Source organism: Bifidobacterium colobi (assembly GCF_018555455.1).
In the GTDB taxonomy this organism is placed as follows: domain Bacteria; phylum Actinomycetota; class Actinomycetes; order Actinomycetales; family Bifidobacteriaceae; genus Bifidobacterium; species Bifidobacterium colobi.
In genome coordinates, this window is the sequence record NZ_JAFEJU010000001.1 from 346,030 (window position 1) to 461,372 (window position 115,343).

Below are 115,343 nucleotides of genomic sequence, written 5' to 3' on the forward strand. Positions count from 1 at the left end.
ATCGGACGGTACATGTGACGGGTGCGTTCGTCACCGAGCTGTCCGTACGGATCGTACGGAGTGCCCTGGTAATGGGAGCTCAGCACGTACTTGATATCCTCGATGGTCACCTTGCGCTCAGGCTGGCGGGCCCACGGAATGTCATTGGATTCCGGCTTATGGTCGGCATCCGGACCATCCCAGACTTCGTCGTACGGGTTGAGGAAGCGTTGCATGGACCATGCGCGCGGGGTGTTGTAGACGTGATCGGAATCGGAGTGGGAGCCGAAAGCGTCGCGCGGATTGAACGGCGTGGTGTTCTCCACGGCCAGATCCAGATGGTTGGCTTCGATGAACTCAGCCAGATCGGCGGAGCACATGTGATCTTCCTGGTCGCCCAGAGCGTCGGCCAGATCGAATTCGTCGATGCCCAGCTGGTTCGGCATAGTCACATATGCCTCATCCGGCACGCGCTTGGCGATCCAGTGGTGACCGCCCACGGTTTCCAGCCACCAGATTTCGTTCACGTCGGAGAAGGCGACACCGTTCATCTCGTAAGTGCCGTATTCCTCGAGCAGTGCACCGAGACGCTGCACGCCTTCACGCGCGGTCTTGATGTACGGCAGCACGATGGTCAGGAAGTCCTCTTCGCCGATGCCGCCGGCCACTTCAGGCTCGTCGCCCTTGGCCGGAGTGTATTCCACAAATGGATCGGCGCCGAGCACGCGCTCGTTGGTGGTCAGGGTTTCGGTGGCGCTCATGGCCACGTTCGCCTCGTTCACACCAGCTTCGCCCCAAATGCCTTCCTTGAGGTCGGCGTTCGGCACTGCGGTGTACTGCAGCGGATTGTCCGGCAGATTGATGGTCAGATGGGAGATGACCGACTTGTATTCGCGCGGCTGTTCCTCGGGCTTCACCACGATGAAGCGCTTCGGATTGAATTCGCCGTTTGAGGAATCCTCGTTACGCGCGATGATGGTGGAGCCATCGTAGCTCGCATCCTTGCCTACCAGAATGGTGGTGCAGGCCATAGTTAGCTATGTGTCCTTTCTTGTTTCGATCTCAATATCCCATGGTGTGGTTACACAAACACACACATTGGCGGAATTCCAACGTTTTTGGCGACCACATCATGTGTGAATAACCACACCGTGAGAGAGCCATACTTATTGTCACGCCTTGCCGGTGACGAACATGCCGCCCTGGTCGGGGGCTTCGCCGCATTCGCGCAGCTTGTGCAGCAGTTCGTTCATCCAGAATCCCTGATTGAGTCCGGGCAGCGGTTCCTTGGTGGCCCAGACATGCAGGTAATAGTCGTGATCCTTATCCGGCGGCTGCGGACCGTTGTATCGCATGATCACGGCCGGGTCGTTATCGCGCCCCACGAACTTGGAGGCGGAAGAGTTGCGGCCCTGCACGGCTTCGGGAATCATGGCCGGCATCTGACGGGAGAAGTCCGGCGGAATGGCGAGCGCATGTGAGTCATTGAAGTCAAACATCAATGCGTCGATGGGCAGGTTCGCCACGGTCCAGTGAATCCATTCAAAACCGCAGACCGGAATGGAATCGGGATCAGTGAACGTCCAGTGCAGATAGCGGGCCTCCGGGTTCACCTCGTCCACGTAAAACGGGAAGGAGATAACCGGGACGCCGCCCGCCCGATATTCGGGCGCGGCTGCCTTGGCGAAATCGTCAGGCACCACCGTGAAATCAGCGGAAATCTTCATACATTCCAGTGTATCGCGGGGCATGTTACTGCCAAGACTTGCCGCGATAACAGCTTCGCATCCTTTCTGCGCGACTGGTACTGCGCGCATATCAGAAGAGGGTCTCCTCCAACTGGAAGAAACCCTCGTAATCGTTGCGTCAGTTAATCAGGCTTGGCGACGGCGGTAGATCATCACACTAGCGCCAGCGATCAGCAGTGCAACTGCAGCGAACGCAATCACGAAAACGCTGCTACCGGTGTTGGCCAGCTTCTGCTGATTGCTATTGTTCTGGCCGGCAACAACGGTCACCGGAACCCAGCCGAGGAGGTTGCCGTCGTTGTCGTAAAGGGCGATCTTGTGCTCACCGGTCACAGTATCGGACGGAATCTGGTACTCAACGTAGGCCTTGCCATCCTTATCCACGCGAACCGTGGAAGCCTTGCCGTCATCAGAGCTCAGCTGCTTCGGCGTGGAGTAGATGTAGCCGGTCCAGTAGCAGTAGGAGTTTTTTGCGGTAAGCGCCTTGCAGGCGGCGGTGTCCTGGAGACTGTCCACGTACACACGGTAGGTGGAGCCAGCAGTGACTTTGCCGTCGTTATCAGCGACAACACCATTCTTGTTGGCGTCGGTCAACTGGTCGGAGGAAACCGGGCCCTTGGCAGCAGCCTTGGTGGTGAAGTCCTTCACTTCCTGCATAGCCTTGGGGTTTTCCATTGCGTTCGGAACGAAGCGGGAGCCATCCTTGAAAGTCAGCACAATGCCGGAGTACATCATGGAAGCCGGATCTTTGGCAGTGGTTCCAGACTTAGCAGTGTTGAACAGCATTTCTGCGGGATTAGCGGTACCGCTGTATCCCCAGTTGCCATACTTGGTGTTTGCCAGCAGGCCCGGAATCACAGACTCAATGTCGCCAGAAGCGGGCAGAGTCTTATTCGACTGATCCTCAGCCTTCACCGTATTACCACGGTTGAACCATTGACCGATTACGGTCTGGGAATGGGCCGAGGTGTACGGAGCCGCGATATCACTGACCGTATAGATGGATCCAGAGGTGTCCTCATCGTCCGAAATGGCACCAGTTGTGCAATCCCATGCAGCACGGTAGGCCCAGCCAATAGCCCAGTCATCACTGTTGAATGCACCATTCACGCTATAAATGCGGTTCATCGTGGTGGAGTAGCAAATCTCGGCCACATCGTTGATAAGCGCCGAGTCAACGGTGTAGTGAGCCTTGAGACCGGCAGTGTGCACACCGACATCCTCCACCGACTGGCTGTCAAGGGTCACCGGGGTCTTTCCTTCCAAATCGATGACCTTCACCTGCACGCCACCAAAAATGTTCACTACAGTGCCGTTCAGAGAAGTATAGTCACCGCTGCCGCTAATAGTATCGCCCGAGAGAAGAGCAAATGCTACCGTTGATGATGGCTTCTGAAGACCGCGGTAGAACACATCCACCGTCTGGGTTGCAGCGGAAGCAGTGAATACCGGAGCATTGTAGTTATATGCACTAGCCGAAGCACCAAGTGCCGGCAAATCACCGTAATTCATGCTGGACAATACGCCGTACGGCTGGCCTGGGGTCAGACCGGTCAGTGTCACCCTGAAGGCTGCGGACTTGTCAGCGTTGGAATAATCCGCACCGTGAATCAGTGCGGTGGACGGAGCCTCAACATTGCTGATGGCCGGGCCGGCAGCGGTTGCAGTCTGCGCCTTGGGCGCGGCTTGCTCCTTGTTGTCAGCAGCCGGAGTATCTGCAGCGTTCTTGGATGCCTGATCGTTCTGGTCAGCTTGAGCCTGATCGGCATCGGCCTGCGCGTTTGCAGTGGCCTGCTGCGACTGTGTTGTTTGCGGCGTGGTATCAGTGTCGACGGTATCGTCGGCGTACGCCGTGCCAACGCCTGCAAGCATCATGCTCAAACCGGCGAGGACGGCAATAGCCTTGTCCATCTTCTTCATGAAATCTCCCTAATAGTGTGCAGCCACCGTGGCTACACTCCTAGGGCGGAACAATACCCCCCCCGAAGTCAAAACCGTTTCGGCAAGCGGCCAAACTTGGGCGAAATTGGACGACTTCTACGGAATCAGCGCGCAGAACAATGCCTCAAAGGTGAGCAGAGGGTTGCCGTTACCGGCCAGACGCTTGCGCGCGTGAGCCACTTCATCCAGTCGTGCCACGGCACCCGCCCGGTTCAATCGTACGGAAAGCTCGGTGATGGCCGTACGATTCTCAAGGTTGATAAGTCCGACTGAATCTTCGGCATTGTTCTGCAGCACGGCAACATCGCGATAGATGGAGGACACGGAATTGAGCGCACGGTCGAGCACGTCGCGGGTGCGACGCGTGGAGTAACGCTTGATATCGTCCTTTTTGGCCACCTGATTGAACGCGCCGCGCAACTTCGGCGGGATGCGCTCCCCTTCGGCAAGACCATTGATGCGGCGGAATTCCTTCTCCTGCTTGGCGGCCCACGCATTGGCATCCGCCTCGGCCTGACCTTTGGCGTTATCGATCAGGTTGCCCGCAAGCAGCACGGCATCCGAAGCGCGGGCAAGGTTCAGCACGCCGACGATCAGCTCATCGCGGTCAGACATGACGCGCTCGTTGGTGGCGTACAGGCGCGCGATGCCGATGTGTCCTTCAGACAGGCGGGCGGCGCGCTGAGCAATCTTCGGCTCAGCACCGGTATTCGCGACTAAGAAATCAGCCACGGCTGCAGTGGACGGTACGGCGAGGTTCACCACACGGCAACGCGAACGGATTGTCGGCAGCACATCCTGCGCGCTGGGTGCGCACAGCAGCCAGATGCATCGCTCGGCCGGCTCCTCGATCTCTTTGAGCAGCACGTTGGTGGTGCGCTCGAGCATGCGATCGACATCTTCGATAATGATGATGCGCCACGGCGCGGTGGCCGGCATCTGCTCGGATGTGGCAATGATGTCGCGCACCTGATCGATGCCGATGGTCACCTTATTGGTGGTGAGCACGGTAACGTCCGGATGCGTGCCGGCGAGCACCTGCTGGGTGACGCGTGTGGGTTCGGCGTTCATACCGTGGTCAGGGCTTTCCAGTGCGGCCGCGAATGCGCGCGCCATATTGGAGCGACCGGAGCCGGGAGGCCCGCAAATCAGCCATGATTGTGTGATTTGGCTGGGTTCTCCTTGTGCGATGCGGCGGAACATGTCGACGACGGGCTGTTGCCCGACCAACGAATCCCATACGCTCATGCGAGCTCCTTCAGCAAGGTGGTGATATCGGTTTCGATGGCAGCCCACACCTGTTCGATGGTTTGGCTGGCGTCGATGACACGGAATCGGCTCGGTTCGGCGGCTGCCAAGTCGAGGAAAGCTTGACGGGTACGGGATTGGAAATCATCGCCGGCTGATTCCATACGATCTTCCGCATGCTGGAGACGGTTGTGTGAGAGCGCCGGGTCCATGTCCAGCAGGTATGTGCGTGCGGGCAGCAGATTATTCGTGGCCCACATGCTTAAGTTTCTGATTTCCTGCGGCGTGAGTTCGCGGCCGCCGGCCTGGTAGGCCAGTGAGGAATCGAGGTAACGGTCGGTGATCACTACTTCGCCACGTTCCAACGCTGGGCGAATCGTTTCGGCTACGTGCTGGGCGCGGTCGGCGGCAAACAGCAACGCTTCGGTACGCGGAGCGATATCAGCCGCCCCGCCTTCGACACCGTGCAGTAGCATCCGGCGAATCGCTTGGCCGAGCGCAGTGCCACCCGGTTCACGAGTCACCACAACCGTGCGACCGTGAGCCTCCAGATGCTCGCGCAATCGCTCGACCTGCGTGGTTTTGCCCACACCGTCAACGCCTTCAAACGAAATAAACAGACCGGTCATGCCTCCGACCTTAGCCGGAGGCTGCGAGCTGCGCCACCAGCTCTACTGACACGGGGAGCAAAAAACGCGGTCTACTTCTTCTTCGGCTTGGCGGCCACCACCGGCGGGCGGGTGAAACCTTCGTTGGCGGTGAGCCAATCAATGTCCGCTTTCACTGTGGCGGCAGTGGAACCGAGTTTCTCGGCAATACGCGTGTTGGCCCAGCCCTTACCGGCGAGTTTCTTCACCTCGGCACGGCGTTCGGCACGCTTGGCTTCCACAGCACTCATCTTGGGCGCGGCCTTGGCAGCGGCCTTCGCGCTTTTACCCTTTGCTCCGCGGCCGCGACCACGCGTGGACGGGCCGGCGGCACGCTTTTCAGCCAGCAGGCGGAATGCATCATCCGGAGTAATGGTCTCCGGCGTGTATTGGCGCGGCACCGTGCGGTTGGTTTCGCCGTCGGTAATGTAGGCGCCGAAACGACCGTCCTTGATGGTCACGTTCTTACCGGTTGCCGGATCGGTACCGAGCTCGCGCAGCGGCGGCTTGGCAGCGCCTCGGCCGCGTCCACGACCATACTTCGGCTGAGCGAACAGCTCTTTGGCCTTGGCCAAATCCACAGTGAAAATCTCATCTTCGGAAGCCAGCGAACGCGTCTCAGACTTGCCATCCGCGCCGGTTTTCGTCAGATATGGGCCATAGCGACCGTTGTTGGCGGCTACCGTGAACTCGGAGACTTCGCCGGTTTCGGCATTGGTCTCCTCATACTTACCCACTTCGCGCGGCAGGCTCAGCAGGCGCAGCGCGTCCTCCAACGACAGTGATTCCGGGCTCATCGTCTTGAACAGCGAGGCCATCTTCGGGCGAGGCGCTTCCTTGGCGCCTTCCGGTGTCGGCAGGACCAGTGCCACGTACGGGCCGAATCGACCATTGCGCACTTCCACCGTGCCGCCGGTTGCCGGATCGGTGCCCAGCTCGCGCGGACCGCCGGAATGGTTGTCGATCAAATCGCGCGCCACGGCAACGGTCAACTCGTCCGGCGCTATCGTATCCGGCAGCGAGGCACGCTTCGGATTGCCCTCGGCATCCACATGCTCCATGTCTTCCAGGTACGGGCCGTACCGGCCGACGCGCACATGCATGCCATCGCCAATATCAATGGTGTTGATGGCTCGGGCATCAATCTCGCCCAATTGCGCCACCTGCTGCTGCAAACCCTCATGGGCTTCGTCGGCGTTGCGCGCGGTACCGGAACCGGAACCGAAGTAGAAGCGGGTCAGCCAATCGCGTCCGGTTTCCTCACCGTGGGCGATGCGGTCAAGACCGTTTTCCATTTCGGCGGTGAACTGATAGTCCACGAGCTTCGGGAAGTTCTGCTCCAAGAGCTTGACTACGGAGAACGCCAGCCAGCTTGGAATCAGCGCACGGCCGCGCTCATAGACGTAACCGCGATCCATGATCGTGGAGATGATGCTGGCATAGGTGGACGGACGGCCGATTTCCTTGGCTTCCAAGGTTTTGACCAGCGTGGCTTCGGTGTAGCGTGCCGGCGGTTGGGTTTCATGCCCATCCGGTTCCACACTGGTGGCGTTCACCTGCTGGCCAACGGTCATCGGAGGCAGCGATGCATTCGATTCGGAAGCATCCCCCTTGACTTTGGCAGCAGCGGTGGCAGCAGCAGGCTCAGCCTTCGCCGCGGCAGCCTTCTTGCGGCCCTCACCAGTCGCCTTCATAAAGCCCGGGAATTCAATCACCGTGCCGGATGCCTGGAATACCGCCTCGCCTTCCTCGGCCCCAGCCGGCGCGGACAGGCGCACGGTTGCGGTGGAACCGGTGGCATCAGCCATCTGGCAGGCGAGCGTGCGCTGCCAAATCAGCGTATAGAGTCGCAGCTGATCGACCGGCAGTTTGGATGCCAGTTCATCGGGATCATGGAAGCGGGATCCTGCCGGACGAATACATTCGTGGGCTTCCTGCGCACCAGCGGTCTTGGTGGCGTACTGCTTCGGCTCAGCGGACAGGTATTCCTTGCCGAAGTGGTAGCTCACCGCATTGCGCGCGGCGGCAATGGCTTCCTGGGACAGCGTGACCGAATCGGTTCGCATATACGTAATGTAACCGTTCTCATACAGGCTCTGTGCCGCGCGCATTACTGCACGGGCACCCATGCCCAAACGATTGCCGGCGGTCTGCTGCAGCGTGGACGTAGTGAACGGCGGTTGCGGGCGGCGGCGATACGGCTTGGTTTCCATCGACATCACCGTAAAGTCGGCACCGCGCAACGTCTCAGCCACAGCGGTAGCCGCAGCCTCATCCAATTGACGTACATTGGCTGCGAAACCGTCAGGCGTAAGCTGACCATCGGCACCGAAGTCCTTGGAACCGGCGAGTCGCTTGCCACCGAGGGAAATCATGCGAGCGCAGAACTCGGCGGTCTCGCCTTGCGCATCGGGCGCGGCGAGCGTAGCCGCAATATCCCAGTACGGCGCGCGCTTAAAGGCCATGCGTTCGCGTTCACGCTCCACAATCAGACGCGTGGCCACCGACTGCACACGGCCGGCGGAAAGACCCGGGCCAACCTTGCGCCACAATACCGGGGACAGCTCATAGCCGTACAGGCGGTCGAGGATACGTCGCGTCTCCTGCGCGTCCACCATGTGCCCGTCCACATCGCGGGTTTTGTTCAACGAATCATTGATGGCGTTCTTGGTGATTTCGTGGAACACCATGCGCTTGACCGGCACCTTTGGCTTCAGGGTCTGTACCAAGTGCCATGCGATCGCCTCACCTTCGCGATCCTCATCAGTGGCGAGATAGAGTTCGTCGGCGTTCTTCAGCGCGGACTTCAGTTCGCTCACCCTGCGCTTCTTATCGCCATCCACAATGTAATAGGGCTTGAAACCGTCGTTCACATCCACACCGAACTTGCCGAACTTGGCTTTGTCTGCCGCCGGCACCTGGCTCGGTTGCGCGAGGTCGCGAATATGGCCAACCGATGCCATGACGGTGTACCCCTTGCCCAGGTAGTCACCAATCTTGTGGGCCTTGGTTGGAGACTCCACGATCACCAGCTTGGTAGCCATTGCCCTACTCCTTCATATTCCTCGAAACGCACGGTGTTTCTGGCGTCATAATACTCATGCTTTATAGGCAACTGCCAAATTCGCGGCCGGTTGTCGGCTGAACAGTGGGTGAAAAGCCAGCCAACTGTGGCCAATTAGGCGTTGCGCGCACCTCGTCCGCTCTGCGGCACGTCCTGCATGGGAGGCGCCGGCGGCGCGCCAATCAAGCCCAGTCGGCTCAATGGAGCTGCCGTGATGTGACGCAGCGCCAGCAGTATGCCGAACGCCAACGCAGTGATGCCAATAATGCCGACCACCGCGCTGGCCGTCGCACCCTGCACCGCCCAGCTGGCAATCACATTCAAGCCCGGCAGCACCTGCCAAATCACATACGCGCTGTAAGCCATCAGCAGTATGCCACCGGTGATCAGCACACTGCCCACAATCTGCACGCTCACTGAGGAGACACGGCTGCCCGGATCATCCATGCCCGACTTCCGGGTGAACACCAGCACAATCAGTGCCAAACCGGCAACCAGCAGAATCGACATCAGCACATCCGACGTGCGATGCCACTGCCCCACCATTACGGACACGCCAACCAGCACGGTCCACATGCCGCCGACCACTGCGGCAAGCGCACGCGCAGCCCTCGGCACTGCGATAATCAGCACCACTGCAGCGGCTGCCGCAAGCATCGTATGACCGGAGGGCGCGGAATTAGTGACCGGAGACTCGGTTTGGATAATGAATGGGCGAGGCAGCAGTCCTTTAAGCTGCGTGGCGGCAAGACACACCGCGGCAAACACCACAAGCTGCCCGGCGAGCCACCAACGGCGGCGAATCAGTGCCGTAATGATGCCCATGGCGCCCAATACGCAGCTCACGGTAATCACCAACCATGATTGCGCCACTGCGCCCATCACGCCGGACGCCCAGCCCGGCAGGTTGTCCGGCAGCTGCTTCCATACGATTTCGTCATACGACTGGCCGTTCTCGGTGTGAACGCACAGCCACCAAATGCCGAACGCCCCCGCAATCATCAACACGCCAAACACCGCGCACAGCACACGGCTGGAGATGCGCGGACGCACAGTCAGCGGATCAAGTTTGGCAAGGCCGCGGTCAAGGGCAGCGTCGAAGTCATGGTTGAAGTCATCGGCTGTGCTATGCGCTGCGATGGAACCGGTAGCGGCACCGCGCACTGGCCCTAATGCTGCCAACGGATCTGGTTCGGATGCGGAACCGACCATATTCGCGGGCGCGTGCGGATCGCGGATTACGGGATGCTGTGCGTCATTCATACCCATGACTGTACGGCCGCGCCCCGGACAGTACGCCACAGGGGACCCGGCTCAGGGCCAAATCCGCACAAAACAACAACGAAAAATGAAACCCCCACGCACCCGCAAGAGGCCACTTACCCTTGCTGCATTCCTGCCCTGGGGGAGTTGGGTGACATAGCGCCGCGTGGAGGCTTTGTTCAGTGTAAGGACATGCGTGGACTACGCTTCATCAACGCAGGCGAGCCGCGCCACTCAGAAGATGTTCAGCAGCCTTCAAGCACCGCTGCCCATGTATCCAAAAATGTGAGAATTCCGCGCAAATCCCGCTCTCGTATAGCGCAAAGCACACCAAAATTAGCTCTCTTTTCACCCCCAACGGTTACGGTGGCTTGCATGGCTTCATATCAACGTCGCGCACGTGCAGGCAGCAATGGCCCCGCCATTCGCAAGCCGCGCACCACTCAGAGCAAGACCGGTAAAGCCGCTCAAGACAGCGCATTCACACCGGCAGCAGGCCGCAGCAGCGCAGGGAACAGGACGGATGCAAACAACCCGCGCAATACTCGCGGCACTCACACCAGCCACCGTGCCGGAGGCGCACATGCCAGCCACCGCAACCATAAGAAGAACGGCGGCGGCAAGAACCATCGCGTACTGAAGTGGATACTGGGTATTTTCTTTGGCTTGATCGGCCTTGGCATTGTAGGCGGCATCGGCTTGTTCGCCTACCTGTACATCACCACTGAGGTGCCGCAGCCGGAAAAGTTCGCGCTGGCGGAAAAAACCACCGTCTATTATGCGGATGGCACCACGCCGATTGGATCGTACGCCGAGCAGAACCGCGAAATCATCTCCTGCACCGATTTGCCGGATTACATCGGCAATGCCATTGTGGCTTCCGAGAACCGCACGTTCTATACGGATAAAGGCATCGACCTGAAGGGCATCGCCCGCGCCTTCCTGAACAATGTGACCACCGGCACCCGTCAGGGCGGTTCGACGATCACCCAGCAGTACGCGGAACGCTACTATCTTGGCGAAACCACCTCGTATGCCGGTAAGGCACGCGAGGCCATTCTGGCGTTGAAGATTGCACAAACCGAATCCAAGGACGAGGTGCTGTGCAACTACATGAACACGATTTATCTGGGTCGCAACTCCTACGGCATTCAGGCCGCCGCCAAAGCGTATTTCAATAAGGACGCCAAGGATTTGACGCTGCCCGAGGCCGCCATGCTGGCCGGCATCATCCCCGCCCCGTCCACATGGGATCCGGCCGATAATCCGACCATCGCCAAGCAGCGTTTCAAGCGCGTGCTGAACATCATGCAGGAAGACGGCTATATCACCGCCAAGGAGCATAAGGCCGCACAGTTCCCCGAAACCGCGGCCGTGGCCCAGCAGAACGAGTATCAGGGTCCGAACGGCTACCTGCTCACCATGGTGCAAAGCGAATTGGTGAAATCCAAGGCCTTCACCAAGGAGGATCTGGATACTGGCGGCTACAAGATCGTGACCACCATCGATAAAGCCAAGCAAGACGTGATGCAGTCCGTGGGCGATACGCGTATCAACGGTATGCCGGACTCCCTGCAGGTGGGCGGTATTGCCGTGGAACAGAAAACCGGCGCGGTGATCAGCGTGTACGCCGGCTCGGACTATCTCACCAAGCCGCTCAATAACGCCAATCAGGCGGTGTTCGAACCTGGTTCCACCATGAAGCCGTTTGCTTTGCTTGGCACCGCGCAGGAAGGCGTGAATTTCGACACGAAGTTCAACGGCAATTCACATCAGCATTTCCAGGGCCTCGATCAAGAGGTGAACAACGCTCTGGAAATCAACTGGGGCACGATCAACCTGTATCAGGCCACCGCTAACTCGGTGAATACCGTGTTCATGAACGTCAACGAGCATTTGACGCCGCAGCGCACTGCGAAAATCGCCCATGAGGCTGGTATTACCGGCGACATCGATGCGTCCTCGCCGTATAACGTGCTGGGCATCAATGCGCTGACGGTCTGGGATTTGGCGCAGGGCCATTCGACCATTGCCAACAACGGCGTGAAGAATACGCTGCACATGGTGTCCCAGGTGCTGGATGCGAACGGCAAGAACCTGTACAAGGCACCGAATGAGAACAAGCAGGTGTTCGATGCCAATGACTGCTACTTGGTGCAGAAGGCTATGCAGGGAACGACGACCACCGGTACCGCGGCTGGCGTGTCCGCATCGTTGGGCGGCCGCCAGGTGGCCGGTAAGTCGGGTACTGCAAATGATGAGTTGGCGGCTTCGTTCGTTGGCTATACGCCGAGCCTGCTCAATGTGTGGGCTATTTGGAATCCTGATTCCGATGGCAATCCGCAGGTGGTGCCGGCGTTCGGCGGCTATGGTGTGACCTCCACCGGCTACCCGGCTCATCTGTTTACCGAATACATGTCGCAGGCGCTGAAGGGCACGGCTGTCGAGCAGTTCAACACTGCCAAGGACACCGGTAAGATCGGTGGCCCGGATGGTACGTGGGGTCTGGGTTCAGGTTCTTCGTCCAAGTCCTCTACGAATGATCCGAAGTCCACCACCGAAGGTGATGCGAACGCAAACGCCAACTCCGGCACCGATTCCAGCTCGAACGGTAATTCGGCAACGCAGGAATTCGCCCAGCAGTGCCTTGCCAACCCGAGCTATTCCACCGAATGCCCGAACTATCCGGGGAATAATTCCAGCGGCGGCAATGGCGATGGCAATACCAACGGCACTACCAATAACGGCAACACTGATTCGGGCGGCGACACCACAAATCAGCAGTCGAACAGTCAGTAGCGCGTGAACGCACTGGCACAGTAAAGGGCTTCCTGCTTTCTCGCAGAGCAGGAAGCCCTTTGCATAGGCGCGCACATATCACGCGTCTATCAATCGTGCGCCTATCGAACTGGTGATGCCAGTCATGCGGCAGTGCAACGCAAAGCGCCCGTCAGCGATCATGCTGGCGGGCGCTTTGCGTTGCATTACCGATTATCTACCGTTACCCTTCAGCGGGTGCGACGGGAACGGTTGATGGCGGAGATGATAGCCTTCAGTGCGCTGGTGGTGATGGACGAATCGATGCCCACGCCCCAGACGATCTGTGCGTCATCGGCCTCGCCGACCTGGCATTCCACGTAGGAGGCTGCCATAGCGTTGGTGCCCACGGACATCGTGTGCTCCACGTAGTCCATGATGGAGGCATCCACGCCGAAGTTGGAGATGGCGTTGAGGAAGGCGGCGATCGGACCGTTGCCCATGCCGGAGACCTCACGCTCCACCGGCTCATCCACGCCCACGTTCACGCCGCGGTCGAGCACGCGAGCCTTGAGCACGGTGTCGGAGCCGTCTTCACCGGAGCTGATGGACACCTTGAGCAGCTTCAAGCGGCCCCACGGAGCCAGTGAGGAGTCGTGGGTATCGCCCACGACCACGCCGGCGGCGGTCATGCCGGACTGTTCCACCGGCAGATACTCGTCCTTGAACAGACGCCAGATATCCTCGTCCTTGACTTCCTTCTTGGTGTCGTCCGCGTACTTCTGCACGATCTTGTCGAACTCCACCTGCAGGCGCTTCGGCAGATCGAGGTTGTGGTTGGTCTTCAACAGGTAGGCCATGCCGCCCTTGCCGGACTGGGAGTTGACGCGGATGATGGCCTCGTAGGTGCGGCCGATATCCTTCGGGTCGATCGGCAGGTACGGCACCAGCCACACGAAGTTGTCGAGATCGGCGCCAGCACGCTCGGCGGCCACCTGACGGGCTTCGAGACCCTTCTTGATGGCGTCCTGATGAGAGCCGGAGAAAGCGGTGAACACGAAGTTGCCCGCGTACGGGTGACGCTCGGAAATCTTGATCTGGTTGCAGTACTCGACGGTCTTGCGGATTTCCGGCACGTTGGAGAGGTCGAGCTGCGGGTCAAGACCCTGGGTGAGCATGTTGAGGCCGAGCGTAACGAGATCCACGTTACCGGTACGTTCGCCGTTGCCCAGCAGGCAGCCTTCCACACGGTCGGCACCGGCGAGCACGGCCAGCTCGGTGGCGGCCACGCCCATGCCTTCGTCGTTGTGCGGGTGCAGGGAGAGCACCACGGCGTCACGATCGTCCAGATGGGTGGACACGTATTCCACTTCGTCGGCGAACACGTTCGGCGTGGTCATTTCCACGGTGGCCGGCAGGTTGATGATCATCGGATGCTCGGGGGTGGGCTTAATCACGCCGATCACGGCGTTGCACACCTCGACGGCGTACTCCGGCTCGGTACCGGTGAAAGATTCCGGCGAGTACTCGTAGTACAGGTCGATGCCCTTGGCTTCGGATTCAAGGTCCTTGCACAGTTCGGCGGCATCGGTGGCGAGCTTCTTGATCTCTTCCTTGTTCTTGCGGAACACGACCTCGCGCTGCAGCACGGAAACGGAGTTGTAGAAGTGCACGATGGCGCGCTTGGCACCCTTCAAAGCCTCGTAGGTGCGGCGAATCAGGTGCTCGCGGCACTGAGTCAACACCACGATGGTCACGTCATCCGGAATCAGTTCACGCTCGATAAGCATGCGGATGAAGTCGAAGTCGGTTTCGGAAGCGGACGGGAAGCCCACCTCAATCTCCTTGAATCCCATGGAGACCAGGAGATTCCAGAAGCGCAGCTTACGCTCGGAATCCATTGGGTTCACGAGAGCCTGGTTGCCGTCGCGAAGGTCGACCGAGCACCAGCGCGGCGCACGCTGCAGTCGCTTACCCGGCCAAGTGCGCTCCGGGTAATCAAACGGGACCTGCTTGTCGTATGCCACGTACTTGTTGTAGGGCATGCGGCTGGGCTTCTGCGGATCGCCGATGAATCGTGCCGGAGGCAGCAGCGGGTCGTTGTTCCCCCCATTGGATGCCGCAGCGACTGCCGCGAGATCAAAAACAGATGATTGATCCTGACCCATTGTTCCTCCTTTTCTTGTGTTACGCGCGAAGTCTGCTGTATTGGCTTTGTCAAGAACTTCGCGGATTTGTTAATGTGCACGAAACATCCTACAAGCCGGCTAGGGCAACACCCGCGAAAACCGCCGTATTGTGGCGGATTCTCCAGACTTGCGCCCAGTTTCTTATCAATCGCGCTCATTATTGCGCCAAGGCATGTGCTCTATGCTCTCACAAGGCTACAGTTGAGGTACAGCCGCAGCAGTACTGCCGCAGCCGAACCGATTGCCAAGGAAGTCGCGCCTATGATCTGCCCAAAGTGCCATGCCACGAACGCTGACGATAATGCCTTCTGCGATGTGTGCGGCAATCGATTAGCCGCTGCCCCTGCCCAATCAGCACCAACTGCACCAGCGGCTCCTGCACCGGCACCATCTGCGGTACCTGCACCATCTGCGGTACCACTGCCCGGAGCTGCAACCCCACTGCCATCCGCAGCTCCGGTACCGCTGTCCCCCACAGCTCCGGTTCCCGGTCCGAACAGTGCCGCAGTGCCGCCGGTTCCGATGCCGCAAGAATTTACTACCGCAGTGCCAGAGCCACCTATCGCAACGCCGGCAGCACCAAGCATGATGGCTATGGATGGCACGGTTGTGGATTCACCCTCACCCGCTGTACAGTCCGCATCCACTGCACAGTCCGCGCCCGCAGCGCCTGCTACCAATACTGCTGCCAGTACCGCAGCCGCTAGTGCCACAGTCAAGGCATCATCACCCTTGAATAAGCGCCTCATCATTGTTCTTGCGGCTGTGCTTGCGGCTCTGGTGGTCACTGGTATCGCGCTGTTCGTGACTTATCGCATGGAGGTGTGGGGCGGTAAAACCTTACCGGATACCAGTGCGATTGCGCAGGATACTGTCAGCAAGTCCGGCAAGAACAAGTCCAGGGTGAAGGCCAAAGATGTGACCGCTGCTCTGGAAAACAAGGGATTCACGGTGAAATCGGAGCCAGTGTTCTCCGGCGAAGAATCCGGCACATTCCTGGGTTATCAGGGTCTTCAGGCCGGCACTCGCGTGAGCACTGGGCAAACCATCGTAGTCAGGGAATCCGCAGGCCCTGGCGTGCCGAAGAACACACTCGGTCAGCAGGCGCAGAAAGTGACGCAAACGCTCGCCAGTATGAATGTGCCAGTGCACTACAAAAAGGTGTATGTGTCTGACACACAGAAGAATCCCGAGGGCTCGGTGGTAGCCACGCAACCGGCGGCCGGTCAGGCGGTCGCCAAGGATTCCAAGGATGATGGCATCTACGTGGGCGTGGCCACCAAGGCCGATGCAGACGCGCTGCCACTTGATGTGATGGGCAAAAGCGTGGATGAGGTGAAGGCACAGCTCGAAACCCAAGGCCATAGCGTGACTGTGAAAAAGCATTTCTCGTCCAAGCAGTACGTGGGCAAGGTTTCAGGCGCTTCTCCGGAGCCCGGCTCAGCATTGAGTGTTGGCGAGGACGTGGTGTTGTATCACGGGATCGATGCGTCTCAGATGAAGGAGGCGTTTACTGATCCAAATACCATAGGATATTCTCCGGTAGATGACATGACCAATAATCCCATGGCTGGTATGACGATTGCAGTAGATGGCCAATGGTGCACTAATGCCGGCGATTGCATCACTATTGAGCAACACGAGGTGGTTTCTGGCGGCAGTAAGAATACTGATTATGGTGAATTCGGCGCAAAGCTCATTGCCTGCGATGCAGTGCAACAGCTGTTCTGCAGCAACCCGAAGGGCGACTATCTGGTTGAGCAGGATTACGGCGCATTCGAACTGTTCCCACATGCAAGCTTGACAAGCTACTGGTCCAACGGCACGATGTATAGCAATGCCACCCCTGATTTCAATAGACCTTCCACCGGCGAATACCATATGCAGGATTTGTTCCTTGTGGTACCTACCGGCTCTGATTTGAAGGGGCTGGAAAGCAAGGGCTACTTCGATAAGGATGCTTTAGCTGCGGCGGCCAAGCAGAAGGCCGTGGATACGAGTCGCCCGTTTATCCTCTGGCGCGACCCCTCACAGTACAAGACCACCACAGCCCCGTATGCTCTCGGCAAAGTCAATCCGTTCGTGCCATACAACGGGTACAACGGCAGCAAGGACGACATCGTCAAGATGAAGCCCGCCCCCAGCGATAGCAACGCCTACTACCTTGTGGAAGCAACCGAACCAGACTGGCAAAACCTGCCCGATGCGGACGTCAAGGCACCGGCGTCCAAGGATTCCACGAAATCAGAATCCTCCGCCAAAACCAACACCGCACTGTTCAAGAAGATCGCCAACCAATATCGCTTCTTCTCCACCGGCGAGGGCTCACAGTGGGTTGATCTGACAGTAAAGGACGACGGTACTTTCACCGGCGAAGTCAACGAGGCGGACACCAGCGGCGGCGACCCAGTGGCCACGGCCCCGCGCGTCACCTATCCGTTCCACGGCAAGTTCTCGTCCATCAAGGCGAACAAGGCCAGCGGCTATGACATGGGATGCGATGCGTCGTCGTTCGGCTGGGATGGCAAAACATACCAATACACGGATGGCATCGGCATCGTGCCATGTGGCACATGGCACTGGTACCCGGCCAATACGCCGTTCTCTTCAATGACATCAGGCAGTGTGGCGCAACAGGGATTATCCATTCGAGACGCGGCCAACGCAGAGGAATCTTCGTATCCCAACGTACTGCTGTATGACGAGTCCGCCAAGGCATCGGCGTTCATTCCGTATACCCAGCAGTAATGCAGTCCGATACCGACTGCGATTGTGCCGCAGTTCTGGCTGGCCATATCACGAGCACTGTCAGCGTACGTTGCTCCAGATGACCCATGATTTCCTCTGGAAAAACGTACGGTTACGGTAGCTCACGCCTTCAAATCAGACGTTCCCATCGGATAGCACCTCTACCGTCTGCCAACCAGCGAGCGCACTGTGGCGAGGAAGCCAAGGCTGAGCGCGCCGGCGAGCACTGCGAACACTTGCGGGCGACGCAGTTCGTTGCGCAGACTTACCGCACCGGTCACACAGTGATCCTCGAACCAAACGCGTACTTCGTTGCTGGAGTAGCGCCCGACAAGCTCACCCCACGTGAGCATGCGCGTCACATAACCGGCCGGATTGCTTTCATGGAATTCAAACAGCCGGATGCCGCGGTAGCGGGACTTCGGACCATAGCATTCGAAACCGCAGGTCGGCGCATAGCCCAAGTCGAGGCCGTGCACATGGCCTACGAACGCATTCTTATGATCATGGCCGCAGAACAGCGCGAAGTAGCCGCCGGCGGCATTCAAAGCGGCGACCTCGCCCACGTTCTCATCCGCACAGCCAATGGCTTCGCCCAATCGCGAACCCGGACGGCACACCTCGTGGTTGAGCACATAGCAGTGGCCTTCATGCGTGCGCGCGCCTTCCACGGCGTTCGGTGTCCACGCAGGTACTTCCTTCAGGCAGTCGTAGAACTCCTGCGGTGGGATGTGCTGGAAAGCGATGGCCGGCACCGGTTTGCCATCGCCGTTGCGCGCACCGAGCTCATCCTGCACGGTACCGAGCCATTCGAGCGCTTCCGGCGTGGGCGTGCCATACCCATCGGAATCAGCCAGGTCAAGGCCACGGGAATTGACCACATACGCGGGGTATTGCGCATCGTTCTCTTCCGGTTTGCCGGCATAATCGCCGGAGTTCACCATCATCACCGCCATGGCCACGCGCCCTGAGTCATCAGATGCCTCAATGGGCAGTGCGAACGTACCGGGCTCGAGACTGTCTGAAGGGTTGAGGCAGCCGGCGAATTCACGATAGATGTCATCCTGTTCGTCGGCCAAGATGCCGCACTGAAAATCATGATTGCCATACGTGGCGGAAAACGGTACCTGAGCTTCCACAATCGGGCCGAGGAAACCAGCAAAGGTGCGACGAACCTTATCGCGGGTCTGGTCCATAAGCTCGTCCATCGTGGGCGCATCAGGATGCTCGGCATCTTTGGTGAAGCGCCGCTTGACGCCGCGCAGTTTCGCTTCGACTGCGGTCACCGCGCGCACGCGGGCGCCCGGTTCCTCACCGCGGCGGCGCAGGAAGGTGTCGATGTAGGCGGGATCGTACCCGCGGATCTGATCGCCAGTGAACACTACCAAATCAGGATCGGCTTTACGGATGGCCTCGCGGATGAGGCGAATGGTGTCAGGTTGCACGTCGGGGCCGTCTTGCACATCGGCCATTTGCAGCACACGGAAGCTGCCGTCTTTGCGGAATCGCAGGCTTGTCATGCTTCCTCAGTGTAGAAGCGCAATAGCAAAGCGGCCGGAGTGATGTATCAGTCCTTCACTGATTCATCGCTCCGGCCGCTGTAGTGCCATGCCGATCAGTTATCGAAGTCGTAGAACGTGTATTCGTACTCAGACTTCGTATTGACCAACGCCTTGCCAGTGGCGCCGCTGGTATCGTCGGACATCAGTCTGCCGCCGCTCCACATTTTCATCTGATCGTCGAACTGCGAGAAATCAGTCGGATCCGGGTAGAACTTGAATTCCTCACAGGTTTCCATACCCACCGGCTTGGTGACGGTTATCTTCACGCCGTTCTCAATGGAACTGCTGCCCACTGTGCCGTCGATTTTGAAAGCACTGGCATCGCATTGCAACGTGTAGGTGCCATCGCTGTTCTTGGTGGCGGACTTGAACTTGCCGGTGAAATCTGACTGGCTGCGAGAACCGTTGGGGTAGCCGTCGCCGGTGAGTCCCATATCGGAATCGGAATACGAACCGGAGAACGTGCCGTCTTCGTTAATCTTCAAACCAGAGCCCCAAGCGCCAGCGCCGGAGCCGAGCCCGTATTCGCCGGCCGCCTTGGCCATGGCCTCCTTGAAGACCGGATCCTGTTTGGCACTCGTAGAATCCTTGGACTCGGGCACCTTGATGTCCGCGTCGGGCATGGAATCCCAGTCGAGGTCGCCATTCTGCTCCACCAGATAGTAGACGCTGGAGTCGCTCGGGGCGGGCTTCATCTTAACCATCGTGTTGTCGACTCCGTAGCGGTTCGTTGGCACGAACGGATCGGGAGTCGTCGATGTGGCATCGTACGGCACGCTGGTCTTGCTGTACTGGGAGGAGTCACGCATCACGATGAACGGACGATCCGTGTCCACCGTCTTCTGCTTCTTGGCCACCGTGAGCGAATCGGAGTCGAAGTAGCCGGAATCCTCCAGCGCCTTCACATCCGAGCCGACCGGGAAGTAGACCAGGAAGTCCTTCATCTCATAGGTCATGCCGGTATTGGTGTAGTTCGTGGTGTTGCCCATGCTTGCCCACGATTGCACCGTGCCGTTCACGCAGGATTTGCCGGGGCCACTGGCATACGGCGTACTGCCGCAGTTCGGCAGGTCGGCGCCCGCATACAGCTCGAACATGCCCCAATCCTTGGTAATCAGATTGTTAGCCAAAGGCAGCTTGTCCGCAGACACGCCCGCACCAGGCTTAAGCATCACGCCACTGACATCCTGCGAATAATTGCCCAGACCAAGATTGTCCGCCAAACTCGATGGCTCATGTCCCTTAATACTCATGAATCCACCGCCCGCACTTTCACCATACGTGTTTTGCGTAGCCTCAAGCGTGATGCAATCCTTGGATTGATCCTTCACCTCGCTCTTGCAGTACATGCCGATCATTGGTGTGGCATTGTTCTTCACAATAGTCAGACCATCATCGGTCCGCTGACTCAACAAATCCATATTGCTGGACTTATCCACGCCGTAATACAGCGTGACCGACGCGCCAGAGCTCAATGCGGAGCCCGGTGCCGGGTAGGAGCCGGAAATCTTGCCCACATACTGCTTGGAGGAGTAGTGCGGCTCAAGATCAACCGTGTACCCCTGCGATTGCAGAGCGCTCACGGCTTTATCCTTGTCCGCGCCCAGAATGTCGACTGAAATGCCATCACCCTTAGAGGTCACGCCAATGTAGATGCCGTTCTCACGGTCGGCTTCGGGCAACGCCGTACCCGCCTCCGGGTAGGTGACGCCCACTTGGCCTTCCGGCGTCTTGCTGTCTTGCGCGATCACCACCTTCTTGTAATGCACCGGCACGCCCATGCTGCTGAAGGTGTTGACCACGTCCTGAGCCTTCTTGCCAATCGTGTCTTTCGGCACACCGGGACCGGCTGATTCCTGAATGGTGACCGTGGAGCCGGCCTTCACACGACTCCCCTGCTTCACGCCCTGGTAACCCAGGAATGTGCCGGAATCCTCACCGGAGAACACCGGTGTCGTCTTCACTTTGAAGCCCTTGTTTTCAAGCGCCGCAGTCACATCCTTGGCTTTGACCACCGACTTCTTCTTGCCGGATTTATCGGTGACTTCCTTGGCGATCGCACTGGTATCCGGCAGCGACTTGCCGCCCCAGACTTCCGCACGATAGGTAAGAAATACGGTAAGTCCAATAACCAGCAGAGCCACTACGGCAACGATGGCGATAATAATCGGCAGCAGCTTCTTATTCTTAGTCGCCTGACCATCTGGGGCATTGCCTGACGCTCCAGTGCCGGCATCGCCATCAGGTACGACTGGAGGAGGCGTCATCGCGTCAAGCACCGTCGAATCATTGGCAGGCTGCTGCGGCATAGGAATTGCCGACGCTACCGGCTGCGGAGGCACGCTTGCTGCAGGCATGGGAATCGAGCCGGGCGTTGGCACAGACGTGGGCTGAGGCACCGGCGCTCCGGGCTGCGCAGACTGCGCCGGCATTGGTACCGGTCCAGGTACAGCGCCGGGCACTGGCACCGGGCCAGGAGCGGGCACCGAGCCAGCTGCCGCGCCGGCTTGCGGACTAGGAACTGGCGGCACCGCGCCACCGGGAGCGGGAACCGTCGAATCGGATGCGGGCAACAATGCGCCACAGTAATCACAGAATATGGCTCCGTCTTGGGCAGAGCCCCCACATTTCGGACAAATCATCTTCCGCCTTCTCTCCCGTGGGAATGATCTCTCAGTCAATCATTCTACTGTGGAAAGCGCGCGAATACCCGAAATATCAAGACTTTGGGAAGATCAGCGGAACAGACTCACGCCTCGGCGGGCAGCACAGTAGGCGTTGCCGAGCCACGTATGGCGGGAGTTCGGCCAAACTGCACCCAGGCGAGGCGCGTTCTGGCTCATCCAAATGCTCGGCACGCGGCCGTCGGCAGAGCGAGAACCAAGCAGATTGAAGCCGTTCTTGACCATCAACCATTCCGGGTGCTGGGTGGCGATGGCAAGGCCTTCTTCCAGCGTGAGCGGCAGTCGGTCGTCGGAATCGAGGAGCTTGCGGGCCACATCCGGCTCGCGATTGATGTAGCAGGTGCCGGTATGGGGGTCGACCACCAAGTAGAACGGTCCTTCCGGCGGCGTGAAACCGCTCACCGGCAGGAAGCTGGCGATATCGCGCGGGGGCATCGTAGTGAAACCGGCCATGCGGTTGATGGAGGTTCGCGCAATCAGCGATTCAGGCGAAACCAGCTCGCGCGTGGGCACCAGAAGAATGTTCGCGCCCAAATCGGAATGTTCAAGCGCGCCGATAAGCGGACGGGCCAGTGCGCGGAATGCGGCGGCAGACATATCCGCCACATCCGGATATCCCAGAGCCACGATACGGTCAAGCTGTTTTTGCGCCTCTACTGATGCGATAGACATACCCACCAGCCTAGCAACGTGACGGCACAGGCGTTGTACGCCGTTCAGGTGCCGTCCAGCCCCGGCCTGCGTCATTCACCGTCATCATATGGGAAATACAGTGCCATCACAGTAGTGATTCCGTACAATAATGACCCGTATCCGGTCGCCGCTGTTTTGCACGACCGAGCGAAGTATTCGTTCTTTTGAGCCAGAAGGTAATCATGTCCGAAAAATTGAAGGTCGGCATTCTTGGCGCCACCGGTATGGTGGGTCAGCGTTTCGTCACGTTGCTGGAGAATCACCCGTGGTTCGAAGTGGTCACTCTTGCCGCTTCCGCACATAGCGCCGGCAAGACGTACGAAGAGGCTGTGGGCGACCGTTGGAAGATGGAAATGCCTATGCCCGAATACGCCAAGCACATGGTGGTTGTGGACGGCGACGATGCCGAAGCGGTTGCCGGCGGCGTGGATTTCATGTTCTCCGCGGTGAACATGCCGAAGGATCAGATTCGCGCAATCGAAGAGCGTTACGCCAAGACCGAAACCCCCGTGGTTTCCAACAACAGCGCACACCGTTGGACCCCGGACGTGCCGATGGTGGTGCCGGAGATCAACCCGGAACACTTTGCGGTGATCGAGCACCAGCGCAAGCGTCTGGGCACCACGCGCGGCTTCATCGCCGTCAAGCCGAACTGCTCGATTCAGGCCTACACCCCGGCACTGGCCGCATGGAAGGAATTCGAGCCGCACGAGGTGGTCGTGAGCACGTATCAGGCCATTTCCGGCGCCGGCAAAACGTTCAAGGATTGGCCGGAAATGGTGGGTAACATCATTCCGTTCATCTCCGGCGAGGAAGCCAAGAGCGAGAAGGAGCCGCTCAAGGTGTTCGGTCATGTGGATGCCGAACGCGGTGAGATTGTGCCGTTCGATGGCCCGCTGAAGATCACCTCGCAGTGCATCCGCGTGCCTGTGCTGAACGGTCACACCGCCACCGTGTTCCTGAACTTCGGCAAGAAAGCTACTAAGGAAGAGCTCATCGACCGCTTGGTGAACTACACGTCTCAGGCCGCCGAGCTGGGTCTGCCGCACGCTCCGAAGCACTTCATCCAGTACCTCACCGAGGATGACCGCCCGCAGGTCAAGTTGGATGTGGATTATGAGGGCGGCATGGGCGTTTCCATCGGCCGCCTGCGCGAGGATTCCATCTTCGATTGGAAGTTTGTGGGATTGGCCCACAACACCCTGCGCGGTGCAGCTGGTGGCGCACTGGAATGCGCCGAAATGCTGAAGGCCTTGGGCTACATCACCAAGAAGTAGCGCTGCAAAAGCATCAGAGATCAATTGAGATAGCCTGTTGTTGCATTATGCGGTGCAGCAACAGGCTATCTCGTTTACGAGGGGTTGATTTGGCTTGTTCCGGAGGTCTATCTGCGTTACAAGGGGTTCCTTCTCAAGTAGCACCACTCTCAAAATGGCGTAATACCGTTGAAAGCACAACGTTCCTCACTGTGGTTTCGTCCTAGAAGAACCCCTTGTAACGCAGATAGATATTTCGAAAACCGAAAAACAACCCCTTGTAACGCAGAAAGCCCTCCACTCGGAGGGCTTTCTTATGTAGCAGCGCGAATGACGCAGTTAAACGCGCATCCGCACAGGCTCAGCGGCCTGTGCCGCCGTAGACCACGGCTTCAATCTGCTTGGCATCGAGGCCGTAGGCAGTGTGCAGTGCCTTCACCGCTTCGTTGAGCTGGTCGAGCGGCACCAGGGCGGCGATACGAATCTCGGAAGTGGAGATCATCAGCACATTGATGCCCTTATCGCTCAGTGCGCGGAAGAACTTGGCAGCCAGACCGGAGTGGGTCTTCATGCCAACGCCCACCACGGCCACCTTGCCGACGTTGGTGTTGATGTCGAACGAGTGATAGCCCAGCTCCTCCTGCTTGTCGAGCAGCGTATCCTGCACCTGCTTGACTGAAGCTTCCGGCACCGTGAAGGAAATGTCGGCAGTGCCCACGGATGCGCCGGCCTGCACGATCATGTCCACGTTCACGCCTGCGCTGGCGAGCTCAGTGAACACCTTGGCGGCCATGCCCGGCTCGTTCGGTACGCCGCGCACGGTGGCGAGTGCTTCGGAACGGTCGTGAGCGATACCGGAAATCACCGGAGCTTCAGGGCCGAGGTCGGGGAACAGATCACCCATGGATTTTGCTTCTTCTTCAGTCATGTTTTGCCTTGTCTTGTTGAAAGTTTGTATTAGTACGTTATTGATGACTACCCCTCAGTCCGCTCTCGCGGACAGTTCCCCTGGCAAGGGGAGCCGAAGAGGAGAGCTCGGGCCTCAGTCGATGTTTGGCAGCGTGCGCGGATCCACGCCTTCCGGCACCACCAGTGTGCCCGGGCGGTGTGAGAACGAGGAGCGCACATGCAGCGGCATGTTGAAGCGCTGGGCGTACTCCACGCAGCGCAGCGCCAGCACTTTGGAACCGCAAGATGCCATTTCAAGAATGGAATCGTAATCGATCACCGGGATGCGGCGGGCGGCAGGCACGATGCGCGGGTCGGCGGTGAAAATGCCGTCCACATCGGTGTAGATCTCGCAGATATCGGCGCCGAGGGCCACGGCGAGCGCCACGGCGGAGGTGTCTGAACCACCGCGGCCGAGCGTGGTGGCATCGCCCTTGGCATTAATGCCCTGGAAGCCGGCCACAATGGCAATGTCGCCCAGCGAAAGCGCATTCTTCACACGGTCGGGCTTGACGGCCTTGATGTGCGCCGCGCCATAGCGGGCATCGGTGAAGAAACCCGCCTGTTGACCGGTGAACGAGTGGGCACGGCTGCCTTCGGCGTGGATGGCCATGGCCAGCAGGCTCATGGAGATGCGTTCGCCTGCGGTCATGAGCATGTCCATCTCGCGCTCGGGCGGGTTGGAGTCGATGCTCAGCGCCTGATCGATGAGGTCGTCGGTGGTGTCGCCCATGGCGGAGACCACCACGGCCACCTTGTTGCCCTTTTTCTCTGTCTCAACAACGCGCTTGGCCACACGCTTGATCGAATCGGTATCGGCGACCGACGAGCCGCCGTACTTCTGTACGATGAGAGCCACTGTTGTCCTTCGTTCTTCTCTTGGGGCTGGACGGTAGGCTCAATGTTCGGCACTGCCCTACTATCCCGGGTTTTGCGCTTTATTCTACGTAAGCGGCACGATTATAAGGATTGCGGGCACTGCTGCACGTCCGTTCACCCATCATGCGGACGGTCAGGCAGCCCCAGCCCCTCTCTTCATGCCGCATTACCCGGAATCCGTCGCAATGGGCCCCATCCACCGCCGCATTCCCCGAATTGCGTCGTGGAACATACCGTGAAACACCCCTTTTGCGCTACATTCCCCAGAATCCGTCGCAAAAGAGGCCACTCAGTAACGCATTCCCCGGAATCCGTCGCGAAGAAGATGCGGGATAGTGCGGGATAGGCGCGGGGCAGAGACTCGGCAAATGCGAGGCAGATGCATGTAAATGCAGACAGAGGCAAGCAGATGAATACTTGATGAACTTACGCAGCGAACCGGTTTGCTGCCCTCCACAGGCCAGCGTTGCGCCATACCATTGAAGTACGTCGTGGTAGTTGCAATCGGCGCACCGTCATTAGATTAGCAAGGAGGCCCATGATGGCCGGCAAAAAGGATCACTCATTCAACTACTGGAAGATGAATTACCGGGGTCGATTCCGCCGTACCAAAGTCATGGTGCCGATTGCCATCGTGGTCTGCGTGGCCCTGCTGGTGCTCGGATGGGCTTCTGATGAGCTCGTGAAATCCGTGATCTGGGTTGTCATCATCGCGGCAGTCACGGCTTGGCAGTATGTCTTCACCAAGAAGAAGGCCGCCGAGGAAGAAGCCCAGGAAGCCGCCCAGGCTCAGGCACAGGCTGCGGCAGCGCAGCAGCAGTACGCTCAGCCTGCACAGTACCCGCAGAGCAACGTACCGGGCGCTCCGACAACTCCGCAGAACTTTGGCAATAACGCGCAGTAAGCAATCAGCAAGCTGCGCACAATGATGCAACACTGCAGTGGCTGCAACACTGTAGTCCCGAAGCAATCGCTGTACATGATTCTTTCAGATGATTGCCCTGGGACTTTGAGGCAAACGCATCAGACCACTCAGGTTCAAGCGCTTATATAAGAACTACCGGCAAACAACACCGGCAACATAATTGAACCCCCTTCTTCTTCCTCTCTCCTTCTCTTGAAAGAGCCCGGCTGCACGCACCTCGCAGCCGGGCTCTTTTTCTATGCCACGTCGGTATGCCACGTCGGTAATATGACAGGCGATACCGAGGCGTTAGAACGACAGACTCTCAGCATTGAGCAAGAAGTCATATACGCTCATCGTCAGGATGCCGCGATCGTCACGCATCGGTTTTACCACGTCACGAACGAGTACTATCTTCTTGAACCCATCGTCCACGCCCAGCAACGATGCTTTCTCCTGTGCTACTTTTTCTTCGGTGGGCAATTGGTATGCCGATTGAATGTAGTACCGTTCGCTGCCGAGGTTGGCCACGAAATCAATCTCCAACTGTTTGCGATAGCTTTCGCCATTGTTCTGGCCGCGTTTCTCCACCACGCCGACATCCACGTTATAGCCGCGCATGCGCAGCTCGTTGTAGACGATATTTTCCATAATGTGCGTCTGCTCAACCTGCCTGAATCCAAGCCGCGCATTACGTAAACCGATATCTTCGAAATAGTATTTCTTAGGGCTGCCAATGTATTTGCGGCCTTTCACGTTGAATCGTCGTGCTTCCTCAACAACGAAAGCCTCCTCGAGATACTCAATGTACTGCGCGATGGTGTTCACGCTGATTTTGGAGTGCGCAACACTATCGAAGGTAGCTTTGATTTTCGCTGGATTGGTCAACGCACCAATCGATGAAGCAAGCACATCAACCAATTCATCAAGCTCTTGCGATTTACGAAGGTGATTACGTGCCACAATATCTTTGAGATATGTCTCGGTAAACAGGCTTTCGAGATATCGGGTTTTCTGCTCATCGGTATGCATCGACACGGTTAATGGCATTCCGCCGAATACCACATATTCCGCCCATCCATGCGGCACATCACCGTCATACGCCTGCATGAACTCAGAAAACGACAATGGACGAACGCGAATCTCATCGCCACGGCCACGGAACTCAGTCATGACATCGGTAGACAGCATTTTTGAATTGCTACCGGTAACATACACATCCACGTTGCGCTTGCGCAATAGCCCATTAAGCACGCTGTACAGCCGAGGCGGCTCGTCACCGCGCAATTCCTTATCGGAAATGGCGTACTGCACTTCATCGAGCAACACATAGTATTGGCGATCGTCCGTTATCGCAGATGACAGGTACTGAGCAAGACGAGCGGGATCACGATACTGCTCGTATGCAAAGTCATCGAGTGGCACCTCGATAATCTGACTATTGGCCACTCCATGATTCCGCAGATACTCTTCAAACAAATCGAACAATAAGAATGTCTTGCCGCAGCGTCTTGCGCCAGTAATCACTTTGATCATGCCGTTGCCCATGCGCGCAATCAACCTGTTCAGGTATACGGCTCTCGTAATCCGCATCACAGGGGGCTCCTCTCTCGGCTGCGAACCATACTGAACACTGATTCGCTTCCCTTATTGAATTTTATCGACATTTATGTCACTAAAATTCAATAGAACGTGAATCTATTGAATAAAAGTGACATTTATGTCAGTAAAATTCAATAGAGCACTGCTGGGGGGACCTTATGCGCCAACGCAACGGCACTGCAACACTGCAGTGGCTGCAACACTGCAGTGGCTGCAACACTGCAGTCCCGAAGCAATCGCTGTACATGATTCTTTCAGATGATTGCCCCGGGACTTTGAGGCAAACGCATCAGACCACTCAGGTTCGGGCGCTTATATAAGAACTACCGGCAAACAACACCGGCAACATAATTGAACCCCTTTCTTCTTCTCTCTCCTTCTCTCAAACAAAGAGCCTGACCGCAAGCACCTCGCGATCAGGCTCTTTTCTTTGCCGCCGAGCTACCGGCGTTGCGTTACCGGCTCATCATGAACGCAGCGCACGCTTAGTAGCGCGGGACTTCATGAAAATCGTTACGCCAGCGCCTGCGAGCAGCACAGCAAGCACACCAAACAGTGCAACACCTGCAGCACCAGTCTTTGGCAATTCGGTGACGTTACGCACGTTGATCACCGAGTAATCAGTGATCTCCCCACCGGTGAGGTCGGCATTACCGGAATCCTTGGAGAGACCATAGATGTCGGTGCCGTGGAAGTACACGGCCTTGCCGCCTTTGATGGTGACTTGGAACTTGGCACCGAGCGTCGCATTAGCGCCATCGTCTTTGTGTCCGAGGAATCCTTCAGGCACCTTGGTTTCGGTGACTTCATACACGCCATCGGCCAAGCCGCTGAAGGTGACCGTACCTTCAGGAGTGCCTTGGGCAGTGGCCGGCTTGGATGCGGATGTTGCCATGTCAGTGGTCGGGGTAAAGGCAACGGCCTTATCGCCGTCAGCAGCCTTGACGGCCGCGATCTTGAACTCAGCACCGGCCAGCGAAATACCGTCAGCGGTCTTCTTGACGAAGCTGAACTGGCCGAGCTTCAGCGTGGTCTGGTCCTGAGCCTTGGCATTGTTGTCGTTCACTTCAACCGAGTTCGGCACCGTGGCGCTCGTCAACGACTGCTTGTTGATGGTCACGTTGTAGGTTACGGCTACCTTCAGGTCCGCTTTGGCATCGTACGTGAGGCTCTGCAGATACTTGCTCAGGTCGACAGCGAACTGCTTGGTACCATCGCCGTCAAACTTCCTGGCCTGTTCCTCTTCGGCAGTGAGCCCAATGAGCTTCAGTTCGTAGCCGTTCGGATTGTTATCGTCCTTGGGACGTATTTCCTTGCCTCCGACCTTTACGGTGAAGTTGTAATTGAGGTTGACGGTCTGGCCTACACCAGGGGTGTCGGTCAGGGAGAACTGGTAGTCGGTGAAGCCAGTGGTGTAGGCGGGCAGTTCGCTGGTCAGCGTGTAGTTCACATCCTGGCCGGTGGACACGGTACCGTCGGCATCATCGAAGGTCTTGACGACCGGAGTCACATGGTTCTTGAACTCAACAGTGTTGTAGGCTTCGTCTTTATGGTTGTTCCAGCTCTGGAGCTCACCATCCTTCACATAGCCGGAAGCGAGCACGATCGGCGCGGACTGGGTGGCTACCTTGCCGCCGGTCGTATCATCAATGTGATCACTATCCTGAGTGCTGCCGTTGCCAATGTTGCTGTTAGTGCCATTGGTGGCAGTGTCGAGAAACAGGTACACGCCGGCGGGAAGCTTGACCCAACGGTTCGTATTGCCCTCTTGCGATGTTCCATCGCTGTTATTCGGCCACGTAATGGTTTGCAGATTGCTAGTCACCGTCGTGTTCTTGGCCAAGGATTCAGCAAACTTGCGGGTGGAACCGGCCCACGGCTTCTCTTCACTGTCCAATGCGCCCTGCTGCAGCGCCCACGCCATCAGGTCCGTCTTGTTATCATCCGGAACCTTCAAGGAACCATCAGACGGCATGGCAGCCTGCAGTGCTGCTTTGATGGCCGCGCGATCGGCGCCCGTGGCAGTCTGCACGCCGAACGGTCCGGAATACGTGTAGTCCACGTAGTCGGCGAGCTTATAGTACTTGACCGTACGGTTGTGCCACTGGTCAGGGTCGCTGGCCTTGAACTGGAAAAACACATCCGTAGTAATCACACCTCGACCGTTGCTATCCGAGGCAGAGGAGCCATCCGCCATAGCAGTGCCGGCACCGAGGGCTAGACCGCTGAGCATCGTGGCTGCGGCGGCGAGGCTGGCCAATAGTTTTCTCATCTTCATGAGAAACCTTTCTTTCTTGATTCTCTTTACTATGTTTCGCTTCATGTAGAACCGGGATAGGATCCCCCGCGAACTGCAAATCTTGGGTTGTGCATGGGGAGGGAGAGCATGTGAAGGCTCTCCCTCCAGATCGGCTTGGCGGCCGTCTCCCTCATCGGAGGGAGACGGCCGGTCACGCCACTATGCCGTTGCGCTTGCGGTATTCCTTCATCAACACCGTGAGCAGACCGGCCCCGGCGATCAGCAGCCCGCCAATCAGGAGCCAGTCACGTGCCGTGCCACCAGTAAGCGGCAAAGCCGCCACCGCACGCACGTTGATGATTTTGTTGCCGGAGACCGGGGTGCACGCACCAGTGGTACCGGTAATCGGCTGTTTGCATACGCCGACCGCTGCATCCGGCAGTGCATATCCCACCGTGAACTGGTACTTGGCTCTGGAGAGCACGTAGCCTTGCGGAGCCTTGGTCTCGGTGAGCTCATACGTGTACTCGGTGCTTGCATCGGACGGTATGGCCAAGCCCTTGACCTTGAGCTGTCCGGCCGCGCGGTCTACATCGGCATAGGTCTTATCGCCCTTGCCATCTGCGCCACCGGTCAGATCATTGGACTGCGTATCGCAGTAGTTGTTCTCGCTTTCGCAATCTACAACCTTGGCGATAACCGCAATCGACTGACCGTTGACTCTGACTGGATCGCCATTGCTATCGAGCGGACCGTAGAGCGTCCATTTGGAACCGCTGAGCAGTTCGTCAGTGTTGTCTTTGGCAACCTTCGACCATGCCACGTTCGGCAGCGTGTTGGTGATGTCGTTGTTGGGTACTTCGGTAGTGCCGTCCGACTTATAGATCTGCACCTTGTCATCGGAGTTGGCGTCCACGCTGAAGAATCGGTACCAAGTGCTCTCGGTTGGCATCCAGTAGCCGCTCGGCGAGGTCTTTTCTACCAGCTTGTACGTGGCCTTAGCCTTGTCCACGATGATGTTGAACTTGCCTGCAGTGCCATCGGTGTCGGCGAACGGCTTGTTCTTGTTGTCGGCCTCGCAATTCACTGGATTATTCGGATCGGTTGAATCCACGCAGTCGGTTACTTCGTGTGGCTGTGCTCCATCGATGGCCGAACCATCTTTGTTGATCTGCGTCACGGTCCATGCGGATCCGCCTAGTGCAGTTGCGGAATCAGCGTCTATCTTGCCCCAGGAAACACCCTTGAGACGCGTGTTGCTGATTTCCTTGTCGACTGTGGTGTCGCGAGAATCGTTATTCCACTGCGCCTGCGCGTTGTTCACGGTAAACGTGTAGGTCTTGGCAGATCCGTCGGCGTTCGTTTCCGGCGCATATCCGGTAGGCGCGGAGGTTTCCGTCAACGTGTACGTGCCGTTGTGCAGGTTGTTGATGTCGAATCCGCCGGCATCCGGGTTGTTGTCGACGCCAAGATAGCTGTCGCCGCCTTGGTTGTCGATGATGCGCATCGAATTGGTGACAGTCCACTGGCCGTTGGCTTCGACAGCTTCTTGCTTCCAGCAGGTACCGTTCTCCCAAGCGGTCTCGCCGGTCTCGCCCGCAGCGCACATGCTCGGGGTGAAGTCGGTGTTGAACGGGCCGCCAAGGGTGCTGCTAGCAAGCGCAGCCTCCTTGGTCGCACCGGTGCCGGTGGTGGTCAGCGTCCATGTGGCGCCGCCAATCTTCGTATCGGTCTTGCTGTCCACCTTGGTCCACGAAGCCGTGTACGGCGTGGAGAACTTCACGTTACCGTTGGTACCAAAACCACCGCCAGACAGACGAGCTTTGTTGCCACTGATTTCGACAGCAGCCGCAGTGATGGCAGCGGATTTCTTGGCCGCCTGCTCCTCCGCGGTACCCGTTACCTCGGCCTTCAACGCGATACCACGGTCATTGAAATCAGCCGTACTCGAGTTCCACCCCAGCGTCAGATTCTTCATATGGTCAACGAGGTTGTCAATCTTGGCATCATTTTGGCCCGCATAACGCCCATCACTTTTCGTGACGGCGATGTTGGTTCCAGCGGTGGCGTTCCACTTGTGCTCAGCGTTCTGATAATGATCATCGTAGCCGCTGGCGTCCCGCACCGGAATGCCGTCGCGATACCACGTGACCGCTGTCTCGGTACGGTCGGTGAACCACGTGTCCATCAGCACAAAGCTCGACTGTTGCACACCCGAATTGAGCTTGTGGTACGGGTTCATGATGGCGAAATCATCACCCGCCTCAGTGCCATCGGCCTTGGTACCGTTCACTCCATTAACATCCGCTGGGTTCTGATTCTCCGGATTCGGATCGATGGACTTGTCCACCTCGTTATCAAACAAGGCGATGTTGCCACCCTTCGATGTCTCACCGACTCCAGACGGGCATAGCCACAGACCACCACCAAAATGGCCTGCGGTGTTGTTGTGGGCCACGGCCTTGGCAACGTAAGTGGTGGAACGCTCCTCAGTATAAATGGCTCCGCCAAGATACCCAGAGGAGTTGTTCGTGAACGAGCCACCCATCAGATACGCTTCAGAGCCACCATCTTGCAGGAAGATAGCGCCGCCAGCTCCACCCTTGGGAACTTGCTCCTTGCCGTTGGCGTCCTTCACATACTGAGTGTCATAGATGCCGGCCCAGTTGTGGTCGAACTTCGGCTTGACGCCGCGGGAATCATTGTAAACGAACAGCTTGCCTTCCACATAGATGGCGCCGCCACCCGTGCCCCAGCCGTAGGCACGCGAATAGTTCTGCGAGAACGTGACGCCACCCCGAATAATCAGTGTGCTCTTCGCGGCACCGCCAGTGATGCGGATGGCACCGCCACCAGCATGGATGAATTGCCCATTGGCCCTGCTCAGACACGGACTGGTGTCAGGGGACAAGGCATCGTTCGTACATGGAATAGAGTTGCCATCAGCATCTTCGAACGTCTGCTTATTGCCGGTGAACGTGCCGCCGGTGATGGTCATGGTGCCTGATGTCATCAGAATCGCACCACCGCCGTAATTCGCCTTGCCAACCGTTTTGTTTCCGGTGAAATCGCCACCGGTGATGGTGGTGGAACCTTGATCTTGAGAAATGGCACCGCCACCCTCATTAAATGCCACACCTTTAGCAACATTACCCGTGAACGTACCGTGAGCAATAGTCAGGGTGCCGTTGCTATGGATTACGCCGCCTTTGGAACCGGCCACGTTATTCGTGAACGTGCCACCATTGATAGCGGTAGTGCTGCCGTTATTCTGATACAGCACTCCACCACTCACCGCACTGTTGTTGGAGAACGTGCCACCATTGATGGTGACCGTGCCACCATTGTTGTTCACCACGGAGCCATTGCCGTAGTTCGTCAGGGTATTGATGTTATCGAACGTGCCGTTGTTGATGGTCAGCGTACCGTTCGTCTTCACGCCAGCAAGGCTGCGCTTGCTGTTCTTGTAGGAGAAGCTGGCATCGTTGGCGCTCTTACCGATGGTGAGCGTGTGGTTGCCGTCCACTGTGAATAGTGGATCGCCTGCGGAGGTTGCAGTCAGCACCGAATCCAGACTTGCCGCCGCGGTAAGTGTCACGTCACCGCTCAAGGTGGTCGAGCCGCTGTCGGCCGGCGCAGTAATAGCCGCGTTGATGGCCACCATACCGTCTGCCGGACGATCGGTGGTCACGCAGCGCACCAGCGTATCCCAGTCAGCGACCGCGGCGCATTCCCCATCCGCGGCTGCTGCAGGAGCATTATTCGTGTCATTGGCAGATGAGGAGTTTACCGCACCGTTATTACCATTCGCGGCCTGGGAGGAGTCGCTGTCTCCTGTGGAGTCGGAAGATGTACCAGCATCGGTTGATGAGCCGGATGCGTCGGTCTTTCCGGACTGACCCTGAGTCGTCTGCGTTGAAGACTCAGTGCCAGTGCCGGCTGTTGTTCCTTGTGTGGAGTCTTCCGCCACAGCCGGCGTCGAGCAAACGAACAGCATGGCTGCGGCGAGCACAATAGCGCACACCGCCCACACCATAGCCTTAACACGTTCGCCTATGTTCTTACCTCTGGACATAGCTTTCCGTTCTGTTCCTTCAATCCCCATGGACTACGGTCATCCAAACCCGTCGAAACTAGAGAGAATGCAAAACCACGCATTGACCTACCCCAGCAGGTTTTATCATTTCGTTAATTACCCCCCCTCCGATACCCTTTGTCAATTTGTTAAGGGGGCACTCGCGAGTTGCAATATGATAACAAAACCATTGAAAACAATAGGGTTTGACGCAATGAGTTGTATAGTTGTAAATTTTACGATGCACCGATGTTATTAAATTGTTATATTTGACGTCTCGTCAATGCATTATTAGCCCATTGAACTATCCAGGGTACGTAGTAAAAGGGGGCACCCTCCATGAGTTCGGGGGTATTGATTATTAACCGGCATCGAATAGGCTTGCAACTCGACTCGGCCACGGAGTAACGTGACGTGCGAATACAGCGGGCCGACGCGTGAGTACATGAATGTACACTCGGCATAAGCGCATGGGAACACTCGCACAATAGGGAGGCACTGCGCATGAGACTGCGGCGGAGTCATACAGTGGCGAAGCACGGTCACAGCACTGTTGCAAACACGGATACTGTTGCGAACGCGGATGCTGCCATGAATGCGGATGCGACCACACAAGCAACAGGCATCGCGGCGAGCAACGATGTGGCGCATGAGCCGCATGGCACCCATGCCTCACATATCAGTACGTTCACTCCTACGCCATTCGCCAAAGCCATTGATATTGCTGATTTGATGGCCGAACGCCGGCGATTGCAGCGCAATCTTATACTGATGCGACTGGTCACTGTCGTACTGCTGCTTGCCGCCCTTGCCGTGGCATGTTTCCCATTTGCTTTGCAATTCCAGTCCAGTCTCGAACTGGCCAAGACTGCCGCCACCAGTGCGCAGAATGTGGCGAATTGGCCGTACCCGCAGGCTAAGGACTCGCTGGCGGCCGCGCACGCATACAATAAGAAACTCGCCGAATCGGGCCAGCCGGTGCTGGGTGAAGCTGTGGATCCGTTCACCGACGTACAAGGCGGATCGAAAGCAAACGGGAATGATTCCACGTCTGCCAAGGATGCGGAATACCAGCAGCTGCTGAACTCCGGCGACGAGGTGATGGGTTCGATCAAAGTACCGAAGCAGTCGATTAATCTGCCGATCTACCACGTCACTTCCGAAGAGGCTCTTGCCTCTGGAGCCGGGCACCTGTACGGCACCTCGCTGCCAGTGGGCGGCGAATCCACGCATGCGGTCATCACTGGGCATCGCGGCCTAGTGTCCGCCATGATGTTCACGCGACTTGACGAGGTGCGGAAAGGCGACTTCTTCTACATTGAGGTGATGGGGCAAACCTTGGGATACAAGGTGGATCGCATCTCCGTGATCCTGCCGAACGACACTTCGCAGCTGAAGATTGCGCCGGGCGAGGATCGTGTGACGCTGATGACCTGCACACCGTATGGCGTCAATACGCATCGACTGCTGATTTCCGGGCATCGTGTGGCGATTCCACTTCCCGCCCCTGAGCCGAACGATGTGCACGATGCGCGAACCATCGCCATCACGGTAGGCGTGGCGACACTGCTGTTGGGCTGGTTCTTTGTATGGCTAGCAAAGCGCAAGCATATGGCACGTATTATGCGCCATGCCGCCTCTCGGCCGCGGTACTAGGCTTCGCGACGGCCGGCCAGAGCGCGGCCGAGGGTGACTTCGTCGGCGTATTCCAAGTCGGATCCCACCGGCAGACCGCTGGCAAGGCGCGTGATCGTGACACCGACCGGTCGCAGCAGCTGAGTGAGGTAACTGGTGGTGGCCTCGCCCTCGATATTCGGGTCGAGCGCCATGATCACCTCCTTGACCTCCTTGGTTTCCAAACGCTTGAGCAAGCCAGGAATCCGCAAATCCGCCGGCCCGACGTTGGCCATGGGGTTGATGGCGCCGCCAAGCACATGGTAGAGGCCGTGATATTCACGGGTGCGCTCGATGCTCATTACATCCTTGGGCTCCTCCACCACGCAAATCACTGAATGGTCACGTCGCGGATCGGCGCATACCGGGCAGGGGCTGGTTTCGCATACGTTGCCGCAAATCTCGCAGAACCGCACCTTGGCCTTGACCTCTTCAATAGCTTCCGCAAGCTCGCGCGCCTCATCGTCCGGCGCGGACAGCAGATAGAACGCGATGCGCTGCGCACCTTTCGGCCCGATGCCCGGCAAGTTGCCGAATGCGTCAATCAGACGTTGGATGGCGCCATCATAAGCGAGTGCCATATTGCGTTACTCCTTTGCGCGGCCGCACGCCGCACTGTTCTGATTATTCGTCGAGATGCTTCTTGGCAGGTTGGATGTTCTTAGGATTCTTGGGGTCGTCCGCGGCATAGTTGGTCACGCTCTTGACCTCGAACATGCGCTTGAGATCATCCAAGTTCATGGCACGGGAATCACCAAGTGACTGGTCGCTCATCGAATACTCGTCCTCTTCGGCATCGACTTGCGGCCTCGGCTGCTGCGGTTGGGCGGCTCGCTGAGACCCCGTCTGCTGTGGTATCTGGGGCGCGGGCTGATTCCACGGGTCAGGCTCGGCGGCATATGCGCCCTGTGGAGCTCCCCAATCCTGCTGCTGTGGCTGGGACTGCGCGTTCTGCGGCTGATTCCACGGATCGTTATCCGGTACCGATGGCTGATTCACCACTGGATTGGACTGCGGTTGATTCCACGGGTCATTATCCGGCGTGGATGCTGGGCTTGGCTGACTCCAAGGGTCAGGCTCAGTGCCAAGCTGCGGTGCGCTAGTCGGCTGCACGCTTGGTTGCGAAGCCGCCGATTGCGGATTCGGCGCTGACTGTGGCGTGGCTGCTGCCGACTGCACTGGAGTAGTTGGCATCGCAGCAGGCTGCGCCCACGGATCGGTGGGATCGCTCATATCCGGTACGGCCACGTGCTTGGCATGATGTTCCGCCGCGGCCTGTGTAGCTGCCGCAACCGGAGCCGGCGCCGATGGCGCCGAGGAGCTCGACCCCGCAGCGGGCTGAGCCCAGGGGTCATCGCTTGGCAGCGACGAGGATCGATGGCTTTCGTCCGCATCCTCCGACTGACCAGACGACGCCGACTTCTGCTCCTTTGGCTCACTACCGGCGCGCGCGGTGGCTCCTAGGCTGGCCGCGGCAAGCCCGGCCTTGGCCAAGGCAATCTGCTGCTTGACCTTGGCCAACTGTTCCGGGCTCAAATGCTTGACCGATGCCACGCGTTCACCGTTAGCGGCCACCGCAGTCGGTGCGATGACGGTATTCGCCCCGAATTCGTGGCGTACGGCATCCTGTACCACCAGCGCGGCCTTCTTGCCACTGGAGTCGACAGCCAGCGCGAATGCATGTTGGCTGAGCGACTGGTCGAAGGTGAGGGACAGGCACGGCAAGCCTTTGCGATTGGTACCGAATTTGACGGTCGGCACTTTGCTACGAGTCACGTATTCGCGAATCGATTCCGGCAATCCTGCGACTGCCGCATCCCACTTCTCGTCCACGGATCGCGTATCCGGAGCGGCTTGTGTAGCCTGCTGCACGGCAGGCTGCTGATGCTGCGTACCTGATGCCGACGGAGCTGAGGTTACGCCGGACCAATCGGCGGTGGAAGCCGGCTGCTGCGGCGAGGGTTGCGTGGCGGTATTAGCGCTTGCGGATGGCGTGTTGGCTGATGCATTGTGCGTGGCACCGGCAAAGCCAGAATGGGGAGCCGCACTGTTGGCACTGTTGGATGCAGCATTACGAGATGCGCCCACAAAACCGCCGGATGCCGCGTGATGCTGGGCTCCGGTACCAATGGACTGGCTGGAAGGCGCCGCCGTCTGCGCGGGAGCGCCGGCCGTTGGCGCCGCCGCGGCAAGCGCGAAACCTGATTCGGCACCGGCGAGCAGACGTGCCGCCAGCAGCTCCAGTCGCATGCGCGGCGAAATGGCACCAGTCATGGAGCTCAGCGTGGCGTTGATAATATCCGCCATGGCGGTGAGCGGGCCAAGTCCAAGCGCCGCAGCCTGACGGTGCAAATCATCCATATCTTCCGCTTCGGCGGTATCAGACAGCACCGCTTCAGCGGAGGCACCGGCCAAAGTCAGCACCAGCAGGTCACGTACGCGGGCCAAGAGATCCTCCACGAATCGACGAGGATCGAAACCGCCCACCACAACCTTCTGAATCACGCCATACAACGCTTCGCCGTTGTGATCGATGACGGCGTCAATGGCCTCGCCAATCAACGCTTCCGGAGTGAAGCCGAGCAGCGCCACTGCCGCATCATGGGTGATCACGCCTTCCACGGACCCGACCATCAGCTGATCCAGCACAGATAGGGTGTCTCGCATGGAACCGCCGCCCGCACGCATGGCGAGTTTCAGCACGCCCGGCTCGGGTTTGATGCCTTCCTTGGCGCAAATCTTCTCCAAGTAAGGACCCATAACCTCCTGCGGCACCAGACGGAACGGGTAGTGGTGGGTGCGGGAACGAATCGTGCCAATCACTTTGTCCGGCTCAGTGGTGGCGAAGATGAACATCACATGTTCCGGCGGCTCCTCAACGATTTTGAGCAGCGCATTAAAGCCCTGCTGTGTGACCATATGAGCCTCGTCAAGGATGAAAATCTTATAGCGGTCTCGCGCAGGCGCGAATCCGGCACGCTCACGCAGCTCGCGGGCATCATCCACGCCGTTATGCGATGCGGCATCGATCTCCACCACATCGATAGAACCGGGGCCTCCAGTGGCGAGGTCCTTACAGCTGGCGCATTCACCGCACGGGTGCGACGTTGGCCCTTTGGCACAATTGACGCAACGCGCAAGAATACGAGCGGAACTGGTTTTTCCACAGCCGCGCGGACCGGAAAAGAGGTACGCGTGGGTGAGCTTACCCTCGTCAAGGGCTCGCATCAGCGGAACAGTGACCTGATCCTGACCGATCACACCTTCGAAGGTGTCCGGACGATAGCGTCGATACAGTGCAAGTGCCATAGCTACTAACCTACCTTGTCCTCGATATTTGCGCGGCAAGCCGGCGAATCATCATAGGTGGTCACAAGTATTAACATAGTGTCAATAATGGTTGTTGTCAGGAGGTACTCATGGGCGAGAACTTCGAAGAGCGACGCATCACTCGTGGCGATGCACGGCGTGAATCCATCGTACAAGCCGCACGAAAAATCTGTTTGGAGAAAGGGTTCTCCAAAATCACCGTTTCCGATATCGCCAGCGAAGTGGGCATGACCCGTTCGCTGTTCTACCACTATTTCCCCGATAAGGATGCCGTGGCGGACGCCGTGCTGGACGACGTCATCGACGAGATCCTCAGTCGCCTCGACACATGGAACCATGAGCGAGAAGCCGGCAATGTGAACAAAGCCATGGACGATATGGTGCGACTGCTACGCGCGCTCATCGCGGACGAAAGCCCATTCTCGAATCGCATGATTCAGGACGGCAACGCCGAACTGTATATCAAGTTCATCGACCGGGCCGCCGATCGCATTGCGGACTACATCGCCCAAACCACCGTGCGCGAGTTCGAGCAGATGCACGGCCTGCCCATCGGCAATGTGCATGAGACGTTCTTCACGCTGATCGTCGGTTTGATCTCCCTGGTGCGTTCACATCCGAGCATCAGCAACGCGACCATCAAGCAGGTGATGGCGCAGACGCTGCATATCGAAAGCTATATCGAATAACTCACACGAAAGCACCGCTGATCGGATCACGACCGTCCCGCTCAATGGCTTCACTGATGCGTTCTTTGGAATCCACTTCACGCGAAGCCACGGCGGGCGGCACCAGTACGCGCAATGCACGATCCTCGACCGCCACCCGCACCGGCAGATGACCGATGTATTCACCATCCGCCATCAGAATCGGCGGCTCATCGCCATTATCGGCGCGAGTGATCTCAATCTCGCGAATACGCTTCCACCCGAACACCTTGGAGGCCAGCAGCCTACCGTTATACGCGTTGGCAACAGCCACCGTGCATTCGTGGAAATTCGGTACATGGTCCATCCAGACCAAGTCAAGCAGGCCGTCCGAGAAGCACGAATACGGCGACACCTCAATGCCTCCACCAATATGGCGCGAGTTCGCCACCGTAAGCAGCGGGGCTATGATGTCTCGCTCCTCAATGGAACCGTCGGTCAACGTGGCTTTGACATGGTAGCCGTAGCGCTTCATATGCGTGAGCTCCACCAGCACCGCGGCAAAATACCGCACACTGCCATTCGGCAGATGCGAGTGATTCGCCCGATCGTTGATACTAGCATCGATGCCGCAAGACAGCATGCCCGCATAGTATCGGTCGATGGGATGAGCGCTCGACGCCGATTCACCTTCCGGAGTCTCGTATTCGTTACCCGTTGAAGGGTCGACCGCATATCCGCCGGCGAGAGAAGTCACTCGCCCCATGTCCACATCGATATGCGAGCCACGAACAATGGCTCCCACAATGCCTTCCACTGCGGTTTCAATACGATTCACCGGTAGTTTGAGTCCGCGCGCAAAATCGTTGCCCGACCCCATGGCCACAATGCCCAACGGCTTACCGCTGCAGCCTACCGCATTGGCGCCAAGCGCAATCATGCCGTCACCGCCTACGACCACCAGATAATCGTATTCATGCGCATGTTCTCGAGCGCGATTCAGGGAATCATTGAAGCTTGACCCCGTTAGATCAATCACGTCGAAATCATGAGCACGGCCGGCTTCCTGCAGCAGGCTCATCACCTGCGCATCGACTTTGGCTCCGCGGCCCTTATCGGAAGTGGGGTTGCCCACCAGAGCCACGGTGGTATGGCGTGTACTGCATTCGCGTTCGGTCATGCATTTCACCATAGCCAATAACGCAGTCAGCTCGCCAGAGCCACTGGCTTGACATTACTCACAATCCACCGGTCCTGCCCGAGCCTCCTTGACCACTTGCCCGATACCAGGCACCTGCGTGTCCTTGGCAACCGAGAGACGTACATCGTCGCCCACCATCACACATTCAACCAGGGTGACCTGTTGCGCCATTGCCACATCGTTGGCGAGCGCACACGGATCTTCCGTACTGGCTTGCCACCAGGCATACGCCGCATTGAATGCAGCCGCATCGGCAACCGACCGCGCCCGTTGCTGGCATATCAGCAGATTGCCCACTGCGGCAACGACTGCGAGCGCCAATGCCGCAAGCATTACCAATATGGCACCGGCCATGGTGCCCGAGCCTTCCTCACATCGGTTTCTCATTGCATCTCCTGTGATGTTCCAATGCTTCGCAATGGCGCTGCGTAACGGCTGGCGCGACGCAGCGCACTATTTACCGCATGACTCACACTGCTTACCGCATGACTCACACTGCATGTCTATTACTGCATGACCACAGTGGCTCGCCCGGGAACGCTCGCCGGGGTCAATCCCATAGGGCCAGGCAGCAGCGGACAGGTCACCTGTATGTGGCGTAGCCGCCCAGCCTGATGAATCGTTACGGTCACGCTGGATTCAGCCACTTGTGCCGCGATGTTTCGAGCCGCTGATTCACTGCCGGTGACGATAAGCTCGCGCGCGGCAGCGGATGCCGCACTATTGCAATCCACGGAGACAGCCACCAAACGGCCTAAGGCCAGCACCAGAGCCGCCACGACTATGACGCTGGGCAATACCATGGCGAATTCCGCCGTGACTGTGCCTTCCTCATATCGCGTAGGCATGCGTGCCAGCCATCGCTGGAATTTGAGCACCATGATCTACCCCACATTCAGCGCTTTTTTGATGATGTTCATCAGCAGCGTTCTGACCGCATCGGATTTGAGGATGGCTACCAGCAATGCGGCGAACCCGGTGGCGGCGACCAATACCACCGCATATTCAGCGGTGACTGCACCTTCTTCGGGATTCTCCATAATCATGCGCAGGCGCGCGTCCATCATGCAGAGGCGTTGCCGCGCTGTGCTATGCAAGGTCATGAAGCCATGTCTGGCACGGTCAAGGATGCCCGTGTGTTGGTCGGCAAGAATAAGCTCCTTCATTACACTTCCTTTCTGCGTTGCCTAACCGCGGCAATGCGATAGGCAATGCGTATTGATGACTGACTAATCGGTATTGGGTGTTGGTGGACCTCATGCCGGCAACGGCATCACCATTTCGGCATGAGGTGCTATCCACTGTGAAGGATTCGCCGCATGATTGCACGCCGGAACGGGGTATGTGGTTCTAGCTTGCCGAGTTATCCACATCACGGAGTGTCGTCCACAACACTTGTGGATAAGTGGCATCAACGCCAACCGATATGCACACATCCGCACAATTACGTTCGACAATCCGCAGGGTTCGCCGGCAATGCTCACAAAGCCGCACATATCACTATCCACAACGGCCATTCGCGCAACATCGAGCGCAACATCGAGCGCAACATCGGGGCACAATACCGAGGCGCAATAACGAAGTGCAACACCGGAGCACAATGCAACAAGCCTCCGCAGGAAACATCTCTCGGAGGCTTGGTACTACAGAATAGCGGCAAAGCGCCAACGAGCTGCGCGCCCGCAGCACTAACGCACTGCCAACGTCAACGGCATGATCGCCACGCGCGACGCATCACCATTCGGCTTCTGCTTGGAAACGTTCCGGACGGAACGGCGCCAGCACTTGTGCGCGCAGCCCATCCAGCAGCTCGTCGGCAAGCAGACGACCCAACGCATAGCCCACGGTGGCACCGGAGTGCGTGAACGCAATCGCCAACGTGTCACCAGTTCCGGCAACCGCGCCCACTACGGGCAGTCCGTCGCCCGGAATCGGCCGCGGCCCCACCAGCACCTGTTCCACCGTCAATGTCGGACGCCCCTTCAGGAAGCTGGCGATATGCGTCAGCGTGGCATCCAAAGCCTCTTGCGGCACGGTGCCCTCCGGTGTCACGGCTGCTTCCAGCGGGTCGGCGACGATCACCAACCGGCCCTGATCATCCGTCCTGGCGCCGGCGAACGGAGCACGCAGAATCGTGCGCGGCGGATTATCGAGCGGCGCAGTCAGCACCGTGACACCCGTGGTCGACGATCGCGGAATAGTAATCACCGGCTGAGCCAGATCGGCAGTCGCTTCACCAGCCGCCACAATCGTACGGTCAGCGCGCACCTCACTGCCATCCTTCAGGCGGGCGCCCAGCACCGCGCCGTTCTCGTCGGTCAGCAGCGCATCAACCGCACCGTGCACAATCTGAGCCCCCGCTTGCGCGGCTTCACGCTGCAATTCGCGCGCAAACCCCGGCAAATCAACCCAGGCATCCTCAGGCACCCACAATGCGTCGCCCACAATGGTGTTCGGATCCAGCGCCGGCTCATACTGTTCGATTGCAGCCGAATCAATCACATAGGCATCCTGCCCTTGCGATGCCAGACGCGCAGCCTCCTCGCGAATGGTCTCGCGATGCGCGTCCTGATGCGCGGGCAGTTCCTGCCGACCATCCTTGCCTTCCCAATCCAGTCGGCCGGACTGGTGATACCACACGGGAGCCTCGCCCAGCTCCGCGTCTTTGACCTGACGTTGCGCCAATGCAAGCTTGCCGATGGTGCGCAGCGCACTGTACTCGGGAATGTTCACACCCGCGTCGTTGAGCCAGCCAAAAGTACGCACGGTGGCGCTGGCGCCCAATGCATCGGCGGCATCAGTGCCGTCGCCGCCGAGCAGGGTGACTTGGACGCCACGGCTGGCCAGACGATGCACGACTGCGGAGCCCAGAATTCCGGTACCGATAACGAGATAGTGGGGAGAGGTCATACATATTCCTTACTTAGTGCGGGGCAACCAGTATCTGGGTGCCGGGGTCGAGGATGATTAAGGATGGTGTCTGCAGGCAACGCCGCATAGTCGCAGCAGAATCAGCGGATGGATTATTGCCGAGGTTCCACGGCACCGGCCAACCAGTCGGTGAGGGTCAGCGCATCCCAGACCGGCAGTCCGGTATGCGCTTTGATGTCGTTGGAGAATGGTGGCAGATTCGTGCATTCGATGACGATGGCCCCGCAATCAGGCGCGCGGCCAAGTCCTTCATCAACCGCACGCAATACTTCTGCGAGCGCACGATTCGAATCGTAATCGTCCTCGGTTCCTTTGATGACGGACAGAAAGTACGGCGCATGAGCCATATCCTGAACCACCACGCGCGACCGATCGCTCTCGCCCACGCCGCTTTGCTCAAGGTGTGCGGGGGTGATGCGTTCGGCATCGATGGTGAGCAACAGTACTGATTGCTCGGGGCGCAGCAGTCGCAGCACCACCGGAATCTGAATCAGGCTGGACATGGCGATCGGAATATCGGTTCTGGAGGCGACTTCCTGCTGATAGTGCGCCAGCAATCCGCAGGAGGTGGCCGCGATGCGTACGCCTTGACCGGCCATGGTGTTGATGGCTTGGGCGAAACCGTCGGCCACCTTTTCGCTGCGCGGCCGGAACATGTCTTTGGGCCCCACGCCGGTGACCACCTGATATTGCACCGGATAGTCAAACGATCGAGCATTGCCGATGTCGCCCACCGGACGTGGAATATCGGAGTCCAGAATGGCGACCCCGGTTTCCACGCCGTAGAATGGGCGGCCGCGTTTCACGACGTTACTTGAGCTCATCGGGCACGAACCAGTATCCGGTGGTGTTGTTCTTGGCGAGATACTTCTGGAAGTCGCTGGACTTGTAGGCGGCCTCCACATCCTTGGCCCACTGCTTGTTGGCCTCATCCTTGCGGGTCACGGCAACGATCTCATATTCGGGCTTCAGGGTCTCCTGGGCGAGCTCCAGTTTCGGGTCGAGCTTGGCGCTGTACGACCAGCTGCCGGTGACCACCGCGTAATCCACATCGTCGAGCACGCGCGGAATCTGGCCGTTGTCCAGCGTCTTCAGGTTGAGGTTCTTCGGATTGGATTCCACATCGTTAATGGAACCGAGCGCGGAATCGGCATTGGTTTTCAGCGTGATCCAACCGAGCTTTTCCAGCAGGCGCAGCGCTCGGGCGAGGTTGGAGGGATCCTGGGAGACGGCGATGGTCGCACCATCCTTGATTTCCTTGACGCTCTTATGATTCGTGGAGTAGAGGCCCGCCGGCACGGACGGGATCGGAATCAGCGAGGCCAGCTGGCCGCCCTTCTTCTCGTTGTAGGCATCCATGTATGCGGTGTGCTGGTCCACGTTCAGATCGGTGCTGCCTTCGTTCAGGGAATCATTGGCCTGCTGGGCGTCGCTGAACGTGGTGACCTTGATGGTATAGCCTTCTTTCTCCAGAATCGGAGCCACACCCTTCTTGAACAGTTCGCTGTAGGGGCCCGGTGAGGCTGCCAAACGGATGGTCTTCTCATCATGCTCCTGGGCATTGGCGCTGCCGCATGCGCCCACGCCGGCAATCAGTCCGGCGGAAAGGGCAAGCGCGATCACCGCGCGAACGGTTTTACGAATCGTGGATGTCATACGGGTGTTTCCTTCTCTTGTTGCTTGAAGCGTTCATCACACAGAACGGCTCTCATGGCAAACCTCGCCGTCTCTGATTGTGTTCGATGCTAGCGTGGCGCGACCAGGCAACACAGGCGTGGCTTATATCGGAAACCTATAGCCGGCTACCAAGCTGTTGGCCTTGCGCGGTTCTTGCAGTCGTTCAAACTTCTACGTATATGAACGCGGTGTTTTATCGAGTACCAGCCCCATATGCTCGTATCATTCGCGGATGCTTATGCTTGGCTGCCGCATGCGCCGTATGCAGCAGCGCATAGGCATCCGAACTATCTCAGCCAACCCGGCCAACCCGATGAGAAACGAGGCTCCTATGAGTACGGCAGTCACCTTCGACCATGTGTCTAAAACGTATGGGCGAGGTGACTCCGCGTTCCAGGCGCTTGACAATATTTCCCTTGAGATTCCTCAGGGTTCGTTCTATGGCATCATCGGCTCTTCCGGCGCCGGCAAAAGCACGCTCGTGCGTACGGTGAATGGTTTGGTCAAGCCTTCTTCCGGCAGCGTGGATGTGCTGGGGCGCAATCCGGCTGCGCTGTCCAAGCATGAACTTGCAGGACTCAGGCATGAAGTCGGCATGATTTTCCAGCATTACAATCTGCTGCAATCCAAAACCGTGGCGCAGAATGTCGCCATTCCGCTGATTTTGGCGGGCGTACCGAAGTCCGAAATCGCCCCGCGCGTGGCACAGACCTTGGAATTGGTGGGACTTGGGGACCGTGCGGATTCGTATCCGGCGAAGATGTCTGGCGGCCAGTGCCAGCGCGTCGGCATCGCCCGCGCACTGGTGACCAATCCGAAGATTCTGCTGTCCGATGAGGCGACCAGCGCACTGGATCCAATCACCACGCGTCAGATTCTTGATCTGCTCAACGATATTCACCGGGAAACCGGTATTACCGTGCTGTTGATTACGCATCAGATGAGCGTTATCGCCCGCGCCTGCGAGCATGTTGCGGTCATGGCGCATGGCCATGTGGTTGAGCAGGGTCGGGTCGCCGACGTGTTCACCCGACCGGAGCATGCGTTGACCAAGCAGTTTGTGGAGACGGTGATTCCTCGGGCATTGCCTACGGATCTGACCAAGCGCATCGAGTCCGGTAAGGAAGGCGCTGTGGTCAAGGTGAGCTATCAGGGCGATGCCGGCCGGCATGTGCTCGCCGATCTTGAAACCGCCACAGGCGCGCATGGGCTCTCGCTACTGTACGCGCACGAAAATCTACTGCATGATGTGACGCTTGGCCAGCTGGTAGTCGGCTTGGACGGCGTGAATGGCGACGGCAACGATCTGGCTTCCCGCCTGCAGGCTTTGCGCAACGAACACTACACGATTGAGGTGCTTCATGACTGATTTCTTGGATTCCACGGTTACTTTCAGCCAGTATGCGCAGGCGTTCCAAGACACCGTATACATGGTGGGCATCGCCCTGTTCCTCGGCTCGCTGATCGGCATTCCCGTCGGTGTGGCACTGGCGATTACGCGTCAAGGCGGTCTGCTGGAAAACCGTGTGGTGTATCTGGTGCTGAACACGTTGGTGAACATCATCCGATCATTGCCGTTCATCATTCTTATGGTGGCCATCATGCCGTTCACGCGCGTGGTGGCCGGCACTTCGATTGGTACGAATGCCGCGCTGGTGCCATTGACCGTGTATGTGGCACCATATATTGGCCGTCTGATTGAAAGCGCGATCCTGGAGGTTGACCCCGGCATCTATGAGGCAGCCGAAGCAATGGGAGCCGGCACGTTTCAAACCATTCGCCTGTTCATCTTGCCGGAGGCCAAGGGGTCGATTGTGCTGGCTCTGACCACCGCATGCATTGGTCTGATTGGTGCCACCGCCATGGCTGGCACGATTGGCGGCGGCGGCATCGGTGATCTTGCCATCAGTTACGGTTATCAGCAGTTCGATACGATCGTCATCCTGATTACCGTGGTGATTCTGATTGTGGTGGTGCAGGCGGTCCAATCGTTCGGCAACTGGTATGCGCGCAAATCCCGCCATACCGCTACGGACGCGCAGTAGACCATAGCCAGTTCACACGCTCCCCCTGCTACGCCACGAAGGACGCAATGGAGGGAATCACACCGACGGCAATGAACGCCGGCAGAAAACACAGGCCCATCGGCAGCAGGAGTTGCACGGACAGGTGTGCGCCCTCCTGTTCAATGGCGGCACGCTCGTCACTGTCCATTTGCTCCAATGCTGCTTCAAGACGGGCACTCGGCGCATCACCGTGCAGCCACGATGGTTCCAACGCTGCACGGAACACCGGCATGAACCCCGTCTGCTGACGTTCGCCCACATGCCATGCATCAGTCCAGGTCACGCCGCGTTTCAGCATGCCGCCGACTTGTTCCAATGCCGCACCGCTGTTCCCGCCTACCGCATGCCCTACGGCCTCGCATGCGTCGGGGATAGACGAACCCTGTTCAATCGCCACCCTCAGCAACCGTAGTATCAGCATGGCGTGCAGCGCATCATCAGGAGGGCTCGCAGCAGTCATGTGGTCATCGTTCAGAGGCGGCAAACGATAACGAATATCGCATGGCTGCGTCTGCAACCACAGTGCCATGGCACAACCGATTGCACCCAGCCAAACCCAGAACATCGGCGCCATCATCGACCTTTCAATAATGCTCGAGTCCATGCTAATCCAGCCACATAGCCGCATCCGCCCAGAGCAAGGCAGACCCATCCGCGGGCCGAGCCGAGCAAGAATCGCAGTGGATAGCCGCCCATCAACTCGCCGAGCAGTATGGTGCCAACAGGCAGTACACTCAGCAATCCAACAGTGGCTTTCGGCATGGCGAGCGCTTGCGCGCGGGCATGCTGCAGCAGACGCAGTTGTCGGTAGGAAGCCAGCACCACTTCCAAGCATGGCGATATTCGGCATCCCAGCCGTTCGCTGAGTTGTACCGCAGCGTATGCGCCATGCGCGGCACGAGAAACCTGTTGAGTGGTCTCGTCAGGCAGCCGGATTCGTTGAAGCACCGTATCCAGGCGTGGTCGGGTGAGTTTTCTGGTGGCGAAGCGGCTGCCATACAACTCTTCATAGGCTTCAACCAGCGTGCCTCCGGCATTCATACGCGCAATAACCGCAGTGAGCGACTGGGCTATGCCGATACGCCGATGCGGCATAGCAGTATTCTCTTCGTGCTGGGAATGATGCTCACGTAGAGCGCCGGATGAGCCATGCCGAGCATCCATAAACCCATGCCACGGCCATATCAGCACTGCGAGCGCCACCATTACGGCGCACCACCATTGCATGCTATTGCACCTCCTTAGGTTGTCGTCATGCCGATGCATGAGCATCTTGTGCAATCGTCAGTTCGAGTCAGAAAAATGCCGGTTCCTCCAATTCCACCCATTGCTCTGGCGGAGGGGACCATTCTCCTTCCACAGCACTCCACATCCTCCGGAATCGAGGCCAATCCGGCGAATACCATGGGTCGCCCCATCCGGGCCAGCGCGCCAACGGCACCCCTGTCAACTCACCTCCGGCGGCTCCCAGCACACCGATCTGCGTAATATACCGACGCCCATACACCCTTTCCACATGAAGCACCACATCGAATGCATCACAAGCAAGCATGGTCATGGCCGCCGGCGTGATGTTCGCCAGCAGTCCCAGTGAAATCAGCCGTGAAGGCACACGTTCCACATTGTCGGCGTGCACCGTGGTCATGCCTCCGTTGTGCCCGGAATTGAATGCTCTCAACAAGTCCACGATCTCTTCGCCACGACATTCGCCAAGCACAATGCGATCGGGACGCATACGCAACGTCGCTTTGACCAGATCGGTCAAGCTCACCGCCCCGGCACCCTCCACATTCGCTTCACGAGCGATCAGCGATACGCAATTGGCGTGGCCTACATCACCGAGCTCGCGAACTTCCTCCACGGTGATGATGCGCTCATCTGCGGCACATTCCGCAAGCATCGCTTTGACAAGCGTGGTTTTGCCTGAACCGGTGCCTCCGGTAATCAGCACCGACGCTCCACGATGCACGAATCCACGCAACAGCTGCAACCACCCCCAAGGGAACATGGTATTGTCCGCCAAACGCTGCAACGTCAGCAGTTCTTTACTGGGGAATCGTATGGAAATCGCGGCACCCTGCGGAACCAGCGGCGCGATAACCGCATGCACGCGGATGCCGTCCACGCTGGAGGCGTCTGCAATAGGGCAGGCGTTGTCGAGTCGACTGCCGAGCTGCGCGCAGAGTTGCACCGCGTATTCCCGAACAATCTGCGGCGATGAGAAAGGCGCCGACAAGTGGTGTTCGCTCATGCCTGTTCCACGATCAACCCAGACGCGTCCATCGCAGGTCACCGCCACGTCGGTCACGGTTGGATCGTGAGCCAGTTCCGTTAACAATCCGAACGATACCGACGAATCCACAGTGCGTAGCTGATCAGCCACCGACACATTATTGGTTTTCTTCCTAGGCATCATCGCCCTCCTTGGATTGGCAAATCGTATGTTCCACGGCATCGGCAAGCAGTGTCATCGCTTTGCGACAGTTCTTTGGCACCGTACGGATGCCTAAGCCTTCGAGCACATCGCCGCACAGACTGGTATTGGGCTTGAGCGGGCCGAGCATCTCGCAGGCGAGATACGCTTCGGCTTCCGCAATGCTCACTTCGCCTCGGCCGCGCGGCGCACCTCGCGGCGCAATCCCTATGAGGCGCGGCTCCGAGCAGTGCCATGCGGCTAATGCGGCGCGATGGGTTCGTGCCCGAGCCAAACCAACCACGGAGAGTTCCACGCCCATAATGTGCATGCCCTGCTGCACATCCGGCAATGATTCCACCAGTGCGCCTTGCCCGGCATCCACAACCACCACATCATTCGCCTGCCCAAGCGCCCGAATCACGGCTTGTATCTCCCACCATTCCGGTTGCCGATCCAGCCATGGATTGCAGGGCAGCACACGAACACCCTCCCAGTCGATCAGCTCATCATTAAGTGCCGCGCCTTCGATATTCCCTAACGGAGCATCCACCTGATTGAAGCGCAGTCCTGGTTCACGCTCCATGCCGAGCAACAGATCCAAGCAACCTGATGCGAAATCCGCGTCAATCAACGCGCACCGATGCCCTCGTTGGGCCAGCATCCATGCCAGCATGGCAGCCGTGGTGCTCAATCCCATGCCGCTGTGGCTGGACGTGAGCGTGACGATATTATGCAATGCCACGTCGGTAAGCACAGCATGGTCCGGTGCTGTTTTGGAACGCTGCCGCTTAGTGGCCCCTCGCGTCTGAGCCGGGCGCGAGGGCGGTGAGTAGTACCGCAATCTCGGCTCGGTACGCGCAATACTGTGCGATTCTTGACTGGCTTTTGATTGCGACGGTGAAGATTGCTGCTGTGCTTGCCGCACTAATGGTGCTGACTGTGGCGGCTGTGCCACCGACAGGACCGAGGTAGTCGCTGAAGGTTTCGCAGCGGACCGAACGGTGCGACGAGCCTTAGGCTTGACGGCTGTCGGTGGACGCAGCACTGCGGTAGTGCCGGTTCCGGTTCCCGTTGGCAACGGAACCGGACCCACACTTGGAGAGATGGCCGGCGGCAAGGCGACGCATGCCGCTCGCGATGATAGTGAAGTGCTCATAGCTCGATTGAACATGGGCGGCTCATCGATGAGCAACCGAAATCGACCTATGTGGTTCTAGCTTGCCAAGTTATCCACACTCCGGTGTGTCGTCCACAACAATTGTGGATAACCGACTGATTGCGGCATAGTACGGACGGATTTCCGCAGCGCCCCGGTCATCGCCGCGGGATCTCGCACAAATGTGCACATCCATCTGCCCTGAAATACACAAAAGCCGAGCTTATGGCACAACATGTTCCACAGAATGTTTCACACTCTGTTTCACAGTTATCCACAAGCCCGGCTTTGCTACCAAGCGTACAGTGCTGAGTACAACACCGAGCACATCACCCGGTGCAACGCAGCTGCTTACTTATTGCCGAGGTTTTCGATACCGGATTCCAGCGTATCCAGCTGCGAATCAGTCACCTTCATATGGGCGTGCGGCTCAGCCTGAGCTTCCGCAGCATCCTCAGCGGCAGGCTTCTTCTTGCCGAACTTGGCCTTAAACAGGCCCACGATGGTCGGAGCCAGGGAGACCAGCAGAATCAGCACGATCACCAGTTCGAAGTGATCCTGCACCGCCGGAATATTGCCGAAGAAGTAGCCCAGCAGCGTGAACAACGTGGACCACGTCAAGCCGCCCAACACGGAGAACGGGGTGAAACGGCTCCAGCGCATGCCGGAAATACCGGAGATGAACGGCATGAACGTACGGATGAACGGGAAGAAACGACCCAGAAACACGGCCAGCGGGCCCCACTTCTCAATCATGCCTTCGGTTTTGGCGATGCGCTCCGGGGTCATGGCCTTCACCTTGCCGGACTGGATGATGCGGCGGCCGAAGAAGTGACCGATGAAGTAGTTGCACTGGTCGCCGATGATAGGCGCGCACCACACCACCGGCAGCAGGTACATGAGCGGCAGTGCCGCCTTACCGGTTGCCGCGTCGGGAGCCGCGAACACACCAGCGGCGAACAGCAATGAATCGCCCGGCAGGAACGGGAAGAAGACCACGCCGGTCTCGACGAAGACAATCAGGAAGATAAAGCCCAACGTGGGGGCGACGCCCATGGCAATCCAACCGGCGATGGCCGCGCGCGGATCCTTGAGCAGTTCAATAATGAAATTAATAAAACCCATGCTATTCCTATGACATTCGAGCGAAAGCAATATTCGCATTCGTTCTGTGCGGCGCTGCCTGAACCAAGTTGGACTCGTCAGACGTTCGCCGTGAAACCGCCAACCACCCTACCAGCAGGCCATAGCAAAGATAACGCCCAGCCACTAAGGCTGGGCTAAAGTTTCACGCTTCCAGATGCTGGCGCACAAATCCGTCGAGCGCTGCCGCATTGATGCCTTCATAGGAGTCGATGGCGGCGAACTGACCGAGACCCGAGTTGTCGGTGCGAATCCAACCGGTTTGCGCGATCAGCGTGGCGCCGGATGCGGCACCGGCCTTGAGACCCACCGCGGAATCCTCCAGCACCACGCACTTGGCCATGTCTTCCTGAGCGATGCCAAGCTTGGCTGCCGCCGCCAGATACGGCGCAGGATTCGGCTTGTGCTCATACGGATCGTCACCGCACACGTAGCCGGCGAACAGGCCCTCCGACTGTGCCATGATGTTCTCGGCCATACGTCGCGGCGAAGTCGTAACCAGCATGGAAGGAATGCCAGCGTCCTTCAACGAATGCAGCACATCACGCACTCCCGGAATCCACGGCAGCTGACGGACCTCCGCGTTGAACACGTAATCCTTCAGCTGCTTGTCGATTTCCTCAACACTGAGGGTGCAGCCGCGCTCAATCATGTTGCGGGCAACATTCGGCACCGGCGTGCCCGAGCACATCCAGCCAAGTTCCTCATCCCAGTAACCGCCATTGGCGTGAGCGATTTCGATTTCGCCGTCATGCCACAGCGGCTCCGAGTCGATAAGCGTGCCGTCCAGATCCCAAAATACGGCTTTGAGCAGCATGGTTCCTCCGTCTTCAGTCATGCAACGCGATGGTTGTTCCCATTGCACCAACCGAGCACGACAGATGCGGCACCGAGGCTAAGCAAGCCTGTCACCAGCCCCACAGCACCATGGACTTGGAATCGTCGGCAGCAGTGGAGCTGCCGGAGCCTGAAGCGTGCGAGGATGCCGGGCGCCCCGGTAGCTCGCGAGTTTCACGGCGAATCGCATTGCGCCACAAGCGGGCGCGATTCGAGCGCTGCACTTCCACAATGTTGCCGTCGCGACCGGCAGCGAATACGCTTTCCTCACCACTGGCTTGCATGCGCTTGATCTCGCGGCGCAGCTGGCGGTTCTCCTCTTCGAGTTCCAGAATGCGCGCGATGCCGGAAAGATTAATGCCCTCGTCCTGACTCAGGCGTTGTGCGCGGGCGAGTCGTGCGATATCGCGCAGACAGTAGCGGCGAGCGCCGCCGCCTGTGCGCTGCGGGCGGATCAGACCCAGCCGGTCATACTGGCGGAGGGTCTGCGGGTGGATATTGGCCAGCTCGGCGGTCTGACCAACGGTGAAGATGGGCAGTTCAATGTCGAAGCCAACGTCATCGGCCCCATCCAAATCAGCCCTGCCCATCACCAGCGCGGTGGCGCACATGGCGTACAACTGCCGCATCTGATTGGCTGTTCGTGCCATCATGCGCCTCCTTACTTACGCTGCGTTCATTGCTTGTGGTTCAACTTATGTAGCAACGATCAAAGGCTCCCCTCTCACGGAGGGGAGCCGGGAGTGGAGTGATCACCGGCTCAGATAGTCGCCGGCCTTTTCGTCGAATTCCTTAGCTGCGTGCTTGAGCATCAGCCCCGGCTTAGCGGGAACCATGATCTGCACACGACCAATCAGATCACCCGGCTGGTTGCCGCGCTTGACGCCCAGCCCAGCCAGCTTGATTTCCGCGCCGGAACTCGAACCTGCCGGCACCTTGAAGGTGACCGGGTTGCCATCGATATCCTTGGCTTCGACCTTGCCGCCAGCCACGGCCTCGCCCACGGTAACGGGCAGGTCCATCACGATATCCGAGCCGCGCATCGAGAAGGTCTCATCCGGCTTCACGGTAACGTGCAGGTACAAATCGCCTGCACGACCGCCGTTGATGCCCGGCTTGCCTTTGCCGGCCAGCTTGATCTTCTGGCCATCCTTGACGCCTGCGGGCACATGAGCCTTGAACTTCTTGCCATCCACAGCAAGGGAGACCGTGGCACCCTTAACCGCTTGACGCAGTGTCAAGCTGATCTTGGAGTTACGATCCTCGCCGTTTTCCGGACGCGGCGCCTCCTCGTAGGAGTAGCCGCCAGCGTTGCCGTATGGCGAGCCAGCGCCTTGACCTGCAGCACCACCGAACATGGAGAAGATGTCGTTCAGGTTCGGATTGCCGCCACCCGATGTGGAGAAGCGGATACGCGAACCATTACCGCCCATGCCAGCGCCGGAACCGGCACCGAACATGGAACCGAAGATATCGGAGAAACCAGAGGCATCGAAGCCACCGGAACCGGAGCCGCCGGCGAAGCGGGCACCACCCATGCCGAACTGGCGAATCGCATCATACTTCTGGCGTTCGCTCTTATTGCTCAGCACATCGTATGCTTCGGAGATGTCCTTGAACTTCTCTTCGGCTTCCTTGGTCTTGTTCAGATCAGGATGGTACTTACGGGCCAGCTTGCGGTAGGCCTTGGTGATTTCGGTTTCAGTAGCGTCCTTGGAGACACCAAGGACTTTGTAGAAGTCTTTGTTCAGCCATTCATTCTCAGCCATTCATGTCTCCTTTCTAAAAGTATGTATGTAGTGTTTTGCCTCCCTATTGCGGGGAGGCAAAACATGGATCAGTTGTGGGGTGAGGCTACAACCACTCGGGCGGCGCGGATCACGCGATCGCCGATGCGGTAGCCTGCTTCGACCACGGTATCGACTGTTTCCTTCTCGGCATCGGCATCCGGCTTGTGCAGGATGGCCTCATGCTTGGTGGGGTCGAAGTCCTCGCCTTTTTCGCCGAACTTCTCGACGCCGAACTTCTCGAATGCCTTGTCGATCTTGGCGGCCACAGCCTTGAAGGAATCATCCATCTCGCTGTGCTCGCGGATACGATCGATATCGTCGAGGGCCGGCAGCAGCGCGGTCAGCACGTCGATGATGCCGTGCTGACGGAAGCGCTCCTGTTCCTTCTGCGCACGATTGCGGTAGTTGATGAACTCCGCACGTTCGCGCTGCAGGGCTTCGAGATATTCAGCAGCTTCCTTCTTGGCCTTGCCCAGCGGGGTGAGGGTGTCGTCGGCATTGTCTTGCTTCTCTCCCTCAGCTTCGCTGCGCTCAGCGGCTCCCTCATCAGAGGGAGCCGAAGAGGAGTCACCCGTGGGCTTTGCCGCGCCGGCCTTGTCGCCGGCATTCGCCGGGGCCTCTCCCTCAGTCGCGGGCTTTGCCGCGCCAGCTACCTCATCAGAGGGAGCCTGAGCGGAAGAAGCCGAGGAGGCTGCCAAATCGTCTGCGTCAGGCAGGTCGTTCAGGTAGTCGTCCTTATTGAACTCGGACATCACTTGTTGTCCTTGTCGTCATCGTCGTCCACAACCTCAGCCTCGACGGTGTCATCGTCGGAGGAAGAGGAGGCGGAACCAGCGGAAGCACCGGCTGCACCAGCAGCGCCGGCGGCACCCTCAGCACCCTGCTGGGCGTAGAGCACCTGGCCGATCTTCTGGGCGGCGGTCATCAGCTCGGTCTGAGCGGTCTTGACCTTCTCAGTGTCATCGCCCTTCAGGGATTCCTTCAGAGCGTTGACCTTCTCGGTGACTTCCTTGACGATGTCGTCGGAAAGCTTGTCCTTGTTATCGTTGACGAGCTTCTCGGTGCTGTAGGCGAAGGCCTCAGCCTGGTTGCGGGTCTCAGCGTCTTCCTTACGCTTCTTATCCTCAGCCTCGTGAGCCTCAGCTTCCTTGACCATACGATCGATCTCGTCCTTCGGCAGGCCGGAGCCACCGGTGATGGTCATGGACTGTTCCTTGCCAGTGCCCTTGTCCTTAGCGGACACGTGCACGATGCCGTTGGCGTCGATATCGAAGGTGACCTCGATCTGCGGGACGCCACGCGGAGCCGGAGCGATGCCGGTCAGTTCGAAGGTGCCCAGCGGCTTGTTGTCGCGAGCGAACTCACGCTCACCCTGGTAGACCTGAATCAGCACGGACGGCTGGTTATCTTCAGCGGTGGAGAAGACCTCGGAGCGCTTGGTCGGAATAGCGGTGTTGCGGTCGATGAGCTTGGTCATGATGCCGCCCTTGGTTTCGATACCGAGGGAAAGCGGGGTCACATCGATGAGCAGCACATCCTTACGATCGCCCTTGATGACGCCGGACTGCACGGCAGCGCCGACAGCCACAACCTCATCCGGGTTCACGGACTGGTTGGCTTCCTTACCGCCGGTGAGCTCCTTGACGAGCTCCTTGACGGCAGGCATACGAGTGGAACCGCCGACCAGCACCACGTGATCGATGTCGGACACGGAGATGCCAGCATCGTGCAGCACGTTGTTGAACGGGGTGCGGCAGCGACCGAGCAGGTCGGAGGTCATTTCCTCGAAGTGTGCACGGGTCAGGGTCTCATCCAGGTGAACCGGGGTGCCGTCAGGGGTCATGGCCAGGTACTGCATGGAGATGGAAGTGGAGGTGGAGGAGGAGAGTTCCTTCTTCGCCTGCTCAGCGGCTTCCTTCAGACGCTGCAGAGCGATCTTGTCCTTGCTCAGGTCAACGCCGTACTTGTTCTTGACTTCGGAGACCAGCCAATCGATGATCTTCTGATCCCAATCGTCGCCGCCCAGGTGGTTATCACCGTTGGTGGCCTGCACCTGAATGGTGGAGAAGCCGTCTTCATCCTTGCCGATCTCCAGCAGGGAGACATCGAAGGTGCCGCCGCCGAGGTCGAAGACCAGGATGCGCTCGTCTTCCTTGCCCTTCTCCAGGCCGTAGGCCAGAGCAGCTGCGGTCGGCTCGTTGATGATACGCAGGACGTTCAGGCCTGCGATCTTGCCGGCGTCCTTGGTTGCCTGACGCTGGGCATCGTTGAAGTATGCCGGGCAGGTGATGACGGCGTCGGTGACGGGCTCGCCGAGGTAAGCCTCAGCATCCCTCTTCAGCTTCATCAGGATCTGTGCGGAGATCTCCTGAGGGGTCCACTTCTTGCCGTCGATCTCGACGGTCCAGTCGGTGCCCATGTGACGCTTTACGGAAGAAATAGTGCGGTCAACGTTGGTGACGGCCTGACGCTTGGCCACTTCGCCGACGAGGATTTCGCCGGACTTGGAGAATGCCACCACGGACGGCGTGGTGCGTGCACCCTCAGCGTTGACGATGACGGTGGGTTCGCCGCCTTCCAGCGTTGCGATGCAGGAATTCGTAGTACCCAGATCGATACCAACTGCACGTGCCATAATGTGTGCTCCTTTTCGTTGTTTATTCGTTCTTACGTTTCTCGCCCAAGTTCCTTGGGATCCTTTGTGGATTCCTTGGCAGGTTCTTGGACCTTCCAAACTTGAGCCTACATCACTCAACTTCCCGATGGCAAGTTCTATTCCCAAATTCGTCACAAAAAGTTGAGCGTGTTGCGCTCAGGTTTTCGCGGCACTATGGCGAGCGCGCGCATCCCAGTCAGCATCCAACTGCAGTACAGGTGCCACTCAGCCGACGCATCTACAGTGCAATGCACAGCGCAGTTATGCAAATAGCATACGTTCGCATAACTGTATTGACGCGCAAATATAATCATTAATACATTGCCATTGATATTGTTACGCGAACGTTTGCAGTGTATGATGCACCATAGTTGACAACACAGCGCAGTAGTATCACAACAGTTCGGCGTCACAGGACGACGCCATCTGTAGTGCCGGATGATGCAATCGAGGAGGGCTTATGAATAAGGCGGACATCCATGAAGTGGCTAAGGCTGCCGGCGTTTCCATTTCCACGGTGTCTCGCGCATTCACTCGCCCGGATCTTGTTTCAGACAAGACCCGCCGCAAAGTGCTGGAGATTGCCGACAAGCTTGATTTCAACATCTCGCGTTCGGCCACAGCGCTGAAGTCGGGACGCACCAACCGTGTGGCGCTCCTGATGAACGAGGAGATCACCAGCTGGTTCAATACGCAGACCTTTGCCGGTATCGAATCGGTCATGCATCCTGCCGGATATGACATTTCACTGTTCCAGCACATCGATACCGAAGAGAACCGCCACGAGTTCTTTACCGAGATGCCGATTCGGCGCAATGTGGACGCCGTGTTCGTGGCCTCATTCGCCATCGACCCGCATGAGGCGGAACAGCTGCAGCGACTTCACGTGCCGATCATCGGCATCAACACGCCTTCCGAGGATGGCTTCGATGCCACCATCAGTATCGACGATGAGCATGGCATGTACACGGCCACCCAGCATCTCATCAATCTCGGCCATAAGCACATCGTGTACCCGTGTTCGGAAGCCGCGCTGCTGAATTCCTCGATCGACGCGCGTACCCGCGGATTCATCCAAGCCTGCAAAGACAACGAAGCCAAGCACGGACTCAACTGGCAGGTGCTCTCCGTGCCACGCGGCCCGGCATTCGCAGATTCGGCACTATCCGCGCTGCTGGCACTCGAGGCATTCCCCGATGCGATTTGCTGCCAGATGGATATGATGGCCATCCCGCTGGTGCTGAAGCTGGAGCGGTACGGCCACCGCACGCCGCGCGACTATTCGATTATCGGCTTTGACGACAGCCCTTACGCCGATACGATTAATCTGACCACGATGAAGCAGGACCCGTATGCGATGGGTCGTTCGGCAGCCGCCAAGGCGCTGAAGTTGATTGAAGGCGAGCCGCTCGATCACCCGCACGAAGTGGTGGAGGCGCAGCTGGTGCCACGCGGCACCGATATGCCGTTTGGCGAAATGGCCTAGGCGTTGTACACAGCTGCCATAGCAGCACTACAGCAACGCGCCGAGAATCAGCATCGCCGGATACAGGGCGTAGAACACCCATTTGGTCCAGGAATGCTTGTAGCCAAGCTCCTCGTTACGGTAGTGGAGGAACGCCACGCCGATACCCGGGGTAATGCACATCACCGCGCCCAACAGCCCGGCGGTGAACATCATCGTGTTTTCGCGGGGAGCCAGGAAGTAGAAGATCATCACAAAGGCGAGGGTCACTGCGCCCGTATACATCACACGCTGGCTTACGCCCACATGCATGATGAGATTCCACAGTATGCCGGCCACAATCACAGCAATGGTCAGCGCCCAACGCACCACACCGGAGTAGTGCTTGGCAAGCCAATCCACAGCCATCAGCACCAGCAATGCGAGCACCAGACCCCACACCGGGTTACTGACCCAGAACGACGCGGCCGAGCTTCCGGCGGTATCGCTCTTTGAGGCAATCCGGAACGGTATGCCCCAGTCGCCGGTCATGATTTTGCCATACGGCACACCGGCAAGCACAGCGAGAATAAACAGGCCAGCCCAATACCGCCCAACGTTGCGTGTGTGGCGCCAGCCATCAAACAACAACCATGCGTAAATCGGCACGGCACACCATGATGCGACCTCGCACACCACCGCAACGGTAAGACCGGTCATATTGTCTTCGTTCAACGGGCCGAACATCATCGGCACCAACGTGGTAGAAGCCACGGAAAGCGCCATGAATACCGCACCGATTACCTTGAGACGAAAAACAGACAATCCTTTGCGCCTTCGCACAGTGTCGACAGCCTTACGCTGGCGAGCCATTTCGATGTCGTTCATGGATGCTCCTTCTACCGAGCGATTCGGCTATTGTTCGCCCTGCACGCCGAGGAATCGCATGATTCCAGCATAATCAGGGCCGGTAAGCGACAATACTGCATCCGCGCACTCCGGCGGATCATTCTGCGGTGAAATCGCCGTGTGCAGATAAATCCCATCAATGCCGGCTGCGCGAGCCCCGGCGATATCCGAAACCGAATCATTACCAACCATAACCACTTGCTCCGGGCGCAATCCTTCACGAGCCAGCGCACGACTAAAGATTTCCGGCGACGGTTTGCGCACGCCCTCCTCACTGGAAATCAGTATGCGATCAAACGCGTCGGCGATCCCCAACAAACCCAGTTCCGGACGGGTATAGCAGGATTGCGCGTTGCTGACGAGTACTACGCGCAATCCCGCGGCTTGCAAGCGGGCGAGCAGCTGTCGCGCGCCCGGGTAGAGGCGAAGCAGACTGGTACTGGCACGCCGAAACGTCCAAGCAAGACGTCTGGCGACCGACGGATCCACCACCTCGCCCGACATGCCGCCTATGCCGGCTTCGCCACCAGCCAGACGTGACGCCAGCCCCTGATACACCGGCAGCAGATCAGGCTCAGCCCATTCGCCATGCGCCTCCTCAGCAGCGGCCCAAATCGGCGCGGCAAACGCCTCGAACCGCTCCCGCAACACCGTATTGGAGGGATAGAGCGCGCCACATTCAATGGCCAGACCATCACACAGCTCCGTCCATGCTCTCCACGACGATTCATCTGTGCGTATATCAACCAACGTGCCATACAGGTCAAAAAACACGGCGCGATAGCGCGACACCTTATTCACGGGACTCACGAGACCGCCTCCAGACGGTAAAGCTATGCGGCGGCAGCACCAACAGTCGGCGCTCGACTTGGGGAGTCGTCACTTCTGGCTCCGAACAATAGATGCACTGCCAATCATTGGGCGCAATCTTCGCGACCTCATCGTACGGGCCCGGCATTTCCAACTGCACCGCAGCTTGCGTGCGCGTATCGTCCGTAGGGTTGATGGCCACGCAATCGTCGCCTACGCGGAACACCACTACCTCGTCGTTGCGCGGCACGATCATGCGCGCGCCGCCGAAGTACGCAGGATTGCCACGGCGCAGGCGAATCAGCGCCGCATAATGATCCACCAAACCGCTTAAACGTTGGGCTCGGCGCCAATCAAGCTGGTTCAGCGTCACCGGGCTGCGGAAGGAATCGGAAACACCATGCTTGGTGCGGGCGAATTCCTCGCCGCCCAAGAGGAACGGCACACCTGCTGCGGCGAACACGATGCCGGCCGCCAGCCGGTTCGCCTGCATCAAATCCTCGCAGCACGCACCTTCGGCCGCATAATCGGCATCCACCGGCAGCGGGCGCATGGTGGCACAGAGCTTGTCCCACAACGTCAGATCGTCGTGCGCGGAAACATACTGGATGAGCTGGCCCACGCTGGCGGTTCCGCTGAGTGTGCCTCGCCAGCCGTCTTCGGCATGGCGGATGTCGACGGCGTAATCGGCTGCGGCACCGGTAAGGTAGCCGGGTACTTTCTGGTAGAACACATGACCGCGGACCGCGTCACGCGTGGAATCGCAGAACATGCCGATACGCGGGCTCAGGTACGGCATGCCGCGCTTATCCGCCAGAATCGTGCCCTTGACGAGCGCGGTTTCGCGGGCCGCCCATGGCTCGCCGTGCATAAGAATGGTCGCACCTCCCGGCAGCTGGTCCAGTGCGGCACGCACCGCGTTCATGGTGTCCACGTCGATCAGCCCCATCAGGTCGAAGCGGAAGCCATCGATATGGTATTCACGCGCCCAGTAGGTTACGGAATCCACAATGTACTGGCGCATCATCGGATGCTCGGTGGCCACGTCGTTTGTGCATGCCGAACCGTCGGCGAAGCTGCCGTCTGCTCGCCTGCGCAACGCGTAGCCGGGAATCATGCGCTCAAACCAATTGTCGGTGGAGAACATATGGTTGTAGACCACGTCCATGATTACTTTGATACCGGCCTTGTGCAGAGCCTGAATCATCTGCTTGCATTCGCGGATGCGCACAGCGCCATCATGCGGATTGGTGCTGTATGAGCCTTCCGGAACGTTGTAGTTCAACGGGTCATAGCCCCAGTTGAAATCACGGTCGGCTGTGGTGTTCGGCACGGTTTCGTCAATGGAACCGTAGTCATAGAACGGCATCAGCTGCACTGCTGTGACACCGAGCCGCTTAAGATATGCGACGCAGGTGGGGAACTCACCCTTGCCATCCACGCTGGTATGCGCATGAGTGAAAGCAAGATATGTGCCGCGATGTTCAGCGGGTACGCCGCTATGTGGGTCGTTGCTGAAATCGCCGATATGGGTTTCCCAAATGACCAGATCGCGGCTGGGAACGTGCGGGCGACGATCCTCGGCCCAGCCGTCCGGATCGGTGCGGCTTACATCCACGACCATGCTCCGGCGTCCGTTCACACCGGCAGCGCGCGCCCAGGGGTCGGCGGTGCGATGTTCGGCACCATCCGGGAAACGCACGATGTAGTCGTAATAGGTGCCGTGGCCCACACCATCACAACGCACGAGCCATGTGCCGTTCTTGCCCGGGGTAAGCTCGTGGGATTCCATGCTGCTCGCTGCATCATCTTCGCCGGGTGAGCCGGCCGTGAACAGCCGCAAGGTGACACCGCTGGCCGTCGGCGCCCACACGCGGAACGTGGTGCCTGCGGCATCGGGATACGCACCCAGATCACCGTCCGTATACACGGGATAATCTGGGCACGGCATTGCCGTCTCGGCGGGGGTCCAATCGGCGACGGCCAATGAAGCAGGCTGCGGCACGGGAAGCTCCTTTTTTTGGGGGTATATGAGAATGGCTCCCGGATTCGGCGGGAGCCATTCAGTTATGTCAATGATTACGGTGCACGGCGGCGGGCTACCGCTTAACGCGTCAGTCCAGCAATTTCGGACCTCGCTCCGCTCGGGCTCAAACCTACCTTCGCTTAGCCTTTGACCGATCCGCTCATGGATTCTTGGTAGAAGCGTTGCATGACGATGAACAGGATGGCGATGGGGATGGAGATCACCACGGCTGCGGCGGCGAAGCGTGCATACCAGTTCTGGATGTATTCCTTATCGAGCATGAGCCACAGGCCCAAAGCCACCGTGTAGTTCGACTGCGTACGGCAGATCACCTTGGCCATTACGAAGTCGAGCCACGGGGTCAGGAAGCCGATGATGGCCTGGTAGACGATCATGGGCTTGCAGATCGGAATGATGATCTTGGTGAACACCTGCAGACGGGTGCAACCGTCCAGCATTGCGGCCTCGTCCAGCGAAGTCGGAATGGTGTCCATGTAACCCTTCATCACATAGAAGCCCGCACCCGAACCGGCCGAGTAGACCAGAATTAGGGCGATGGTGGTCAGCCCTTCACCGGTCAGGCCCACGGCTTTCAAAATGAAGTAGATGGCGGAAACTGCCATAATGCCCGGGAACATGCCGAGAATCAGCACCACATTCATGAACGTGCGGCGTGTGCGGAAGCGCAGACGGCTCATGCAGTATGCCACCGACAGCACAAAGAACATCGAGATCAGGCACACAAAGATGGCCACGATGAACGTGTTCATGAACATCTTCGGGAAGTTGAGCACCGACCGATCGGTGAACAATGCGATGTAGTTATCGAGTGAGAACTCGGTTGGGAAGAACGTCCTCGTGTATGGGGCGGTGTTCTTGTTGAAGCTTTCCGCAAACACCCACACGATCGGCACCAGCCAAATCACGGCCATGACGGCGAGGAACAGGTGGGAGAGCACGTCGCCCAAGATGCGGCGCTTCTTCGCATCGTGCATGAGGCTATGCGATTGCGCCTTCTGAATGCTGTGATTACTCACCGGAACGCCTCCTCATTCTTGTAGGAACCGGAGTTGCGATAGGTGATCAGCGACACCACCGCAAGCACAATGAACGTCATAATGCCGATGACTGCGCCAAGGTTGTAGTCGTTCTTATCGACTGTGAGCTTGTACAGCCAGGTGATCAGCAAGTCGGTCTTGCCGGCGGATGCGCCGACCGGCGTCGGATTGCCGGCGGACAGCAGGTAGATCACATTGAAGTTGTTCACGTTGCCGGTGAACGTGGTGATCAGGTACGGGGTGAGCACGAAGATGATGTACGGCATCGTGATCTTGGTGAAGATCTGCCACCAGTTCGCGCCATCGATCTTCGCGGCCTCGTACAGGTCGGCTGGAATGTTCTGCAGAATACCGGTGATCTGCATGATGGTGTAAGGAATACCAACCCACAGGTTGATGATGATCACGGTGACGCGCGCCCAAGTGGCGTTCGTGAAGAACGGCAGTGCGGTGTCAATCCAACCCCACTCCATCAATAGTCGGTTGATGGCGCCGGTGGGTTGCAGCATCGTGCGCATGACCAGCAGGGAGACGAACTGCGGCACGGCGATCGACATTGAGAAGCATGCGCGCCAGAATCCCTTGAACTTGGTGGTCTTACGGTTGATGATCATGGCGAAGAACATGCCGAGGAAGAAGTTGAGGAATGTGGCGAAGAATGCCCAGACCAGCGTCCACACCAGCACGGACATGAACAGTCCGGCGTTGACGGTGCCGCCCTTGTTGGAGAAGACCTCGGCGAAGTTCTTGAAGCCAACCCAGTCGAACAGGGTCAGGTTCTTGTGATCGTAGCTGGTGAATGCCATGGAGATCATGAAGATCAGCGGCAGCACGGTGAATACGAGGATGCCAAGCGTCGGCAGGAACATGAGCAGCTGGTTGACTTTCTGGTCAGTCAGCTCGCGCAGGTCATCCGAGAGGTTCGGAGCCTTCCCGTCCTTGCGCATGAGGCACTCGGCCTTGTATGACGCTTTCAGGGAGATGGTCCACAGGTAGACGAACAGAACGCAGACCACAAGCGTGCACACGCCGTAGAGCAGGATAACGACGGAGTTATCGCCGGCGGTGTAGACCCAGAAGCCATCCACCAGTTGCTTACCTTGCTTCTGGGTGCCCAGGCTGGGCAGCTTGCCTAAGTAGCTTGCACCATTCGTGATCATGAACACGATGAATGCGATTTCAAGCGCCAGTAGTGCGACGCCTTTGACATACTGCTTGCGGACGATGTTGCCGAGGCCGAAGATAACCGCGGACAGTTTGGTGAACACATCGCCCTTGGTCAATGCGGCTTTGACCGAGAATGGCGAAGGTGCCACATAGTCCGCGCCCATTTTCTTGCGGCGCTTCATCTCCCGCGGGGAAAGGGTTGCTGTGGTCATTGCACCCTACCGCCTCTCACAATAACGAGTAATGGATAATGGCATGTTTGCTCCGTAAACCCAAGGAAAGCTCGGGCATCGCTGTGACGCTACCCGAGCTCTGCCTGGATGAAGGAGGAGGAGAAAACAAGAAGACGAAACCGCCGATGCAGTGCTGGCGATTGCGGGCGGATGCGCGGTTTCATTGCCATCCGCCCGCAACTGGCGTACCTTGAACGGACCTCCAGCACCGGTTGCCTAGTGGCTATTCAGTTATGACATGCATTGGGCGATACGAGGAGTTTGGGGGTGGGTACGTTATCGCCCAAGATTTGATGGGGCACTACTTCACTCAGCGTAGGAGCCGACCTGGTTGACCCAGGCGTCGGTCTTCTCCTGAGCGTTGTCAGCAGTGACTTCCTTGTTGACCAGGGCCTTGCCGAAGGTCTCGGCCGGGGTCCACCAGTCGTTCATGCCCGACAGGCCGGACTGCACGATGGCGGTGTTGGCCATGGTGTCGGACTGTGCCTTGGCTGCCAGATCATCAGTGGTCAGGTCGGAGAGGGACTTGTCGGACGGCGGAATCTGGCGCAGCTCGTAGTGCAGCTTCTGGGATTCGGTGGAGCCGAGGAAGGCGGCGAACTGTGCGGCAACCTTCGGGTTCTTGGCGTTCGGGTTGTAGGCGGCAGCCTTGGTGGCGGCGAAGGACTTCATCTGCTTGGTTTCGCCGTTCACGGTGAAGGTCGGCAGCTGAGCGGCAGCGTAGTTGTCGCCCAGGGCTTTCTTAATGGTGGCAGCATCCCAAGTGCCGGAGAAGTAGGCCTTGACGGTGCCTGCCTGCAGCTCGGAAAGACCGGAGTTATCAGCGGAGTCGTGGAAGTTCGGGTTGGCGACGAGGGCGGCCAGGTACTTGGTGATCTCGGTGGAGTCCTTCGGGAAGACCATGCCAGCATCCTTGTCGTTGCCCTTTTCACCGAAGAGGGTCAGGCCATCGTAGAAACCACCGATGTACCAGGAGTTGGACAGCGGGAAGGCAACAGGAGCCTTGGCAACCATCGCATCGAGGCTCTTGACATCATCCTCGGAGAATGCGGACTTGTCGTAGTACATGAACCAGGTGTTGCCGGTGTAGGGCACGCCGTACAGGTTGCCGTCGGCACCGGTCATGGTGTTGATTTCCAAATCGCCGTTCTGTTCCTTGACCTGCTTAACGGCATCGGTACCGAGCTGGCCGATGGCACCGGCATCAATCAGGGTGCCGAGCTGGTCGGATGCGAACATGTAGACGTCTGCTGCAGAGGACGGATCGGTCTGCACGGTCTTGGAAGCGTCGCCTTCAGAGACCACGTCGTTCTTCCAGGTGATCTTGTATTCGGGGTGGGCCTTCTCGAAGTTGGCTTCGACCTGGGACAGCCAGGAGTTGTCGCCGTCCTGGTCCTCCTGCGGAGCCCACACCTTCAAGGTGACCTCGCCGCCATCAGCCGACGCTCCCTCGGAGGAGTTGGAGTTGCCACATGCGGCGAGCGGCAGCAACATGGCAGCTGCAGCGGTAAGACCGATAGCCTTCTTCCAGTTGATCTTCATTGATCGATCCTTTCTCTTTTTCTTGGCCTGTTACGTCCAAAGTTCTCGATCCGATGCACACGTTTTCAATCCATCTCTGGATATCGTGTTGCATACGCTTGCATTATCGTGGTTATGCCCTGAAATGTTTCGTGTTTGCAACGCTGCGGAACATCGTTAGCTGTAAGTGTACCACGGTTTTTGCATACGTTGGCAATATTTGCTAAACCGATAGTATTGCAAATAGACCACACCCCCGAAAACCTACGAAAACAAAGGAGTTTCCATGACCGACTCAATACGACACACCCAAACACATACGCGTCCCGACGCTTCAGCCGCCCGCCCAAGCTGGCTTGCCGAAGCACGATTCTATGAAATCTATCCGCAGAGTTTCGCCGATTCCAACGGCGATGGCATCGGCGACATCCAAGGCATCATCGGCAAGCTCGACTACATTCAGGACCTCGGCTGCAATGCGCTGTGGATCAACCCATGTTTCGACTCCCCTTTCAAGGACGCCGGCTATGATGTGCGCGACTACACCCGCGTAGCCCAGCGCTACGGCACCAACGACGATCTCGCTGCCCTGTTCGCCGCCGCACATGAACGCGGCATACATGTGCTGCTTGACCTAGTACCCGGCCACACCAGCGAGGAGCACGCCTGGTTCCGCACCTCCTGCCGCCCAGCCCCGGCAGCACGCACGCTCGGCAACGGCGAGAACGTCTCCGAGCGTTACATCTGGACCGATTCGTGGATTGCCGGCGGCGACGGCCTGCCGTTTATCGGCGGCGAAACCGAACGCGATGGCACCTACATCCTCAACTTCTTCAAGTGCCAACCGGCGCTCAACTACGGCTTCGCGCACCCGAAGTATCCGTGGCAGAAGCCGGCGCTCGGGCCAGACGCTCTCGCCACCTGCGAGGCATTGCTGGATGTGATGCGTTTCTGGCTCTCCCGCGGCGCAGACGGCTTCCGCGTGGACATGGCCGACAGTCTCGTCAAGCATGACGACGACGGCAAGCTCTTCACCATCCGCACCTGGCAATACCTGTTCTCGAAGATTCGCCCTGAGTTCCCTGAAGCCGCGTTCGTCTCCGAATGGGGCCGCCCGTACGAGTCGATGCAGGCCGGATTCGATATGGACTTCTACCTTGACTGGCGTTGGGACGGCAACCCGAACGGCTACAACATGCTGCTGCGCAACACCGATACACCGCTGGTCCACGAGAACGACGCCAGCTATTTCAATGCGGATTCCGGAGCTTCGATCAAGCCATTCCTCGACCAGTACCTGCCGCAGCTGCGCGACGCCGAACAGGCCCGTGGATTGTTCGATCTCATCACCTGCAATCACGACACATTGCGCACGGCCCAGCGTCTGACCGAGCACGAACTCCAGGTGGCATACGGCATGCTGTTCACCATGCCGGGCTGCCCGTTCCTCTACTACGGCGACGAAATCGGTATGCGCTACCGCCCGCTGCCCACCAAGGAAGGCGGCTATGTGCGCACCGGCAGCCGCACACCAATGCAGTGGGACGCGGCGGCACCGAATCTTGGGTTCTCGGCTGCGGCGAGCGCAGAGGCGCTGTATCTGCCGGTTGATTCGGCTGCCGAAGCGCCGACTGTCGCTGAGTCAATAGCACGCCCGGATTCGCTGTGGCACTGGGTGCAACTAATGCTCAAGCTGCGCGCCGAACATCCTGCGCTGGGCTCGTACGCTTCATTTGATGTGACTGCTGCACCGGCAGACGGCCGCGCATTCGCTTACGTCCGTTCGGCAGTCGACGCTGCTGAATCATTACTGATTGCGATGAATCCGGGACGTAACAGCGAAATCATCGATGTTCCGGAAGCATATGCAGTCGGCGCAGTACCATTGGTCACCCTTGGTTGGGAATCGGCTGCCGATGTGTGCACCACTGCATCCGGCGCAACGCTGCTGCTGCCGCCGCAGTCATTCGTTATCCTCAAGGCAGCCTGACCATCAGCAAAAGTAAAGCCTCTTGGTTTCCGGAACCAAGAGGCTTTACTTGTGATGCAAAAGGGCCATCCGCAGTTGCTACCGGCGTTCGCCGCGCATTACTGCGGCCAGTGACTGCACGCGCGGCAGGTCGAACACCTCGTTGGACAAGATCACATGGCCGTCTTCATCGGCCAGCGGCACACGCCAGTTCGAGTATTCGCTGGACGTACCCGGCTGGTTCTGCGAACGCGTCTCACCCACGCCGTCAACCAACGCGGCCTGCAGCAGCAACGACGGCGTATCAGTGAGCATGGCGTGCATCGCCTCAACAATTTCCTGAATGTGGGCAGGCACATCATCGGCAACCGATGGGCTGATGTAACCGTTCTCCACCAAGCGGTTCATCATGGCAGTACGTTCGGCCAACGCGGATGCTGCGAACTCCTCCACCGGTTCGCTGAGCAGATGCAGCTCCTCACGCAGCTTGACATGCTCGAACATCAGATAGCCGGCGGTCGGCGGCAGATCATGCGTGGTGACCGAAGCGAGCGCCTGCTTGCGGTACTCTTCCGGTCCCTTGTACGGGTCGCCCGCGTTCGGGGAATCATCTTCGCGGGAGAACCATTCCACGTCCGTGCCGAGCACACCGCGCTCGGCAAGAATCTGGCGCACGTAATCAGGCACGGTGCCCAAGTCCTCGCCCACAACCATGCCGCCGGCACGCGTGGCCTCAATGGCGAGCACGCCGAGCATCGCCTCGTGGTTGTACATCACGTATGCGCCGTTGCGCGCACCCAGCCCCTGTGGAATCCACCACAGGCGGAACAGACCAAGCATATGGTCAATGCGTACCGCACCCGCATGCTCGTACATGGAGTGCACCATCTCGCGGTACACCCGGTACCCGGTGGCTTCCAGATAGCGCGGATTGAATGGCGGCTGACCCCAATCCTGGCCCTGCTGGTTGTAGAAGTCCGGCGGGCATCCGACGGTCACACCGCCGGTTGCGAAACGCTCGGGGTTGGCCCAGGCATCCGCTCCAAGACCATGCACGCCGACCGCCATATCCTGCATGAGGCCAAGTGCCATGCCGCTTTCCGTGGCTGTTTGTTGGGCAGCAGTCACTTGTTCGGCAGCAATCCATTGCAGCCAGCGATTAAATTCGAACAGGTCATGATGGGCGGCAACCAGCTCCTGCACAGCCGGATCGTCAATGGTTTTCTCGAAGAACCAGCGGTTCTCGCCCCACGGCGCACCCCACACCTCGAAGCAGAGGCACCATGTGGCGAAAGAGTCGAGGTCTGGGCCTGCAGCGGCTTTGAAGGCCTCGAACTGCTGTTCGCGTTCGGCGCTGCGGCCGGCATCGAAGATCAGGCGTAGGGCCGGGCGCTTGGCATCCCATGCCGCATTGATGTCCATCGGCGTGGATTCCTCGTTACGGTACGCCACTGAATCGTGCAGGGCATCGACCTTCGCACGGGTTTCGGCGCTCAACGTGGCGTATTCGGGGATGTCTTGCGGACGGATGTAGGTCACGTTGAGGAATCGGCGGGATTCAGGCAGGTACGGTGAGGGTTCCAATGGCGGGATGGGAGCGCCGGCATGAATCGGGTTAATGAGCATAAAGTCCGCGCCGGTTTTGCGCGCCGCTGCGGCGAGCATGCGCTTCAAATCGCCGTAGTCGCCAATACCCCATGATTCATGCGAACGCACGGAATACATCTGTGTCATCCATCCCCAGCGGTGGCGTTCCTGCACCGCTTCGGGCACAGGGATGCGTTCGGGGGCATTGATGATGGTAGCCGTTCCAGTTCGGCTCCCCGCTTTTACTGTGAGCGTGTGGTAACCCATCGGCAGGTCTGCATCGAGCGCGATCACGGGATGCCCAGTATTGAGGTCCGGCAGCACAGCGCATTCGTCGACGGTCGAGCCGTCTTCGAGGGTGAGGCTCACGGTCACGTCTTCGTCGGCCGAGCAGTTCAGTTCCACTGTGGTTTTCTTGCCCACAGTGGCCACAACGGTCGGCGGCAGCAATTGCGCACGCCGCGCCGCCTCAAGGTCTGCGATGGATTGTTCCACGGCTTCAGGCGTGGAAGCGTCCACATCCAATGCCTTCAGTACGGCGACAAGCGCTTCATCGCTGATTTCGGTGTATGTGCCGAGCTGGTCGATAAAGGAGGTTGCGAGACCGGATGCCTTGGCGAGTCTGATCAGCGGGCGGGCAAGGCGGTCCTTACTTTCGCTGCGCTGTAAGGTTTGGGCGCCACCTCCCGCAGTAGTCGCCGTGCCATTGCTTTGCTGATCAGTCATCACAGACTCCTTACGCACTAATTGACTTACGTTTGCATTGCTACCAGGAAGCCGCTCTACGTTGAGTTTCCAGTAGTTTCTACAGCCATTACTTGAGCTCTCTACTACTTACAGTAGCCCATATTGACAACGATTGCAAAATTGCGGTGAGTTGGCTTGCATCTCCGAATTCTCGTCGTCGCACTTATGAACCGCGCATGATATCGTTGTCACAGCACATGACCATTATTCACAACGGCGACGGGGGTTCGGATGACCAAGGCAAGCATTCAAGCGGTGGCACGGGAGGCCGGCGTTTCCGTATCCACGGTGTCCCGCACTTTCGCCAAACCGGACCTGGTGCTCCCGGAAACCCGCGACAAAGTGATGGCCGCCGCCGAAAAGCTTGACTACTCCATCTCCCGCTCCGCCGCGGCACTCAAGTCCGGTCAATCATTCCGCATCGCCTTGCTGGCCAGCGAAACCATCACCACATGGTTTAATGCCAATATTTTCGCCGGTCTTGATTCCGTACTGCGCCCGGCCGGATACGACACCGTCCCCTATCCCATGCGCAACGCCGGCGAGCGTCAGGCGTTTTTCGCGGATCTGCCCGTACGCCGCAATGCCGATGCCGTGGTGGTCAGCTCCTTCAATATCGAAACCGCCGAAGTGGAGCGCCTGAAGCACATGCACGTGCCAATCATCGGCATCAACATCCCGTCCACCGAAGGCTTCGACGCTGGCGTGAGCATTGATGACCGCGCGGCCACGCGCTCCGCCATCGAGCACCTGATTGCGCTCGGGCACCGCCATATTGCTTTTGTGGGCGGCGAAACCATTGTGACCAGCATGAAGTTCAGCGCGGAAGCCCGTCTGCAAGGCTTGCTTGATGCCGCTTCGGCCCATCCGGACGTGACTGTGACGCATCTTCAGGTGCCACGCAATGAGGCGGAGGCCAGCGCGGCATTGAATGCAGTGCTCACAGCGCCGCCTGAGGTAACCGCCTTCTGCTTTGAAGATGATCAGATGGCGCTGCCTGTGCTGTTCCGCCTGCGCCAGTACGGGCGCAAGGTGCCACAGGATGTGTCCATCGTGGGATTTGATGATCTGGATATGGCGCAGGCCGTGGGATTGACCACGTTGCATCAAGATCCGTTCGCGATGGGTGCCACCGCGGCGCAAATGGCACTGGATGCCATTGCCGGCAATACCATCGAACCGGCGTTCCATCAGCCGGACGCAACGCTGATGCTGCGCGAGACTACAGCTCCACCGCGCGCGTAATCAAGCATTGCTCTGACTACGTTGCCATACATTGCACAACACCGATTGATTTCTCTATTGCACATATTCATGATATCGTTGTCATGACTTAGCAATGATGCGCAGACGCACTCATCCATCACCCGCAACCATACGTAGCAAAGGAGTTCACATGACCGCCAACAATCTCAATGACGACTGGTGGAAGCAGGCAGTCGTCTATCAGATCTACCCGCGCAGTTTCAAGGACGTCAATGGAGACGGCCTCGGCGATATCGCCGGCGTTACCGAGAAAATGGATTACCTTCAGCACCTCGGCGTGGATGCCATCTGGCTCTCCCCGTTCTATCCCTCCGACCTTGCCGACGGCGGCTACGATGTGATCGACTACCGCAACGTTGACCCCCGCCTCGGCACCATGGCCGACTTCGATGCGATGGTCAAAGCCGCCCACACAGCCGGCATTAAGGTCATCGTCGATATCGTGCCGAACCATACCTCAAACAAGCACGTTTTCTTCCAGGAGGCTCTGGCCAGCAAGCCCGGCTCCCCGGCGCGCGACCGCTACATCTTCCGCGAGGGTCGCGGCAAGAACGGCGAGCTGCCGCCGAACGATTGGCAGTCCTTCTTCGGCGGTCCGGCATGGGCCCGCGTGGACGACGGCCAGTGGTACCTGCACTTGTTCGACAAAGCCCAGCCGGATGTGAACTGGAACAATCCGGACATCCATGAGGAATTCAAGAAGACGCTGCGATTCTGGTCCGATCATGGCACCGACGGCTTCCGCATCGACGTGGCCCACGGCCTGGCCAAGGACCTTGAATCCAAGCCACTTGAGGAGCTTGGCCGCGAGTACAGCGTGGTCGGCGTGCTGTGCCACGACTTCTCGCACCCACTGTTCGACCGCCGCGAAGTGCACGACATCTACCGCGAGTGGCGCGAAGTGTTCAACGAATACAATCCGCCGCGTTTCGCCGTGGCCGAGGCTTGGGTGGTGCCCGAGCACCAGCATCTGTACGCGTCGATGGATGAACTGGGCCAGTCCTTCAACTTCGACTTCGCCGAAGCCAACTGGTTCGCCGACGAGTTCCGTACGGCCATCGACTCTGGCCTTCAGGCCGCCGCAGAAACCAATGGCTCCACCACCACATGGGTGATGAACAACCATGATGTGCCGCGCAGCCCCTCCCGTTACGGTCTACCGCAGGTCAAGGGCGCGCCATACCACCAGCTGCCGCACGATTGGCTGCTGCGCAACGGCACCACCTACCCGGAAGACCGTGAGCTCGGCACCCGCCGTGCCCGTGCCGCCGCACTGATGGAACTTGGTCTGCCCGGTGCCGCCTACGTGTACCAAGGCGAGGAACTTGGCTTGTTCGAAGTGGCGGACATTCCGTGGGATCACTTGGAAGATCCGACCGCGTTCCACACGAATCAGGCCACAATGGACAAGGGGCGCGACGGCTGCCGCGTACCGCTGCCATGGACCGCGTCCGATGAGCCGTCTTTGGCCGATTTCAGCCTGCCGATTCCTGCCGATGATGGCACTGGCGAGAATCATGTGCCGTTATGTGCAGCCGGCCAGTTTGGCACCGGCGCATCGTTCGGCTTCTCCCCTGCCGTCTGCGCCGATGGCAGGACCCCGGCTGCCGATCCGCATCTGCCGCAGCCGCTGTGGTTCAAGGACTTCTGCGCCGACGTTGAGCAGGCTGATCCTGATTCGATGTACACGCTGTACCGCACGGCTCTGGCGATTCGCCAGCAGCAGCTGACCGCTACGCGCGATACGACTGCGGCTCAGATTGATATGGGTGATGATGCCGTGGCGTACACGCGTCCGGCAACCGAGGGTCGCACGTTCACGTCGGTAACGAACTTCGGCGCTGCTCCGCTGGCCCTGCCTGAGGGTGATGTGGTGCTCGCTTCCGGTCCGCTCACCGCGGACGGCAAGCTTCCGACCGACACCTCCGCCTGGATTATTCAGTAATCCAAGTGCGCTTCCATTAAGCCAGCGCACTCAGCGTTACGGCAAAGGCCGCCGACCCGAATCATCGGGCGGCGGCCTTTATACATATATACCTTGCGCAGGCTCTATCCAGCGCCTATGGCGACCGACTCACTTCAGCGAGGGGAGCCCCGGAGTAGAGTCTGGCCAGTGAAGCTCACTGAACCTGGGCACGAGCGATCTTGCCGGTGAAGGAGTTGGCTTCGTCGGCATCCTTGACGCCATCCTTGTTCCAAGAGAACATGGCGCGCAGCTTCGGGCCAACGGTCTCGATGCGCTCGTTGGAGTACTTCTCCTGCAGCTCCTTGAAGTGCGGAGCGCCGGCATCCTGATCGTCGATGAACTCCTTGGCGAAGGAGCCGTCCTGGATGCGCTGCAGGTGGTATTCCATGCGCTTGCGGCAGTCCTCGTTGATCACGGTGTTGGTGTAGTCGCCGTACTGAGCGGTATCGGAGCAGGACCAACGAGCCTTGTTCAGACCACCCTCGTTCATCAGGTCGACCAGCATCTTCAGCTCGTGGCAGACCTCGAAGTAGGCGATCTCCGGCTGGTAGCCGGCGTCGGTCAGAACCTCAAAGCCCATCTCGACAAGCTTGTTCACGCCACCCATGAGCACGTTCTGCTCGCCGAAGAGATCGGTTTCGGTCTCTTCCTTGAAGGTGGTCTTGATGGCGCCTGCACGCAGAGCACCCAGAGCCTTGGCGTAAGCCAGGGTGATGTCCCAACCGTCACCGCGCGGATCCTGCTCGACGGCCACCACGACCGGCACGCCACGGCCAGCAGCGTACTCACGACGAACAATGTGACCCGGGCCCTTCGGAGCAACCATGAACACCGGATGGTCCTCGGACGGCTTGATGTAGCCGTAGTGGATGTTGAAGCCGTGAGCGAAGGCGACGGCAGCGCCCGGCTTGATGTTGGGCTCGATGTCATCCTTCCAGATGTTGCGCTGGTACTGATCCGGGGCCAGGATCATGATGACGTCGGCCTCGGCAGCGGCCTCCGGCACAGACTTGACCTCGAGACCCTGCTCCTTGGCGAACTCAACGGACTTGGAAGTCGGGCGCAGGCCGACGACCACGTCAACGCCGGAGTCACGCAGGTTCAGCGCGTGAGCGTGACCCTGAGAGCCGTAGCCGATAATGGCAACCTTCTTGCCTTCGAGCACGGAGAGATCACCGTCGTTTTCATACCAGATTTGTGCAGCCATTAAGCACTCCTTAAAAAGCTTGCGTACCGTCATTCTTGCCGGCACACGGTGTTGTGTGGTTGCGCATTATGCAATGGTTAGCGATGCGCGTTTGGGCGTCCGGGCATCCGGACTATCTCAAGCGTGGCGGGTGTCGCCTTGTGGGCGCGACCCGGAAACTGAGGTCTATCCTATCGAGAACGCCGTCTCCTCCGGCGCCTGTCCCACAACGTGGGCGGTCTTCCATGCACATTTGGACATTTGCTCAGTATTTGGCGAGGCATACACCGCGGCGAATCGTTCTCAATAACAACTGTGCGCGGAAAATGCATAAAAAATCCCCGCACACTTGAGCAGATAAGCACAAGCGTGCGGGGATATTAATCAGCTAATCTCACTGAACCTGGGTACGAGCGATCTTGCCGTTGAAGGACTCGGTCTCGTCCTTGTCCTTGGCAGCGTCGTTGTTCCAGGAGAACATAGCGCGCAGCTTCGGGCCAACGGTCTCGAGGTGCGGGTGAGAGTACTCTTCCTGCAGCTTCTTGAACTTCGGAGCGCCGGCAGCCTGGTCATCCATGAACTCCTTGGCGAAGGAGCCGTCCTGAATGCGCTTGAGCTGGTACTCCATGCGCTTCTTGGTCTCCTCGGTGATCACGGTGGAGGTGTAGTCGCCGTACTGAGCGGTGTCGGAGCAGGACCAACGAGCCTTGTTCAGACCACCCTCGTTAGCGAGGTCGACCAGCATCTTCAGCTCGTGGAACACCTCGAAGTAGGCGATCTCCGGCTGGTAGCCAGCCTCGGTCAGCACGTCGAAGCCCATGTCGCACAGGTGGTTGATGCCGCCCATGAGAACGTCCTGCTCGCCGAACAGATCGGTCTCGGTCTCCTCGGTGAAGGTGGTCTTGATGGCGCCTGCACGCAGAGCACCCAGAGCCTTGGCGTAAGCCAGGCACAGCGGCCAGGTCTTGCCGTCCGGATCCTGCTCAACGGCGACGACCACCGGCACGCCACGGCCAGCAGCGTACTCACGACGAACGATGTGGCCCGGGCCCTTCGGGGCGACCATGAAGACCGGGTGATCGGCGGACGGCTTGATGTAGCCGTAGTGGATGTTGAAGCCGTGAGCGAAGGCCAGAGCGGCGCCCGGCTTCAGGTTCGGCTCAACGTCTTCCTTGTAGACCTTGGCCTGGTACTGGTCAGGCAGAAGGATCATGACGACGTCAGCTTCAGCGACGGCTTCCGGGACGGACTTGACTTCCAGGCCCTGCTCCTTGGCGAACTCAACGGACTTGGAGGTAGGACGCAGGCCGACGACCACGTCGACACCGGAGTCACGCAGGTTCAGCGCGTGAGCGTGGCCCTGAGAGCCGTAGCCCAGGATGGCGACCTTCTTGCCATCGAACACGGACAGATCGGCGTCCTTCTCGTACCAGATAGTTGCTGCCATTTTGGCGCTCCTTTATATCTATTGTTTATTTATGGGGTGAGTATTAATGAATTACTGCATTGCGCTCGTGCGCTGCAGAAATCTTCTTTGGTTTTCCTTGTGGGCTTTTCCGATATGCAGGTTTAGTCCTGTTGATTTGGAAAAGCCCTCAAGGGGTTCACGTTGTGGAATCGAAAAATTTCACGTTATGAACCAGGTTTTTTAGTTATAAATCTGAGTGGATTGACCGTTGATTTCACTTGGTGAAATCAACGTCCGTGCTGAGCCGTTAAGCGAAAGTCCGGTGGACTTTCGTAGGCTCAGTGAGCGATTGCAACTTACAGGCAATCGCGAAGCTGAAAACCAGTCGTTGATTTCACTTGGTGAAATCAACGTCCTTGGTCTCTTTGCATGTCAGCACGGAAACCAGGCAGCACACGGCCATCACGCCGAGGTACAGGCCCACGGAGTGCACGCCCCAGTTGTGGGACAGCCAGGTGGCGATGGTCGGCACGAATGCGGCGCCGACGATGGCGGCCAGGTTGTAGCCGATGCCAGAACCGGAGTAGCGCACGTTAGCGTCGAACAGCTCGGGCAGGAAGGCGCCGATCGGACCGAAGGCGATGCCCATCAGCGCGAAGCCGATGCACAGGAATGCCATGTTGGCGGCGAAGTTCTTCTGGCCCACGAGCTGACCGTCCAGCAGGAACGGGAAGAGCAGAGCGAAGACCACGAGTGCGCACGAGGAGAAGGTGAGCACGCGACGGCGGCCAAGCTTATCCGCGTAGAGGCAGGAGAGCACGATGAACAGGGCGAACACGCAGATGGAGATCATCAGCATGAGCAGGTATTCCTGATTGGTGAAGCCCAGGTTGCCGCCGCCGTTCGCGGTGTCCTTGGTACCCCATGCGAGGGACCAGGTGGCGAGCGTGTAGAACAGCGTGTAGGTCACGGCCACGAGGAAGGTGGCCTGCAGCACCTGACGCCAAGACTTGCGGAAGACCTCGGTGAGCGGGGACTTCACGACCTTCTTCTGCGCCTGAGCCATACGGAAGACCGGGGTTTCCTCCATGTGCACGCGGACCACCAGGCCAACGATCACGAGCACTGCGGAAAGCAGGAACGGCACACGCCAACCCCACGAGAGCATCGCATCCTGATCGTTGAAGGATTCAAGCACGAAGTAGGTGCCGTTGGACAGGAAGAAGCCGATCGGTGCACCAAGCTCAGGGAAGGAGCCGTAGAGTGCGCGCTTGTCTTCCGGCGCGTTCTCGGTGGCCACCAGAGCGGCACCGGACCATTCGCCGCCCAAGCCGATGCCCTGCACGAAGCGCAGCAGGCACAGGATGGCGACTGCGAAGACGCCGGCCTGCTCGTAGGTGGGCAGACAGCCGATCAGGAAGGTGCCCACGCCCATGGTCATCAAGGAAACCACCAGCGTGGTCTTGCGGCCCATGCGGTCACCGAAGTGGCCGAAGACCAGGGAGCCGAGCGGGCGGGCGATGAATGCGATGGCGAACGTCAGCAAACTCATCAGCAGGGCCACGGTCGGGTTGGCCTTGTCGGAGAAGAAGATGTGCGGGAAGTAGTTTGCCGCCGCGGTACCGTAAGCGTAGAAATCATAGAATTCGATGGCGGTGCCGACCATGGATGCCGCGATCACGGTTTTGACCGAATCGCGAACCAGTGCGGCGGCCTTGCCGGCTGCCGCGCTTGCCACGCCGGCGGCCTGTTCCAGACCAGTCTCTTCGAGAGCTGCAGTCATTATTGCTCCTGTTGTTTCCTGCCCTGCGCTAACCCAACTTGCGAGGGCGATGGTGCAGCAGTGTTTCACAGTTTGTTTCACACTGCATTGCTGTTGTTGTTTTGCTTGTTACTGCTTTGCTATCTGTCCGCTGTTTCTTTTCGCGGGGTTTGCCGTAAGCCTTGTGAGCGCAACAAAAAAGCCCCGCAACTTGCAGGGCCTTACCGATTGTGTCAGCTTGATTGGCCCTGCCTTCGTTGACGGGGCTTCTAGCATCATGCCGAATTAGTCCGCCAGCGAAGACGGGCTAATAATTCGTGCGGATACAAACGCAGAAGCATTGAATCCAGTCATCGCGTGGCCTCCTTTCGGTATTGAGCGGGTCCGTTTGACCCGAACTGGAAAGTCAAGATAGGTTCGCATTACCCGACAATCTAGCAAAGGTTCACATTGTGGACATGGCGAAAAGGGCGCGAGGTGCAGTTACCTCGTAGTTTCACCAGCCACGAAAGCCACTGGAATGACTGCTTCCGCTTCGTTGGCATCAGCAGTGTCAGCGCTGCCAGCGGCATCGGCTGACTGCGCGGTTTTACCGTCGGCTGCTTCATCGCTTGCGGCAATCTGCCGATCCATCTGTTCGGCGAGCGCGGCGGCGATAGCGGAGAAATCCTGACGAACGACAGTGAGCCGCTTGCCAGCCAGCTCGGCGGCCAATGTACCGTCGTAGGCGATGATCTGCAGCTCATTCGGCACTGCGATGCCTCGGCGTTCGGCTTCCTGCAATGCCACGGCAGCTACCACATCGGAGCCAACGATGGCATCAACATCAGGATATCGTTCAAAAATCGCGGCTGCAGTGGCTTCATGTGCCACCACATCGGTAACGGAACCGGCTTCCACATAATCGCAAGCGATGCCGGCATCGGCCAGCATCTGCTCAACGGTCAGGTGATAGCGCACAGTGGGGAAGGTAGTGCCTTGCTTGAACTGCGAGCGCGGACCGCCGACGAGTACCACATGCTTGGCGCCGGAGTCGATCAGCTGACGTGCGATCATACGGCCGCCGGCTTCATGATCGGATCGCACTGCGGGCACACCGTGGCCAAGGTTGCGGTCAAAAGCCACGATGGGTCGGTGGATGGAGGACCAGTAGTCGGGCTGATGCTCGGTATGCGCGGCCATGATGATGCCGTCCATCATGTGCCGCTGCAGCATGTTCACGTATTCGCTCTCCCCGGTGGCGGCATCGGCGGTGGAGCACAGCAGTGTTTTGAGCCCGCGCCCAGCGAATTCGCGCTGCAGATGGGCGGTGAAGGCAGCAAAGAACGGGTGGATGATGGTGGGCACGATGACGCCGATGGTATTGGTGCGATTGCGGTACAGGTTACGTGCCAGTTCGTTGGGAATGTAGTGGAGCTCGCGCATGGCCGCTTCGACTTTGGAGCGCATGTCGTCCGAGACATAGCCGGTGTTGTTGACTACCAAAGACACCGTGCTGACGGATACTCCTGCTTCCTTGGCCACATCGCGCATGCCGACCATTGTGTTTCGCCTCCATCGGTTTGTTCGCTACCCTGTTCGCGCGTTGCCGCGACTGCTTTGCGGCATTACGCGAACGGGGGCGTGCAACTGCTGCACACCCCCGCATTATTCGCACTGGTGACCAGTGTACTCGAACCGGTTTTATGTTCTGGACTTATTCCTTGATTTCTTCAATTTTTTCGGCGCCGATCAGCGTCACGATGCCGGCGAGCAGCACCATAACGATGCCGGCCGGGAACAGCAGGTAATAGCCGAACGAGTGCGCGAACGCGTTGACCAGAATGGCGCCAATGATTGCTGCGAGCGCAAGGCCGGCGGAGTTGGCGAGCGCGTACACGCCAAGATCATGGCCGGCGTTGCGCGGATCAGGCAGCGCATCCATCACCAGTTCCAAGCCAAGCGCATCGTAGATGCCGAACGCGAAGCCGGAGATCAACGCGAATAGGATCATGCCGTTTTCGCGCGCGGTACCAGTCGACCAGACGCCCAAGCCCCACGCCAATGCAAGACCGACCGCATACGTCAGGCAAGCGGCGGCCACGATGGTGGCGGTTCGAATGCCGCGCGCCTCAATCGCCTCTGAGATGGGCGCTGCCGACCAAGAAGCAAGCGCGGCGCCGATCAGAGTGGCTGCCGCCATCGCGCAGATGAGGAAGCCTGCGGGAATGGTCAGCGGCGCGGACGTGAACTGCACGGCTTTGCCGTATACCCAGAAGCGCACAAGGTACCAGAGGAAAACGCTGGTCATGCCAACGCCGGTCATCATGCAAGCACGGGCGGCGAATACGCGAGCGAACGCCGGTGCCGACTTCGGCGGACGCAGCTGGTCGAGCACCTGACTGCTATCGAAGCGCTGACGCGGCAGCTCGGTGCTGGAAGGCTCGCGCGGCAGAACCAGTACCGATGCGATGCCGGAGACGGCAAACAGGATGGCTGTGTAGATGAACGGCGAGTACGAGGTGAACATCACGCCGAACGCACCAACGAAAACACCGAGCGCTTGGGCGAGCATCACACCAATGCCATGCCAGCGTTCGATGCGCGGACGGAACTTATCCGGCACACGCTCGCTGATGGCGCTGGCGAGCGGCGCGGAGAGCATCGCATAGGCGAACTGCATCAGCGCCCAGAAGAAGCACATGACCACAAGGCTGGTGTCTTGCCCCAGAATCAGCGTGATCAGTGCGCACAGCAGACCGCCGGCCACCATCCACGGAGTGCGGCGGCCGAACGGGGTGCGTGTGCGATCGGAGAGGGCCGAGACCAGTGGGGTCAGCAGCGCCGCAGCCACCACGCCGACAATGACCAGCACTGCCAGCGGCATGGCCAGCTCGGTGGCCACGGGGAATGGGCGACCGGTTACCGGGTTGATGGTGACTTGCAGTTCAGTGGTGTCGTAATGGAAGAGCCGCGCCACCGCATTGGGCAGGGCCACGGCGTTCAAGGCCACCCAGGGCGCGCCTACCAGAATGGAGGCGGCGAAGAAGCCCCAGTTGAGGCGACTGACCTTGGCCGCGCTTGGCTTCTCGCCGTTGGCAGCCACCATCGGGTCGCGCATGTCGAGGTATGCGGAAGACAGATCCGGCGCGGGGGCGTCCACGCTGGCGGCTGCGGCCACTGCGGTGGCGGTGCTGGAGGCGGCGAGACGCACGGCTTGCGCTTCCGGTTGGTCGGCGGAGGCTTCTGGTGGGCGACGACGGTTTTTGATGGCCAATCGGGCTACCGCCGCTTTATCTTCGGGGCTCAACGCCTTGTCTAGGTCGGGGCGGTCATCGATGCCCGGGCGCACATATGGTTCCAGCATGGTTCGCTCTTTCTCTCATTCCCTCGTGCGATCCGCGGGTTGTGTATGTTGCTGCACAATCACACGCAGCCCGCGCACAACGCAAAACCGCCCGGGCGCACTGACTTCAGTACACTGCGGACGGTTCGCTTTCCATGTGTTTAGTGTACGCCGGACCTACCCCGGTGGGCAGTGCCCGGCTGGGCGCAAGCGGTAAGGCTCGACTGCGGCAGCGCGAGTCTCGCGGCTATCGCGACTTCGACTGCAGCGGCGCGAGTCTCTGGCGAACAATAACAATCGGCCCGCTTCTGATCCTTGTGGGATGAAGCGGGCCGATTTTACTCAGGGAATTCTTCGAAAGAAGCGTTGTGCGCTAGCGGTTAGCCGATCACTTGACGCCCTTGATGCGCATGATCAGGAAGGCTGCGATGAGCACCACCACGATGCAGACCGGGAACACCAGGCCGTAGTTGCCGCCAGTGGCCATAACCACACCGGAGGTGAGCAGGGAGCCGAGCACGGTGGACAGGGTGTTGGCCATGTTGAGCACGCCCAGATCCTTGCCGGCTTCCTTCGGGTTCGGCAGGATGGAGACGTTCAGGGCCTGATCGATGGCGTTGTAGACGCCGTAGCCGAAGCCGGCGATGGCGGCGAACAGGTACATGCCCCATGCGTTGTGGAAGATCCACGGCATTGCGGCGCCGATGGCGAACAGCACGCTTGCGGCGGCGACCGGGACCTTACGCATGCCGAGCTTGTCGGAGATCGGGCCAGAGACGAGGGCTGCAATCAGGGAGACGATCATGGTGATCACGGACATGGTGGCAATCACACCGGCAGCTGCGGTCTTGAGCTGTTCAGCGTTGTAGCCGGAGTCGGAGAAGGTGTAGTACTTGACCACGTATAGCAGGTAGCCGTTGATCATCTGGTAGCCGGCGACCATCATCATACGACCGAACAGTGCGTAGTAAAAGTTGCGGGCACCCTTGCCGTACGGCGGGATGAAGGCCATGAGCACCATCTTGAGGCTGATCGGCTCGCGCTCTTCGTCCAGGTTGGAGGGTTCGCGAGGCCAAATGCCAACCACAATGATGCCGACGAGGGCGAAGCCCAAAGCACCGATGGCGAAGCCGAGGTCAATGTTGCTGATGAGCAGGGAGCCGACCAGGGAGCCAGCGGTCTGGCCGAGCACGCCGCCAGCGCCCATGAAGGAGGAGACGGAACCACGGAACTTGTCCGGCACGCGGTCGGACAGGGTGGCGACGAACGGAGCGTTCATCCAGTTGTAGAACAGCTGCATGCCGCACCACAGCAGCAGGATGAGCGGCAGGGACTTGGTAACAAGCAGGCCGGCCACGCAGGCGCCGCACAGGATGCCGCCGCTGATGATCCACAGCGTGCGCTTGCCCCACTTGGAGCGGGTGAGGTCGGAGAAGGTGCCGAAGATGATGTTGGCGAACAGCGCCACCACGGAGCCCACGGAGTTGATGGTACCGATGAAGGCTTCACGCTGGCCGGGGGCGATCTGATCCACGAGCTGCGGCACGAGGATGGAGGAGAGCGACACCCAGACGATGCCGGTGATGATAAGGCTGATGGTGAAGCCGGCACCCAGACGGAATACGTCTAGGACGGACGGACGACGGCCATAGCTGTCAAGCTCGTTGCTGTTGACTGCGGGGGCGGCTTCCGCTGCTGCGTTTGGCGCCGCTGCCGTTTCGATGGTGTTTTCCATGGTTCTCTTCCCTGGCTTGGTGTTTGGGCTGGACTCTTCGATGACGTCTGTGGTTATGCGGATCGCGGAAGGCGGCAACCGGGATGCGGACTGCAGTGTTCTCGACTTCGGAAACCATCGATGTTCCCTAGGGGCAACTTCTGCGTTGACGCTTGTGTCGTCTGCTTCGAACCGGTTCGATAATATCAAAAAGTCAATCGTTTGACCTAATTGATTCGGCGTGTCGAACCGGTTCGAGATATCAGTGCATTTCACCACCGCACAAAGCCCATTATCCAAGCCCCGCGCCCGCGTACACGCACCCACACACGCCGCACGCAGCACGACCCCACGCGCTGGATTCCGGCGAATCCGTCGTGGAACATATCGTGAAACACCCCTTACACGACGCAATCCCCGGAATCCAGCGCGAGATGCACCCCACCATGCCGCTTTCCCCGAAATCCGTCGCGAACAGCATGTTTCACAGCACGTTCCACGACGCAATCCCCGGAATCCAACAACAAGGGCACACGCAGGAGCACGCCGTAGGATTCCTGCAATCTAGCGGAGCAGCATTACTCAATACTCGTTGCAGATGAAGCCAGTAAACGGTGTTCGCTTGCCCTTATCAGGCTGCGGAACACCTGCAGCGAGCAGCCGCTGCTCCAACTGTCGCCGATTGCGTACATGCGACATCTGGAATCGCACCACGGGTATCCCCTGCATAGTAATAGCGGATTCTCGATCCTTCTCTCGCAACGTGACCGCAACCGAATCGGCGCCTCCCGTCATCGCGGGATTCTCATACTTCTCTCGACCATCCAGCTCACCGATAATCAGCGACCCATCGTCCAAAGTCCAAGTGAAATCAACATAGATCGTGCTGCCATCAATCTGATTAATAAACTGCCTTTGACATTCTGGCTTGCTGAAGCCCAGCTCCAGAGCAACCGCATACGCTATAGCCTCACCACCATTGGTGCACATAGTGTCAACATGCTGCGCAACATATCTCGCGCGAGGCAATCCGCGCTTCCTTGTCATATCGGCACAATATGCCTGCAGAGTTTGCGCAGTGCTTCCGGTCATGCGCAAACCCATGGTGCAGATGGCCATAGCGGTGGAAAAATCAAGGGTCCGCGCACAGTCGAACATAGTTTGGAGGGGATGCGTAGTGCGAATGCCATTCACCATGACGCTCTCGACATCTGGCAGGTAATGTGCAACGTACTGACCATGCCTGCCTGATTCCGAAGTCTTGCGAGCGACAACATGAATGTATCGCTGTTGGTAATAAGTAGATGTATACCCCAACGCAGCTGCAGCTGAAATGCCGCACACGGTTACGGTCGGATCTTTTGCGCAAGCGGTTCGTAAGATATATGAGATTCGTTCGGAGAACGATAGGTTTCCCCATATGGCAGTGCGAACATAAAAGCGCGGGAAAGGCATGACCAATCCGCCAGTCTGGACTCTCCTCTGCAGCAGGTGATAATCATTCGGCACAAGCGGCCAGGCACACATGCGGTTCTGCTCGGCCCAAGCAAGAATGCGTTCAATTCGTGGATGCGTGTTCATGGGGAGAGGATAACAACTTGCGGCTGTGGACCAAGGGAAAAACGACCTATGTGGTTCGAGCTTATAGTTTTGTGCGGAACCGGAAACATGTGACATGTTTTTGTCCGTAAATGTGATGAATTACGCGGCTGACATCAATCAAGTTATCCACATTGGGCAACTCATGGCATGTTATGCACAACAAATGTGGACAAGTCATTAGCAACGGCAATTCATCAGAGGAAGATTCGCGCGAAGCGGGACAATCTCATGCGCGATAGGTACAAACGTTCTACTGCCACGCCCACCTACCAACTTCCGGCGAATCCAACATCCCATGCATCCACGTACACGGGGCACGCGCGGCACACAGAACACCCTCACGCGCTGGATTCCGGCGAATCTGTCGTGGAACATATCGTGAAACACCCCTTACACGACGCAATCCCCGGAATCCAGCGCGAGATGCACCCCGCCATGCCGCTTTCCCCGAAATCCGTCGCAAACAGCATGTTTCACAGCACGTTCCACGACACAATCCCCGGAATCCAGCAACAAGGGCACACGCAGGGGGCACGAGGCTGCGGGCGGCAGCGAGCAGCGGCAGACAGACGGCAGCAGGACCCGCGGCTCACACCGAGGGAAAAATCAGTGGCAAGCGCCGCCGACAATCCACCCCAGCGTCACACAGATGATCGGCACCACAATCGTGGCAACCAAATAGAACACAGCCGTGCCGAAATGACGGTTGCGGAACAACGACACCATTTCGTTAATCGCCGTGGAAAACGTGGAGAAGCCACCAAGGAAACCGGTCACAAACAACAGATACGTGGATTCCGGCACCACTTGCTGCGCATAAGCGGCAGCGGCCAAACCGGCGCAGAACGTGGCAATCACGTTGATGACGAATGTGGAAAGCGGGAACAGTCGCTTCCACGTCTGCTGAATCGACGTGTTCAGCACAAAGCGCGCAGTGGCACCCAGTCCACCGCACAGGCTCACCAGCAGGAAAATCATCAGTGCGCCTCCCCTGTCGTTAAATCACCGGTCAGGGGGATCTCATCGGTAATAGGATCCGGTTCGAAGAACGGCTCAGCAGATGCCATAGGCATCGCTGAGGTCACAGGCAATGCAGTCGGAGCGGCATCCGAAGCGATTCGTCCGGCAGCGCTGGCGGAATCATCAGACATAGCATGCAAAGCATTATGCGCAGTGCCAGTACCATCGGCATGGTCAGTATGACCAAAGTCATCCTGGGAACTATCGCCAGCAGTACCGGAAGCAGCAGCATGTGCAGCTGCATCAATCGAACTCAGCATTACGGTTTCGCCAACAGTCACATGGCGACCAGAGCCGCCGTTCGCTTGCTGCCGCTGCAATGCTTCGGCAGCAAACCGTCCGGCTTTGCGAGCCGTCAGCACCAAGCCAAGCTTGGCACCGATAGCAGCCACCAACAGACCGCCAGCAAAACTGAACAGCAGATAAAACACTGCGCCCAGCGTGTGACTGATCTGCAGCGACGTCAGCTCCTCAATCGCCAAGGCAGACAGTGTGGAGAAGCCACCGCACATGCCCATGCCGAAACCTCTGGAAGCGAGCTGCCGCGTACGCTTGCGAATCCAAGCCGCCTGCGAGAGATACGAGGTTAGGCATGCGAAAATAAAGCATGCGAACATGTTCGCGATGAACGTGGGCAGATGGAACGAATGCCAGAAACCGAGCGGCTGTGCGGTGGCAGGCACCAGGAAACTCAGACCATAGCGCATGGCCGTGCCGAGCGTACCGCCGAGGAATACCACCAAGTACACCATGCCATCCGCCAGCGGATTGAATCGCGCCTGCATCTTCTTCATCGGCGCAAGTGGAATCTTTGGCGGACGGGCAGCGGCGGCGGCACCCTGGGGCTTTGGGGTGGATTGCTCGCGAATCTGAGCCGCAGAAATCTCCATAGTGTTGGGCTGCGGCTCAGAATCTGAATTGCTTACGGAATCGGACATGACGGTGCCTTGTTGTGCCTGAGCTGATGATGCGCGCGAGGAATCGAGCTCAGTCGATCAGCGAATGCACGGAAATGATGTGATCGCGCTGCGGGCCGGTGCCGATGGCGGAGATGCGGCAGTTGCTGAGCTCCTCCAGACGCTTCACGTAATCCTGGCAGGTGGCGGGCAGCTCCTCGAACGTGTGGCAGTTGGAGATGTCTTCATCCCAGCCCGGCATGGTCTCGTAAATCGGCTTGGCGGCGGCGAAGGCGGCCTGATCGGTCGGCATATCGTCGTGACGTTCACCGTCCACGTCGTAGGCCACGCAGATCGGGATTTCCTTCAGGCCGGTGAGCACATCGAGCTTGGTGAGCACGATATCGGTCAGGCCGTTGACCTGAGAGGCGTAACGGTTCACGACGGCGTCGAACCAGCCGCAGCGACGCGGACGGCCGGTGGTCACACCGAATTCGTGACCCTGCTGGCGCAGCCATTCGCCGGACTCGTCGAACAGCTCAGTGGGGAATGGACCTTCGCCCACGCGAGTCACGTACGCCTTGGAGACGCCGATCACGCGGGTGATCTTGGTGGGGCCGACGCCGGTGCCGGTGCAGGCGCCGCCGGCGGTCGGGTTGGAGGAGGTGACGAACGGGTAGGTACCGTGGTCCACGTCGAGCATGGTGGCCTGGGCGCCTTCGAACAGCACGGTCTTGCCCTCATCGAGCGCCTTGTTCAGAATCAGACCGGTGTTGGCCACGTACGGCTTCAGGCGTTCGCCGAGCTTCAGCAGCTCGTCGGTGGTCTGGTCCACGTCAATTGGACGACGGTTGTAGAGTTTGACCAGCATCTGGTTCTTCTGGTGCAGGCTGGCCTCGACCTTGTCGTGCAGGTGCTTGGCATTGAACAGGTCGTGCACGCGGATGCCCACGCGGTTGATCTTGTCGGCGTAGGCCGGGCCAATGCCGCGGCCGGTGGTGCCGATCTTGTGCTTGCCGAGGAAGCGCTCGGTGACCTTGTCGAGCGTGCGATGGTAGGGGGCGATGATGTGTGCGGCTTCGCTCACCTTGAGGTGCGAGCAGTCGATGCCGCGAGCTTCAAGACCGTCGATTTCCTCGAACAGCACTTCCGGATCAACCACCACGCCATTGCCGATCACCGGGGTCAGGTGCGGGTTGATAATGCCAGAAGGCAGCAGATGCAGGGCGTAGGATTCATTGCCGACCACCACGCTATGGCCAGCGTTGTTGCCGCCATTGAAGCGTGCGACGTAATCGACTTTGGTGCCGATCAGATCGGTAGCCTTGCCTTTACCTTCGTCGCCCCACTGGGCACCAATAAGAACAATTCCAGGCATGATGGCCTCCCCGATTGCACACTGTTGTACGTTGTTTGGTACGCGTTTTGGACGTTACTCGGCACGCATCCACGTACGTTTCCGCCGGGGACTAGGTTACCTTACGCCCTCTACTCGCGGAAGAGGCGGTCTCACGCCGCGTCCTCGTCCGCCGCAACCGCCGCACCGCCCGAATTACTGACAATCAGAGGCAATCCCATGTGTACAGCACATGGGAGAAATCTAGCTGCTCAAGATCCTCCCGGCGAATGAGGAAGTTCGCGCAGCCGGAATCGCCCCACATCAGCACACCGTCGTAGCTATCCATCTTCAGCAGCACGAGTTCATCATCATAATCCTCGCGCACGTCGGATTGAGTGAACACCGGGTGGCCACCCATCTGGAAACATGCCCCGGGCGACACTACGTTGAGCTGGTCCATCACCGCCTGCTCAAGATCACCCAAAGTGTCTTCAGCAGCCTCAATTACGGCGGGGTCAAACTCCTCAAGGACGCTTTCGTACGCCGGCTCGAACTCGTCGCATTCATGAGACACCGGATCTTCGATAAGCGCCGGACGCAACGCACAACCATGGAAATCCGACTGGAACGGCGTACGCAAATCGGGATCCGAAGAATCAGCACCGATATGCGGAAGCTGCACGACTTCAGCGCCGTTCAGCACGGACGGGGCTTCAGGAATGTAGCGCACGCACCGATTATCGTTGTCGGCCTCGCTCTCATAATCGGCGGATAAATCACAGCCATACAGAATGTCCGTGCCGATGAAGAACTGCAGTAGCCCCCGTGTGGGGTATCCCGGAATAGTAGGCTCCGTACAGCGAATCTGCATCAGCGGGTAGAGCGGGTCGCCAGAAGCCGACGTAACGGGCACGCCTTGAGGCGACCAATACGAATCGCCTCCGACGAAATTCCCCAGTAAATCGGGCCTCACGTCAAGCTCAGGCGTGAATGAAACGGCCATCTTACTGGTATCGCGCACAATGCGCCGCACAATCTCTTGTACCAGCGCTTGGGCAGCGTCGCGATCCTCCGCCATCATGACCACCATCACTTTCCTTGACTTGATGTTATATAGGCCGCAGTTATATGGGCCGCAGGCTGCAGCTACGCGCGCTGTCGTAGTCCAGTGTTTAAAGTCCGATGCTTACTTCAGCGCCTTGCCAGCGGAGCCAAGCTGCTGGCAAGCTTCGATCACACGCTGGGTCATGCCGGCCTCGGCCTTACGACCCCAGGAGCGCGGATCGTAGAACTTCTTCTCGCCCACTTCGCCGTCGATCTTCAGCACCTTGTCGTAGTTCTCGAACACGTGGTCGGCAATCGGACGCGTGAACGCATACTGCGTATCGGTGTCGATGTTCATCTTGACTACGCCGTAGCTCACCGCCTCAGCAATCTCCTCCGGACGGGAGCCAGAGCCACCGTGGAACACAAGCTCAAACGGCTTGCCGTTCGGGAAGGCCACCTGACCGGCCGCGCTCGGCAGTTCGCCTTCCGCCACTGCGCGGGCCACGCGAGCCTGAATCTCACCAAGCAGTGCCGGGCGCAGCTTCACCACACCAGGCTTGTAGGCACCGTGCACATTGCCGAACGTGAATGCAGCCATATAGCGGCCACGCTCTCCCAATCCGAGACGACGCGCCACTTCCAGACCATCTTCCGGGGTTGAGTACAGCTTTTCGTTGATTTCGGCGGAGTGTCCGTCTTCCTCACCGCCGACCGCACCAATTTCAATCTCGAGCACGGTGTGCGCCGCTTGGGACTTCTCCAGCAGCTCTTCGGCGATGTCCAAGTTCTCCTTGAGCGGCACAGTGGAACCATCCCACATGTGCGACTGGAACGTCGGCTCCTTGCCGTGCGCCACTTCATCCGCCTCATAGGCGAGCAGCGGACGTACCCACTCATCCAAGTACTGCTTGGCACAGTGGTCGGTGTGCAGGGCCACAGTGATGTTCGGATACTTGGCCGCCACCACATGTGCAAACGCGGCGAGCGCCAGCGATCCGGTGACGCGATCGTTCACGCCCTGACCGGAGACGTATGCGGAGCCGCCCACGGAGATCTGGATGATGCCATCCGACTCGGCATCGGCGAAGCCCTTCAATGCGGCGTTCAGCGTCTGCGAGCTGGTCACATTGATGGCAGGGTAGGCGTATCCGCCGCGGCGGGCGGCATCAAGCATTTCGGCATAACGTTCCGGTGTTGCAATTGTCATGATTTCATTATGTCCCCGGCCATGCCCGCGTGAGTGGCCGGATGGTTACGTGTGGCTGTGCGATTGGTCACATCTCGGTAAAATTTCCAGAATCACCCAATGTTTCGTGAAATACACGCCATTCACAGCATCTCAACGGCCCATATTTTCGAAATAAACCGCGACTTCGTGAAAATACGCCACTGACTACCGTAGCCTCACCGCACCAGGAACACCATGATCAGAATCATCGCGAATCCCGCCAAATCGGTGGGCGTAAACACGGCTCCGGCGAACAGCACTCCGGTAATCGTGGCGGTGACCGGCTCACTGGTGCCGAGCATCGTGGCGCGCATCGCCCCGCACCGTTGTGTTCCCGCCAAAAACAGCCAATACGCACCGAATGTGCCGCCGATAATGGTGAACGCCACCAGCATCAATCCAACCGCATCCAACGAAGGCGCAGTGGCCCACGGCTGCACGATCGGCAGCAGAATCAGCCCGGAAATCACGAACATGATGCCGTTGACGGTGAAGTTGCCCCATCGTGCCATCAAGGCAATCGGCGCGATGGACATGATGGATGTGCACAGTGCGTCCAATAGCCCCCAGAACAGTCCGGCCAGCGGCAGACTCAGCTGACTCAGATCACCTCCGGTGGCGATAAGCACGGTTCCGGTGAACGCCAACACGATGCCAATGCTCTCTTTGATCCGCGGCAGTCGCTGCCCGCGTACGCATACGATGGCCAGTACGAACAGCAGGTTCAGGGTTTGCAGCACGGTTGCGGTTCCTGAATTGGTCCAGTCGATGGCTTTGAGGTATGCGACCTGCACAAACAGCACGCACACCAACGCGCAGCCCAGCAGCTTCAGATATGATTGGCGATCCTTGAGCGCGCCAATCAGCAGCTTTGGCGTGAACGCCGCGGAGCATGCGACGAAGATTGCGCCGGCGGCCAGTTCGCGCACGCACGCGATCCACAGTGGGTCGGCATGGTATGTGCCCATGAGCAGTTTGGATACGGTGGCATTCACACCCCACAAGGTGCCGCCCGCAAGCACCAACGCTGCACCGATCAGAATGTCGCGCGGGGTGCGTTCGAAGGAAGGCGTACGCTTGCTTGCGCGCTGTGATTGGCTTTTGGTTGACTGCGACTGCACTGGCTGTGCCGAGGGAACTGCGGAATCATTCATCGCGCATTACGATACGCGTGGCATACGAACAGTGCCGCAGAACGATGATCGTAAGACTTAATTCCCCAGTGAGATACGCACCCACGATGCAATACTGCGGATGAGTGATTACATGACCAACTATTTCGGAACCAACAAAAGAGCGGACAACGGGAGTCGAACCCGCCTCTAAAGCTTGGGAAGCTTTCATTCTACCGATGAACTATGTCCGCATGTGCGCCACGCAACCGAAAACCACCAGTCGCAGTGATGCACAGGTAGCTACTGTAGCACACGCTGAGCTGAATCGGCTGAGCCGACGCTGTTTTTTGGCTTCGTCCGGTCTCTCCCTCCGTCATCGCTGCGCGACGCTACCTCGGCCCGCAACGACGGACGAACTTCGTTCGCATTTTGCCTGCTCGACGGTCGTCTCGCACATTGCCTACAAACAGCTCTGTTGTTTGCTTTACGGCAATGTCCCATCAGAGGGAGGCGATAATGCCAGTCCATCCAAGGGGAGCCAAGTTCGCGCTACCGCAGCGCGTGCACGGAATATGGCGCGGCGATCGGCTGGCCGCCGTTCATCTCCTGCGCCATCTGCATCAGTCGAGCGATGCGCTGATCGGTCGGCGGATGCGTGGAGAACAGCTTCGAGAAACCAACCGCGGAGAACGGGTTCGCAATCATCATCGCGCTCACCGACTGCGTGCCTGCGGTCTTGCGCATCGGCGTGGTCTGCGCGCCATAGGAGATCTTGTTCAGCGCGGAAGCCAGCGCCTCTGGATCACCAGTCAGCAGACTGCCATCCTCATCGGCATCGTATTCGCGGGTGCGGGAGATTGCCATCTGAATCAGCGAAGCGGCAAGCGGTGCCAGAATCGCGCTCAACAGCACACCAATCAGCCCCAAACCACCGGAATTATTGTCGCGACTGTCGCGCGAGCCACCGCCGAAGTACATCAGCGAATAGCCCAAGTACGTAATCACCGTAGCCATGGCGGAGGCAATCGCAGAAGTCAAAATATCGTGATTGTAGACGTGCATCAGCTCGTGTCCCAGCACACCGCGCAGCTCGCGCGCATTCAGGATCTGCAGGATCCCTTGGGTACAGCAGACGGCCGCATGACGTTCGTTACGGCCGGTGGCGAAAGCGTTCGGGCTCATCGTGGGGGCGATATAAATACGCGGCATCGGCTTGCCGGCCTTGGCACTGAGCTCGCGCACGATGCCGTAGATTTCCGGTGCCTCCTGCTCGCTGACTTCACGCGCGCCCATCGACGCGATGGCGAGCTTGTCGGAGAACCAGTAGGAAAAGAACGTAGTGGCAAGGCCAATCACAATATATATGCCGAGCGTGCCGCGACTGCCGCCCGTGACCCACCAAATCAGCATGATGACGGCCCACATCAGGCCAAACAGCAGCGTTGTTTTCAGGCCGTTGTAATGGCCATGCACCTGTACCTTGCCATTCATAAGGCCCACCCTAAAGAGGGTAGCTGGATGATTGCTGGATATGCGCGGGGAGAAATGCCATGTTCAGTTTGTTTAGCTGCCCATTACGTCAGTGCGAATCTGATCGAGCGTGGCGATGAGGTTATAGAGCAGGTCGTATTCGCCGGCAGCGTCGGTCATTACGGCGAGTACGTAGTCGCCGGAGTCCGTGTGCACCACGCCGGCGTCGCTCAGCGAATACAAACCGCCCTCGCCGTTGATCCAACCTGGCTTGGAGTAAACCGTGTCATTCTCGCTCAGCGCAGGGCGAATCACCGAGCCATACGTGTTGGCGAATTCGTTGGCCAGCCAGGCGCGGGCATCGGTATCAGTATCGGCAGAGTCGGCGGAATCATCAGTATCCGCAGCGCTGGCATCATCGGACGAATCATCCTCGAACAAATACCCGTACCCTTGAGCCCACGCGCGAGCCATATCGGCGGCGGAGATGTCGAGGTAATAGCCCAACGTTTCATCGCTCACGTCCACGTTCATACCGACTGCGCTGGCCCACTTGGCGAATGCATCAGCACCATACGTTTTTCGCAGTGCCGCGTACGCGTCATTACTAGACATAGTGATGGCCTGATCGATGTTGGACTGCGTTTGCGTATCCGCGTCAGTACTGCCAGCGACCACAGCCTGCAAATCAATCGTTCCGGTTTCGGCAAGCGACAGAATGTACGGCGCTTTAATCGTGGACGCCGAGTACACCGCACTACCCGCATACGAACCCAGCGCATTGCCGGTTTGCATATCCACCAACACCACGGATGTCGTGTATCCTGCCGATTCCAGCGTACTCAGCGCCTGTTCCAGTTGCATCTGACTTGAGGTATCCAAATCGAATCCCACAGTGGAGATCTGCGCCGAATCGTCGAGCTTGCCGATGGATTGGAGTGCACGTTCTGCAGTCGTTTGCGATTTGCTTTGGGATGCGGTCTGCTCTTTGGCGGCGCTGGTTTTGGTTGATTGTGATTGTTGCGATGCAGCTGTAGATGCAGCGCCGTTCGCAGTAGGCCAGAAGGTATGCAGTGCAGTGGTTGCCGCCACGGCAATGGCCAGCGCTGCGCCGAGCGCCATGATTAGGCGGCGACGGGCCAGTTGCGCGCGAGCGGCGGCCTGGGCGGACGATGCGCGCATATGACTACCGCGGTAGGTTGATTGGCGAAGTTCACGGCGGGGCGCTGCACCCGCGCTGCCGAATCGACGTTTACGCGCGTTTGCTGGGTCTGTGCCTGTACGCGCTGCCCCTGTGCTGTCGAATCGACCGCGATCTTGATACGTTTGCCGCGCGAACCGCGCCCGAGGCTGACTCCTGCTGCTGATGCGGCGGGCTTCACGCGCGGTATCCGGATGATTGGTTCGTTTCGGCATGGCACTTCCCCGAAGCTTTGGCGGTCGACTGGATTACTTCGGTGTGCCACCGTACGAGCCGATGGTGGGATAAGTCTTGCTTGAAGCCGGGAAAGTGCTGGGAATGCCTGGGAAAATCGAGGGAAACCGCGTCTCGACATTTCCTCATGAGTTAACTGACGGATTTCCAACGGTGGCTGACGGTTTCCTAACAATGACTGACGGATTCCTAACGGATTTCGTTATAAAACCGTCAGTCTGTGTTGGAAATCCGTCAGTCGGTGTTATCAATCCGTCAGTCAGGGTAGAAAAACCTACAGTGAAGGCGGCTGGCAACGAATGCACAGCCGCCTTTGTAGGTTCATGAGCCGGTTCTGGCTACCCGACCGGCAGGCCAACCGACAGATCGACCGGCAGACCAAACCGGCAGATCGACCGCACCTGAGCTGATTAGTCAATCAGCCACTGAGTAATCAGCCGCTCAGGCCAGAGCGAGTTCGCGCATCTGATCGGGCTCGATGACCTTCTTGTGCTCGCGGCCTTCCTTCGCGCCCTCGGCGCGCTCGAAGGCGTCGACCTTCTTCCAACCGGCGAAGTCAATCGGCTTCACGCCACGCTCGGCGAGCAGGCGGTCGATGGATTCGGGATCGCGATCGGCGGCCACGCGGCCACCTTCGGCAGCCTTAGCCAGATCCTCGAGCATGTTGGTCACGATGGCCAGGGCGTCGGACTTGGTAGAGCCGATCAGACCCACCGGGCCGCGCTTGGCCCAACCGGTGGCGTACAGGCGATCGCGCACTTCGCCGCCCTCGGCCTCGGTGGTGATGCGGCCGTCGCCGTTGGCGTTGGCCAGATGAGCGCCGTGCTCGTCGTAGGCGATGCCCGGGGCCTCGGCCGGCTTGTAGCCGATGGCGTGATACACGGCCTCAACCGGGTAGTCGGTGAATTCGCCGGTGCGGTGCATCTTGCCGTCGGCACCGGTTTCGGTGCGCTCCACGCGAATGACCTTCACCTTGCCGTCTTCGCCCAGGATTTCGGTGGGAGCGGAGTTGAAGTGGATGTAGTACTTGCGGTCGGCCGGGTTGCCTTCGAAGTCCACGTCGCCATCGTCTTCCATGTCTTCGGCCATCTCACGCACGGCGAACAACTCCTCGACCATCTGGCGAGTGAGCTTGTCCTTGCCGGCCACCTCGATGGTCTCGTCGTCCAGATCGAAGTCGTCTTCGTTGATAATCAGCTGCACACCGGGCAGCTTCTCCATCTCGCGCAGCTCCTGCACGCTGAACTTGGCCTGAGCCACGCCGCGGCGGATGAACAGGTGCAGCACCTTGGCCTTGTTCTGACCGATGCCTTCGTACACGTTGTCCGGAATATCGGTCTTAGCCTTCAAATCGTCAGCGTTGCGCATCAGCTCACGGGCCACGTCCATAGCCACGTTGCCGCCACCGATCACGGCGACGTTCTCGGCAGTCAGTGGCCATTCGCGGGCACCCGTGGGGTAGCCGTCGTACCATTCCACGAACTTGGCGGCACCGTACACACCATCAAGGTCGGCACCGGGCAGGTTCAGCGGCTTGTCCTTCACAGCGCCGGTGGCGAACAGCACGGCGTCGTAGCGGGCGAGCAGGTCCTCAAGAGTCACGTCCTTGCCGAATTCCACATCGCAGTAGAGGTGGATGTCCGGGTTGTCGAGCGTCTTCTCGAGCGCGGATGCGATGAACTTGATGGACGGGTGGTCCGGGGCCACACCGTAGCGCACCAGGCCGAACGGCACCGGCAGCTTCTCGAACAGGTCGATGCGAGCCTTGGTGCCGAGGCCGAGCTCCTCGCCCAGCTTCTTGAGCTGGCGCAGGAAGATGTCGGACGAGTAGACGCCAGCCGGGCCAGCGCCGATCACAGCAATACGCAATTCGTTGGTTGCGGAAGTATTCACAGATTCAGTCACGCGTTACAGGTTATCGCAAAGCCTGCCGTGGCAACAGGGGTAAAGCAGTGGGAATTCTGTGATGTTGCATGTGGCGAAGCTGAGGCGTATGGGGTTACATGGGGTCGCATGGGCCCATAGGCACATAGAGTTGCATAGGGCACATGGTGCTACATACGGGGGTGCATATGGGTTGCTCATTTTTATTTCAGCGAGGCAGAACCTCGGCCCAACAGAAGAAACGCCCCATTGTGGCACGCCCAACGAAGAAAAACCACGAGCCGGCCGAGAAAATATCCTACTGGCAGCTCCCCCAGCGGAGCAACATCTCGAGCCAACAAAAGAAACGCCCTGTTGTGGCGCGCCCAGCGGAGCAAAACCTCGAGCCAATCACCGTTCTGACCCACTCATCAGCTGCCAGCGAAGCAAAACCTCGGGCTACTAGTGTTAATAACCTGTTCAGAGGCTCCCAGCGGGGCAAATCCTCGAGTCAATCACGAATACGTTCCACTCATCGGTCCTCAGCAAGATGAAACTGCGAATGAGTCGAGGAAATGCCACGCTGACAAGGTCTCACTCACGACTGCGAATTATCCGAGCCTCGAACGGCGACGCAATGCAATCACAATGCCGCCAATCAACAGCAAAGTGACCCCAGCCGCCGCAAGACCGGCGATGTCTGAGCCGGTCAGGGACAAAGCGCCAAACTTGTTATCTGCAGTCGCCTGATTATTCTGGCCGCCACCGGCTCCCTCGCCTTTGCCTGCGTCCGGATCGGTAGGCGTATTCGGATCGGTGGGCGTAGTCGGCCCCGGTTCAGGCTCAGGATCCGGCTCAGCTTCAGCAACCAGCTTCCACAGCTGCGCATCATCATCAGTCTTATCAGCAAAACCGACCTGCGCGCCCGCGGCATCACTAGACGGCGTGGCATAAGTGCCGGTCTTGCCATTGAGCAGACGAACGTAGCCGTCGCCAGCCTCCTCCAGCGTCCACGACTTATCGACGCCACCGTCGTCAACCCATTGGGTGAGTACTGCGGATCCATCGCCACCCCAGACGGCCAGTGAGCGTCCGCCGGATTTATTGAGGAACGTCACCGAATCATCGGCACCTACAGCAGCGCCAACATCGGCTTCAACATCGTCACTCTTCAACGCATGCCAGTACTGCGTTTCGGCATTGGTATCAGCGGTTTCCGTTACGATATCCGCCTTATCACCGTTGCCATATGGCGGGTCCTGCGTATTGCCGCCGGTTCCGATAGCCAGTCCCGTCTTCTTATTGATCAGCTGATAATACGCGCCAGCCGAATGGCCTAAATCAACCTCGCCGGCTTTGATGGTCTTGGAGCCAAAGTTGCCTTGCGCAATGACTACGCGCCCGGTCTGCGGCACGTAAGTGAGATTGCGACTGTATCCAGCGCCAACAGTGGTCTTATACCGCTTCCATACGCCGTCCGAAGCACCGGTCTCGTTGACCCACACGTCGTTGCCGCCGCCGGGCGCGTTGTACAGGATTCGCCCATCGGGCAGATTCACCAGCACTGGGCTGCCGCCTGTAGCCAGACGCCCACCCGAGTTCGGCAAATTGGTAATCGGCTGACCGTTCACTTTATAGAATTCGAGCGGATTATCGGCAATCTTCACTTGGATGTTGGTGCCACCGCCCCACCATTCAAAGGTCATCATCCATTTGCCATCAGTGGTGGGTGCGACCGTGGTCATGCCAGGGCGACCTTTGCCGAGCTCACCGCCCGAGAAGGTGTATCCCTTTTCATCGATAACCAGACCGCTCCATGTGCCGGCTGCGGTGCCGTCCCACGTTCGATGCACCAACACCTGGCCAATGGGGTCAGCAGCCGTGTCATTATCCGCGGCAATGGTCACTTCGCCGGTTTGGCTGTTGTAATCAGCGGCATCGTATTCGTTTTCGTCGGAGTAGTAGCACACGAGCTTGTTGTCATACACCATGAGGAACGGCTCCCACACGGGATCGTTCTGTTTATTGGTGTTCTCCGAGGAGAAATGATTGCCGTAAGCGCCTTCCCAACCACCGCCGGCAACAATATTGAGAAACTCCCATTGCTCACCTTTGCCGTCCGTGCTGGCATACAGGGCAAGCGCCATGTCTTTGCGGTCACCGTCGCTGTTCGGCTTCCAATCAGCGTTTTGCGCCAACATGTCGTTGCGGTAGATGTCATCACCGGAAACGATGGACGCGAGCAGCATCGTGCCCTTTTTCAGGTTGCCCACATCTTGCGGCAATGTGTACAAATATGGATTGGTCCAATTACTGGTGTACTTGGTGAAATCGGCTTCCCGACTGGTGCCGGCGGTGAGCTCGGCGGGCGATTTCACCTCGGTCAGCGGCTGCCAACTCGTGCCATAATCATCGCTTTTGTAGATCGGCAAGGTTTGCCCCACCGGTTCTCCAAGACTGCGTTCAAACGTCATGAGCAGTCTGCCACTCTCCAGCTGCGCCACCTTGGGATACAGCACAGCATTGGCTTTGTTAGCTGTGGCCCATTGCGCATCGGTGGCCTGGTACACGGTGTTCGGCACGCTGGTATAAGCGTGAGCAGCAGGTGCTATCAATGCCCCGCTGAGCAGGGTCGAGGCAACGGCTAGAACGGCTGCACCTCGGCCGATGTTCCGCCGACGGTCATGCTGCATATGGAATCTCCTTTGATTCTTTATGTGATTGATGATGGTTTGGCAAATGGATTGCAGTGAATTAGCAATGATTTGCCGGGAGCGTTTGCACGACTGATGCAACTGCTGCGACTGCCAGAATGCAGCGCAACTGCTGGGATGCAGCGCGCAAACGCTCCACAACTACACCGGATTGGCGCGCTAGGCTACGCGCACACGGTTGGAGCCCGGCTTCAGGCTCTCGAGCGGACCGGGAACCGGATGCTCACCGCGAGCCTCGCCATTCACATCCTCATCGACGGCGAGCGCGGTACCGTCCGAGTTCACGAATGGTTCGGTGACGATGCGCGGGGTGCCGAGCAATTCAGTGTCGACCACGCACGTATCCAGGCCCAGCATTGCCGGGTCAACATCCACGTCCAGCCATACTGTGCCGTCTGCTTCGGTGACTATGCGCGCCTGGGCTTTGGCTGCGAGCGCACTGGCTGCGGCCACGCCTTCCGCGCCGACTGGCTCGGCAGCAACGCGCGCACCTGCATCAGCCGAGGCTGTGGCTACGTACTTGGTCTGCTCGGCGGCGAATGCGGGCGCGACCTGCCCCTCGCCGCCACGCAGGTAAGCATTGCCGTTGATATACATCGGCTGCGGCACCTGTTCGAACATCTCCACGTCGCCCGGATCGTTGGCATGCACGCGCGCCATGTATTCGGCTTCGCTGGTCGGTGCACCGTCCGCATAGGCGGTGCCGCGATGGGTGACTGCACTGAACTCAGGGCCGCCTACGAAGATGTTCTGATAGAAGCGATCGTCGCCGCCGTAGACACACGCGTATCCAGCCACGGCCGTGGAATGCGGCAGATGGTATGGCGTGGAGCGGTTGAGCACGGTGCGCGGCTGGGTGGTGCCGCAGAACAGGTTGTGCACAAAGGCGCTGCCCTGAGCTACGTTGTCCATGCTGTAGAACGAGCCGAAGATGTTGTTGTCGAACAGGCAGGGTCCGGAGGTGACCTCGATCATGAAGTCGCGCCAATTGTTGTGGTAGATGTTGCGGGTCACGCGAGTGCCCTGCAATTCCCAGTCCAGCCATGTGCCGAGCGTGCAGTCGTGGATGTGATTGTGACGGATCACCGTGTCGATCGCAGCGTGGAATTTGATGCCGGCTATCTCATGGCCGAAGAACTCGCGCTTGGTGGCGATGTTGTGGATGTGGTTGTCTTCAATGATGCTGAATGCGCATCCCATGTGACCCACGATGCCGTTCTGCCCGCAGTCGTGAATATGATTGCGGCGCACGATGTGCCCGCCGATGGTTTCGCGCGACCAACCGTGGCGGATGGCGCGGAATACGACTTCCTGCTGAATCTGATAGCCAGGCTTGCGGCCGAAGCGCGAGGCTTCATTGTCGCCGGTGGTTTCGTCTTTACCGAGGCTCACGCCGGAGCAGCGGGCATCATGGATGTCGTTATCTTCGATGATCCAGCCTTTTGACCAGTGGGTGCCGATCAGGCCCTTCTGGTTGCCGGTGGGCGGGGCCCAACCGCAGGCGGCTTGCGCGAGTTCGAAGCCACGTACGGTGATGTAGTTGCGGCCTGGAAGCTTCGGGTAGAAGCAGGTTTCGCGCACGTTGATTTCGGTCAGGTGCTCGTTCGGATTGAGGTCGTGGAAGTTGGCCCAGATTTCCGTGGTGCCTTCCTTACCGCCTCGCACCTCGGCATGCCACTGCCAGATGGTTTTGGAAGGATCTTCAATCGGCTCGGTGACGGACACCCAATCCGGCCCGTAGCCGAAGGTGCGCGGCTCGGCGGCAGCCACCGCTTCCACGCTGGGTGCCTCATACATCGAACGGCCATCCAAGTACACCTCGCCCAAGCTCATCGTCCATTCGCTCGGGCGCTCGAGCCAGTCGCCGCGAAGGGGCGTGGCAAACGGATTGAAATCACCGAACAGGGCGTTCGGCACGCTCACATGCCATACGCCTTCGGCGCCTTTGGATCTATCTGCGCCGCCCACCGGCTCCCAGCCCGTAACGATTTCGGAGCCTTTAATCACCGCATATTCGCCAGAAGCTGCTGCATAGGTAATACGCGTGAATTCGTTGAGACCGCCTAGCGCCGGGCTTACCTGTTCGCGGTAGATGCCCTCGTGCACGAGTACGGTGTCGCCGGGCATCGCCACGGCCGCAGCCGCTGAAATCGTAGCGAACGGCGTGGTCTCATCGCCATTTTGGACTGCGGCACCAAGGGCCGCCGCGGAAACGTGAAGTGTGTGCTGAGTCATGTCAACACTCCTTTCCAGTCAGAGAAAGCTAAAAAGAGCGCACTGGCCCAGACCCTCCCATGAATCAGGTTGGGCCAGTGCGTCTTGAGGATTGTGGTTACTTGCTGAATCCGGCGGTCAGGCCGGCGACCATCTGCTTGCGTCCGATGATGTAGGCGGTCAAGATCGGAATCACCGAAACCACCACAGCGGCAAGAATGCCGGGGATATCAACGGTGAACTGGCCTTGGAACGCCCACAGGCTCAGTGTGATCACACGATTCGAGGAGCTTTGGGTCAGAATCAGGGGGAAGAGGAACCCATTCCAGACCTGCAGCGCGTCGTAAATCGAGACGGTAATAATGGCCGGCTTGATCATGGGGATGGCGAGCCGCCACATGATTTTCCATTCAGTGGCACCGTCCACTTCCATCGCCTCGAACAATGACTGCGGAATATCACGCAGGAAGTTGCACAGAATCATGACGGTGATGGGAATGGCGAAACCAACCGAGGGAAGGATGATGGCCCAGAGGGTGTCGTATAGACCCATCTGGATGATCAGGTAATACACAGGGATGATGGTGGCCTGCATCGGGATGGCGAGACCGGTGATAATCACCTTGTAGATCGCACGGGCACCAGCGTCCGCGCGACGGGTGATGGCGTAGGCGGCCATCACGGTGACCAGCAGAATCAGCGCCACGGTCACGATGGTGACAAACAACGTATTGCCGATGTACAGCAGGAAATCATTGGCAAACACGCGCCCGTATGCGGCGAACGTGAAGTGCTTGGGCAGGGAGAGCGGATTCTGGGAGTAGATCTCACTTTGGTCGCGCAGCGACGTGACCACGATGTAGTAGATCGGGATGACGATGAGGGCGAACCAGAACCAGCCGAGGAATCCGCCGACGACGTTGTATTGCTTGTTCTTAATACGAATCATGATGATCAGGCGCCTTCCATCTGGCTTTCCATCTTGTCCGAACCGGATACCTTGTTCAAAATCAGCGATACTGCGATGCCGAGCGCGAGGATAATCACACCGACCACGCTCGCACCGCCCATGTCGTAGCTCTTGAAGCCCTTCAAGTACATGTCGAGCGGGAGGATGCGGGTGGCATTGCCTGGGCCGCCGCCGATCATCACGTACACCAGATCGAAGTAGGTCAGCGAACCGACGATCATCAGAGTGGAGTCGGTGGCGAACGTGTACTTGAGCTGCGGCAGTGTGATGGAGAAGAACTGACGGATGGGGCCCGCGCCATCGATGGTGGCTGCCTCGTACATGGTCTGCGGAATCTGGCGTACCGCACCTTGGTAAAGCAGCGAGTGCAGCGGAATGAAGCACCAGGAGACTACGAAAATCACCGTCCACAGTGCAGTCTTCGGATCACCGAGCCAGTTGTGTGCCAACCAACCGATGCCGAACGCCTTGCCGACACCGAAGTTCGGATCCAAGAGGTTCTTCCAAGTGATGGCCACAGCGGTGGAGCTGAACAGCAGCGGCAGGAAGTAGAAGACGGCGAGGAATGCGCGGTACTTTTGCGTGCCGGCCATGAAGGTGCCGAGCAGGATGCAGATCGGGGTCTGCACAGCCCAGCTGACGATGGTCAGGATGATGGTGAGTTTGAAGGCGTTCATCACCAGCGGATCCTGGAACATGCGCACCCAGTTGCCGATGCCGTTGAAGGTGATGGCGCCGAGGCCATCCCAGGTCGTGAAGGACAGGACCAGAACGCCGACCAGTGGGATGAGCGCGAAGACACCGAAGAAGATGAGGGCCGGGGCGGTGTACCACAGGGATGGTCCCTTGTGCAGTTTGCCGGTTTTCTTGGATTTGGCTGCCGCGTGCGATTGTGCCGTTGGTGCTGCTGATGTTGGTGATACTGATGTTGGTGATACTGATGTTGGTGATACTGATGTTGGTGATACTGATGTTTGTGGCGCTGCGTGCGGCGTTGCTACGCGGGCTGTTTTGGAAACGGAAGACATGATTTCCTCTCTTGCATGGTTCAGTCTCAGGAAGGAGGCTGGCACTGGCCGGCGAACGGAAGAAGGGAAGGAGATGAACCTACTTCCGACCGCCGGCCGTGCCGATAGCAGTGGATTTGTGCCGATGGCAGTGGATTACAGGGTCTTGTTCATCGCGTCCGCGAACTGCTGCGGAGTGATCTGCTTCAGGAAGACCTGCTCGAGGTTGTTGAGCAGTGCCTGACCCTGATCGGCGGGCAGTGCCACGTCGAGGGAGAGCTGGTAGTTGGAGGCGTCCTTGACGGAGTCGTAGACGTAGGTGAGGAAGCCGGTGCCGTCGTCGGCAGACTTGACCTTGTCTTCGATGCCCTTGACCGGGGGCACGCCACCGCTCTTGAGCAGACCGTCCACGATGCCGTCGGAGTAGGTGTTTTCCTTGAGGTACTTGATGGCGGTCTGCTGGGATTCCTTGCCAGCGGAGGCGGCGACGGACCAGTAGTTGGCGAGGTTGCCGGTCAGCATGGTCGGGTCGCCCTTGCCACCTTCGACGGCCGGGAATGCGGCGTAACCGAGGTCGTTCTTGGCGAAGTCGGCGTTGATGGTGCCGAAGTCGGCATACACCCAGGAGCCCATGAGGTCGAAGCCGGCCTGGCCGTTGGCGAGCAGGGCGGTGTCTTTCTTATCGTCGGCGGACATGGACTGGTAGCTGTCGCCGAACGCGCCAGCATCCACCAGATCCTGAATCTTGGTCATGGCTTCAATCACTGCCGGATCGGACCATGCGTCTTTCTTGCCGTCGAGGATGTTCTGCATCACATCCGGGCCGCCAATGCGGTCAATGAGGTACGCGGCCCACATCAGGTACGGCCACTTGCTGCCGCCGGCCAATGCGATCGGGGTCTTGCCGGCGTCCTTGAGCTTGGCGACGTCATCGAGCAGCTCATCCCAGGTCTGGGGAGCGTCGGAGATGCCGGCTTCCTTGAGCACGGCCTTGTTAGTCCACAGGATTGCCGGCTGCACTTGGCCCACCGGCACGGCGACGAGCTTATCGTCGCGGTAGCCTTCGGCGGCCACCGAGTCGAGCACCTTCTCCTTGACTGTGGAGTCAAGGTCACTCGTCAAATCGATGATGTTCTTGTTGGACCAGTAATCGGTGACCGGAGAGCCGCCCCAGCTGAGCACCAGCGTTGGTGCGTTACCGGATCCGATGGCGGTACGAATCTTCTCCTTGTAGGAGTCGTTGGCGAAGGATTCATTCTTGATTTGGGCGTCTGGATTGGCTTTATTCCAGTCTTCGAAGGTCTGCTGGACCGATGCCCAGGTGCTGTCGGTCAGACTCCAGACCGTGGCGTTCGCACCGGTGGCTTTGGCCGAGCCGCCGCCCGGCTGTGCGCCACATGCTGAGACCGTAAGCAGTGTGGCGCTTGCCGCGATGGCTGCGGTGAGGCGAATTGCCTTGGCTTTCAATGTACCTTTCATCTGTTCCTCCTTGAACGTAGGTGCATTTGTGTGCGCATCAACAACGATGTTGGTGATTATTGATGGTTATGAGGGTTATTTGGGTTGGTTGTAGTTGATTGTGGGGTTGTACGTGTTGGTGCTGTTACGGCTGCTCGTTCAACCGATGGCTTAACTATATACTGAGTCAGCACTCAGTTCAAACGATGTTCGGCGTGTCTTGCGTAACTGTGCACGGCGACGTTCCTAATGTTATGGCAACCATTGTGTTCTCATGCGCGATATCCCTTGATATTTCAACGTTTTGCCGGCTATCCGATGTGTTGGGACGCTATGAGATAACATCCCAGCACTTGGAGCACACAAGAAACATCTACAGGAATTCGCCAGCGAATTACCATGTGCACATGTTCGGTTGCCTACATTCAACTGAGTCATTACTCAGTTCCTACTCAGTTCGTTTCATCCGGAATCACTCGATCGATGTATCGCTTCCAGAGCCCCGCCAAATCAAGGGTTCTGCCGCTCCTCAGCCAACGGAACTGCAAACCATCCATGGCAGCCAAAGCCTCAATAGCAACCGCAGTAGGGTTATCAACCTTGTCTCGTTTAGCGGCTTGCCGGTATTCGTTGAGCACCCACTGCTCGCGTTCCTGGAAATACTTCCACGCCGGATGGTCCTCGCTCAGCGACTCGCCCTGCAGCACCATATACAGCCGGACGATCTCCGGGCGCTCCATGTTCATGCGGCATGTGGCCATTGTGAGGTCCTTGAGCCCCACCGGGAACGGGTCGCCTTCGAGCTTTTCGAGGCCAAGGCTTTCGCACAGCATCATGCGATCGGCTTCATCACGGTGTTTGAGCACTGCAATCAGCAGTTCATCCTTCGATTTGAAGTGATACAGCACGCCACCCTCGGTGATTTTGCACTCGTTGGCCACATCGCGCAGCGTAAAGCCATGGAAGCCATACTCGCCAATCAACAGAGTTGCCGCATCGATGATTTGCAGCAACCGCTCTTGCGTGGGGATACGTTGATACTTATTACCGGTTTGTTTGCGAGGCATGGCATGCTCCTTCATTGGCGAACTCCCATTATCTTGTACTGAACTATAGTCAAGTTCAGTTCAGGACACACCTGCCGAACCGTTCGCCGAGCCGCCCATCCAAGCCACCTAGCAAACCATCCATCACAGCCATACCAGTGCTCTACCACCAGCCATCGTGTCATACCTTTGCGGCATCCCGGTCTCTTGTGCGAGTTTCGCGATGACCCATCCATCACAGCCATACCAGTGCTATACCACCAGCCATCGCTGCGCCACCAAGCTAGTCCAATGCCTCCCGTACTACCCCACTGCACGATTACGGGCCTAGATTCGCGGACTCTGCCGCAGACGGCGTGGCGACCCACCCCACTGCACGATTATGGTCCTCACTAATGTCAGATTATGGTTTTCTCTAATGTAGGATTATGGGGATTCCTAATGTAAGATTATGGTAATCGCCAATGTCAGATTATAGGAAGAGGAGCGGCGATGATTCCACGATTGCTAGGAAGACAGGCGCAACAGCTGGCTCAATGGTTCCCTGTCGTCTCCATCACCGGCCCTCGCCAAAGCGGAAAATCGACGATGGCTAAAGCCATATTCCCCGATTATGACTACGTGAATCTGGAGAATCCTGAAACTCGCAAGGCTGCAATCGATGACCCGTGGGATTCATTCGTCAGCGCCCATCCAAACTCATCGTGGATGAGGCTCAATACGCCCCAACTCTGTTTTCCATGATCCAGGTCGCGTCCGACGAACGCGGCGAACAAGGCCAATATGTGCTTTCAGGCTCGCAGAACTTCCTACTGCTGAAGCGAATCCGACAATCATTGGCAGGCCGAGTCGGGCTGGTCAAACTGCTGCCATTCTCATATCAGGAAGCATGCGCAGCGAATCATGCGCTCACCGCAGATTCATTCATGCTGCAGGGTGGATATCCACGCATTTACGATACAGGCATGCCACTCAATCTGTTTTTCTCAAACTACATCGATACCTATATAGAGCGCGACGTTTCTGAGTATCTCGATGTGCGTAATTTGGCTGATTTCCGCCGCTTCCTGACATTATGCGCATTGAGTTCCGGCGCTTTGGTGAATTACACAAACATTGCCAACGAGCTGGGCGTAAGCCCTCGCACGGTAAAAGCGTGGATCTCAATTCTGGAATCCAGTTATCTGGCGTTCCACCTCATGCCATTCCACACGAACGCGCGCAAACAAGTGGTCAAAACGCCGAAATTGTATTTCTACGACACCGGCCTGCTATGCCATTTGCTCGGCATCCGCACCGTTGAAGCATTGATTGCTCATCCGAAATTCGGAGACATTTTCGAGAACCTTATTATCGCGGAGACCATGAAGTGGCATCTCAATGCCGGTCGGGATCCGCAATTGTTCTTCTACCGTGACGCCAGCAAGGTTGAAGTGTATCTGCTTGATTTCACCGACCCGAGCAACCGCTTGATGATTGAAATCAAATCCGGGCAGACCTATCACGATCGGTTTGCCCGGCACCTGACTTTAATCGGCAATGCACTTGGCATTCCGAAAGCACAGCAGTATGTAGTGGGCCGCGTCGAGCAAAGTTACATTTCGCAAGGCATTCACGTTGCTGCTGCCGTTGATTGGCTAAACGGTAAGCGGTGACCCTACCAATCCACCGTCTGCCCCACCACTTCGGCCGCCAACAGAGCACAACCTCGCACGAGTCGAGGAGACGCCCCGCTGGGCACACCTCAGCGAGGCAGAACCTCGGGCCAATCATGGCCGCGCGCCGCTCACAAGCCATCAGTGGGGCAAAGTCTCGGTACAGTCACGAAAACACCCCGCTGACGAGCTGTAAGCAAAGCACAATTTCAGGTCGACCGACGAAACACCCCGCTGACTCAGCCGCAACGGCGCAAATCCACGATCCACCCGAAGAAACGCCCCGCTTAATCCCAATCGAGCACAGCGGTAAGGGCCCAGAGGATGCTCACCACGTCGATGACCTCCTGCAGGAAAGCCCCGGCCACCACCGGAATCAGATTGAAGGCGGCGGCAATCATGCCGATAACGGCGAGCGCGAGACCGGCGATCACAGCCTGCAGCATGATGCGCTTGGTGCGGCGGGCGATGGCGATGGCACGAGGCACGGCGGCAACGTCGTCGTTCATGATGACGATTTGCGCGCTTTCCGAGGCGGCGGTGGAAGTGCCGTCCGTAATGGCGACGCCAAGGTCGGCGGCGGCCAGTACCGGGGCGTCGTTCACGCCGTCGCCCACCATCATGATGACAGGCTTCACAGTGGAGGATTCACGAAGCAGAGGAGCTCCTGTGCGCGACTTGGACGAAACGTGGCCGCCCAGCCGCCCGCCATGTATATGACCGTCGGATTCGCCCTCAGTCGCAGCCTTTACCGCGGCCACCTTATCCTCCGGGAAGAGTTCAGCGTAAACCTCATCGATGCCGACTTCACGGGCAATAATCTCGGCAGAAGCACGCTTGTCTCCAGTGAGCATCGTGAGTTTGGAGACACCGAGATCATGCAAGGCGGCGAGCGCGGCCTTGGCGTTGGCGCGCGGCACATCGCTCAACACGATGCGGGCAATCAGCTGACCGTCCACCGACACGTAAGATGCCATCTCATCCGGCTGCAGCATCCCGAATCGCGTGCGCAAATCCGAGGCATTTCGAGCCTCACTGGTGGTTTTGGCTTCTCTTTCTAGGGAGAGCTGACCCCGTGAGAGCTGACCCCGCGTCGGACCGATGGGCTCAACATCCGCCTTCGCCCGGCGGGAGCCCGTCTCACCCGTCCCCGCCATCAGGAAGCCGTCATCGCCGGCGGCCGCAAACGACAGTCGCCCGACGCGAACCGCATGTCCGTTCACTTCGCCGGACACACCCTTGCCGGCCTCCTCCTTGATGTGCTTCACCACCGGATAATCGCGGCCATGCCCGGGCATACTCGCCTCCGGTTCCGGACAGTCGCGCTGGCCGGCAGCAAATCGGGCGCGCAACCGAGCCATCGCATCCGCCCCAGCCTTCGCGATGCCTTTGGAGAGAATGTGCACCGAGTAGCCTTCCACCACACCGGCCATCATCAGCACATGATCCTCATTGAGCTGCGTCTCGACACCCGGCAGCATCTCCACGCGCACCACCTGCGGCTGCTTGACCGTAAGCGTACCGGTTTTGTCGAAGAAGATCCGTGTAACACGGCCCAAGTTTTCCAGCACATCCTGGGTTTTGATCAGCACGCCGGCCGCAGCCAGTCGGCCAGTGCCGGCGATATAGGCTACAGGCGCCGCAATCAGCAGCGGACAGGGCGTGGCAAGCACCAGCACTTGTGCGAATCGCGTCGGAATGCCGGACACTGCCCAAGCAACGCCGGCAATCATCAGCGAAAGCACAGTGAACGGCACCGCCAATCGATCAGCGGTTTTGACTACTGCCGGGCGCGATTCCTGGGCAGATTCGACCAGCTGCAGAATACGCTGATACTGCGATTCTGCGGCCGGTTGAGTCGCGCGCATAGTAAGCGCCGCGGAACCGTTGACCGCGCCCGACATCACGCGGGCACCAGCGAACACCGTGCGCGGCACCGGCTCACCATTGATTGCACTCAAATCCAATGTCGCCTCGCCGGAAAGCAGCTCGCCATCCACCGGCACAATCTCACCGGGCAACACCATGAGCACATCGCCCGGATGCACTTGGGCAACCGGGACCGTAGTGAAATGCTGCGCTGCCGCGGATTGTGCGGCGGAAGTATGGCGGAAACCATCATCAGCTGTATTACTTCGGGCATTGCCGCGGCCTACGCCGGGCAGGGTGACGACGTGCGCGGTTTGCGGCGCGGCCTGAACCAGCGCAGTCAGACTGTGCTCAGCCTTGTTTTGCGCGTACTCTTCGATGGCCTCGCCGGACGTGATCATCAGCGTGACCGCCCAGCTGGCCCAGTATTCGTGGACGGCCACGGTGGAGAGCATCGCCATTACTGCGAGCAAGTCAACACCCACTTGGCCATGGCGGATGTCATCAATCATGCCGCGGACGGTATCGGCCACGATAATCAGCACCAGAGCGATGACCACCCATTGGCCGACGCCCGGATTACCAAGGATTGGGAAGGTTACCACACTCCCCCACGGCCGCCAATCGCCCAGTGTTGCCAAGGGAACTGCGGCAATAATGACTACCGGCAGCATCGGTACGAGTGTGCAGACGCGGATGGCTGCGGCGGATAGTCGTGTGAAGAATCGGACGAGATTGTGCATCTCATGCTCCTTACGCTCGTATACGGGGCCGATTGCTGCGGTCAGTTGTCGCAGCGAGGAGGCGGGCGCGGGCGGATGCGGGTATGCAGTCGCGTGGCCAGCCTTCAATCGGCACATGGTCACGCCTTGTTAACCCACCGGCGTCTCTGCCGGGCAGCTTTCAGCGGATGCGGCTTTGATGGCCTTAGGTTCCGCGTGCTGCGCCTGCGCGACCTTCCGATACACGGCGTAAAGAATTATTCAGTTATTGCAATGTCATTGTGCCGTATGCTCAGGACTTTTGCGCATGTGACATGCAAAAGGACCGTGGGGATTGTCCTCCACGGTCCTTTGGGTGTCCGACATGGCGTTCAACGGCGTCCGTCCAACGTCATGTGACGTGTGTTCTGTGATTTCCGGCGGAGCCCATGACTACCCCTCAGTCACCTTCGGCGACAACTCGCCTGGCAGGGAAGCCGAGGAAAGGTCTTTACCAGAGGCCGAACGGATCGGTGAAGCCACCGTCGTCACCGGTGCCACCGTCGCTGTTGCCATTGCCGTTTCCATTGTTGTTGGAACCGTTGCCCTGGCTGTCGCCGTTGCCGTTGTTGTTCTGGCTGTTGCCGTTGTTGTTCGAGTTGGAGCTGGACGAACCGTTCACCGCCGATTCTTCCTTGTCGAGCGTCACGTCAACCTGCATGGTCTTGCCGTCGCGCACGATGGTCAGCGTCGCCTTGTCGCCCAAAGCGGCGGCGCGCACAAAGCCAAGCAGCGAGTAGTTGTTGTTCACCGCGTTGCCGTTGAAGGCCACGATGGTGTCGCCTTCCTTGAGGCCTGCCTTGTCGGCCGGGCCGCCGGAGACCACGGCGGATCCGCCGGCGGTCGGCTTGGTGATGGTGGCGCCGCCGCGGGTCACACCGTCCGCCTCAACGGTGTCGGACTTGATGGTCACGCCGAGGGCCACGTGCTTGGCCGAGCCATCCTTGATGATCTCATTGGCCACGCGCTTCACCAGGTTGGACGGGATGGCGAAACCGATGCCGATCGAACCGGCGGAATCAGACGAGGTTGCAGTGGATGCAATCGAGGAGTTGATGCCGATCACCTGACCGGCCGCGTTGAAGGTCGGGCCGCCGGAGTTGCCGGGGTTGATGGCGGCATCGATCTGCACAGCGTTGGTCACGATTTCGTTGTTGTCGTCGTCGGTCACGGTCACCGGGCGGTTCAGCGCGGAGACAATACCGGTGGTGGCGGTGTCGTCGTAGCCGAGCGGGTTGCCGATGGCCATCACGTTCTCGCCGACGGCGAGCTTGTCGGAATCAGCGAATTCCACGGCCTTCAAATCGCTCGGCGGATTGTCGAGCTTGATGACGGCCAGATCGGTGGTGGTGTCGGTGCCGACGAGCTGGGCGGTGTACATAGTGCCGTTCGCGAGCGTCACCTGAATCTGCTTGGCGCCGGAAATCACGTGGTTATTGGTCACGATGTAGCCCTCAGTGCTGATGATGGCGCCGGAGCCCTTGGCAGTACCGTTGCTTAGCTGGGTCTGGATGGCCACGACGGAGCCGGAAACATCGCTCGCAACGGTCTGCCAGTCAGGCGCCTCGCCGCTCTTGGCGGTGGCGGAACCTGAGCCGGACTTGTTCGAGCTCACATTGGCCAGCGAGCTGGAAGTCGGCACGGTAATCCAGCCGTAGGTGATGGCGGCGTAACCGAGGCCGAGGCACAGGGCAGCAGCCACAACGGCGGCAATCACTGCGGAGATGATGCTGGCGGCAACCTTGCTCGGAGCCTTGGCGGCCGACTGCGGGGTGCTCTGCGGCGCGAAACCGCCCGGCTGTCCCGGAGCGCCCGGGGTCGTACCGTTCGGAGTGCCGGCGCCTGGTGCACCTGCGTTGTTGGCATTGCTGCGAGCGCCGAAGCCGAAGAGCCCCTGAGAGCCATTGGTGTCTTGGGTGTTCTGCGGGGTGCTCTGCGGCGCGAACGGGTTGCCGTTGGACGGCGCGTTCGGCTGCGGATTATTGGTGAAGTACGGGTTGCGGTTGCCTGGCTGGCCGGCTTGAGGCTGCTGTGGGGCGGACTGGCCGAATGGCAGCGGCTGGGTGGGCTGGCCGGCTTGGTTAGCGGTCGGAACCGGACCGTACGCGCCGTATTCCGGAGCCGGACGGTACAGCGAGGTCGTGGCCGCCGGGTCAGATGCCGGGGTGCCTGCATCTGCGGTGGAGGCGGGGGCAGTCGGCGCGGAAGATACTACGGTGCTTTCGCCCTTGGCTGCAGCGTAGTCCGGGATGGGTTTGGTGACTGCGGTCTGAGGAGCGGTCGCGGTAACGTCCGGAGTTGGCAACGGCTGGGTTGCGTCCGGCGCGGCAGTTGGCTCAGACGGTGTGGCAGGGCTTACGGTCGACTCGGCCTGTGCCGGCTGCGGCTGCGCTTCCGGAGCGGACTGCGCTTCAGTGTTGGGGGTTTGATTGTTCTGCGGCTCGCTGTGCTGCGATGCGTTGTATTGCGGATCCTGCGGGGTCTGGTCGACGCCCTGCGGGTTGAATTCGTCAGCCATTGCTGCTCCTTCGATGATGTCTATTACGTCTCTTGGCGCCGACCTCGCCGTTCGCATCGGCTGGCCTGCGCCTCTCGTGCTCTACCTCTGTAGTAAAGGCATTCAATCTGGAGGTTTTCTGAACGTTGATTGAAAGTCTATGCGTAATATGCGCAGAGTCACGTGAGCATCAGCGGCTATCTCGGTTACAAGGGGTTGATTTAGCTAGTTCCGGAGGTCTATCTGCTTTACAAGGGGTTGCTTCAAAGCGAAACACGCTGTACAAAAAGGCTTACCACACCGTCATTCCGCCGTTTTAGAAGCTCTGATACTTGCCTAGGAACCCCTTGTAAAGCAGATAGGTGTCCCGGAAAGCTCAAATCAACCCCTCGTAAGCGAGTTACGACGTTTTTCTTCCTGTTCCTCATGTTTTCCCGCCCTGTTGCCTAAAGTGAAACCATGACGAGCCTTCTTGAACATCCACGCGGCGCTCAGCCCGGCCAGCCCGGCGACCGCAGCGCTTTCAGCTTTGAAACCATTACGCGACTTTCGTCCACGGCGAACGGTCTCGGCCGTGACGGCGCACGCTATGGCCGTACCGGCATCATTCACACGCCTCACGGCGATATCAAGACTCCGGCGTTCGTGCCAGTGGGTACGCAGGCGGCCATGAAGGCCGTACTGCCCGAGCAGATGAAGGATCTCGGCGCGCAATGTCTGCTCGCCAATGCATTCCATCTGTTTGAGCGCCCCGGCGAGGACGTGCTGGATGCGGCGGGCGGTCTGGCACGCTTCATGAACTGGGACGGCCCGACCTTCACTGATTCGGGTGGCTTCCAGGTGATGTCGTTGGGCGTCGGCTTCAAGAAGACGCTGGCCATGGATGTGACCGGCATGAAGTCGGACGATATCATCGCCAAAGGCAAGGAACGCATGGCCTGGGTGGACGAGGATGGCGTGACGTTCAAGTCCCCGCTCAACGGTGATTCGCATCGCTTCTCCGCCGAGATTTCGATGGGCATTCAGCACAAGTTAGGTGCGGACATCATGTTCGCGTTCGACGAGCTCACCACGTTGATGAACACCCGCTCCTACCAGGAGGATTCAGTGGAGCGTACGTTCCGCTGGGCCAAGCGCTGCGTGGCCGAGCACAAGCGACTGACCGCCGAGCGCCTGGGCAAGCCGTATCAGGCGCTGTATGGCGTGGTGCAGGGCGCGAATTATGAGGATCTGCGCCGCCACGCGGCCGAGCAGATCGCCTCGCTTGACTTCGATGGCGTGGGCATCGGCGGCGCGATCGAGAAGCGCATCATCGGCGACACGTGCGCCTGGATCTGCGACGCGATGCCGGAGAGCCGCCCACGCCACGTGCTGGGCATCGCTTCCGTGGACGATATTTTCGCCTGCGTGGAGAACGGCGGCGACACGTTCGACTGCGTGGCCCCCGCCCGTTGCGCCCGCAACGGCGCGATTTTCACGCGCAACGGCCGCTACAACATCAAGCGCGCGCAGCACAAGTTCGACTTCGGTCCGCTGGAGGAAGGCTGCACCTGCTACACCTGCCAGCATTATTCGCGCGCTTGTGTGGATCATCTGCTGCGTGCACGCGAGTTCAACGGATTCACGCTGGCCACGATTCACAACGAGCACTTCTTCGTGAAACTGCTCGACGATATCCGCGCATCCATCGACGGCGGCTATTTCGAGGAGTTCCGCGACGAGACTCTGGCCCACTTCTACGGCAACGGCGAGCGCAAGCCGGGCCTGTGAAGCCGGGACTGCGACGGTAGGCATACACGCCTAGCGCTGCTTTCGCGCGCAACAACCTGAATCGGATATCGCTCGCAGCAGTAACTGCTCGTGGGGGTTCAACTCCTCCACGAGCAAATGAACGGGCAAGCCAAGTCTGCCCCAAGCAGAGCACGACACGCCGAGGATTGTGCAATCGCGCCTGCGGGTGTAAATTAGCCGATTGTCTGCGAGTGTGGCGGAATGGTAGACGCGCTGTCTTCAGGTGGCAGTGAGTGTATGCTCGTGGGGGTTCAACTCCCCCCACTCGCACCAGCAAATAAAGGGCTGGAACCGAAAG

General features: G+C 58.8%; 81 protein-coding genes, 2 tRNA genes, 1 other RNA gene and 1 pseudogene (1 of these 85 running past the window's edge). 17 read left to right on the forward strand and 68 right to left on the reverse strand.

Annotated features, from left to right (window positions below; translation table 11 throughout):
* The 8 genes from JS530_RS01495 to ffs all read right to left on the reverse strand — a co-directional run.
* Positions 1-1,010 carry the 5' portion of a C69 family dipeptidase gene (locus JS530_RS01495; protein WP_214375455.1) on the reverse strand. 592 nt of this gene lie to the left of the window's left edge, so 1,010 of the gene's 1,602 nt are visible here — the first part of the coding sequence; the start codon lies at positions 1,008-1,010; its stop codon lies beyond the left edge, outside the window.
* A gap of 141 nt (positions 1,011-1,151) precedes the next feature.
* Positions 1,152-1,706, reverse strand: a complete 555-nt coding sequence (locus tag JS530_RS01500) for a YbhB/YbcL family Raf kinase inhibitor-like protein (protein WP_033890810.1) — start codon at positions 1,704-1,706, stop codon at positions 1,152-1,154.
* A 147-nt stretch (positions 1,707-1,853) separates the two neighbouring features.
* Entirely contained in the window at positions 1,854-3,647 is a 1,794-nt protein-coding gene (locus JS530_RS01505; protein ID WP_214375456.1) for an LPXTG cell wall anchor domain-containing protein, read from the reverse strand.
* A 117-nt stretch (positions 3,648-3,764) separates the two neighbouring features.
* Positions 3,765-4,916 carry a DNA polymerase III subunit delta' gene (locus JS530_RS01510; protein WP_214375457.1) on the reverse strand — a complete coding sequence of 384 codons (1,152 nt, stop codon included), beginning with the start codon at positions 4,914-4,916 and terminating at the stop codon, positions 3,765-3,767.
* The gene (gene tmk / locus JS530_RS01515; RefSeq protein WP_214375458.1) at positions 4,913-5,545 is read right to left on the reverse strand and encodes a dTMP kinase; all 633 of its coding nucleotides are present in this window, start codon (positions 5,543-5,545) and stop codon (positions 4,913-4,915) included. The genes JS530_RS01510 and tmk overlap by 4 nt, the downstream gene beginning before the upstream one ends.
* A 71-nt stretch (positions 5,546-5,616) precedes the next feature.
* Entirely contained in the window at positions 5,617-8,607 is a 2,991-nt protein-coding gene (gene topA / locus JS530_RS01520) for a type I DNA topoisomerase (RefSeq protein ID WP_214375459.1), read from the reverse strand.
* 134 nt (positions 8,608-8,741) lie between these two features.
* A complete protein-coding gene (locus JS530_RS01525; protein ID WP_214375620.1) occupies positions 8,742-9,890 on the reverse strand; it encodes a phosphatase PAP2 family protein in 1,149 nt (382 codons plus the stop codon).
* An 82-nt stretch (positions 9,891-9,972) separates the two neighbouring features.
* Positions 9,973-10,069: signal recognition particle sRNA small type (gene ffs / locus JS530_RS01530), an RNA gene on the reverse strand.
* Between the two features lie 466 nt (positions 10,070-10,535).
* Between ffs and JS530_RS01535 the strand changes: the two genes are divergently transcribed.
* On the forward strand, positions 10,536-12,689 hold the full coding sequence (locus JS530_RS01535) for a transglycosylase domain-containing protein (RefSeq protein WP_214375621.1): 2,154 nt from the start codon (positions 10,536-10,538) through the stop codon (positions 12,687-12,689).
* A gap of 209 nt (positions 12,690-12,898) precedes the next feature.
* On the opposite strand, the gene leuA is transcribed toward JS530_RS01535, so the two are convergent.
* Positions 12,899-14,815 carry a 2-isopropylmalate synthase gene (gene leuA / locus JS530_RS01540; protein WP_214375460.1) on the reverse strand — a complete coding sequence of 639 codons (1,917 nt, stop codon included), beginning with the start codon at positions 14,813-14,815 and terminating at the stop codon, positions 12,899-12,901.
* Positions 14,816-15,097: 282 nt separating this feature from the next.
* Here leuA and JS530_RS01545 point away from each other — a divergent pair, with 282 nt between their 5' ends.
* Positions 15,098-17,584 (forward strand): PASTA domain-containing protein, encoded by a 2,487-nt coding sequence (locus JS530_RS01545; RefSeq protein ID WP_214375461.1) that lies wholly within the window; start codon positions 15,098-15,100, stop codon positions 17,582-17,584.
* Positions 17,585-17,745: 161 nt separating this feature from the next.
* Here the strand turns inward: JS530_RS01545 and JS530_RS01550 are convergent, their stop codons facing one another.
* From JS530_RS01550 to JS530_RS01560, 3 genes are all read right to left on the reverse strand, one after another.
* The gene (locus JS530_RS01550) at positions 17,746-19,104 is read right to left on the reverse strand and encodes a metallophosphoesterase family protein (RefSeq protein ID WP_214375462.1); all 1,359 of its coding nucleotides are present in this window, start codon (positions 19,102-19,104) and stop codon (positions 17,746-17,748) included.
* 95 nt (positions 19,105-19,199) lie between these two features.
* Positions 19,200-21,719 carry a PASTA domain-containing protein gene (locus JS530_RS01555; RefSeq protein WP_240541031.1) on the reverse strand — a complete coding sequence of 840 codons (2,520 nt, stop codon included), beginning with the start codon at positions 21,717-21,719 and terminating at the stop codon, positions 19,200-19,202.
* 162 nt (positions 21,720-21,881) lie between these two features.
* A complete protein-coding gene (locus JS530_RS01560) occupies positions 21,882-22,502 on the reverse strand; it encodes a DUF5701 family protein (RefSeq protein WP_214375463.1) in 621 nt (206 codons plus the stop codon).
* A 203-nt stretch (positions 22,503-22,705) separates the two neighbouring features.
* Here JS530_RS01560 and asd point away from each other — a divergent pair, with 203 nt between their 5' ends.
* Positions 22,706-23,800, forward strand: a complete 1,095-nt coding sequence (gene asd / locus JS530_RS01565; protein ID WP_214375464.1) for an aspartate-semialdehyde dehydrogenase — start codon at positions 22,706-22,708, stop codon at positions 23,798-23,800.
* A gap of 340 nt (positions 23,801-24,140) precedes the next feature.
* Here asd and JS530_RS01570 read toward each other — a convergent pair whose 3' ends face one another.
* Both JS530_RS01570 and JS530_RS01575 read right to left on the reverse strand, forming a co-directional pair.
* On the reverse strand, positions 24,141-24,707 hold the full coding sequence (locus tag JS530_RS01570) for an ACT domain-containing protein (protein ID WP_214375465.1): 567 nt from the start codon (positions 24,705-24,707) through the stop codon (positions 24,141-24,143).
* A gap of 114 nt (positions 24,708-24,821) precedes the next feature.
* Positions 24,822-25,586, reverse strand: coding sequence for an aspartate kinase (locus JS530_RS01575; RefSeq protein WP_152209235.1), 765 nt, complete (start codon positions 25,584-25,586; stop codon positions 24,822-24,824).
* Between the two features lie 558 nt (positions 25,587-26,144).
* On the opposite strand from JS530_RS01575, the gene JS530_RS01580 reads away from it, so the two are divergent.
* Positions 26,145-26,510 (forward strand): hypothetical protein, encoded by a 366-nt coding sequence (locus tag JS530_RS01580; RefSeq protein WP_214375466.1) that lies wholly within the window; start codon positions 26,145-26,147, stop codon positions 26,508-26,510.
* A gap of 309 nt (positions 26,511-26,819) precedes the next feature.
* On the opposite strand, the gene JS530_RS01585 is transcribed toward JS530_RS01580, so the two are convergent.
* The 3 genes from JS530_RS01585 to JS530_RS01595 form a co-directional block, all read right to left on the reverse strand.
* Positions 26,820-28,103, reverse strand: a complete 1,284-nt coding sequence (locus tag JS530_RS01585) for an ATP-binding protein (protein WP_214375623.1) — start codon at positions 28,101-28,103, stop codon at positions 26,820-26,822.
* Between the two features lie 475 nt (positions 28,104-28,578).
* On the reverse strand, positions 28,579-30,390 hold the full coding sequence (locus tag JS530_RS01590) for an isopeptide-forming domain-containing fimbrial protein (protein ID WP_214375467.1): 1,812 nt from the start codon (positions 30,388-30,390) through the stop codon (positions 28,579-28,581).
* A gap of 172 nt (positions 30,391-30,562) precedes the next feature.
* Entirely contained in the window at positions 30,563-34,426 is a 3,864-nt protein-coding gene (locus JS530_RS01595) for a SpaA isopeptide-forming pilin-related protein (RefSeq protein ID WP_214375468.1), read from the reverse strand.
* Positions 34,427-34,954: 528 nt separating this feature from the next.
* On the opposite strand from JS530_RS01595, the gene JS530_RS01600 reads away from it, so the two are divergent.
* Positions 34,955-36,082 (forward strand): class C sortase, encoded by a 1,128-nt coding sequence (locus tag JS530_RS01600; RefSeq protein WP_342590044.1) that lies wholly within the window; start codon positions 34,955-34,957, stop codon positions 36,080-36,082.
* On the opposite strand, the gene recR is transcribed toward JS530_RS01600, so the two are convergent.
* Positions 36,079-36,681, reverse strand: coding sequence for a recombination mediator RecR (gene recR, locus JS530_RS01605; protein WP_214375469.1), 603 nt, complete (start codon positions 36,679-36,681; stop codon positions 36,079-36,081). The genes JS530_RS01600 and recR overlap by 4 nt on opposite strands.
* Positions 36,682-36,724: 43 nt before the next feature.
* Positions 36,725-39,409, reverse strand: coding sequence for a DNA polymerase III subunit gamma and tau (locus tag JS530_RS01610; RefSeq protein WP_214375470.1), 2,685 nt, complete (start codon positions 39,407-39,409; stop codon positions 36,725-36,727).
* 110 nt (positions 39,410-39,519) lie between these two features.
* Here JS530_RS01610 and JS530_RS01615 point away from each other — a divergent pair, with 110 nt between their 5' ends.
* A complete protein-coding gene (locus JS530_RS01615) occupies positions 39,520-40,119 on the forward strand; it encodes a TetR/AcrR family transcriptional regulator (protein ID WP_214375471.1) in 600 nt (199 codons plus the stop codon).
* Position 40,120: 1 nt separating this feature from the next.
* On the opposite strand, the gene JS530_RS01620 is transcribed toward JS530_RS01615, so the two are convergent.
* The 7 genes from JS530_RS01620 to JS530_RS01650 all read right to left on the reverse strand — a co-directional run bounded on the left by JS530_RS01620 (position 40,121) and on the right by JS530_RS01650 (position 45,865).
* Positions 40,121-41,257, reverse strand: a complete 1,137-nt coding sequence (locus tag JS530_RS01620; RefSeq protein ID WP_214375472.1) for a diacylglycerol/lipid kinase family protein — start codon at positions 41,255-41,257, stop codon at positions 40,121-40,123.
* 54 nt (positions 41,258-41,311) lie between these two features.
* Complete coding sequence (locus JS530_RS01625; RefSeq protein ID WP_214375473.1) at positions 41,312-41,665, reverse strand: Rv3654c family TadE-like protein; 354 nt, start codon at positions 41,663-41,665, stop codon at positions 41,312-41,314.
* Positions 41,666-41,784: 119 nt separating this feature from the next.
* Positions 41,785-42,159 carry a TadE/TadG family type IV pilus assembly protein gene (locus JS530_RS01630; RefSeq protein WP_214375474.1) on the reverse strand — a complete coding sequence of 125 codons (375 nt, stop codon included), beginning with the start codon at positions 42,157-42,159 and terminating at the stop codon, positions 41,785-41,787.
* Between the two features lie 3 nt (positions 42,160-42,162).
* Positions 42,163-42,381, reverse strand: a complete 219-nt coding sequence (locus JS530_RS01635; protein WP_240541047.1) for a DUF4244 domain-containing protein — start codon at positions 42,379-42,381, stop codon at positions 42,163-42,165.
* A 631-nt stretch (positions 42,382-43,012) separates the two neighbouring features.
* Positions 43,013-44,188 (reverse strand): NAD(P)/FAD-dependent oxidoreductase, encoded by a 1,176-nt coding sequence (locus tag JS530_RS01640; RefSeq protein WP_214375476.1) that lies wholly within the window; start codon positions 44,186-44,188, stop codon positions 43,013-43,015.
* A 113-nt stretch (positions 44,189-44,301) separates the two neighbouring features.
* Positions 44,302-45,015, reverse strand: a complete 714-nt coding sequence (locus tag JS530_RS01645; protein ID WP_214375477.1) for an aspartate/glutamate racemase family protein — start codon at positions 45,013-45,015, stop codon at positions 44,302-44,304.
* A 4-nt stretch (positions 45,016-45,019) separates the two neighbouring features.
* On the reverse strand, positions 45,020-45,865 hold the full coding sequence (locus JS530_RS01650; protein WP_214375478.1) for a MetQ/NlpA family ABC transporter substrate-binding protein: 846 nt from the start codon (positions 45,863-45,865) through the stop codon (positions 45,020-45,022).
* Between the two features lie 352 nt (positions 45,866-46,217).
* On the opposite strand from JS530_RS01650, the gene JS530_RS01655 reads away from it, so the two are divergent.
* Complete coding sequence (locus tag JS530_RS01655; RefSeq protein WP_214375479.1) at positions 46,218-47,255, forward strand: methionine ABC transporter ATP-binding protein; 1,038 nt, start codon at positions 46,218-46,220, stop codon at positions 47,253-47,255.
* On the forward strand, positions 47,248-47,931 hold the full coding sequence (locus JS530_RS01660; protein ID WP_214375480.1) for a methionine ABC transporter permease: 684 nt from the start codon (positions 47,248-47,250) through the stop codon (positions 47,929-47,931). The genes JS530_RS01655 and JS530_RS01660 overlap by 8 nt, the downstream gene beginning before the upstream one ends.
* 28 nt (positions 47,932-47,959) lie before the next feature.
* Here the strand turns inward: JS530_RS01660 and JS530_RS01665 are convergent, their stop codons facing one another.
* From JS530_RS01665 to dnaK, 10 genes are all read right to left on the reverse strand, one after another.
* Positions 47,960-48,412 carry a type II secretion system F family protein gene (locus JS530_RS01665; RefSeq protein WP_240541033.1) on the reverse strand — a complete coding sequence of 151 codons (453 nt, stop codon included), beginning with the start codon at positions 48,410-48,412 and terminating at the stop codon, positions 47,960-47,962.
* A 113-nt stretch (positions 48,413-48,525) separates the two neighbouring features.
* The gene (locus JS530_RS01670; RefSeq protein WP_214375481.1) at positions 48,526-49,179 is read right to left on the reverse strand and encodes a type II secretion system F family protein; all 654 of its coding nucleotides are present in this window, start codon (positions 49,177-49,179) and stop codon (positions 48,526-48,528) included.
* Positions 49,180-49,246: 67 nt separating this feature from the next.
* Positions 49,247-50,365 carry a TadA family conjugal transfer-associated ATPase gene (locus JS530_RS01675; RefSeq protein ID WP_214375626.1) on the reverse strand — a complete coding sequence of 373 codons (1,119 nt, stop codon included), beginning with the start codon at positions 50,363-50,365 and terminating at the stop codon, positions 49,247-49,249.
* Positions 50,358-51,110, reverse strand: a complete 753-nt coding sequence (locus JS530_RS01680; protein ID WP_342590045.1) for a nucleotide-binding protein — start codon at positions 51,108-51,110, stop codon at positions 50,358-50,360. Before JS530_RS01680 ends, JS530_RS01675 begins: the two co-directional genes overlap by 8 nt.
* Before the next feature lie 765 nt (positions 51,111-51,875).
* Positions 51,876-52,649 carry a DedA family protein gene (locus JS530_RS01685; RefSeq protein ID WP_214375482.1) on the reverse strand — a complete coding sequence of 258 codons (774 nt, stop codon included), beginning with the start codon at positions 52,647-52,649 and terminating at the stop codon, positions 51,876-51,878.
* A 163-nt stretch (positions 52,650-52,812) separates the two neighbouring features.
* Positions 52,813-53,484: an HAD family hydrolase gene (locus JS530_RS01690; RefSeq protein WP_214375628.1), complete on the reverse strand. Its 672-nt coding sequence runs from the start codon at positions 53,482-53,484 to the stop codon at positions 52,813-52,815.
* Between the two features lie 91 nt (positions 53,485-53,575).
* A complete protein-coding gene (locus tag JS530_RS01695; RefSeq protein ID WP_214375629.1) occupies positions 53,576-54,154 on the reverse strand; it encodes a heat shock protein transcriptional repressor HspR in 579 nt (192 codons plus the stop codon).
* 102 nt (positions 54,155-54,256) lie between these two features.
* Positions 54,257-55,273 (reverse strand): DnaJ C-terminal domain-containing protein, encoded by a 1,017-nt coding sequence (locus JS530_RS01700; protein WP_214375483.1) that lies wholly within the window; start codon positions 55,271-55,273, stop codon positions 54,257-54,259.
* Between the two features lie 68 nt (positions 55,274-55,341).
* Complete coding sequence (gene grpE, locus JS530_RS01705) at positions 55,342-56,046, reverse strand: nucleotide exchange factor GrpE (protein WP_214375484.1); 705 nt, start codon at positions 56,044-56,046, stop codon at positions 55,342-55,344.
* Positions 56,046-57,929 carry a molecular chaperone DnaK gene (gene dnaK, locus JS530_RS01710; protein WP_214375485.1) on the reverse strand — a complete coding sequence of 628 codons (1,884 nt, stop codon included), beginning with the start codon at positions 57,927-57,929 and terminating at the stop codon, positions 56,046-56,048. Before dnaK ends, grpE begins: the two co-directional genes overlap by 1 nt.
* Positions 57,930-58,410: 481 nt before the next feature.
* On the opposite strand from dnaK, the gene JS530_RS01715 reads away from it, so the two are divergent.
* Positions 58,411-59,436, forward strand: a complete 1,026-nt coding sequence (locus tag JS530_RS01715) for a LacI family DNA-binding transcriptional regulator (RefSeq protein ID WP_214375486.1) — start codon at positions 58,411-58,413, stop codon at positions 59,434-59,436.
* 27 nt (positions 59,437-59,463) lie between these two features.
* On the opposite strand, the gene JS530_RS01720 is transcribed toward JS530_RS01715, so the two are convergent.
* The 6 genes from JS530_RS01720 to JS530_RS01745 form a co-directional block, all read right to left on the reverse strand.
* Positions 59,464-60,282, reverse strand: coding sequence for an ABC transporter permease (locus JS530_RS01720; protein WP_214375487.1), 819 nt, complete (start codon positions 60,280-60,282; stop codon positions 59,464-59,466).
* Between the two features lie 27 nt (positions 60,283-60,309).
* Positions 60,310-61,113 carry an HAD family hydrolase gene (locus tag JS530_RS01725; protein WP_214375488.1) on the reverse strand — a complete coding sequence of 268 codons (804 nt, stop codon included), beginning with the start codon at positions 61,111-61,113 and terminating at the stop codon, positions 60,310-60,312.
* On the reverse strand, positions 61,097-63,118 hold the full coding sequence (pulA, locus tag JS530_RS01730; protein ID WP_342590046.1) for a type I pullulanase: 2,022 nt from the start codon (positions 63,116-63,118) through the stop codon (positions 61,097-61,099). Before pulA ends, JS530_RS01725 begins: the two co-directional genes overlap by 17 nt.
* A 161-nt stretch (positions 63,119-63,279) precedes the next feature.
* Positions 63,280-64,134, reverse strand: coding sequence for a sugar ABC transporter permease (locus JS530_RS01735; protein WP_217625421.1), 855 nt, complete (start codon positions 64,132-64,134; stop codon positions 63,280-63,282).
* Between the two features lie 38 nt (positions 64,135-64,172).
* Positions 64,173-65,546: a carbohydrate ABC transporter permease gene (locus JS530_RS01740; protein WP_214375631.1), complete on the reverse strand. Its 1,374-nt coding sequence runs from the start codon at positions 65,544-65,546 to the stop codon at positions 64,173-64,175.
* 357 nt (positions 65,547-65,903) lie between these two features.
* Complete coding sequence (locus tag JS530_RS01745) at positions 65,904-67,139, reverse strand: extracellular solute-binding protein (RefSeq protein ID WP_214375490.1); 1,236 nt, start codon at positions 67,137-67,139, stop codon at positions 65,904-65,906.
* A 265-nt stretch (positions 67,140-67,404) separates the two neighbouring features.
* Between JS530_RS01745 and JS530_RS01750 the strand changes: the two genes are divergently transcribed.
* The gene (locus JS530_RS01750) at positions 67,405-69,108 is read left to right on the forward strand and encodes an alpha-amylase family glycosyl hydrolase (protein WP_214375491.1); all 1,704 of its coding nucleotides are present in this window, start codon (positions 67,405-67,407) and stop codon (positions 69,106-69,108) included.
* Positions 69,109-69,186: 78 nt separating this feature from the next.
* On the opposite strand, the gene malQ is transcribed toward JS530_RS01750, so the two are convergent.
* Positions 69,187-71,400, reverse strand: a complete 2,214-nt coding sequence (gene malQ / locus JS530_RS01755; RefSeq protein ID WP_214375492.1) for a 4-alpha-glucanotransferase — start codon at positions 71,398-71,400, stop codon at positions 69,187-69,189.
* A gap of 252 nt (positions 71,401-71,652) precedes the next feature.
* Between malQ and JS530_RS01760 the strand changes: the two genes are divergently transcribed.
* Together JS530_RS01760 and JS530_RS01765 are read left to right on the forward strand one after the other, a co-directional pair.
* Entirely contained in the window at positions 71,653-72,666 is a 1,014-nt protein-coding gene (locus JS530_RS01760; RefSeq protein ID WP_214375493.1) for a LacI family DNA-binding transcriptional regulator, read from the forward strand.
* Positions 72,667-72,817: 151 nt separating this feature from the next.
* On the forward strand, positions 72,818-74,632 hold the full coding sequence (locus JS530_RS01765; RefSeq protein ID WP_214375494.1) for a glycoside hydrolase family 13 protein: 1,815 nt from the start codon (positions 72,818-72,820) through the stop codon (positions 74,630-74,632).
* Between the two features lie 175 nt (positions 74,633-74,807).
* Here JS530_RS01765 and ilvC (JS530_RS01770) read toward each other — a convergent pair whose 3' ends face one another.
* The 23 genes from ilvC (JS530_RS01770) to JS530_RS01880 all read right to left on the reverse strand — a co-directional run bounded on the left by ilvC (JS530_RS01770) (position 74,808) and on the right by JS530_RS01880 (position 106,493).
* Positions 74,808-75,860, reverse strand: a complete 1,053-nt coding sequence (ilvC, locus tag JS530_RS01770) for a ketol-acid reductoisomerase (RefSeq protein WP_033891404.1) — start codon at positions 75,858-75,860, stop codon at positions 74,808-74,810.
* Between the two features lie 373 nt (positions 75,861-76,233).
* Positions 76,234-77,286, reverse strand: coding sequence for a ketol-acid reductoisomerase (gene ilvC, locus JS530_RS01775; RefSeq protein WP_214375495.1), 1,053 nt, complete (start codon positions 77,284-77,286; stop codon positions 76,234-76,236).
* A gap of 355 nt (positions 77,287-77,641) precedes the next feature.
* A complete protein-coding gene (locus JS530_RS01780) occupies positions 77,642-79,030 on the reverse strand; it encodes an MFS transporter (RefSeq protein WP_214375496.1) in 1,389 nt (462 codons plus the stop codon).
* A 462-nt stretch (positions 79,031-79,492) separates the two neighbouring features.
* The gene (locus JS530_RS01785; protein WP_214375497.1) at positions 79,493-80,551 is read right to left on the reverse strand and encodes a LacI family DNA-binding transcriptional regulator; all 1,059 of its coding nucleotides are present in this window, start codon (positions 80,549-80,551) and stop codon (positions 79,493-79,495) included.
* Between the two features lie 154 nt (positions 80,552-80,705).
* Positions 80,706-82,355 carry an MFS transporter gene (locus JS530_RS01790; protein WP_214375498.1) on the reverse strand — a complete coding sequence of 550 codons (1,650 nt, stop codon included), beginning with the start codon at positions 82,353-82,355 and terminating at the stop codon, positions 80,706-80,708.
* Between the two features lie 367 nt (positions 82,356-82,722).
* Positions 82,723-84,069: an MFS transporter gene (locus tag JS530_RS01795; protein WP_214375499.1), complete on the reverse strand. Its 1,347-nt coding sequence runs from the start codon at positions 84,067-84,069 to the stop codon at positions 82,723-82,725.
* Positions 84,070-84,630: 561 nt separating this feature from the next.
* Positions 84,631-85,629, reverse strand: coding sequence for a hypothetical protein (locus JS530_RS01800; protein WP_214375500.1), 999 nt, complete (start codon positions 85,627-85,629; stop codon positions 84,631-84,633).
* Between the two features lie 627 nt (positions 85,630-86,256).
* Entirely contained in the window at positions 86,257-86,625 is a 369-nt protein-coding gene (locus JS530_RS01805; protein ID WP_425350842.1) for a fluoride efflux transporter FluC, read from the reverse strand.
* A gap of 2 nt (positions 86,626-86,627) precedes the next feature.
* Entirely contained in the window at positions 86,628-87,608 is a 981-nt protein-coding gene (locus tag JS530_RS01810; RefSeq protein ID WP_214375502.1) for a fluoride efflux transporter FluC, read from the reverse strand.
* Positions 87,609-87,657: 49 nt separating this feature from the next.
* Positions 87,658-88,944: an adenylosuccinate synthase gene (locus tag JS530_RS01815; protein WP_214375503.1), complete on the reverse strand. Its 1,287-nt coding sequence runs from the start codon at positions 88,942-88,944 to the stop codon at positions 87,658-87,660.
* 184 nt (positions 88,945-89,128) lie between these two features.
* The gene (locus JS530_RS01820) at positions 89,129-89,995 is read right to left on the reverse strand and encodes a YwqG family protein (protein WP_214375504.1); all 867 of its coding nucleotides are present in this window, start codon (positions 89,993-89,995) and stop codon (positions 89,129-89,131) included.
* 96 nt (positions 89,996-90,091) lie between these two features.
* Complete coding sequence (fbaA, locus tag JS530_RS01825) at positions 90,092-91,159, reverse strand: class II fructose-bisphosphate aldolase (protein ID WP_214375505.1); 1,068 nt, start codon at positions 91,157-91,159, stop codon at positions 90,092-90,094.
* A 197-nt stretch (positions 91,160-91,356) separates the two neighbouring features.
* Entirely contained in the window at positions 91,357-92,334 is a 978-nt protein-coding gene (locus JS530_RS01830) for a DMT family transporter (RefSeq protein WP_214375506.1), read from the reverse strand.
* Between the two features lie 141 nt (positions 92,335-92,475).
* Positions 92,476-92,546, reverse strand: a tRNA-Gly gene (locus JS530_RS01835).
* A 298-nt stretch (positions 92,547-92,844) separates the two neighbouring features.
* Positions 92,845-93,786, reverse strand: a complete 942-nt coding sequence (htpX, locus tag JS530_RS01840; RefSeq protein WP_214375507.1) for a zinc metalloprotease HtpX — start codon at positions 93,784-93,786, stop codon at positions 92,845-92,847.
* Positions 93,787-93,858: 72 nt separating this feature from the next.
* The gene (locus JS530_RS01845) at positions 93,859-94,947 is read right to left on the reverse strand and encodes a serine hydrolase (RefSeq protein WP_214375508.1); all 1,089 of its coding nucleotides are present in this window, start codon (positions 94,945-94,947) and stop codon (positions 93,859-93,861) included.
* A 694-nt stretch (positions 94,948-95,641) separates the two neighbouring features.
* On the reverse strand, positions 95,642-97,105 hold the full coding sequence (locus tag JS530_RS01850; RefSeq protein WP_214375509.1) for an FAD-dependent oxidoreductase: 1,464 nt from the start codon (positions 97,103-97,105) through the stop codon (positions 95,642-95,644).
* 569 nt (positions 97,106-97,674) lie between these two features.
* Positions 97,675-99,756, reverse strand: a complete 2,082-nt coding sequence (locus tag JS530_RS01855) for an RICIN domain-containing protein (RefSeq protein ID WP_214375510.1) — start codon at positions 99,754-99,756, stop codon at positions 97,675-97,677.
* Between the two features lie 180 nt (positions 99,757-99,936).
* Complete coding sequence (locus tag JS530_RS01860; protein WP_214375511.1) at positions 99,937-102,012, reverse strand: right-handed parallel beta-helix repeat-containing protein; 2,076 nt, start codon at positions 102,010-102,012, stop codon at positions 99,937-99,939.
* Between the two features lie 97 nt (positions 102,013-102,109).
* A complete protein-coding gene (locus tag JS530_RS01865) occupies positions 102,110-102,940 on the reverse strand; it encodes a carbohydrate ABC transporter permease (protein WP_214375512.1) in 831 nt (276 codons plus the stop codon).
* A gap of 5 nt (positions 102,941-102,945) precedes the next feature.
* Positions 102,946-103,989, reverse strand: coding sequence for a carbohydrate ABC transporter permease (locus JS530_RS01870; RefSeq protein ID WP_214375513.1), 1,044 nt, complete (start codon positions 103,987-103,989; stop codon positions 102,946-102,948).
* Positions 103,990-104,124: 135 nt separating this feature from the next.
* Positions 104,125-105,447, reverse strand: a complete 1,323-nt coding sequence (locus JS530_RS01875; protein ID WP_214375514.1) for an extracellular solute-binding protein — start codon at positions 105,445-105,447, stop codon at positions 104,125-104,127.
* Positions 105,448-105,878: 431 nt separating this feature from the next.
* A complete protein-coding gene (locus tag JS530_RS01880; RefSeq protein WP_214375515.1) occupies positions 105,879-106,493 on the reverse strand; it encodes a TetR/AcrR family transcriptional regulator in 615 nt (204 codons plus the stop codon).
* A 567-nt stretch (positions 106,494-107,060) separates the two neighbouring features.
* Here JS530_RS01880 and JS530_RS10900 point away from each other — a divergent pair.
* The 3 genes and pseudogenes from JS530_RS10900 (at position 107,061) to JS530_RS01890 (ending at position 108,127) form a co-directional block, all read left to right on the forward strand.
* Positions 107,061-107,216, forward strand: a complete 156-nt coding sequence (locus tag JS530_RS10900) for a hypothetical protein (protein WP_281067676.1) — start codon at positions 107,061-107,063, stop codon at positions 107,214-107,216.
* Positions 107,213-107,302: pseudogene (locus tag JS530_RS10965) on the forward strand (AAA family ATPase); the annotation flags it as partial. The gene JS530_RS10900 and the pseudogene JS530_RS10965, both read left to right, overlap by 4 nt.
* Positions 107,303-107,326: 24 nt before the next feature.
* Positions 107,327-108,127, forward strand: a complete 801-nt coding sequence (locus JS530_RS01890; protein WP_214375632.1) for an ATP-binding protein — start codon at positions 107,327-107,329, stop codon at positions 108,125-108,127.
* Between the two features lie 287 nt (positions 108,128-108,414).
* Here JS530_RS01890 and JS530_RS01895 read toward each other — a convergent pair whose 3' ends face one another.
* Positions 108,415-110,739 (reverse strand): heavy metal translocating P-type ATPase, encoded by a 2,325-nt coding sequence (locus JS530_RS01895; RefSeq protein ID WP_214375516.1) that lies wholly within the window; start codon positions 110,737-110,739, stop codon positions 108,415-108,417.
* 469 nt (positions 110,740-111,208) lie between these two features.
* Positions 111,209-113,275 carry a S1C family serine protease gene (locus tag JS530_RS01900; RefSeq protein WP_214375517.1) on the reverse strand — a complete coding sequence of 689 codons (2,067 nt, stop codon included), beginning with the start codon at positions 113,273-113,275 and terminating at the stop codon, positions 111,209-111,211.
* 438 nt (positions 113,276-113,713) lie between these two features.
* Between JS530_RS01900 and tgt the strand changes: the two genes are divergently transcribed.
* Together tgt and JS530_RS01910 are read left to right on the forward strand one after the other, a co-directional pair.
* A complete protein-coding gene (gene tgt / locus JS530_RS01905) occupies positions 113,714-115,024 on the forward strand; it encodes a tRNA guanosine(34) transglycosylase Tgt (protein ID WP_214375518.1) in 1,311 nt (436 codons plus the stop codon).
* A gap of 208 nt (positions 115,025-115,232) precedes the next feature.
* A tRNA-Leu gene (locus tag JS530_RS01910) sits at positions 115,233-115,318 on the forward strand.
* Positions 115,319-115,343: the final 25 nt, after the last annotated feature.

Coding starts and splice junctions, on each gene's coding strand:
- JS530_RS01500 (WP_033890810.1), bottom strand. CDS start 1,706: ATGAAGATTTCCGCTGATTTCACGGTGGTGCCTGACGATTTCGCCAAG.
- JS530_RS01505 (WP_214375456.1), bottom strand. CDS start 3,647: ATGAAGAAGATGGACAAGGCTATTGCCGTCCTCGCCGGTTTGAGCATG.
- JS530_RS01510 (WP_214375457.1), bottom strand. CDS start 4,916: ATGAGCGTATGGGATTCGTTGGTCGGGCAACAGCCCGTCGTCGACATG.
- tmk (WP_214375458.1), bottom strand. CDS start 5,545: ATGACCGGTCTGTTTATTTCGTTTGAAGGCGTTGACGGTGTGGGCAAA.
- topA (WP_214375459.1), bottom strand. CDS start 8,607: ATGGCTACCAAGCTGGTGATCGTGGAGTCTCCAACCAAGGCCCACAAG.
- JS530_RS01525 (WP_214375620.1), bottom strand. CDS start 9,890: ATGAATGACGCACAGCATCCCGTAATCCGCGATCCGCACGCGCCCGCG.
- leuA (WP_214375460.1), bottom strand. CDS start 14,815: ATGGGTCAGGATCAATCATCTGTTTTTGATCTCGCGGCAGTCGCTGCG.
- JS530_RS01545 (WP_214375461.1), top strand. CDS start 15,098: ATGATCTGCCCAAAGTGCCATGCCACGAACGCTGACGATAATGCCTTC.
- JS530_RS01550 (WP_214375462.1), bottom strand. CDS start 19,104: ATGACAAGCCTGCGATTCCGCAAAGACGGCAGCTTCCGTGTGCTGCAA.
- JS530_RS01560 (WP_214375463.1), bottom strand. CDS start 22,502: ATGTCTATCGCATCAGTAGAGGCGCAAAAACAGCTTGACCGTATCGTG.
- asd (WP_214375464.1), top strand. CDS start 22,706: ATGTCCGAAAAATTGAAGGTCGGCATTCTTGGCGCCACCGGTATGGTG.
- JS530_RS01570 (WP_214375465.1), bottom strand. CDS start 24,707: ATGACTGAAGAAGAAGCAAAATCCATGGGTGATCTGTTCCCCGACCTC.
- JS530_RS01580 (WP_214375466.1), top strand. CDS start 26,145: ATGATGGCCGGCAAAAAGGATCACTCATTCAACTACTGGAAGATGAAT.
- JS530_RS01585 (WP_214375623.1), bottom strand. CDS start 28,103: ATGCGGATTACGAGAGCCGTATACCTGAACAGGTTGATTGCGCGCATG.
- JS530_RS01590 (WP_214375467.1), bottom strand. CDS start 30,390: ATGAAGATGAGAAAACTATTGGCCAGCCTCGCCGCCGCAGCCACGATG.
- JS530_RS01595 (WP_214375468.1), bottom strand. CDS start 34,426: ATGTCCAGAGGTAAGAACATAGGCGAACGTGTTAAGGCTATGGTGTGG.
- recR (WP_214375469.1), bottom strand. CDS start 36,681: ATGGCACTCGCTTATGATGGCGCCATCCAACGTCTGATTGACGCATTC.
- JS530_RS01610 (WP_214375470.1), bottom strand. CDS start 39,409: ATGGCACTTGCACTGTATCGACGCTATCGTCCGGACACCTTCGAAGGT.
- JS530_RS01615 (WP_214375471.1), top strand. CDS start 39,520: ATGGGCGAGAACTTCGAAGAGCGACGCATCACTCGTGGCGATGCACGG.
- JS530_RS01620 (WP_214375472.1), bottom strand. CDS start 41,257: ATGACCGAACGCGAATGCAGTACACGCCATACCACCGTGGCTCTGGTG.
- JS530_RS01625 (WP_214375473.1), bottom strand. CDS start 41,665: ATGAGAAACCGATGTGAGGAAGGCTCGGGCACCATGGCCGGTGCCATA.
- JS530_RS01630 (WP_214375474.1), bottom strand. CDS start 42,159: ATGGTGCTCAAATTCCAGCGATGGCTGGCACGCATGCCTACGCGATAT.
- JS530_RS01635 (WP_240541047.1), bottom strand. CDS start 42,381: ATGACCTTGCATAGCACAGCGCGGCAACGCCTCTGCATGATGGACGCG.
- JS530_RS01640 (WP_214375476.1), bottom strand. CDS start 44,188: ATGACCTCTCCCCACTATCTCGTTATCGGTACCGGAATTCTGGGCTCC.
- JS530_RS01650 (WP_214375478.1), bottom strand. CDS start 45,865: ATGACATCCACGATTCGTAAAACCGTTCGCGCGGTGATCGCGCTTGCC.
- JS530_RS01655 (WP_214375479.1), top strand. CDS start 46,218: ATGAGTACGGCAGTCACCTTCGACCATGTGTCTAAAACGTATGGGCGA.
- JS530_RS01660 (WP_214375480.1), top strand. CDS start 47,248: ATGACTGATTTCTTGGATTCCACGGTTACTTTCAGCCAGTATGCGCAG.
- JS530_RS01665 (WP_240541033.1), bottom strand. CDS start 48,412: ATGACTGCTGCGAGCCCTCCTGATGATGCGCTGCACGCCATGCTGATA.
- JS530_RS01670 (WP_214375481.1), bottom strand. CDS start 49,179: ATGCAATGGTGGTGCGCCGTAATGGTGGCGCTCGCAGTGCTGATATGG.
- JS530_RS01675 (WP_214375626.1), bottom strand. CDS start 50,365: ATGCCTAGGAAGAAAACCAATAATGTGTCGGTGGCTGATCAGCTACGC.
- JS530_RS01685 (WP_214375482.1), bottom strand. CDS start 52,649: ATGGGTTTTATTAATTTCATTATTGAACTGCTCAAGGATCCGCGCGCG.
- JS530_RS01690 (WP_214375628.1), bottom strand. CDS start 53,484: ATGCTGCTCAAAGCCGTATTTTGGGATCTGGACGGCACGCTTATCGAC.
- JS530_RS01695 (WP_214375629.1), bottom strand. CDS start 54,154: ATGGCACGAACAGCCAATCAGATGCGGCAGTTGTACGCCATGTGCGCC.
- JS530_RS01700 (WP_214375483.1), bottom strand. CDS start 55,273: ATGGCTGAGAATGAATGGCTGAACAAAGACTTCTACAAAGTCCTTGGT.
- grpE (WP_214375484.1), bottom strand. CDS start 56,046: ATGTCCGAGTTCAATAAGGACGACTACCTGAACGACCTGCCTGACGCA.
- dnaK (WP_214375485.1), bottom strand. CDS start 57,929: ATGGCACGTGCAGTTGGTATCGATCTGGGTACTACGAATTCCTGCATC.
- JS530_RS01715 (WP_214375486.1), top strand. CDS start 58,411: ATGAATAAGGCGGACATCCATGAAGTGGCTAAGGCTGCCGGCGTTTCC.
- JS530_RS01720 (WP_214375487.1), bottom strand. CDS start 60,282: ATGAACGACATCGAAATGGCTCGCCAGCGTAAGGCTGTCGACACTGTG.
- JS530_RS01735 (WP_217625421.1), bottom strand. CDS start 64,134: ATGCACGATGCGAAGAAGCGCCGCATCTTGGGCGACGTGCTCTCCCAC.
- JS530_RS01740 (WP_214375631.1), bottom strand. CDS start 65,546: ATGAAGCGCCGCAAGAAAATGGGCGCGGACTATGTGGCACCTTCGCCA.
- JS530_RS01745 (WP_214375490.1), bottom strand. CDS start 67,139: ATGAAGATCAACTGGAAGAAGGCTATCGGTCTTACCGCTGCAGCTGCC.
- JS530_RS01750 (WP_214375491.1), top strand. CDS start 67,405: ATGACCGACTCAATACGACACACCCAAACACATACGCGTCCCGACGCT.
- malQ (WP_214375492.1), bottom strand. CDS start 71,400: ATGACTGATCAGCAAAGCAATGGCACGGCGACTACTGCGGGAGGTGGC.
- JS530_RS01760 (WP_214375493.1), top strand. CDS start 71,653: ATGACCAAGGCAAGCATTCAAGCGGTGGCACGGGAGGCCGGCGTTTCC.
- JS530_RS01765 (WP_214375494.1), top strand. CDS start 72,818: ATGACCGCCAACAATCTCAATGACGACTGGTGGAAGCAGGCAGTCGTC.
- ilvC (WP_033891404.1), bottom strand. CDS start 75,860: ATGGCTGCACAAATCTGGTATGAAAACGACGGTGATCTCTCCGTGCTC.
- ilvC (WP_214375495.1), bottom strand. CDS start 77,286: ATGGCAGCAACTATCTGGTACGAGAAGGACGCCGATCTGTCCGTGTTC.
- JS530_RS01780 (WP_214375496.1), bottom strand. CDS start 79,030: ATGACTGCAGCTCTCGAAGAGACTGGTCTGGAACAGGCCGCCGGCGTG.
- JS530_RS01785 (WP_214375497.1), bottom strand. CDS start 80,551: ATGGTCGGCATGCGCGATGTGGCCAAGGAAGCAGGAGTATCCGTCAGC.
- JS530_RS01790 (WP_214375498.1), bottom strand. CDS start 82,355: ATGCTGGAACCATATGTGCGCCCGGGCATCGATGACCGCCCCGACCTA.
- JS530_RS01795 (WP_214375499.1), bottom strand. CDS start 84,069: ATGGAAAACACCATCGAAACGGCAGCGGCGCCAAACGCAGCAGCGGAA.
- JS530_RS01800 (WP_214375500.1), bottom strand. CDS start 85,629: ATGAACACGCATCCACGAATTGAACGCATTCTTGCTTGGGCCGAGCAG.
- JS530_RS01810 (WP_214375502.1), bottom strand. CDS start 87,608: ATGTCCGATTCCGTAAGCAATTCAGATTCTGAGCCGCAGCCCAACACT.
- JS530_RS01815 (WP_214375503.1), bottom strand. CDS start 88,944: ATGCCTGGAATTGTTCTTATTGGTGCCCAGTGGGGCGACGAAGGTAAA.
- JS530_RS01820 (WP_214375504.1), bottom strand. CDS start 89,995: ATGGTGGTCATGATGGCGGAGGATCGCGACGCTGCCCAAGCGCTGGTA.
- fbaA (WP_214375505.1), bottom strand. CDS start 91,159: ATGACAATTGCAACACCGGAACGTTATGCCGAAATGCTTGATGCCGCC.
- JS530_RS01830 (WP_214375506.1), bottom strand. CDS start 92,334: ATGAATGATTCCGCAGTTCCCTCGGCACAGCCAGTGCAGTCGCAGTCA.
- htpX (WP_214375507.1), bottom strand. CDS start 93,786: ATGAATGGCAAGGTACAGGTGCATGGCCATTACAACGGCCTGAAAACA.
- JS530_RS01845 (WP_214375508.1), bottom strand. CDS start 94,947: ATGCGCGCATCGTCCGCCCAGGCCGCCGCTCGCGCGCAACTGGCCCGT.
- JS530_RS01855 (WP_214375510.1), bottom strand. CDS start 99,756: ATGCAGCATGACCGTCGGCGGAACATCGGCCGAGGTGCAGCCGTTCTA.
- JS530_RS01860 (WP_214375511.1), bottom strand. CDS start 102,012: ATGACTCAGCACACACTTCACGTTTCCGCGGCGGCCCTTGGTGCCGCA.
- JS530_RS01865 (WP_214375512.1), bottom strand. CDS start 102,940: ATGATTCGTATTAAGAACAAGCAATACAACGTCGTCGGCGGATTCCTC.
- JS530_RS01870 (WP_214375513.1), bottom strand. CDS start 103,989: ATGTCTTCCGTTTCCAAAACAGCCCGCGTAGCAACGCCGCACGCAGCG.
- JS530_RS01875 (WP_214375514.1), bottom strand. CDS start 105,447: ATGAAAGGTACATTGAAAGCCAAGGCAATTCGCCTCACCGCAGCCATC.
- JS530_RS01880 (WP_214375515.1), bottom strand. CDS start 106,493: ATGCCTCGCAAACAAACCGGTAATAAGTATCAACGTATCCCCACGCAA.
- JS530_RS10900 (WP_281067676.1), top strand. CDS start 107,061: ATGGCTAAAGCCATATTCCCCGATTATGACTACGTGAATCTGGAGAAT.
- JS530_RS01895 (WP_214375516.1), bottom strand. CDS start 110,739: ATGCACAATCTCGTCCGATTCTTCACACGACTATCCGCCGCAGCCATC.
- JS530_RS01900 (WP_214375517.1), bottom strand. CDS start 113,275: ATGGCTGACGAATTCAACCCGCAGGGCGTCGACCAGACCCCGCAGGAT.
- tgt (WP_214375518.1), top strand. CDS start 113,714: ATGACGAGCCTTCTTGAACATCCACGCGGCGCTCAGCCCGGCCAGCCC.